81 protein-coding genes and 1 riboswitch are annotated in these 83,684 nt (G+C 40.2%); of the genes, 41 read left to right on the top strand and 40 right to left on the bottom strand.

All coding sequences use genetic code 11. The annotated features are described in order from the left end of the window. Nucleotides 1–182: 182 nt before the first annotated feature. Nucleotides 183–1,814: an electron transfer flavoprotein-ubiquinone oxidoreductase gene (locus ABJV04_RS02090; protein WP_348489453.1), complete on the bottom strand. Its 1,632-nt coding sequence runs from the start codon at nt 1,812–1,814 to the stop codon at nt 183–185. A 440-nt stretch (nt 1,815–2,254) separates the two neighbouring features. Here ABJV04_RS02090 and ABJV04_RS02085 point away from each other — a divergent pair, with 440 nt between their 5' ends. Together ABJV04_RS02085 and ABJV04_RS02080 are read left to right on the top strand one after the other, a co-directional pair. Next, nucleotides 2,255–3,004, top strand: coding sequence for an electron transfer flavoprotein subunit beta/FixA family protein (locus tag ABJV04_RS02085; RefSeq protein ID WP_348489449.1), 750 nt, complete (start codon nt 2,255–2,257; stop codon nt 3,002–3,004). Further along, nucleotides 3,004–3,930, top strand: a complete 927-nt coding sequence (locus ABJV04_RS02080) for an FAD-binding protein (protein WP_348489448.1) — start codon at nt 3,004–3,006, stop codon at nt 3,928–3,930. The genes ABJV04_RS02085 and ABJV04_RS02080 overlap by 1 nt, the downstream gene beginning before the upstream one ends. A 104-nt stretch (nt 3,931–4,034) precedes the next feature. Here the strand turns inward: ABJV04_RS02080 and ABJV04_RS02075 are convergent, their stop codons facing one another. From ABJV04_RS02075 to ABJV04_RS02065, 3 genes are all read right to left on the bottom strand, one after another. Further along, nucleotides 4,035–4,343 (bottom strand): isoamylase early set domain-containing protein, encoded by a 309-nt coding sequence (locus ABJV04_RS02075; protein ID WP_348489447.1) that lies wholly within the window; start codon nt 4,341–4,343, stop codon nt 4,035–4,037. 504 nt (nt 4,344–4,847) lie between these two features. Then, nucleotides 4,848–7,154, bottom strand: a complete 2,307-nt coding sequence (locus tag ABJV04_RS02070) for a TonB-dependent receptor (RefSeq protein WP_348489446.1) — start codon at nt 7,152–7,154, stop codon at nt 4,848–4,850. A 315-nt stretch (nt 7,155–7,469) separates the two neighbouring features. After that, nucleotides 7,470–8,453 carry a helix-turn-helix domain-containing protein gene (locus ABJV04_RS02065; protein WP_348489445.1) on the bottom strand — a complete coding sequence of 328 codons (984 nt, stop codon included), beginning with the start codon at nt 8,451–8,453 and terminating at the stop codon, nt 7,470–7,472. Between the two features lie 152 nt (nt 8,454–8,605). Here ABJV04_RS02065 and ABJV04_RS02060 point away from each other — a divergent pair, with 152 nt between their 5' ends. The 5 genes from ABJV04_RS02060 to ABJV04_RS02040 all read left to right on the top strand — a co-directional run bounded on the left by ABJV04_RS02060 (nt 8,606) and on the right by ABJV04_RS02040 (nt 13,658). Then, a complete protein-coding gene (locus ABJV04_RS02060) occupies nt 8,606–10,405 on the top strand; it encodes an acyl-CoA dehydrogenase (protein WP_348489444.1) in 1,800 nt (599 codons plus the stop codon). 26 nt (nt 10,406–10,431) lie between these two features. Next, a complete protein-coding gene (locus ABJV04_RS02055; RefSeq protein WP_348489443.1) occupies nt 10,432–11,439 on the top strand; it encodes an NADP-dependent oxidoreductase in 1,008 nt (335 codons plus the stop codon). Next, entirely contained in the window at nt 11,436–12,200 is a 765-nt protein-coding gene (locus ABJV04_RS02050) for an SDR family NAD(P)-dependent oxidoreductase (RefSeq protein ID WP_348489442.1), read from the top strand. The genes ABJV04_RS02055 and ABJV04_RS02050 overlap by 4 nt, the downstream gene beginning before the upstream one ends. Before the next feature lie 86 nt (nt 12,201–12,286). Further along, the gene (locus ABJV04_RS02045; RefSeq protein WP_348489441.1) at nt 12,287–13,051 is read left to right on the top strand and encodes an SDR family oxidoreductase; all 765 of its coding nucleotides are present in this window, start codon (nt 12,287–12,289) and stop codon (nt 13,049–13,051) included. 25 nt (nt 13,052–13,076) lie between these two features. Further along, complete coding sequence (locus ABJV04_RS02040; RefSeq protein ID WP_348489440.1) at nt 13,077–13,658, top strand: hypothetical protein; 582 nt, start codon at nt 13,077–13,079, stop codon at nt 13,656–13,658. Nucleotides 13,659–13,693: 35 nt separating this feature from the next. Here ABJV04_RS02040 and purB read toward each other — a convergent pair whose 3' ends face one another. The 4 genes from purB to ABJV04_RS02020 all read right to left on the bottom strand — a co-directional run bounded on the left by purB (nt 13,694) and on the right by ABJV04_RS02020 (nt 17,560). Then, entirely contained in the window at nt 13,694–15,067 is a 1,374-nt protein-coding gene (gene purB / locus ABJV04_RS02035) for an adenylosuccinate lyase (RefSeq protein ID WP_348489439.1), read from the bottom strand. A gap of 9 nt (nt 15,068–15,076) precedes the next feature. Next, entirely contained in the window at nt 15,077–15,751 is a 675-nt protein-coding gene (gene hflD / locus ABJV04_RS02030) for a high frequency lysogenization protein HflD (RefSeq protein ID WP_348489438.1), read from the bottom strand. Beyond that, the gene (mnmA, locus tag ABJV04_RS02025; protein WP_348489437.1) at nt 15,712–16,836 is read right to left on the bottom strand and encodes a tRNA 2-thiouridine(34) synthase MnmA; all 1,125 of its coding nucleotides are present in this window, start codon (nt 16,834–16,836) and stop codon (nt 15,712–15,714) included. The genes hflD and mnmA overlap by 40 nt, the downstream gene beginning before the upstream one ends. Before the next feature lie 148 nt (nt 16,837–16,984). Further along, nucleotides 16,985–17,560 carry an rRNA large subunit pseudouridine synthase E gene (locus ABJV04_RS02020; protein WP_348489436.1) on the bottom strand — a complete coding sequence of 192 codons (576 nt, stop codon included), beginning with the start codon at nt 17,558–17,560 and terminating at the stop codon, nt 16,985–16,987. 306 nt (nt 17,561–17,866) lie between these two features. On the opposite strand from ABJV04_RS02020, the gene ABJV04_RS02015 reads away from it, so the two are divergent. Beyond that, nucleotides 17,867–20,089: an NADP-dependent isocitrate dehydrogenase gene (locus tag ABJV04_RS02015; RefSeq protein WP_348489435.1), complete on the top strand. Its 2,223-nt coding sequence runs from the start codon at nt 17,867–17,869 to the stop codon at nt 20,087–20,089. A gap of 116 nt (nt 20,090–20,205) precedes the next feature. Here the strand turns inward: ABJV04_RS02015 and cspD are convergent, their stop codons facing one another. Further along, nucleotides 20,206–20,424, bottom strand: coding sequence for a cold shock domain-containing protein CspD (cspD, locus tag ABJV04_RS02010; RefSeq protein WP_303473982.1), 219 nt, complete (start codon nt 20,422–20,424; stop codon nt 20,206–20,208). A 226-nt stretch (nt 20,425–20,650) separates the two neighbouring features. On the opposite strand from cspD, the gene clpS reads away from it, so the two are divergent. Continuing rightward, nucleotides 20,651–20,971 carry an ATP-dependent Clp protease adapter ClpS gene (clpS, locus tag ABJV04_RS02005; protein WP_348489434.1) on the top strand — a complete coding sequence of 107 codons (321 nt, stop codon included), beginning with the start codon at nt 20,651–20,653 and terminating at the stop codon, nt 20,969–20,971. Nucleotides 20,972–21,239: 268 nt separating this feature from the next. Then, complete coding sequence (clpA, locus tag ABJV04_RS02000) at nt 21,240–23,504, top strand: ATP-dependent Clp protease ATP-binding subunit ClpA (protein ID WP_348489433.1); 2,265 nt, start codon at nt 21,240–21,242, stop codon at nt 23,502–23,504. Nucleotides 23,505–23,598: 94 nt separating this feature from the next. Here the strand turns inward: clpA and infA are convergent, their stop codons facing one another. The 4 genes from infA to trxB form a co-directional block, all read right to left on the bottom strand. Continuing rightward, the gene (gene infA, locus ABJV04_RS01995; protein ID WP_008844395.1) at nt 23,599–23,817 is read right to left on the bottom strand and encodes a translation initiation factor IF-1; all 219 of its coding nucleotides are present in this window, start codon (nt 23,815–23,817) and stop codon (nt 23,599–23,601) included. Nucleotides 23,818–23,895: 78 nt separating this feature from the next. Then, entirely contained in the window at nt 23,896–24,597 is a 702-nt protein-coding gene (locus ABJV04_RS01990; RefSeq protein ID WP_348489452.1) for an arginyltransferase, read from the bottom strand. A 2-nt stretch (nt 24,598–24,599) separates the two neighbouring features. Further along, nucleotides 24,600–25,298 carry a leucyl/phenylalanyl-tRNA--protein transferase gene (gene aat, locus ABJV04_RS01985; protein ID WP_348489432.1) on the bottom strand — a complete coding sequence of 233 codons (699 nt, stop codon included), beginning with the start codon at nt 25,296–25,298 and terminating at the stop codon, nt 24,600–24,602. A 39-nt stretch (nt 25,299–25,337) separates the two neighbouring features. Beyond that, on the bottom strand, nt 25,338–26,294 hold the full coding sequence (gene trxB / locus ABJV04_RS01980) for a thioredoxin-disulfide reductase (RefSeq protein WP_348489431.1): 957 nt from the start codon (nt 26,292–26,294) through the stop codon (nt 25,338–25,340). A 344-nt stretch (nt 26,295–26,638) separates the two neighbouring features. Between trxB and yfbV the strand changes: the two genes are divergently transcribed. Further along, the gene (gene yfbV, locus ABJV04_RS01975) at nt 26,639–27,085 is read left to right on the top strand and encodes a terminus macrodomain insulation protein YfbV (RefSeq protein ID WP_348489430.1); all 447 of its coding nucleotides are present in this window, start codon (nt 26,639–26,641) and stop codon (nt 27,083–27,085) included. Nucleotides 27,086–27,115: 30 nt separating this feature from the next. Here yfbV and ABJV04_RS01970 read toward each other — a convergent pair whose 3' ends face one another. Beyond that, a complete protein-coding gene (locus ABJV04_RS01970; protein WP_348489429.1) occupies nt 27,116–27,604 on the bottom strand; it encodes a SprT family zinc-dependent metalloprotease in 489 nt (162 codons plus the stop codon). A 92-nt stretch (nt 27,605–27,696) separates the two neighbouring features. Continuing rightward, a complete protein-coding gene (sppA, locus tag ABJV04_RS01965) occupies nt 27,697–29,559 on the bottom strand; it encodes a signal peptide peptidase SppA (RefSeq protein WP_348489428.1) in 1,863 nt (620 codons plus the stop codon). Nucleotides 29,560–29,816: 257 nt separating this feature from the next. Here sppA and ABJV04_RS01960 point away from each other — a divergent pair, with 257 nt between their 5' ends. Continuing rightward, nucleotides 29,817–30,368 (top strand): NAD(P)H nitroreductase, encoded by a 552-nt coding sequence (locus tag ABJV04_RS01960; protein ID WP_348489427.1) that lies wholly within the window; start codon nt 29,817–29,819, stop codon nt 30,366–30,368. 114 nt (nt 30,369–30,482) lie between these two features. On the opposite strand, the gene ABJV04_RS01955 is transcribed toward ABJV04_RS01960, so the two are convergent. From ABJV04_RS01955 to ABJV04_RS01945, 3 genes are all read right to left on the bottom strand, one after another. Next, complete coding sequence (locus ABJV04_RS01955) at nt 30,483–31,655, bottom strand: saccharopine dehydrogenase NADP-binding domain-containing protein (RefSeq protein ID WP_348489426.1); 1,173 nt, start codon at nt 31,653–31,655, stop codon at nt 30,483–30,485. 226 nt (nt 31,656–31,881) lie between these two features. Beyond that, nucleotides 31,882–33,318 (bottom strand): pyruvate kinase, encoded by a 1,437-nt coding sequence (gene pyk / locus ABJV04_RS01950; protein WP_348489425.1) that lies wholly within the window; start codon nt 33,316–33,318, stop codon nt 31,882–31,884. Nucleotides 33,319–33,517: 199 nt separating this feature from the next. Further along, the gene (locus ABJV04_RS01945; protein ID WP_303473998.1) at nt 33,518–34,369 is read right to left on the bottom strand and encodes a MurR/RpiR family transcriptional regulator; all 852 of its coding nucleotides are present in this window, start codon (nt 34,367–34,369) and stop codon (nt 33,518–33,520) included. Between the two features lie 287 nt (nt 34,370–34,656). Between ABJV04_RS01945 and zwf the strand changes: the two genes are divergently transcribed. From zwf to ABJV04_RS01920, 5 genes are read left to right on the top strand one after another with little or no spacing between them, the layout of a single operon-like run. After that, nucleotides 34,657–36,150 carry a glucose-6-phosphate dehydrogenase gene (gene zwf, locus ABJV04_RS01940; protein WP_348489424.1) on the top strand — a complete coding sequence of 498 codons (1,494 nt, stop codon included), beginning with the start codon at nt 34,657–34,659 and terminating at the stop codon, nt 36,148–36,150. A 1-nt stretch (nt 36,151) separates the two neighbouring features. After that, nucleotides 36,152–36,844, top strand: a complete 693-nt coding sequence (pgl, locus tag ABJV04_RS01935) for a 6-phosphogluconolactonase (protein ID WP_348489423.1) — start codon at nt 36,152–36,154, stop codon at nt 36,842–36,844. An 8-nt stretch (nt 36,845–36,852) separates the two neighbouring features. Next, entirely contained in the window at nt 36,853–38,688 is a 1,836-nt protein-coding gene (gene edd / locus ABJV04_RS01930; protein ID WP_348489422.1) for a phosphogluconate dehydratase, read from the top strand. Continuing rightward, on the top strand, nt 38,678–39,631 hold the full coding sequence (locus ABJV04_RS01925; protein WP_348489421.1) for a glucokinase: 954 nt from the start codon (nt 38,678–38,680) through the stop codon (nt 39,629–39,631). The genes edd and ABJV04_RS01925 overlap by 11 nt, the downstream gene beginning before the upstream one ends. A 5-nt stretch (nt 39,632–39,636) precedes the next feature. Continuing rightward, entirely contained in the window at nt 39,637–40,287 is a 651-nt protein-coding gene (locus tag ABJV04_RS01920) for a bifunctional 4-hydroxy-2-oxoglutarate aldolase/2-dehydro-3-deoxy-phosphogluconate aldolase (protein ID WP_348489420.1), read from the top strand. Nucleotides 40,288–40,407: 120 nt separating this feature from the next. On the opposite strand, the gene ABJV04_RS01915 is transcribed toward ABJV04_RS01920, so the two are convergent. The 8 genes from ABJV04_RS01915 to ABJV04_RS01880 all read right to left on the bottom strand — a co-directional run bounded on the left by ABJV04_RS01915 (nt 40,408) and on the right by ABJV04_RS01880 (nt 49,617). Then, nucleotides 40,408–41,775 (bottom strand): MATE family efflux transporter, encoded by a 1,368-nt coding sequence (locus tag ABJV04_RS01915; protein WP_348489419.1) that lies wholly within the window; start codon nt 41,773–41,775, stop codon nt 40,408–40,410. Beyond that, complete coding sequence (glp, locus tag ABJV04_RS01910) at nt 41,772–42,998, bottom strand: gephyrin-like molybdotransferase Glp (RefSeq protein WP_348489418.1); 1,227 nt, start codon at nt 42,996–42,998, stop codon at nt 41,772–41,774. The genes ABJV04_RS01915 and glp overlap by 4 nt, the downstream gene beginning before the upstream one ends. A 154-nt stretch (nt 42,999–43,152) precedes the next feature. Next, the gene (locus tag ABJV04_RS01905; RefSeq protein ID WP_348489417.1) at nt 43,153–44,010 is read right to left on the bottom strand and encodes a TraB/GumN family protein; all 858 of its coding nucleotides are present in this window, start codon (nt 44,008–44,010) and stop codon (nt 43,153–43,155) included. Between the two features lie 291 nt (nt 44,011–44,301). Further along, entirely contained in the window at nt 44,302–44,511 is a 210-nt protein-coding gene (locus tag ABJV04_RS01900; protein ID WP_348489416.1) for a hypothetical protein, read from the bottom strand. A gap of 357 nt (nt 44,512–44,868) precedes the next feature. After that, on the bottom strand, nt 44,869–46,629 hold the full coding sequence (locus ABJV04_RS01895) for a sugar phosphorylase (protein ID WP_348489415.1): 1,761 nt from the start codon (nt 46,627–46,629) through the stop codon (nt 44,869–44,871). Nucleotides 46,630–46,647: 18 nt separating this feature from the next. After that, nucleotides 46,648–47,871: a glycosyl transferase gene (locus ABJV04_RS01890; RefSeq protein WP_348489414.1), complete on the bottom strand. Its 1,224-nt coding sequence runs from the start codon at nt 47,869–47,871 to the stop codon at nt 46,648–46,650. Then, nucleotides 47,864–48,706: an HAD-IIB family hydrolase gene (locus ABJV04_RS01885; protein ID WP_348489413.1), complete on the bottom strand. Its 843-nt coding sequence runs from the start codon at nt 48,704–48,706 to the stop codon at nt 47,864–47,866. Before ABJV04_RS01885 ends, ABJV04_RS01890 begins: the two co-directional genes overlap by 8 nt. After that, a complete protein-coding gene (locus tag ABJV04_RS01880) occupies nt 48,703–49,617 on the bottom strand; it encodes a kinase (protein ID WP_348489412.1) in 915 nt (304 codons plus the stop codon). The genes ABJV04_RS01885 and ABJV04_RS01880 overlap by 4 nt, the downstream gene beginning before the upstream one ends. A gap of 268 nt (nt 49,618–49,885) precedes the next feature. Next, a riboswitch (molybdenum cofactor riboswitch) is annotated at nt 49,886–50,114 on the top strand. Here ABJV04_RS01880 and moaA point away from each other — a divergent pair. From moaA to ABJV04_RS01825, 11 genes are all read left to right on the top strand, one after another. After that, nucleotides 50,105–51,073, top strand: coding sequence for a GTP 3',8-cyclase MoaA (gene moaA, locus ABJV04_RS01875; protein ID WP_348489411.1), 969 nt, complete (start codon nt 50,105–50,107; stop codon nt 51,071–51,073). Its footprint overlaps the riboswitch before it by 10 nt. A 2-nt stretch (nt 51,074–51,075) precedes the next feature. Next, the gene (locus tag ABJV04_RS01870) at nt 51,076–51,669 is read left to right on the top strand and encodes a molybdenum cofactor guanylyltransferase (RefSeq protein WP_348489410.1); all 594 of its coding nucleotides are present in this window, start codon (nt 51,076–51,078) and stop codon (nt 51,667–51,669) included. A 30-nt stretch (nt 51,670–51,699) separates the two neighbouring features. Then, nucleotides 51,700–52,239, top strand: a complete 540-nt coding sequence (gene moaB, locus ABJV04_RS01865; protein ID WP_348489409.1) for a molybdenum cofactor biosynthesis protein B — start codon at nt 51,700–51,702, stop codon at nt 52,237–52,239. A gap of 2 nt (nt 52,240–52,241) precedes the next feature. Then, nucleotides 52,242–52,781 (top strand): cyclic pyranopterin monophosphate synthase MoaC, encoded by a 540-nt coding sequence (moaC, locus tag ABJV04_RS01860; protein ID WP_348489408.1) that lies wholly within the window; start codon nt 52,242–52,244, stop codon nt 52,779–52,781. 9 nt (nt 52,782–52,790) lie between these two features. Further along, nucleotides 52,791–53,033 (top strand): molybdopterin converting factor subunit 1, encoded by a 243-nt coding sequence (moaD, locus tag ABJV04_RS01855; protein ID WP_348489407.1) that lies wholly within the window; start codon nt 52,791–52,793, stop codon nt 53,031–53,033. 2 nt (nt 53,034–53,035) lie between these two features. Continuing rightward, entirely contained in the window at nt 53,036–53,509 is a 474-nt protein-coding gene (gene moaE, locus ABJV04_RS01850) for a molybdopterin synthase catalytic subunit MoaE (RefSeq protein WP_348489406.1), read from the top strand. Nucleotides 53,510–53,789: 280 nt separating this feature from the next. Continuing rightward, on the top strand, nt 53,790–56,045 hold the full coding sequence (locus ABJV04_RS01845) for a TonB-dependent receptor (protein WP_348489405.1): 2,256 nt from the start codon (nt 53,790–53,792) through the stop codon (nt 56,043–56,045). A 10-nt stretch (nt 56,046–56,055) separates the two neighbouring features. Further along, complete coding sequence (locus ABJV04_RS01840) at nt 56,056–57,129, top strand: dienelactone hydrolase family protein (protein WP_348489404.1); 1,074 nt, start codon at nt 56,056–56,058, stop codon at nt 57,127–57,129. Between the two features lie 21 nt (nt 57,130–57,150). After that, nucleotides 57,151–57,609 carry a Rid family detoxifying hydrolase gene (locus tag ABJV04_RS01835; protein ID WP_348489403.1) on the top strand — a complete coding sequence of 153 codons (459 nt, stop codon included), beginning with the start codon at nt 57,151–57,153 and terminating at the stop codon, nt 57,607–57,609. 90 nt (nt 57,610–57,699) lie between these two features. After that, nucleotides 57,700–58,053, top strand: coding sequence for a RidA family protein (locus ABJV04_RS01830; protein WP_348489451.1), 354 nt, complete (start codon nt 57,700–57,702; stop codon nt 58,051–58,053). Between the two features lie 76 nt (nt 58,054–58,129). Continuing rightward, nucleotides 58,130–58,531: a YkgJ family cysteine cluster protein gene (locus tag ABJV04_RS01825; RefSeq protein WP_348489402.1), complete on the top strand. Its 402-nt coding sequence runs from the start codon at nt 58,130–58,132 to the stop codon at nt 58,529–58,531. Between the two features lie 73 nt (nt 58,532–58,604). Here the strand turns inward: ABJV04_RS01825 and cmoB are convergent, their stop codons facing one another. Beyond that, entirely contained in the window at nt 58,605–59,576 is a 972-nt protein-coding gene (gene cmoB / locus ABJV04_RS01820; protein ID WP_348489401.1) for a tRNA 5-methoxyuridine(34)/uridine 5-oxyacetic acid(34) synthase CmoB, read from the bottom strand. A gap of 2 nt (nt 59,577–59,578) precedes the next feature. Then, entirely contained in the window at nt 59,579–60,307 is a 729-nt protein-coding gene (gene cmoA, locus ABJV04_RS01815) for a carboxy-S-adenosyl-L-methionine synthase CmoA (protein WP_348489400.1), read from the bottom strand. 197 nt (nt 60,308–60,504) lie between these two features. Between cmoA and ABJV04_RS01810 the strand changes: the two genes are divergently transcribed. From ABJV04_RS01810 to ABJV04_RS01800, 3 genes are all read left to right on the top strand, one after another. Next, nucleotides 60,505–61,143, top strand: a complete 639-nt coding sequence (locus tag ABJV04_RS01810) for a response regulator transcription factor (RefSeq protein WP_348489399.1) — start codon at nt 60,505–60,507, stop codon at nt 61,141–61,143. A 45-nt stretch (nt 61,144–61,188) separates the two neighbouring features. Beyond that, the gene (add, locus tag ABJV04_RS01805) at nt 61,189–62,202 is read left to right on the top strand and encodes an adenosine deaminase (RefSeq protein WP_348489398.1); all 1,014 of its coding nucleotides are present in this window, start codon (nt 61,189–61,191) and stop codon (nt 62,200–62,202) included. Nucleotides 62,203–62,452: 250 nt separating this feature from the next. After that, nucleotides 62,453–63,109 carry a hypothetical protein gene (locus ABJV04_RS01800; protein ID WP_348489397.1) on the top strand — a complete coding sequence of 219 codons (657 nt, stop codon included), beginning with the start codon at nt 62,453–62,455 and terminating at the stop codon, nt 63,107–63,109. Between the two features lie 142 nt (nt 63,110–63,251). Here ABJV04_RS01800 and fadE read toward each other — a convergent pair whose 3' ends face one another. The 4 genes from fadE to purM form a co-directional block, all read right to left on the bottom strand. After that, nucleotides 63,252–65,714 carry an acyl-CoA dehydrogenase FadE gene (fadE, locus tag ABJV04_RS01795; protein ID WP_348489396.1) on the bottom strand — a complete coding sequence of 821 codons (2,463 nt, stop codon included), beginning with the start codon at nt 65,712–65,714 and terminating at the stop codon, nt 63,252–63,254. 215 nt (nt 65,715–65,929) lie between these two features. Continuing rightward, nucleotides 65,930–66,586 (bottom strand): DUF3108 domain-containing protein, encoded by a 657-nt coding sequence (locus tag ABJV04_RS01790; protein WP_348489450.1) that lies wholly within the window; start codon nt 66,584–66,586, stop codon nt 65,930–65,932. A gap of 43 nt (nt 66,587–66,629) precedes the next feature. Then, complete coding sequence (purN, locus tag ABJV04_RS01785) at nt 66,630–67,280, bottom strand: phosphoribosylglycinamide formyltransferase (RefSeq protein ID WP_348489395.1); 651 nt, start codon at nt 67,278–67,280, stop codon at nt 66,630–66,632. Beyond that, entirely contained in the window at nt 67,281–68,321 is a 1,041-nt protein-coding gene (gene purM / locus ABJV04_RS01780) for a phosphoribosylformylglycinamidine cyclo-ligase (protein WP_348489394.1), read from the bottom strand. It lies immediately after the preceding gene. Between the two features lie 244 nt (nt 68,322–68,565). Here purM and ABJV04_RS01775 point away from each other — a divergent pair, with 244 nt between their 5' ends. Then, nucleotides 68,566–69,678, top strand: coding sequence for a DUF2066 domain-containing protein (locus ABJV04_RS01775; RefSeq protein ID WP_348489393.1), 1,113 nt, complete (start codon nt 68,566–68,568; stop codon nt 69,676–69,678). 1 nt (nt 69,679) lies between these two features. Next, entirely contained in the window at nt 69,680–70,402 is a 723-nt protein-coding gene (gene hda, locus ABJV04_RS01770) for a DnaA regulatory inactivator Hda (RefSeq protein ID WP_348489392.1), read from the top strand. A 75-nt stretch (nt 70,403–70,477) separates the two neighbouring features. Here the strand turns inward: hda and ABJV04_RS01765 are convergent, their stop codons facing one another. The 3 genes from ABJV04_RS01765 to arsC are packed head-to-tail and all read right to left on the bottom strand — an operon-like array spanning nt 70,478 to nt 71,840. Beyond that, nucleotides 70,478–70,900, bottom strand: coding sequence for a DUF2069 domain-containing protein (locus tag ABJV04_RS01765; protein WP_348489391.1), 423 nt, complete (start codon nt 70,898–70,900; stop codon nt 70,478–70,480). Continuing rightward, entirely contained in the window at nt 70,897–71,487 is a 591-nt protein-coding gene (wrbA, locus tag ABJV04_RS01760; RefSeq protein WP_348489390.1) for an NAD(P)H:quinone oxidoreductase, read from the bottom strand. The genes ABJV04_RS01765 and wrbA overlap by 4 nt, the downstream gene beginning before the upstream one ends. Beyond that, nucleotides 71,487–71,840 (bottom strand): arsenate reductase (glutaredoxin), encoded by a 354-nt coding sequence (gene arsC, locus ABJV04_RS01755; protein WP_348489389.1) that lies wholly within the window; start codon nt 71,838–71,840, stop codon nt 71,487–71,489. Before arsC ends, wrbA begins: the two co-directional genes overlap by 1 nt. Nucleotides 71,841–71,974: 134 nt before the next feature. Here arsC and ABJV04_RS01750 point away from each other — a divergent pair, with 134 nt between their 5' ends. Then, entirely contained in the window at nt 71,975–72,469 is a 495-nt protein-coding gene (locus ABJV04_RS01750) for a TlpA disulfide reductase family protein (protein ID WP_348489388.1), read from the top strand. On the opposite strand, the gene ABJV04_RS01745 is transcribed toward ABJV04_RS01750, so the two are convergent. Then, entirely contained in the window at nt 72,466–73,950 is a 1,485-nt protein-coding gene (locus ABJV04_RS01745) for a M48 family metalloprotease (protein ID WP_348489387.1), read from the bottom strand. The genes ABJV04_RS01750 and ABJV04_RS01745 overlap by 4 nt on opposite strands. Nucleotides 73,951–74,246: 296 nt before the next feature. Here ABJV04_RS01745 and ABJV04_RS01740 point away from each other — a divergent pair, with 296 nt between their 5' ends. Continuing rightward, on the top strand, nt 74,247–75,320 hold the full coding sequence (locus ABJV04_RS01740; RefSeq protein ID WP_348489386.1) for an AI-2E family transporter: 1,074 nt from the start codon (nt 74,247–74,249) through the stop codon (nt 75,318–75,320). 81 nt (nt 75,321–75,401) lie between these two features. Here the strand turns inward: ABJV04_RS01740 and bcp are convergent, their stop codons facing one another. Together bcp and ABJV04_RS01730 are read right to left on the bottom strand one after the other, a co-directional pair. Continuing rightward, nucleotides 75,402–75,869 (bottom strand): thioredoxin-dependent thiol peroxidase, encoded by a 468-nt coding sequence (gene bcp, locus ABJV04_RS01735; protein ID WP_348489385.1) that lies wholly within the window; start codon nt 75,867–75,869, stop codon nt 75,402–75,404. A 76-nt stretch (nt 75,870–75,945) separates the two neighbouring features. Continuing rightward, entirely contained in the window at nt 75,946–76,473 is a 528-nt protein-coding gene (locus tag ABJV04_RS01730; RefSeq protein WP_348489384.1) for an ACT domain-containing protein, read from the bottom strand. Between the two features lie 230 nt (nt 76,474–76,703). On the opposite strand from ABJV04_RS01730, the gene dapA reads away from it, so the two are divergent. From dapA to ABJV04_RS01710, 4 genes are all read left to right on the top strand, one after another. Beyond that, nucleotides 76,704–77,591: a 4-hydroxy-tetrahydrodipicolinate synthase gene (gene dapA, locus ABJV04_RS01725; RefSeq protein ID WP_348489383.1), complete on the top strand. Its 888-nt coding sequence runs from the start codon at nt 76,704–76,706 to the stop codon at nt 77,589–77,591. A 22-nt stretch (nt 77,592–77,613) separates the two neighbouring features. Then, nucleotides 77,614–78,720, top strand: coding sequence for an outer membrane protein assembly factor BamC (gene bamC, locus ABJV04_RS01720; protein WP_348489382.1), 1,107 nt, complete (start codon nt 77,614–77,616; stop codon nt 78,718–78,720). A 32-nt stretch (nt 78,721–78,752) separates the two neighbouring features. Next, complete coding sequence (locus ABJV04_RS01715; RefSeq protein WP_348489381.1) at nt 78,753–79,856, top strand: phosphoribosylaminoimidazolesuccinocarboxamide synthase; 1,104 nt, start codon at nt 78,753–78,755, stop codon at nt 79,854–79,856. A 125-nt stretch (nt 79,857–79,981) separates the two neighbouring features. After that, the gene (locus ABJV04_RS01710; protein WP_348489380.1) at nt 79,982–80,596 is read left to right on the top strand and encodes a flavin reductase family protein; all 615 of its coding nucleotides are present in this window, start codon (nt 79,982–79,984) and stop codon (nt 80,594–80,596) included. Nucleotides 80,597–80,625: 29 nt separating this feature from the next. On the opposite strand, the gene ABJV04_RS01705 is transcribed toward ABJV04_RS01710, so the two are convergent. Together ABJV04_RS01705 and ABJV04_RS01700 are read right to left on the bottom strand one after the other, a co-directional pair. After that, entirely contained in the window at nt 80,626–81,024 is a 399-nt protein-coding gene (locus ABJV04_RS01705; protein ID WP_348489379.1) for a hypothetical protein, read from the bottom strand. Between the two features lie 250 nt (nt 81,025–81,274). After that, nucleotides 81,275–81,667 (bottom strand): STAS/SEC14 domain-containing protein, encoded by a 393-nt coding sequence (locus tag ABJV04_RS01700; RefSeq protein WP_348489378.1) that lies wholly within the window; start codon nt 81,665–81,667, stop codon nt 81,275–81,277. Between the two features lie 885 nt (nt 81,668–82,552). On the opposite strand from ABJV04_RS01700, the gene ABJV04_RS01695 reads away from it, so the two are divergent. Continuing rightward, nucleotides 82,553–82,780, top strand: a complete 228-nt coding sequence (locus tag ABJV04_RS01695) for a hypothetical protein (RefSeq protein WP_348489377.1) — start codon at nt 82,553–82,555, stop codon at nt 82,778–82,780. A 658-nt stretch (nt 82,781–83,438) separates the two neighbouring features. Further along, on the top strand, nt 83,439–83,684 hold a 246-nt coding region (locus ABJV04_RS01690), incomplete at its 3' end, for a hypothetical protein (protein WP_348489376.1).

Genomic DNA, 83,684 nt, shown 5'->3' with positions numbered 1-83,684 from the left:
CAAACAGACCGTGTAAAAGGACTAAATAGGGTTTTTCAGCATGATTGCTGCTTAGGTGATAATTAATTGATTGCATAAGTGTGTAGATAGGGATAAATGATCAGATATACAAGCAATTTAATGGAATTAATTGCACATGGCCAGAATTTAGCACGATTCTAGCCATGTGATTTACATTTTAACTACATATTTGGGTAGTTCGGTCCTCCTGCACCTTCAGGGGTTACCCAAACGATATTTTGGGTTGGATCCTTGATATCGCAGGTTTTGCAATGGACACAGTTTTGGGCGTTTATTTGCAGCTTTTTGTCACCTTCCGGGCTGTCGATAATCTCATATACGCCAGCAGGACAGTACCTTTGGGCTGGTTCATCGTATTTAGGCAAGTTGATAACAATAGGTGTTGCCGGGTCTTTTAAGCGTAAATGACAAGGTTGATCTTCTTCATGGTTGGTATTGGATAAAAATACCGAAGAAAGTTTATCAAAACTAATTACACCGTCGGGTTTCGCATACTCGATTTTTGGAAAATCACTGGCTAAACCAATTGCACCATGATCAGTACTGGTATCTTTTAATTTGAAAAGGACTTTGCCACCTAGAATATTTTGTTCAAAAGTATTGTAAGCGCCACCTAAAAAGGTACCAAACTTATGCAGTGCAGCACCGAAGTTCTGTGAACTATATAATTCTTCATACAGCCAAGAATTTTCAAACTTTTCAGCATAGGCAGTTAAGTCTTGGCCGACTTTATCTTGGCTGATAGCCTCAACTATCGTCTCTGCGGCTAAGATGCCCGATTTCATGGCAGTATGATTTCCCTTAATTTTCGCAAAATTTAGGGTACCTGCATCACACCCGACTAATATTCCGCCTGGAAAGGTCATTTTCGGCAATGAATTATAACCACCTTTAGCAATGGCTCTGGCACCATAGGAAACGCGTTTACCACCTTCTAAGTATTGTTTTAGTACCGGATGCTGTTTGACTCTTTGGAATTCATCAAAGGGACTCAAATGCGGGTTCTTGTAATTAAGATCGATAATGATCCCCACCAATATTTGATTATTTTCAGCGTGGTAAAGATAGCTGCCGCCGGTTTCACTACTTAGAGGCCATCCTGCAGTATGCACCACTAAGCCTTCTTGATGTTTGTCTGGATCGATATCCCAAATTTCTTTAAAGCCAATACCATAGTGTTGAGGTGAAGCATCTTTATCAAGATCAAACTTGGAGATAAGCTGTTTACCTAAATGGCCGCGACAACCTTCAGCAAATACCGTGTATTTGGCTCTTAATTCCATGCCTGGCATATAGCTGTCTTTGTGATCACCTGACTCACTGATACCCATATCGCCGGTGATGATGCCACCAACACTGCCATCATCATTGTAAATTACTTCAGAAGCAGCGAAGCCAGGAAAAACTTCTACACCCAATTGTTCGGCTTGATCAGCTAACCAACGACAGACATTCCCCATACTGACAATATAGTTGCCTTGATTATGCATAGTCTTTGGGGTCATAACGTTAGGCAATTTAGTTGCAGAACTTTCGTTCTTCAGATAATAGATATGATCCTCAGTTACTTTTGTCGTTAGAGGCGCGCCACGCTCACTCCAATCTGGAAAAAGTTCATCCATAGCCTTAGTTTCAAATACTGCACCCGAGAGAATATGAGCACCCACCTCAGAACCTTTTTCGACTACACATACCATCAACTCTTGTTCATTTTGTTGAGCTAACTGCATTATTTTGCATGCGGTCGATAGACCGGCTGGACCAGCCCCAACTACCACCACATCGAACTCCATCGATTCACGTTCCACTGGTTTTCCCCTTTATAGATAACTATCAATTAAACAAATAAACAAAATAAACAACTATCACCTGTACTTACCAAGATTGATGATTTGCATTCATCAACCATATAGTTCATTTTACCTAAAGACTACTCTGTGAAGCGTTGTTTAAATAGATAAAAAGTAAGTATAATCAATTGTTTATATCAATTTTTAGGGTGAGATTTTTTGCTCTGTAAATCACCATATTTTTCTAACATTAACACAATAAAAATTAAGCTCAAATGGAATTTATAACATACAATTTACAACCAAAATCTTAGAAACTGGAAATGGAAGTTGTCCTTACATAGTTGACGCTTAGGTAAACAGTCAGTAAATTTAGCCAACCTTACAAATACGCAGATTTTGCGTTACAACTTTTCGACACTTTATATCTTATAGAGGTAAACATGAAAATTTTAGTGCCGGTTAAACGTGCCATTGATTACAACGTAAAAGTACGCGTTAAAGCCGATAACAGCGCGGTTGATTTGACCAATACAAAAATGTCTATTAATCCGTTCTGTGAAATTGCTGTAGAAGAAGCTGTTCGACTAAAAGAAAAAGGTATTGCTGATGAAATTGTTGTGGTTTCTATTGGTGATAAAGCCTGCCAAGAGCAAATTAGAACAGCACTAGCACTGGGAGCGGATCGTGGTATCCAAATTGATACCAGTGAAAACCTCGACTCTTTGCAAGTAGCTAAACTATTGGCAAAAGTGGTTGAAGAAGAACAACCAGGAATGGTTATCCTAGGGAAACAATCAATTGATTCAGATAACAACCAAACCGGGCAAATGTTAGCGGCCTTAACAGGTATGCCACAAGGTACGTTTGCATCTGTAGTGGATGTAGATGGAGATAAAGTGAAAGTGACACGGGAAATCGACGGTGGCTTACAAACCGTTGAATTAAGTCTTCCTGCCGTGGTCACCACTGATTTACGACTCAATGAACCTCGTTATGCGACCCTTCCCAACATTATGAAAGCAAAACGTAAACCTATTGATGTTAAGCCTGCAGACGGTTTTGGGGTCTCACTTACATCAAATGTTAAAACATTGAAAGTTACGCCGCCAGCCCAACGCAAAGGTGGGATCAAAGTGGCTGATGTAGCAGAGTTGGTCGAGAAATTAAAAACTGAAGCGAAGGTGATCTAATGGCTGTTTTAGTATATGCAGAACACGATAACGAACAATTAAAAACTGAAACTCACAAACTAGTTAACGCGGCCAGTAAAATGGCGGGTGACGTGGTTGTTTTGGTTGCCGGGCAAGATTGCGCTGGGGTAGCGGAACAAGCAAGTAAGATTGCTGGAGTGAGTAAAGTATTATTGGCCGATAGCGCTGAGTACACTCACCAAATGGCTGAAAATATCGGTGACCTAGTGACTGAATTGGCTGCTGACTATTCTCATATAATTGCTGCGGCCACTACAACGGGTAAAAACTTCATGCCCCGTGTTGCTGCGCTTTTAGATGTTGCACAAATTTCAGATGTTATCGCCGTCGAAAGTGAAGATACTTTTGTTCGTCCTATTTACGCTGGTAATGCCATTGCTACAGTTCAAAGTAGTGACACTAAAAAAGTACTAACTGTTCGTGCTTCAGCGTTTGATGGTGCAGAAGAAAATGGCTCAGCTACAGTTGAAGCCATTGATAGTGTGAAGGTGTCTGAAAAATCAGCATTTGTGAGTGCAGAACTAACCGAGTCTGAACGTCCTGAATTAACCGCTGCAGAGGTGATTATTTCTGGTGGTCGCGGTATGCAAAATGGTGAAAACTTTAAATTGCTTGAAGGTATCGCTGATAAACTTGGTGCTGCGATTGGTGCATCTCGTGCTGCCGTTGATGCTGGCTTTGTACCAAATGATATGCAAGTGGGGCAGACAGGAAAAATTGTTGCGCCGCAATTATATATCGCGGTTGGAATTTCTGGTGCCATACAGCATTTAGCCGGTATGAAAGATTCGAAAGTGATCGTAGCGATCAATAAGGATGAAGAAGCTCCAATCTTCCAAGTTGCTGATTATGGTTTAGTAGGCGACTTGTTTGACGTATTGCCAGAGTTAGAAGCTGCACTATAAGCGGTTTCAATACAACAAAAGGCAGTCTGCAAGTATGCATGACTGCCTTTTTATTGGTCTGCGCTTTATATCAGGATTATACGCTAATAAATCCTATTCGCGGTTTATACAGAAACTACTGAGTTGTCATCAAAAGAAATAGGTGAAGTCACGTAAGCGTCTGCACTCCAATCATTTTCCCATTCTTCATCATCTAACAAATATCGGAATTGATATTCCGCATCAGCTGGCAAATTAATGGTTGAAGAAAATGAACCATTCTTTAATTTCTTCATTGGTGATGCTTCGATATCCCAATCATTGAAATCGCCCACTAAACGCACTGTCTCAGCATTTTTAGCTTCTTCTTTCGAAAGTTTGAAAGTCACTTTACACACTGGTTTTGATTTAAGGTATTGTTTCTTGAAGCTCATATGCCCCTCCGCATGGTAATTAAATTACATCAATAGACTATTAATTCAGCAATATTACAGTTTTAATCTGATTTTGTGAAATGAAATTACAAAATATTCCGATTTTTGACTGAAAATCGTACAAAACATGCCCTTTATCGGTGCGAAATTTATTACGCGATTAAATTTTATGCACTTATTTAGTGTAAAACAACCCGTTTTGAACGATCAATTTGTCTTTAACATGTATTAACTCAGAAATTGTGCCAATTTGTTTTAATCTAGATCAATTAGTATTCAATTATTGATGAAAATTATGAGCCTCATATCAGTTTAAAACCGCTTTGTTAGTCAAACTCGTTGAATGTAGGACGCAATTAACCTGCTGCTGAAATTGAAAGTTATTAAGGATTCTTGCTGAATTGTGTTTAACAAGCGTAAAGCTTGTTCTAATCGAATGTGCAACGTCGCAAAAAAAACGACCCTTAAGGATCGTTTTTTAACATTACACTGCTTAGCTGTATTTTAGTAAAAGCTAATTTTTGCTTCAATACCAAAGATACGAGGTTGGTTCATAATCCCTGCTAGGTTATTGAAATCAATCGCTCCTTTAACATTTTCTTCATCGGTGATATTTCTACCAAAAAGCGCAATAGTGTAGTTGTTTTGGTAGTTTTCATAACCGATACGCAAGCCACCTTCATAATTACTGTCAGAGGTAAACTCCACTGAGTCGTATAGGAAGAAGCTCGTTTCACCCTGGAATGCCCAATCGGTGAAGACAAATAGTTCTCCATCATCACCAATAGGAGTGGCATATCTTGCTGTGAAATTGAAAATAGTTTCAGGTGCTTGAGGGAAGGCGTTTCCGTCAATACTAGCAGCATAGCCGTCAGGTCGTGAATCAAATACGGTACAATTTCCAGTAAATGCAAAATCAGCGTTTGCGCCACAAGGTAAGATAGTCAAATCACTATCTTGAATTTCTGTGTGGTTATAACTGTAACCAGCGGTTAATGTTAGATAATTCGTGACCAAATATTCTACGTCAATTTCAAAACCATAACCTACGCCTTTGTCAGCATTAATCAGCGCCGTTGTATTAGCACCACCGCCAATTGCGCTAAGTTGCATGTCATCAATTTCATAATAAAAAGTTGCAGCATTGATCCGTAAGGTATCCTCAAGTAGGTCTTTTTTGATCCCTAGCTCTATGGAGTTGATAGTCTCAGCTTCAGCTACCGATGGGTTTGATTCAAATGCAACATCACGGCCTTGAATGGTTTGCGCTCTGAAACCATTTGCTAATCGAGCGAATAACGACGTGTTGTTATCAAGTTTATAGTTTGCACTGAGTTCCCAACTGACTTGACCATCATCAACATTGATATCGTCATAATCTTGAATAGAAGCCGCACCAATTACGAGGGCGAAACCATCAACATTCTGCTCGCCAACCATAAGTGACTTTTCATCGTAGGTATAACGCAGACCACCGATAACTTCTAACTTATCGTTAACTTGATATGAGGTTTGACCAAAAACAGCCCAAGTTGTATTTTCATGAAAGACAGTAGTTGCGCCGTAAAACCCGTCAATACTTGTTACATTAAAAGAAGCATCATAATAAAACGCACCTAGCTGCCAGCCTAGTGCATCATCGGTGTCACTTGCTAGTCGAATTTCTTGGGTTAGCTGCTCTAAATCATCCAGTTTATCTTGGGTTACTGCAGAGAATGCAATGTTGCCAGGGTAGGTGGTTTCTTCTGTTCCATCACCATTAATGTCTGCCGGTTCGTTTAAAACAACACCACCATCAATATCACCTAAACTATATCCTTCCGCTTGTTCATACGCAGTGATACTGGTTAACGTCATGTTTTCTAAACCAAACTCTAATTTCAGCGAGGCACCATAATTGCTATATTCTTGCGGGTTATTATCTGCTCCATTGCCGTCAATATCGCCATCATAATAAAGCACATCACGGTCAAAATTTTCATTTAAATCGTTGCTGCCTTTAGTGAAAATGTTGGCGCGGAAAATCGATGCTGTGCCGTCCAGTTCTCTTCCATGCACATTTAATAATGCAGAAAAATCGTCATTGGGTGAAAAAAGTAATTGACCACGCCAAGCTTTTTCGTCGAAACCACCCATGGCATCATTTTCGCCAGTATAAGCATTATCGATCCAATCACTACGGTTTTGCGATAAAACGGAAAAACGTCCCGCTAGATTATCTGTTAATCCGCCACCAACAGCACCTTCAAAATTTAATGTGCCCAAGTTACCTACACCCAGCTTCATGTAAGCGTCGAAGTCTTCGCTGGGTTTGACAGAGTCAAACTTGACGATGCCTGCTGTGGTATTGCGTCCAAATAATGTGCCCTGTGGACCACGTATTACTTCCACTTGGGAGACATCAAATAATGGAAAACTTTTAAGAATAACGTTTTCCTTAACAACGTCGTCCATCACAATCGAAACAGGTTGTGATGCGGCTAAATCGAAATCTGAATTACCTAGCCCTCGAATGTAAAAACGCGGAGCTACACGACCATTAGATGTCTCAGCGTACAGACCTGGTACCCTTACCGCCAATGCGATTATATCTTCACCACCAGAGAAGATACTTTCGAAACGTTCGCCATTTAAGGTGGCAATGGATATGGGAACATCTTGAATACTTTGCGTGCGTTTTTGTGCGGTGACAGTGATTTTTTCCAAACTACGTTCGGATGATGTTGTGTCTTGCTCTTGGGCAAAACTTAATTGGCTGATTAAGGCCGATTGAATGCACAAAGCGATGGCTGTTTTTTTGAGTGTTTTCATAATATGACCAAGTTGTTAGTAAGTTTAATTGTGTGTTTATTCTTTTGCTTTATTACCCCATGAGCTCAATACGGGGGTATTTTTCAAATAAGGTGGTTTAACGGACTACGAAACCAAGTTGCGTATTAGTGTAATTTTATATACCAATAGAATCCAATATTAATCGATAACTTATACATAATTCCTTAAACGCCACTCACTAATGGCTGTCTTTACAGGCGACTTTTTAAAGGTGTATTTAACTGTTTCTAAAAGCGCTATATTTCATTTTATTATTTAACGGCTACTTTTTAATGACGTTACCCAGATGTTTGATTAGCTATAGGTTCGAAAGAACTTTTTGCGATATTGACTTGGAGATAAACCGGTTAATGAGTTAAATAATCGAGTAAACGAACGAGTATCTTCATAACCGACTTTAGTCACTATCGCCTCCAATGAAGAGTTTTCGGTTTCAAGTAACTTTTTAGCTGCCTCGACGCGGATAGACTGCAAATATGAAAATGGGGTTTGTTCTGTTGCGATTTTAAAACGACGCAAAAAAGTGCGATTTGTTAAGCTCACCTGTTTCGCTAATTGATCTAATGAAATCTGTTGGTGATAGTGGGTCTCTAACCACTCTTGGGCTTTTAATATTTCCGCATCTTGATGATATTTTTTACTTCTCAATTGTGCATAAGCGGCTTGATTACCACGGGAAATATCCAATACGTGAGCTTTGGCCGTATTGGTGGCCACATCATGACCGCAATATCTCTCAATCAGCAAAAGAGCTAAATCAAACCAAGCCATACCTCCACCAGAGCAATATATATTGCCATCTTGGGTGATGAGTTTATTGGACAATAAATTCACGGCTGGATAACGCTTGGCAAATGTCTCTGCATAACCCCAGTGGGTAGTTGCTTTTTTGTTATTTAAAATACCAGCTTCGGCAAGAAAAAAAGCACCACTACAATTACTCGCTATATCTGTCCCTTTACTATTGAAGTACTGTAAAAAAGGTAACAGATTACGATTTGCCGACAACACTTCTTCAAGTTTCCCGCCTATGGTCGGAATAATCAAAATATCTGTATCGCTAACATCTTCAATGGCGATTTGACTCTTCAACGTGAGCTGGTTAATGCACTCAATATCTCGTTTTCCCACCGAAGCTAACTGCACATTAAAAATGCGTTCCGGTGGTTTGCCTTGCATTCGTTGCCAAGTTACACCTGCTAAAGCAAAGATATCTAAGGCACCTGTAACTGCGCTGGCATAGGCATGTTCAAAACCTAAAATGGTGACATTGTGCACGTAAAATTGTCTCTATATAAGTTGGGTTTTTGTAAGTTTATCACGGTTATGAATGTGTGGCGATATTAGCCATAAAAGAGTCAATAATGACAGTTAGCGAGGAGGCATAAATATGTGATGCTAGCTTCATGATCTAATCAAGGATACGCATAATGAATGAAGAATTGATCCACCCAAAAGAATTACCCTTTCAACTGTACGAAGTATTAAATATCGAATCACTTCTGCAACGTGAACGTTTTGCCGAACATAATAAAGAAACCTTTGATGCCATCTTATCGACTGCGAATAAAATCGCTACTGAGAAATTTGCAGATCATAATGCCATAGCCGATGCTGATGAGCCTAAGTTTGACGGTAAAACCGTACACATGATCCCGCAAGTGAAAGAAGCATTTGATGCTTATAACGAAGCAGGGTTTATGGCTGGTCGTTATGATTTCGAAGAAGGTGGGATGCAACTTCCAGAAACTATCATGATGGCAACCTCAGGCTACTTTATGGCCGCCAATCCTTCGAGTTCAGCTTATGCTTTCTTAACCGTAGCAGCCGCCAATGTGATTGGCAATTTTGCTAGCCAGAACCTTAAAGAACAATTTATGCCGCGAATGTTAACCGGTGAGTTTACTGGGACTATGGCGTTAACCGAACCCCATGCTGGCTCTTCATTGGCAGATATCCGCACCAGTGCAGTTGCAGCTGAAGATGGAAGTTACCGTATTAAGGGCAGTAAATTATATATCTCTGCCGGTGAACATCAGTTATCTAACAACATTGTACATTTAGTGCTAGCCAAAATTCAGGGGGCACCAGCGGGAGTCAAAGGGATTTCTTTGTTTGTTGTGCCTAAATATCGCTTAGATGAAGCTGGTGAGCCAAGCACTAAAAATGACGTTGCCTTAGCTGGATTAATCCACAAAATGGGCTATCGCGGAGCCACGTCAACAGCATTAAGTTTCGGTGAAAATGGCGATTGTCATGGGTATTTAGTCGGTGAAGCTCATCAAGGACTTAAATACATGTTCCTGATGATGAATGAAGCGCGTATTGGAGTCGGCTTTGGTGCTGCTATGATAGGATATAGCGGTTACCAATATTCATTGGCCTATGCTAAAGACCGCACCCAAGGTCGAGTTCCTCCTAAAAACGCCCCTACAGATCCAGCCACTGAAATTATCAATCACGGTGATGTGAAGCGCATGTTATTAGCCCAAAAAGCCTATGTGGAAGGTGCCATGTCTCTGTGCTTGTATGCTGCTCGCTTAGTGGATGACGCAAAAACACTTGAATCAGCCGAAGAGAGAAAGGTGACGGAGGAGTTACTAGATTTATTAACACCAGTGGTCAAAGCTTGGCCATCCGAATTTGGGGTAAAGGCTAATGATTTAGCCATACAAATTCTAGGTGGCGCTGGATACACACGAGAATACCCAGTGGAACAATGCTGGCGTGATAATCGTCTTAACCCAATCCATGAAGGCACTAATGGTATTCAAGCCTTAGATCTGCTTACCCGTAAGTTATGGCAAGCAAACGGTGCAGGTTTAAACACATTGCAAACTCGCATACTGGCCGATTTTAACACTGCGACGGGAGAGAACTGTGCTCCTTTAGTGAAGTCCACTTTGGACTATATGGCAAAAATGCAACCGCTAATTCCGGTGCTTGGAGAAGCATTGCGCAATGAAAAGCTGCCTAATTTACTGGCTAATGCCCAATGTTTCATGAATGTATTTTCGAGCATTGTGATGAGCTGGATTTGGATCCGTCAAGCAAACGTGGCGGAAAAAGCATTGGCAGAGTGCAAAGCTGAAGATAAGTCATATTACCTTGGCAAAATTCAAGCGGCAAAATATTACGTCAATTGGGAACTCCCTTTAATAGATAGAGATTTAAAACTACTGCAAGCATTCGACAGCAGTTGCAGCGACATGCAACCAGAATGGTTTTAAACACAGATAAAAAGGAATCAATTATTATGAAAAGCAGACAATTTCTTTTGGCGTCCCGCCCCGTGGGAACGCCGACCGCAGATAACTGGAATTTAGTAACCACTGAATTACCTGATCTTCAGGAAAACCAAATTAAAGTAAAAGTGCTTTATATTTCTCTGGATCCCGCCATGCGTGGTTGGATGAATGAAGGTAAATCCTACATTCCTCCTGTTGAGATTGGGGAAGTGATGCGCGCCGGTGGCGTAGGGGAAGTACTAGAATCCACAGATCCCAACTTTACTGCAGGGGATTTTGTATATGGTGGTTTCGGTGTAAGTGATTTCGCTGTTATTTCAACTCAAGGGGTTTATAAAGTTGATCCTAGTTTAGCACCACTTGAACGGTATCTAGGGGTATTAGGCATGCCTGGTATGACAGCCTATTTCGGTATTTTAGATACTGGACAGCCAAAAGCCGGTGAAACCGTAGTGGTCTCTGGTGCGGCAGGGGCGGTGGGCACAGTCGTCGGTCAAATTGCTAAAATCAAAGGTTGTCGCGTAGTGGGTATTGCCGGTGGCGAAGACAAGTGTCGTTACCTAGTTGATGAGCTCGGATTTGATGGTGTCGTTGATTATAAAAATTCAAATGTGAAAAAAGCCCTGAAAGAACAGTGTCCTGACGGTGTTGATGTGTTTTTCGATAACGTGGGTGGTGAAATTCTTGATGACGTCCTTACTCAAATAAATATGAAAGCCAGAATTGTTATTTGTGGGGCAATCAGTCAATACAATAATACAACCGCTGTTAAAGGACCTTCAAATTATTTAACGCTATTGGTAAATCGAGCGCGTATGGAAGGGATTGTCGTGTTTGATAATATTGAAAACTACGGTAAAGCAGCAGCTGAAATGTCGGGCTGGATTGGCGAAGGTAAGTTGATTGCTAAAGAACATGTGGTTGAAGGGCTTGAAACTTTCCCTGACACTTTACTGATGCTTTTCAGAGGCGAAAACTTCGGTAAGTTAGTACTCAAGGTGGACCATACATCATGAAAGCAGCTAACGTAGAAAACAAGCATATTGTGGTGACTGGTGGCGCATCAGGAATAGGCGCTAAAACCACTGAGCTTCTTGCGTCGCGAGGATCAAAGGTGTTTTTCGGTGATCGCAATGTGGCAGCCGGTGAGGCTTTAAGTCAATCCCTGCAAGATCAGGGCTATTCAGTGGCATTTTGTGAACTAGACGTGACTGAAAATGATTCAGTTAAAGCTTTTTACGCTGCTGCCATCGACAAGTTTGGTCAGATTCATGTAGCCCTTAATAATGCCGGTGTCGATCACACACCAGCACGCATGTTAGATGTGCCAGATGAAGACTTTCATCGTAATATCGCCATCAATCTAACGGGTGTTTGGTATTGCATGAAACAAGCCATAGCCCACATGCTGACAGTAGGCGGTGGACAGGTAATCAATTTAGCCTCGGTGGCTGGAGTCTCTGGTGCTCCAACTATTGCTGCTTACGGCGCATCTAAACATGGGGTGATTGGATTAACTAAATCTGTCGCTATTGAATATGCAAGGTCAAATATTCGTGTTAATGCGGTTTGTCCTAGTTTTGTTAAGACCCCAATGGTCGAAAACGTACTGGCCAACTTTAATGAAAAACAGCAAAACACCCTAGTCAGTGCTAATCCAATGAAACGGCTTGGAGAGGTAGACGAAATTGCCTATGCCATTGCTTGGTTATGCAGTGATGAGTCAAGTTTTATGACCGGCCATTCCATGGTGTTAGACGGTGGGTTAACTGCTTAAATAGCGTGATTTAGTGCCCTTATTTAAGGGCGCTACTAATATTTTACCTTGAAGATAAAGAAGAAGAAAAACTACAGGAACACAAAATGAACAAGAATTTATTCGATTTAACTGGAAAAGTAGCATTAGTCACCGGCGCTAGTCGAGGTATTGGTGAGTCGATAGCTAGATTATTGGCTACCTATGGTGCTGAGGTGATCGTCTCTAGCCGTAAAATTGATGGTTGTGAAGCCGTTGCCCAGAGCATTCGCGATAATGGCGGTAAAGCCCATGCTATGGCTTGCCACGTTGGTGAAATTGCACAAATAGATGCTACCTTTGCGCAAATCAAAGAACAGTTTGGTCAACTAGATATTTTAGTGAATAACGCTGCGGCCAATCCATTTTTTGGTCACATTTTAGATACAGATCTTGCCGCCTACGATAAAACTGTAGATGTGAATATTCGAGGTTATTTCTTTATGTCAGTGGCTGCCGGTAAAATGATGAAAGAGCAGGGCGGTGGCGTGATCTTAAATACCGCTTCTGTGAATGCATTGTCACCAGGCGATATGCAAGGAATTTACTCCATATCAAAAGCTGCCGTGGTAAGCATGACAAAAGCATTCGCCAAGGAATGTGGCAGTTTGAACATTCGAGTAAATGCATTATTGCCAGGTTTGACAGACACCAAATTTGCGTCGGCGTTAACTACTAACGATAAGATCCTAAAACAAGCTCTGCAAATTATTCCATTAGGCCGAGTAGCTGATCCTGATGAAATGGCGGGGACTGTGTTGTACTTGGTATCCGATGCATCAAGTTACACAACCGGCACCACAGTTGTGGTTGATGGTGGTATGATGGCGTAAATACGTCATCAATATAGGTAATTCCATGGTTCATCAGTTAGTGGTTTGTTCGGATATTTTTGGACAAACGGCGTCCTTCAAACAATGGTGTAACCAAGTATTACCTGCGGACTGGCAATTAACCATTGTCAGTCCTTATATCTCTTCGGTTAACTTTACTGATGAAGCTTTGGCCTATTCAGCATTTCAACGAGCAGGCGGCATCGAAAAATATGCCATGCGAATTTCAGCCGCTTTAGCAGCCAGCCTTGCCAACAAAACGGTAATTGGTTTTAGTGCTGGGGCAGCAACCCTGTATAAGCTGCTAAGCGAAAAAGATTATTCTCAAAGCATTGATAGATTTTATGGGTTTTATCCTGGGCAAGTACGCTTTTTTACAAAGCTAAAACCTTGTATACCAAGCCAACTTTACTTCCCTCATAAAGAACCTAATTTCAATATTGATACAGTTATCGAGGAGTTAGCTTTACATGACAATGTGAAGTGTCAAAAGACAGAGTTCGAACATGGTTTTATGAACTTGGCTTCAAGGGGATACAATAAAAACGCTGAGTCAATTTTTACGCAAGAAATTAAGCAGATATTATCGCTCCAAGCAGGTATTTAACCAACTTGGAACGATAAACATGGTGTGCATGAAGGTTATGCTGTGATTTTTTCAACCAAAGCAATTGCATCACCAATGTAATTAGCTGGTGAGATTTGTTTTAATTCCGTTTTTACATTGCTTGGTAAGTCGAGATTATCAATAAATTCAGCAATGGCACCCTGATCAACTTTTTTACCACGGGTGAGTTCTTTTAACTTCTCATAAGGTTTTTCAATACCATAACGGCGCATAACCGTTTGAATCGGTTCGGCTAACAATTCCCAATTGCTATCAAGTTCGTTTCTTAGACTTTGCTCGTTAACTTGTAACTTACTGATACCTTTTAAGGTCGATTCATAGGCAATCACCGAGTAACCCATACCGACACCTAGGTTTCTCAATACAGTTGAGTCAGTAAGGTCACGCTGCCACCTTGAAATCGGTAGTTTAGTGGCCAAATGGTTAAACATCGCATTGGCTAAACCTAAGTTGCCTTCTGAGTTTTCAAAATCAATAGGATTCACTTTATGGGGCATGGTTGAAGAACCAATTTCACCGGCAATGGTTTTTTGCTTGAAGTGACCCAAAGCAATATAACCCCAAACATCACGATCAAAATCGATAAGAATGGTGTTGAAACGCGCCATGGCATCGAATAACTCAGCGATATAATCGTGGGGTTCGATTTGCGTAGTATATTGATTCCAATCAAGTCCTAAACTTTCTACAAAAGACTGAGAAAAGCCATTCCAATCAATATTAGGGTAGGCACTAATGTGTGCATTGTAGTTACCTACAGCACCATTAATTTTACCTAAGATGGTGACATCTTGTATTTGCTGGCGTTGACGTTGCAAACGATGCATGACGTTAGCCATTTCTTTACCCATAGTGGTTGGAGAGGCTGGCTGGCCATGGGTTCTTGCCATCATAGGAATAGTTTTATATTCGATAGCTAACCGTTTTGTTTCAGCAATCAACTTATCGCAATAAGGTAAAATAACCTGGTCTCTTGCTTCACTTAACATTAGACCATGGGACAAATTATTAATATCTTCAGAGGTACAAGCAAAGTGAATAAATTCATTTACGCTGTTAAGTTCACTGTTGCTTTCAACTTTTTCTTTTAAAAAGTATTCAACCGCTTTGACATCGTGATTGGTGGTTCTTTCGATGGTTTTGATACGCAATGCATCATCTTCACTGAAATTATCAACTATGCTGTTAAGCAACTCTGTTGACTCTGGAGAGAATGCAGGTACTTCAGTTATTTCAGCTGTGTCTGCTAGTTTTTGTAACCAACGAACTTCAACTTGAACACGGTATTTTAACAAACCGTATTCACTAAAAAAGTGTCTTAAGGCTGAACTTTTAGAGCCGTAACGGCCATCAACGGGGGAAACTGCTGTGAGTGCAGACAATTCCATGAAGTACTCCTATAGGGATTGGTGAAGAGAGTGTTGCAATGCAGTAGCGTTGCTCACAATGCTTTTTCGGTTAAATAAAATTTGTCGTCTTTTGCCGCCCAACTGGCGCCACAATACAGCTGAACGCAAACCGCTTAATAATAGCGCTCTGACTTTGTGTTGATTGCTATTTTTCTTTAACTGTTCTGGGGTGCCAGCAATTTGGATCTTTGATCCCATAGGACTAATGACGTCGGAATAAATGCTGGCTAAATTACTCATCATTTGTTCATCAAACAAGTCTAAATGAGCGGTTTGTCGTTGAATTTGTTCAATGCGTTTAGATAGTTCGTCCAATCTTTTGGATGACTTCTTAAGCTTACGCTCGAGCCCTAAAAGGCTGGCAATATAACGTGTGATTTCGGCATCTTTTTGCATAGGAGTATTACCCAATTGACCGATCAAAGTACCTAATCCCACTCTTAAGTTTTCGATACTGCCATACACTTCAATTGTGCTTTGTGCGTCTGTCAAAACTAAGCTATTGATGCTTGTTTTAAACGCATTAGTGTCTGCTTCGCCTTTACGGGCGATGGATTGTACCAAAGTCGCCGCTTGACAAACGCCAGCTAAAGCTAAAGTTTTTTCTTTTTCGTGGTCTATGTTCAACGCAAATAACTCTCTATAATTCCGCCACCTAAACATTCATCTTGCTGATAGAATACGGCTGACTGTCCAGGTGTGACTGCTTTTTGTGGTTCATCAAAAAGCACTTTAATTTGGCCATCAGGTAAGGAGGTAACTGTACAGGGAATATCTTCCTGACGATAACGTGTTTTCACAGCACAACGAGTTTCTTGTTGCGGACCTAAACGGTCTACCCAGTGTAATTGATTAGCAATCAGGCCAACAGAATAAAGCGCCGGATGATCAGCGCCTTGGCCTACTATTAACACATTGCGCTCGACATCTTTATCGACAACGTACCAAGGTTCATCGCCAAACTCTTTTTTACCGCCGATGTGCAAGCCTTTACGTTGACCTAATGTATGAAACATAAGGCCATCATGTTTACCTATTTCAATACCTTCTGCGGTTTCGATAATACCGGGTTGTGCAGGTAAATACTGGCCTAAGAAGTCTTTAAACTTTCGTTCACCGATAAAACAAATACCCGTGCTATCTTTTTTATCGTGAGTGATGAAATCTTGTTGTTCTGCAATTTTACGTACTTCAGGTTTTTCAATATCGCCAACAGGGAATAAGGTTTTGGCAATGTGCTCTTCACCTAAAGTATATAGGAAGTAACTTTGGTCTTTATTACTATCTAGGCCACGTAGCATTTTCCAATGGTCGTTGCGTTTTTCACGACGGACATAGTGCCCCGTAGCAATATAGTCAGCTCCTAAATCTTCTGCAGCGAACTCTAAAAATGCTTTAAATTTGATTTCCTTGTTACACATAATATCGGGATTAGGCGTGCGCCCAGCGCGATATTCCTCAAGAAAATACTCGAATACATTGTCCCAGTATTCAGCTGCAAAATTAATAGTGTGTAATTCAATACCAAGTTTGTCAGCTACCGCTTGCGCGTCAGCTAAATCTTCAGCGGCTAAACAATATTCATCACTGTCATCTTCTTCCCAGTTTTTCATAAACAGGCCTTCTACCTGATAACCTTGTTGTTGAAGAAGATAAGCGGCAACAGAAGAATCTACACCGCCAGACATTCCAACGATGACTTTTTTGTTAGCGTTTTGTAAATTTGCTGTCGTGTTCGTATTTGACATATTGGTTGGTGAATTCTTGGCTGCTAAATTGGGCGGCAAGTCTAGCAAAATAAAGCCTTTAGTTAAATACACGGGATTACAAAAAAGAACTAATTTATAACCAAAATTGGATTGCTCACGATTTTTTTAATTTGCTCTTTTGGACGCCCTACAAAACTCGATATTTTCCGTTATCTAAGCCATCAATTGTCCACTGACCAATTTGGTAGCGAATTAACCGCAGAGTAGGGAAGCCAACCGCCGCAGTCATTCGACGGACTTGACGGTTACGCCCTTCACAAATAGTAAGGGAAATCCAACTTGTTGGAATATTAGCCCGAAACCTTACTGGTGGTGTCCGTTCCCAAACATCCGGTGGCGGGATCTTTTTCACTTGCGCGGGTAGGGTGAGACCATCTTTTAATTCTACCCCTAGGCAGAGTTTATCGATTGCGTCTTGGGTAATGTCACCATCGACTTGTGCCCAATAGGTTTTTGGCATTTTTTGTTTAGGGTTAGCAATTTTGTGTTGAAGCTTACCGTCATTGGTCAAAACTAAAAGCCCTTCACTGTCTCTATCTAAACGCCCAGCAGCATAAACATCGGGTATATCTATATAGTTTTTGAGGGTTTTTCGATTTTGATCATCCGTAAACTGAGTCAGTACATCAAATGGTTTATTAAATAAAAGTACAGTCCTTGTTTGACCTGTTAATTTCTTTTTTATGTGTTTTTTTTGTCTCATTTTGAATAAGTATTCACTTTTTTATGGTTTTAGTGTGCTTGGAGCTAGTAAACCGAGTTTAGCCCATATATCATTGATTGTTAGCATCTATAACCTTTCGTGATGAACTATTTTTTGCGGTTCGGTGCGAAGTCTCAATATATTTTATGCATATTTAATGTAATAAAGTACTGGTTATAATAGCTATATTGATTAGAATCTGTGCTCAAATTTTTAAGTTTTTTGATAGATAATTTATTTATCATCGCTTTCGTCTGAGTAATTTGGATTAACCAGGCGGTTCCGCCGCCACCACTGAGGTATATAATGACTACATCAAAGTCTAAGATTATTTACACAAAAACTGATGAAGCCCCTGCGTTGGCTACATATTCACTTTTACCCATTGTCCGTAAATTTGCTACTGCGGCTGATATAGAAGTTGAAGTAAGTGATATATCGTTAGCTAGCAGAATTTTGGCTACCTTCCCTGACTACCTGAACGATGATCAAAAAGTTCCTGATGCATTATCTATTTTAGGCGAACTTACCCAGAAGCCAGACACAAACATTATTAAATTACCGAATATCAGTGCTTCAATTCCGCAATTAAAAGCGGCGATTAAAGAACTACAAGATAATGGTTTTGCGTTACCTGACTTTCCTGAGACTCCGGAAACAGATGAAGAGAAAGAAATAAGAAGCCGGTACGGTAAAGTACTAGGTAGTGCTGTAAACCCAGTACTTCGTGAAGGTAACTCTGACCGTCGAGCGCCCACCGCAGTTAAGAATTATGCGAAAAAACACCCTCATTCAATGGGCGCATGGAGCCAAGCCTCCCGCACTCACGTTGCGCACATGCAAGGCGGCGATTTCTATTCAGGTGAAAAATCTGTAACTGTTGAAAAAGCAGGCCATGTAAGTATTGAGTTTACTGATACTGCGGGTAACAAAACCACACTTAAGCCACGTGTTGACTTACTTGCTGGTGAAGTGATTGACGGCATGTGCATGAGCAAAAAAGCGTTGTGTGCATTTTTTGAAGAACAAATTCAAGATGCAAAAGATACCGGCATCCTGTTTTCTCTTCACGTTAAAGCAACGATGATGAAAGTGTCTCACCCAATTGTATTTGGACACTGTGTTAAGGTTTTCTACAAAGAATTATTCGACAAATATCAAGATTTGTTTGATGAGTTAGGCGTTAACCCTAACAACGGTTTAGGTAGTGTTTACGATAAAATCGCAACATTACCCACTTCACAGCGCGCGGAAATAGAAAATGACATTAATCGTTGTTATCAAGATCGTCCGCCTCTGGCGATGGTAAATTCTGATAAAGGTATTTCTAACCTACACGTACCTAGTGACGTTATCGTTGATGCTTCTATGCCTGCAATGATCCGTAGCTCTGGTCAAATGTGGGGTCCAGATGGAAAACCTCAAGATACTAAAGCGGTTATCCCAGAAAGTACTTATGCAACTATTTACCAAGAAGTGATTAACTTCTGTAAAACCCATGGTGCATTTGATCCTACTACTATGGGGACTGTGCCAAACGTTGGTTTGATGGCGCAAAAAGCTGAAGAATACGGTTCACACGATAAAACTTTCGAAATGACGGGTGACGGTAAAGTACAAATCATCGATCAAGATGGCAATGTACTTATTGAGCACGAAGTAGAAGAAGGTGACATCTGGCGTATGTGTCAGGCGAAAGACGCACCTATCCGCGACTGGGTAAAACTAGCAGTGACCCGTGCTAGACAATCAGGTATGCCAGCGATTTTCTGGTTAGATGACGAGCGTGCTCACGACGTTCAACTAATCAACAAGGTTACTGAATATCTGAAAGAACACGACACTGACGGTTTACACATTGAAATAATGGCTCCAGTTCGTGCAATTCGTTACACCATGGAACGAGCTATTCGCGGTTTAGATACCATTTCTGTGACCGGAAACGTATTACGTGATTACCTAACTGACTTATTCCCAATTTTGGAACTAGGTACCAGTGCTAAAATGTTGTCTATTGTGCCGTTAATGGCCGGTGGCGGATTGTTTGAAACGGGTGCTGGCGGTTCTGCGCCAAAACATGTTCAACAGTTTGTTGAAGAAGGGCATTTGCGTTGGGATTCATTAGGTGAGTTTTTAGCAATCGCAGTTTCTTTAGAAGATTTAGCTATTAAGAATGACAATAACAAAGCGAAGTTATTGGCATCAGAGCTGGATAAGGCAACTGAAACCTTATTAAATAATGGTAAGTCTCCTTTGCGTAAAGCTGGGCAGTTAGATAACCGCGGTAGTCACTTCTACTTAGCAATGTATTGGGCGCAAGGGCTTGCTAGTCAAACTGAAGATTCAGAACTAGCTGAGTACTTTGCACCTATTGCTAAAGCATTGAGTGACAATGAAGAAAGTATTGTTGCTGAAATCGATGCAACACAAGCTAAAGCGGCTGACATCGGTGGATACTACTATCCAAATGATGACTTAATCACTAATGCTATGTGTCCTAGCGGAACCTTAAATTCAATTGTATCTTAATTGAGTTGATGGCTATCGATCCCATGCTTTAAGCAGGGATCGATAAATAGAACATACAAAAAAGCAGGCTAAATAGCCTGCTTTTTATTTGAAAAGTAGTATTAAGTCTAGTTTAACTATCTTTCAGGTTCATCGCTGATGTCTATGTTCTCAGCGTGCAAGCCTTTTGGCCCTTGCTGAACTTCATAAGTCACTTCTTGACCTGCTTTTAAAGAACGATAACCGTCCATTTTAATCGTGGAGTAATGAGCGAAAATATCTTCTCCACCATCGTCAGGAACAATAAAACCGAACCCTTTCGCATTGTTAAACCATTTGACTTTTCCAACCGCCATACATCTGCTTCCTTTTAATCCCTTGAACTGACACTGCTTAATCCCCACAATAAGAATGTAGAGATGAGGCAAATCGACTGCATAACGTTTTGCCCTATTTAAAATGTAGATATTTTAACCTACTAATGTCAAGGTCAAATTAATTTAATCGACAAAAATAACTAAAAACAGCACAATTAATGTTAAATCAGAACAATTTTTGTCTAAACGGCACTATTATTTCAATATGAGTAAAGATAATACAATAAGTATAGATCACGATAAGCACTTAGAAGCGGTCAAAAAGAAAGTTGAACCGCCTCCCATGTACAAAGTCTTGATCAATAACGATGACTACACACCAATGGACTTTGTCATTGAGGTGTTGATGCGCTTTTTTAATATGGATGCTGAAAAAGCCAATCAACTGATGTTGACCGTTCATTACCGTGGTCGTGCTGTTTGCGGTGTTTATACCGCTCAGATTGCGGAAACAAAAGTGATGCAGGTGAATCAATATGCCAGAAAACATCAACATCCTTTAATGTGCAGTATGGAACAAGCTTAAGCAAACGGATTAATAGAATAATTTTTTAACAAAGATGTTTTATAGCAATGATCGCATAAAACATTTGATTTTAACCTTTGAATCAGAGAGTCTGATAACGAAGAAAGATGTAAAAATGGAGGCTTTAACCATGGAAAAGTCAATTTATAAAGACTGTTTCTGTGGCTAATAAACTGATCATTAAGGTTTTATCTAAGTTTCTTGATAACAACCAGAGACAGTTTTCTTCAGGGTTAACTAACCAACCCGATTTTAGGAGGGTATAAGTATGTTGAATAAAGATTTAGAGCAGACCCTTAACGAAGCGTTTATATTTGCCAGAGAGCATCGTCATGAATTTATGACGGTGGAGCATCTGCTACTAGCGCTTTTGGACAATAAAGCCGCCAGAGAAGCTCTCAAAGCCTGTGGAGCGAATATTGAGTCAATCAAAGCTGAGCTAGTCGATTTTGTCAAAGACACCACGCCGCTTATTTTGGAAGATGATACAAGTGATAGGGAAACTCAGCCAACGTTAGGGTTTCAGCGCGTGCTGCAACGAGCAGTTTTTCATGTGCAATCTTCAGGCAAAGAAGAAGTCACCGGGGCCAATGTGTTAGTGGCTATTTTCAGTGAGCAAGAATCCCAAGCTGTTTATATTTTGAAAAAGACTGATGTAACGCGATTGGATGTAGTGAATTTTATATCCCATGGCGTTAGTAAAAACGATGAAGAATCGAATGTTGAAAATCAAGATGAGACAGTGGAAGGGGAAGAAAATACCTCGATACTGGAAAAGTATTCGTCGAATCTTAACGTTCAGGCCAAAGCAGGTAAAATTGATCCCCTTATTGGCCGAGATTCAGAATTAGAAAGAACCATTCAAATTTTATGTCGCCGCCGCAAGAATAACCCACTATTGGTTGGGGAAGCGGGTGTGGGCAAAACTGCCATTGCAGAAGGTTTAGCTTATCGCATCGTGAATAACGAAGTGCCTGAGGTGATTGCATCATCTACAGTGTACTCCTTGGATTTAGGCGGATTACTGGCGGGAACTAAATACCGTGGTGATTTTGAAAAACGCTTGAAAGGTATTCTCAAAGAGCTGAGTAAAGACGAAGATGCCATCTTATTCATAGATGAAATTCACACTATCATTGGGGCTGGCGCTGCATCTGGTGGTGTAATGGATGCATCTAACCTGTTAAAACCTAAGCTTAGTAGTGGTGAGTTACGTTGTATCGGCTCGACCACTTATCAGGAATACCAAGGTATTTTTGAAAAAGACAGAGCATTAGCACGTCGTTTCCAAAAAATTGACGTCATTGAACCTAGTGTTGCAGACACAACTAAAATACTCATGGGTTTAAAAAGTCGTTACGAGAAACATCATAGTGTACGTTTCACTAATCAAGCGATTAAAGCGGCGTCAGAGCTCTCTGCTAAGTACATAAACGAACGTCACTTGCCTGACAAGGCGATAGACGTGATCGACGAAGCTGGTGCTTCTCAGCGCTTGCTACCGGCTTCTAAGCGACGTAAAACCATTGGGGTCGGGGAAATTGAGCATGTCATTGCGAAAATGGCCCGAATTCCAGAAAAATCAGTGTCAGCTTCAGATAAAGAAACATTGAAAAACCTGACTCGTGATTTGAAAATGGTAGTATTTGGACAAGATCAAGCTATTGAAACCTTGTCTGATGCAATTCGATTATCACGCTCTGGTTTAGGTGTTGAAACCAAACCCATTGGCAACTTTATGTTTGCCGGTCCTACGGGGGTTGGTAAAACCGAAGTGACTCAACAACTCGCTAAGATTATGGGTGTAGAGTTGGTCCGCTTCGACATGTCGGAATATATGGAGCGTCATGCCGTTAGCCGATTGATTGGTGCTCCACCTGGTTATGTGGGCTTTGATCAAGGCGGGTTGTTAACCGATGCTGTGATTAAAAACCCATACTGTGTTGTGTTACTCGATGAAATTGAAAAAGCGCACAGCGATATCTACAACATATTGTTGCAGGTAATGGACCATGGAACCTTAACGGACAATAATGGACGTAAAGTGGATTTCCGCAATGTGGTTTTAGTGATGACAACTAACGCCGGTGTGCAAGAAACCATTAAAACTTCGATTGGCTTTAAGCAGCAGGATCATAGTTTTGATGCAATCAGTGAAATCAATAAGATATTTACGCCGGAATTTAGAAACCGCTTAGATGGCATAATTTGGTTTAACCATCTTGAGTCAGACGTTATTTTGCAAGTGGTAGATAAATTTATTATTGAGCTGCAAGTGCAACTGGATAATAAAGGTGTGTCTATGGAAATAGACGATGCTGCACGTGCTTGGTTAGCTGAAAAAGGCTACGACAGAGCAATGGGTGCGCGTCCAATGTCTAGAACTATGCAAGAGCATGTGAAGAAAAACTTAGCCAATGAGCTATTGTTTGGTGAGTTGGTGAATGGCGGTACCGTCAAAATCACCGTCAAAGACGACAAACTTAACTTTGATTACTCTAACCAAAGCTCTAAACAAGCAAGTAAAGTTTAATATCGCGAAGATTATTAAACCAACACAAGCTAGATAAACAAAAACCCAGCAATGCTGGGTTTTTTTAATGCTAATTTAGCAAAAGGAACGTGTCTTATCTGGCGCGATAAATGATACGGCCTTTTGTTAGGTCGTAAGGAGTCATCTCAACTGTTACTTTGTCGCCAGTTAATATTCGTATATAGTTTTTGCGCATCTTTCCGGAGATGTGCGCAGTGACGACGTGTCCGTTTTCTAATTCAACGCGGAACATAGTATTAGGAAGTGTGTCCAATACGGTACCTTCCATTTCAATACAGTCTTCTTTCGCCATGTAAGTTGTTTACCTCAATTAATAAGTGTCAAAAATGCCGCGCAGATTTTGCCCAATATGCGGCCAAGAGTAAAGCTCTTAAGTGCTTTTTTTTGTGATTAATTGCCATTTATTGTCAATAAAGCGTTGGTGAGGGTAAAAATTAGCCTTATAGCGCATTTTTTGACAGGCATCTATCTGATATCCCAGATACAAAAATGTTTTATTATTCAGCTTCGCTTGTTTAATTTGTTGCATAATTGCGAAGGTTCCCAGTGAGCGATTAGCATATTCTGGTTTAAAAAATGTGTAAAGGGCAGAAAGTGAATCACTTAATACGTCAGTTACAGCGACGCCGATAAGCTCTTTATCTAAATAAAATTCAATAAAAAGTGTTTCCAGCCAATCACATTCGATGAATCCTGTATATTGACTTTGACTCGCTGGATACATACTACCATCGTTGTGGCGATGATTGATGTATTGTTCGTAAACTGGATAGTACTCAGGTTTCGTCGTGGGGCTGGTGAACACCTCAATATCCGCATTTTTATTTGCAATACGGCGCTGACTTTTAGACCCTAAAAAACTATCCACTGGAATTCTAATGGATTGGCATGCGCTACATTGTCTGCAGTGGGGGCGATAGATTTGTTCTCCACTGCGACGAAAACCTTGACCGAGCAAATAATTGTATTGGTTGTCTAATTCATCGTTATTGTCTGTCACCAGAACGAGTAATTGCTCTTGCTGTTGTTCAAGATAACTGCATTGAAACTGCTGAGTTAAACCAAACTTTATACTCATGCCAGCAGTACCTGGGGAGCCCAAAATTGCAGGGGAGGATGTTTTTGCTCCGATGCTAATAAATCCAAAAAGGTCTTCCTTGGTATCTCTTCACAGCCTAAAGTTGCTAAATGTGGATTTTGCATTTGGCAATCAATGAGCCGAACCCCGTTTTTTTTCAATAATTCCACGAGACAATGAAATGCGACTTTTGATGCATTGTCTTGACGGCTAAACATGGACTCTCCACAAAATACATTGTTGACAAACACACCATATAAACCGCCTATTAAGCGCTCTTTGTCCCAGACTTCAATGGAGTGGGCATAACCTGCTTGGTAAAGCCTCTTATAAGCATCAACCATTTCTGCGGTTATCCAGGTGCCATTGTCTTTGCGTGGAATACTAGAGCAAGCATCAATAACCTCATTAAAGCTTGTATCTACGGTCACCTTTGGAGTCGTTTTGCGGATATGTTTAAGCAAACTTTTGCTGCTTTTGTATTTTTCAGTGAAAAGTACCCCGCGCGGATCAGGGCTCCACCATAAAATAGGCTCACCTTCTGAAAACCACGGAAAAATACCTTGGCGATAGCTGTTCACTAAACGAGGGACACTGAGATCACCGCCAAAGGCAAGTAGACCGTTAGGATCTATTAAAGCATCTGATGGTGTTGGAAAGGTGAGGGAAGCGTCAAGCTTGTGCAGCGAAATCATGATTTATGTTCTCTTTAAAACAAGCTTGACGATAATGGCTTAATCTTCTAATGCGTCCAAGAATTTTTCTGCATCCAGTGCCGCCATACATCCGGTACCTGCTGATGTAATAGCTTGACGATAAACGTGGTCGCAAACGTCACCAGCAGCAAAAACTCCTTCTACACTGGTTTGAGTCGCATTACCTTCAAGACCGCTCTTAATCTTGATATAGCCGTCTTTCATATCCAACTCACCTTCAAATATATCAGTGTTCGGTTTATGACCAATGGCAACAAACAAGCCCATGATATCAATCTCTTCGGTGGCATCTGAGTTCACATCTTTAATACGAACACCGGTTACGCCCATTTCATCGCCGAGTACTTCATCCAGGGTTCTGTCTAGGTGCATCACCACATTGCCATTTTTGGCTTTTTCGAATAGACGGTCAGATAAAATCTTTTCACTTCTGAACGAGTCGCGTCTATGGATAACGTGAACTTCTGAGGCGATGTTAGATAAATACAGGGCTTCTTCAACCGCGGTATTACCACCACCAATAACCGCAACTTTTTGGTTACGATAGAAGAATCCATCACAAGTGGCACAGGCTGAAACCCCTTTACCCATGAATGCAGTTTCAGACTCCATTCCTAAATATTTAGCTGATGCACCTGTGGCTATAATCAATGCATCACAGGTATAAGTGCCATTGTCGCCTTCCAATGTGTAAGGACGTTTTGACAAATCGGTTTTATTGATGTGATCGAAAATAATTTCGGTATCAAATTTTTCAGCATGTTTCTGCATTCTCACCATCAGATCAGGCCCGGTTAATCCTTCTGGGTCTCCTGGCCAGTTTTCAACTTCCGTAGTGGTGGTGAGCTGTCCACCTTGTTGAATACCTGTGAGAAGCACTGGATTTAAGTTTGCTCGTGCAGCATAAACTGCAGCAGAGTAGCCCGCTGGGCCCGATCCCAAAATCAAAAGACGTACGTGTCTTACTTCAGACATAAATTGTTCTCCGAAAATAGTCAGGATTGAAGCAATCCGTCTGACCAAAAATTAAATTATAAAGTGCTTCTAAACATATGGATTTTTTAACTAGATTCAACGGTCAAAATTGTATTTAGATCAAATAATTTGTGATTTTAATTAAACTTAGTAAAAAGTTATATTTTATCTTCTCTTAAAGACAAAATAAATCGTGTTAGCTTTTAAATTATTTATGGAAATTTCACACGTTTGAGCCTTCAATAGTGGTGAATTTACCTATTCTACTAATTATTTTTGGTAAAATTAGTGATTAAAGATTATTCTTATAACCAGTAACAGATAATCAAACAGCAAGGATTCAAATGTCCCATAGTGTGACCGGAATATTTAAAGATGGTCAAGAATATATGAAAACTTGGCCAATGGAAAAGCAGTTAAACGGGCTTTTTCCTGAATATCGGGTAATTAGTGCAACTAAGTTGTCGATTACTATTATGCCGCCAATTGCTGTGCTGAGCGCATTTTCGATTATTAACTTTTACGGTGATAATTTCATACCCCAAGGTATCGCCATTGGTGCATTCTTTCTAAGTTTACCCATGCAAGGTCTTATGTGGTTAGGTCATCGCTCTAATCAAACCCTTCCTCCTGCACTACGTGCCTGGTACCAAGAAATTCATCATAAAATGCAACAACAAGGTGTAACCGTTAATCAACAACGGGCACAACCTCGCTATAAAGAATTAGCTAAATTATTGAAAACGGCATTTAAAGAGCTTGATAAAGTATTCACGAAACAATGGTTTTAAATGGTAATTAACCAACCATTAGGGTGCTTGTTAGGTTATTTCGACTAGTTGTTGCTGACACTTTCGGCAACAATAAATTTGCTGCTTTTTAACTACTTTATTATGTCTTCTCAGCGTTAGTTTTACGGTCCCACATCTGCATTGGTAGTCATACATCTTACCCTGAGTTTTAGTTGTGTCCATTTTATGTCTTACGGTTGGCGGCAGGTTGAATACCTTGCGCATAATGGTTTGCCACTCAACTCCGTGGGGCTTTACTCGGTTGAATTTTTGATAAGTAATGATGTGAGCAACTTCGTGGGGTAATACGGTTTGCATGAACTCGTCGAAATTGTCGTTTAACAAGGTGTTATTTAGTTTTATTAGGTTCTTTTGTAGATGCGCTGTTCCCGCCACATTTCCCCTTTGATTAAACAACAAAGTAGGAAGAGCAAACTTTTGTTTAAAATACACCTCTGCCATTTGCATACATTCGACTAGGCGTTGCTGAATTATTATTTGGTGTTCGGAGCTGCTCATTAACTGTGATTACATATAAGGTGGTTTACAGAAAGTAGGGAAAATGATTAATGGCCTATGTAGGCCATTAATCAGAGGTAGGATAATAGAGGTTAGTTTACTTCACAAGCTAAACAGTGGGCGTAGACGCCATTGGGATCATTTAATTTAGTCACTGCATCAACTTCTTGTACCAGTCCTTTAACAAGACCAGATAGTGCTGACTCTTTTTTAGCAAATGCGCCATGACCAATAGTAACTGAAGCTTGACCAAAGAACTCTTTCCAGAATTTTTCACTGGGGCTTAAATCGCGTTCAACGTATTTAGTTTCGTATTTTTCTAATTTAGCCAAACTCGCCGCTGCAGCAACCGCATCATCTAAATAACCAAGGTTATCTACCAAACCTAACTCTTTGGCTGTTTCACCGATCCATACTCTGCCTTGTGCAATATTATCCACTGCCTCAACGCTCATATTTCTCTCGGTTGATACTAGATTCAAAAACTCTTGGTAACCATGATTAATACTCATTTGAATGACTTGGCCAGCTCTAGGGTCTAGTGCTCGGGTAACACTTAAGCCTGAAAAGTCAGTTGTACCCACACCATCAGAGTGGATGCCAAGGTAATCAAGGGCATTTTCGAAGGTGACAAACATACCGAAGATACCGATTGAGCCAGTAACCGTGCTTGGGGCTGCCCAAATTTCGTTTGCAGCAGCGGATATCCAGTAACCACCCGAAGCGCCATAAGTACTCATTAAGGCCACAACAGGTTTGTTTGCCGCTTTTAGATTTTCAACTTCTTGGCGAATGATTTCAGATGCAAATGCACTGCCGCCAGGAGAATCCACATAAAGCACTACTGCTTTAACAGAGTCATCTAATCTAGCTTTTCTCAATAACGCTGCTGTACTATCGCCGCCAATGTCCCCCGGCTTTTGTGAACCATTTGAAATCGTTCCTTTAGCCACTACGATAGCAACATGATCCACATCAACTTGAGGGAGTTGGTATATGGGTTTGATTACTTTCAAATAGTTATTCAAACCTATTTGATTAAAGCTCTTTTTATTTTCATCGATACCGACAATATCAATAATTTCTTGTCTGATCGCTTCTCGAGTGGGCAGACCGTCAACCCAACCATTTTCCAGTGCGTAGGCCGCAAAATCGCCATCAACTTGTTCAAATTTAACCAAGAATTTATCTAAATCTTCATCAAAGTTGGTCACTGAAAGATTACGAGAAGCGGCTACGTCGGTTTTGTATTGATTCCACAATACAGATAACCATGCCTTATTGGCTTCTTTAGCTGGCTCAGACATATCATCACGGATATAAGGTTCTACCGCAGATTTGTATGTACCGACTTTAAATACATGGGTGGTAACTTTTAGCTTTTCCAATGCGGCTTTGTAGTAAGTGGGGTATCTTCCATATCCCTCAAACATCATGGCACCCATAGGGTTCATGTAAACTTTGTCAGCTTTACTGGCAAGGTAATACTGACTCTGGGTGTAATAGTCTGCAATGGCATAAACAGGTTTTCCACTTTCTTTAAAGTCATCAATGGCAAGCGCCACTTGCTTCATTTTATCCATGCCAACGTTGCCCATGCCTTGCAAGTGCAGAATTAATGTTTTAACACGATTATCATGTTTGGCATTTTCTAGGGCGAATAACACATCTTTTAGTAACACTTCTGGATTTTCAGGTTTTTGCCCAAAAGCTTCTTCCAAAAATTTGTTCATAGGATCAACATAGCGTTTCTCAATCACTATATCACCCTCAATATTAAGCACTAATGCCGTACTTTTAGGTACCAATATTTTGCCATCATCTTTCATCAGCATTGCGATGAAACCGATTGCCAAAATAATAAAGATAATATTAAAGAATGCTTTACGACAGAAATTTAAGACTGTCCATATTCCAACAAAAAACGATTTAGTCCAACTACTACCATTTGCCATATAGAGATTCACCTGAAATTATACAATGTACTTATCCTAACGAATTTTAATAATTAAGCGACAACACAAATGTAATTTTTTATGAATGAGTGGTCTTTTAGTTAAATAATGTTCAATTACAGCTCTGCTATCATAATTTTTTAGCTTTCAAAACTTTGAGGTAATTAAAATCACCCGTGAATTTCACTTTGCGGTTGCAGTCAAACTGCGAAGTTTGCATACTGATAATTCAAATTTGTTTTTACCATTGGGCTTATATGCAAGCGATTGACTTATTGTTAAACAGACGATCTCAACCAAGATTGAAGGGGCCAGCTCCTCAAGGACAGCAGCTTGAAACAATTATGCAAGCTGCATTGCGCGCACCTGATCATGCGGGATTAACACCGTGGAAATTTGTGGTGTGTCAGGGCAGGGGATTGATTAAATTAGGTGAGATTTTTGAAGAAGCAGCTATCAATGAAGGTTTAGAGGAAAACCAAATTCAGCGAGCGCCGCAAATGCCCCTTCGTGCACCTATGGTTATTGTGGCGATAGCCAAGTATTCAGAACACCCTAAAGTGCCTTGGATTGAGCAAGTTGCTTCAACTTCTTGTGCCGTTCACAGTATGCAAATAGCCGCGGTTGCGCAAGGGTTTGGGGGCGTTTGGCGAACGGGTTCTTATGCACACAATGAAGATGTGAAATGTGCATTTTTCTTGGAAGAAAAAGATGAAATTGTTGGTTTTCTATATCTTGGTACGCCGACAACAGAAGCGATGCCTGCACCTCAACGCAATAGTGATGACTATTTTGAGTTCTGGAATTAATTAAACACAAGTTACAGGTAAGCAACCGTTAAACACGTGTGCTCAAAAACAACAACGCCCCAAATTTGGGGCGTTTATTTTACGTTATCAATTTGTTCAGCTTAGAAAATGGTTTTACTCAACGGTAAATGTCATACCGGCTTTGGCAACTAATCGTTCTATCAACTTGTCACCCATAGCTGGTGCTGTTGTCCAAATCCCGCCTTTAACACTTAGGTCATCTTTAGCCAAACAGACGGCAGATTCAGAAATCATTTTCGAAGTTGTTCCGTATCCGGGGTCCATGCTGCCTTTTACCGAAACCGCTAATTTTTTATCACCTTCTTGAGCAGAGAAAACCACATCAAAAAATCCAGCTTCCCGTTCTTCTTTGCTTGGACCTTCTCCAGGTTTTGGTCCTTCGTCGCTGGCCATACTCTTGTCTGCTGCCACGTGCTCTGCAATAGCCTTACCTTTTTCACCAGGGCCGGTAAACATCATTTCATCGTAAACAAAGTCCTCACCATATTGATGGGCTAATAAAAAGTTTGAACGATGAATGTTGCGGGTATTAATCGCAGCCATAATAAAAGGTGCTGACCAACTATTGAATTCATCTTCATAAATAGGTTTGTTGCCTAAAGGCTGTTCAGCACCAGTGAAGCCTGGGGTCAAAGAAAATGGATTGAGTAATACCTGCATTACTGCTTGATCTTTTTTCGCAGCGGCCATGGTCGCTTGCAGACTGGCTTTGGTGCCGCCAGAAAATGTGCCTTTCATACCTCTCACCCGCCCTTTAACGCGACTAAAGGTTTGCGAAAAGTCTTGTTGCGCTTTTTGTTGCAAGAAGTACACGCCTAAATCAAATGGAATGGAATCGAAGCCACATGAAAATACGATTCTAGCGCCACTTTTTTCAGCTGCCGCTTGATGCTTGCCAATCATATCGTGCATCCAAGTAGGCTCACCACATAGATCGACATAATCAGTACCTGATTCAGCACACAATGCCACTAAATCGTTTCCGTATAATTGGTATGGCCCAACGGTAGTCAACACAACCTTAGTGCTTTGAACCAATGATTTAAGGCTATCTAAATCCTCTGAGTCTGCAACTATGCACTCAACCTCAGCACTCAGATTTAAGTTTGATTTTATTTGCTTTAGCTTGTCTAGATTTCTACCTGCGATAGCCCAGTTTAGCTCATCTTTATTTGTATAGGTTTTGGCTAGATATTCAGCTACAAGTTGGCCGGTAAAGCCAGTTGCGCCATACACAATCACATCGTAAGTTGTTTTCGACATCATACTATCTACTAATCATTTTCTAATTAAAGGAATAAAGATAGTAAACAAATTAACGCTAAATTAAGAGTTGATATGATTTATTAGCGACTATTGATATGAAAAATAGTTTATTGGCTAGCGGGGTAGTTATGGGAGGGTATTTAACAGCGTTAAATCTTCTTATGACGGAATTAAAAAAGGCACTATTACAAAAACTGTAATAGTGCCTTTTCCTATAACTCGCCTGTTAAGGTACAGTTACAATTTTAAAGGCGTTGGTAGAACCTATGGTTTCCATTTCATCACCGTAGGTCATTACAAAACAATCGCCACTTTCAACGATTCCTTTGCTTTTTAAAACATCAATAACGTCTTGTTTCAACTTTCCAGGCTCACTGCCTCGAGAATCGAAATAAACTTGTTTTACACCTCTAAACAAGGCCATAGTATTTAATGTTGACTCATGTCTTGATAAGGCATAAATAGGTAGAGAAGTAGTGATACGCGACATGATTTTGGATGTGTTACCACTTTCAGTTAATGCGATTAGTGCTTTAATACTGGCTAAGTGATTGGCTGCATAAACAGCAGATAAAGCCACTGTCTCGCTAACTGATGCGAATTTTTCGTCAACTCGGTGTTTAGAGATTTTGACGCTTGGGTGAGTTTCAGCTCCCTCACAAACTCGTGCCATTGCAGCAACAGTTTCCACTGGAAAATCACCAGCAGCGGTTTCTGCTGACAACATCACTGCATCTGTGCCATCTAAAACTGCGTTGGCTACGTCCATAACCTCTGCACGAGTTGGCATAGGACTGCTGATCATCGATTCCATCATTTGCGTTGCCGTGATCACGACTTTGTTCATTTGTCTGGAACGGGCAATCAATTTCTTTTGAACACCCACTAATTCTGCATCGCCTATTTCAACACCTAAATCGCCACGGGCCACCATAACTGCGTCGGAAGCTTGAATGATGTCATCAATGGCTTCATCACTGGCTACGGTTTCAGCTCGTTCAACTTTGGCACAAATTAGTGCTCTGCAACCTGCTTCTACTGCAAGTTTACGAGCATAATCCAAATCGGCACCGCTTCTTGGAAACGACACCGCTAAATAATCTACGTCCATCTGTGCAGCAGTTTTAATATCTTGTTTATCTTTTTCTGTTAACGCTTCTGCGGATAGTCCGCCACCTAAACGGTTAATTCCTTTATTATTCGAAAGCTTTCCACCCACAGTTACTTTGGTGTAAACCTTTCTGCCTTCTACTCTTTCAACCAGTAATTGAATTCGGCCATCATCTAACAACAATAAGTCGTCTGTGTGCACATCGTCGGGTAGGGCTTTATAATCGATACCCACAGCTTGCTGATTGCCATCTTCTTTACCCATTTCGGCATCAAGGATGAAAGCATCACCAATCTTTAAGGTTATTGGACCTTCTTTGAATCGAGAAACGCGGATTTTGGGACCTTGCAGATCACCTAGAATTGCAATGTACTTTCCTAACTTTTTAGCTACGTCTCTAACAATTTTTGCACGGTTAATGTGATCTTCTGCGGTACCGTGTGAAAAGTTCATACGAACAACGTTTGCGCCGGCTTTGATTATGCCTTCAATGGTCTCAGGGGTATCAGTTGCGGGTCCAAGAGTAGCAAGAATTTTAGTACGTCTTAACATAGAGTTTAGTGTCCGACTTTGTTTGTTAAAAAATAACCTGAATTGGCGAATAAAAAGCCGATTTGTCTTATTTCGGCCAATAACACCGCCATAAACTCAAGTTTTTGTAATTTTATTACAAAATAGTAGTGCAAAGTGACGTAAAAGTGAATTAATTTAATTAAAAAGTTAATGAATATTTAATGACACACAACAACCGCTATTCATCTCTTTTCTCAAATCTTGAACCTCTAAGGGTATCTTTTACGCGTTTTAGGTTTTCTCTAAACTTACCGCCGCGGCGCAAAGTGAAGCCTGTGGCAAGGATATCAATTAGGATTAATTGCGCGATTCTAGATGCCATTGGCATATACATATCTGTGTCTTCTGGCACTTCTAAAGATAAAACGAGGTTACATTCTTTTGCCAAAGGGCTGTTTTTAGATGTAATTCCCACCACTGTTGCATCGTTAGCTCTGGCGATATGGGCTATTTCAACTAAACTTTTTGTTCGACCTGTGTGAGAGATTAAAACTACTACATCATCTTCGGTGCTATTCATACAACTCATACGTTGCATCAGAATATCTTCGAAATACACCACTGGCACGTTGAATCTAAAAAACTTATTGAGGGCATCGTGGGCAACAGAAGCACTTGCTCCTAATCCAAAAAACGATATTTTTTGGGCTTGGGTGAGCAAATCGACAGCACGGTTTACCGTATTAATATCGACTGATTGTCTAGCAACTTCCAAAGATGCCATAGTAGATTCGAATATTTTTTTGGTATATTCGTCGGGTCCATCGCTTTCCTCCACATGTCTATTGACATAGGGGGTTCCGTTAGCAAGACTTTGCGCTAAATGCAGTTTGAAATCTGGGAAACCCTTAGTATCCAAGCGACGACAGAAACGGTTCACAGTCGGCTCGCTGACATCTGACATTTTAGCAAGGGTAGCTATACTTGAATGTATTGCTGTCTGCGGATTATCTAAAATTATATCCGCTACTTTTCTTTCAGATTTGCTAAAAACGGATTTATTTTGTGTTATTTTTTCAAGAATATTCATCAGTGCATAAATCTTATTGTTTTGTATTAATACGGTTTAAACGGCAAATATCACTCAATTAGCCGCTTTGTTACTGTAATTGTTGTAAGTTTTTACCAAATTAGCCAGCATTTTTTATAAACTTTGGTAAAATAATCATATTATTTGTAATTAAACAAGAGACGTAATGTGTTGTAATATTACAACATATAATGTTAAATTTTAGATCAATTGTCATAATAATACGTAATTCACGTGTTGTAATTACATTTTATTAGTGTTCATTCTTCTCTTTAAAGGTTATTAAAATGGTATTGGAAAATTCTATCGAACCATGTGATTTTGTCCTTTTTGGCACAAAGGGCGATTTAGCCCGCCGTAAATTGTTGCCAGCTTTATATCAATTAGAAAAAGCGAATTTAGTCCATGCCGACTCAATGATTATCGGTGCGGCCCGTCAAGATATTAGTAATGAAGAATATGTTGAAGATGTAAAAAATAGTATCGTTGAATTTAGTGGCGAAACTATTTGTGAAGAAACCTGGGAACGATTTTCAGAAAAACTAGAATACGTGTGTGTCGATATGAAAGACGTCGACAATTATCCAACATTTAAAAAACACATAGATAGTTCACGCACTATGGTGTGCTACCTAGCAACACCACCTTCTATTTTTGGTGATATTTGTAAAGGCCTACATAATGCAGGTGTGATCGACTCAAGTGTACGAGTGGTTCTTGAAAAGCCACTTGGCCATGATTTACAGTCTTCAAAAGTCATCAACGATCAAGTTGCTGAATTCTTCGACGAAAAACAAATTTATCGCATTGACCATTACTTAGGTAAAGAAACGGTGTTAAACCTTGTTTCTTTGCGCTTTGCCAACTCCATTTTTGCTACCAACTGGGATCATAATTGTATTGACCATGTTCAAATCTCAGTGGCTGAATCTGTTGGTATCGAAGGACGCTGGGGTTATTTTGACGAAGCAGGGCAAATGCGCGACATGGTACAAAACCATTTGTTGCAAATTCTAACTCTGATTGCAATGGAGCCTCCTGCGGTATTAGATGCCGACAGCATTCGTGATGAAAAACTTAAAGTACTTAAAGCCCTTAGACCTATTACCGCAGCCAATGTGCAAACTGATACTGTGCGTGGTCAATACGTCGGTGGCTTTGTAAAGGGTAAAGAAGTACCGGGTTATTTAGATGAAGAAGGCGCGAATACTAAATCTGAAACAGAAACCTTTGTTTCTTTGAAAGTTCACTTAGATAACTGGCGCTGGGCTGGGGTACCTTTTTACTTGCGCACCGGTAAACGTTTACCAAGCAAAACCAGTGAAGTTGTTATCTACTTTAAACGTCAGCCTCATAACTTGTTTGGTGAAAGTTTTGCGCAATTACCACCAAATAAACTCACTATCCGTCTGCAACCTGATGAAGGTGTAGAAATCACCGTAATGAATAAAGTTCCAGGATTGACTAGTAGTGGTTCGATGGACCTACAAAAGTCTCGCTTGAATCTAAGTTTCTCCGAAGAATTTAAAGACGATCGCATTGCCGATGCCTATGAAAAACTGCTATTAGAAGTAATGATTGGTAACCAAGCATTATTTGTACGCCGCGATGAAGTGGAACAAGCTTGGACTTGGGTTGATGGAATATTCCGCGCTTGGGGAGCAAACAATGATTTGCCTGAACCTTATCAAGCTGGAACCTGGGGTCCTGTGGCGTCAATTGCGCTCTTAGCGCGAGATAATCGTGCTTGGTATGAATCGCGTATAGGGAAGAAAAAATAATATGGCTTTAATTGAAACTAAGTTTTCTTCTGTCGAACAATTGAACCAAGATTTTTCTGCTCAAATAGCTGATATCTTAAAAGCAGGGATCGCCAAAAATGGTCGTGCAAGCCTAGCTGTTTCCGGAGGACGCACACCTGCTAAGTTGTTTAATCAACTATCCACTCAAACGTTAGATTGGGAAAAAGTTGATATCACGCTAGTTGACGAACGCTGGGTAGAGGAAAGTGACCCGGCAAGTAATGCAGCAATGGTGAAACGTGAGCTTCTAATCAATAAAGCGGCTGCGGCAAACTTTTATGGTTTGAAAACCGCAGAAACGGATGCTCGTAATGCAGTGTCTGTTTTAAATGAAAATCTGGCTAAAATAAAAACGCCTTTTGACGTGCTTATTCTCGGTATGGGTGAAGATGGTCACACCGCTTCTTTGTTCCCCTGTTCTGAGCAAATAGAGCAAGGGTTAAATACCAATATAGAAAGTGATTATATTGCAGTTACACCCACCACCGCGCCAAATCAAAGAATGTCACTAACCTTAAAGAGTATTCTCAACAGTGAAAATATCTTTTTACATTTAGTGGGTGAATCTAAAAAACGTATTATTGATATTGCAAAGCAAAGTGATGACGCCTTGGAAATGCCTATTCGAGCCGTCTTTAATAATACTGATGTGAAACTTATTTGGGCTGCTTAGGAGAACATATGAATTCTGTGATTCAAGAAGTAACCGAGCGGATTATCGAAAGAAGTCGACAATCCAGACAAAATTATCTTGATAAAATTGAAAGTGCACGCTTGCAAGGGCCACATCGTGGTGTTTTATCTTGTGGTAACTTAGCCCATGGATTTGCTGCTTGTAACACCGAAGATAAGGCTGATTTAACCAGTTTAACAAAATCGAATATTGCTATTGTATCGTCATATAATGACATGCTTTCGGCGCACCAGCCTTATGAAGCTTATCCGCAAATTTTAAAAGGCGCGATTCGTGATATTGGCAGCGTAGCCCAGTTTGCTGGCGGTGTTCCGGCAATGTGTGACGGTGTTACTCAAGGTAATCCTGGTATGGATTTAAGCCTGATGAGCCGTGACGTGATTGCTCTTTCAACTGCTGTTGGACTGTCTCATAATATGTTCGACGGTGCATTGATGTTGGGTATTTGTGACAAAATTGTCCCTGGGTTATTAATGGGATCATTGAGTTTTGGTCACCTTCCTACTGTTTTTGTTCCTGCTGGTCCAATGCCGTCTGGTTTACCCAATAAAGAAAAAGCACGGGTTCGCCAAATGTTTGCTCAGGGTAAAGTAGGGCGCAAAGAGTTACTTGAATCTGAATCAAAAAGCTATCACTCAGCAGGTACTTGTACATTTTATGGTACTGCTAACAGTAACCAATTAGTGGTTGAAGTGATGGGGCTACATTTACCTGGCTCATCTTTTGTTAATCCTGGCACTGATTTACGGGATGAATTGACTAAAGCTGCAGCCCGTCAAGTAACTCGATTGACTGATTTAGGGGATAATTACACACCTATTGGTCACATTGTGGATGCTAAAGCGTTGGTGAATGGTTTGGTTGCATTGTTAGCCACTGGTGGTTCAACTAACCACACCATGCATTTAGTTGCTGTGGCGCGTTCAGCTGGTTATGAAATAAACTGGGATGATTTTTCTGATATTTCTAACGCTGTGCCCTTGTTAACACGTATTTACCCCAACGGCTCTGCTGATATTAACCACTTTACTGCTGCAGGCGGTATGGCTGTGCTGTTCAAAGAACTACTTAGTGCTGGTTTACTGCATAATGATGTGAAAACTATCTGTGGTGAAGGGTTAGAACAATATACTAAAGAACCTACCTTGAAAGATGGTGAATTGACTTGGCAAGATGGTCCTGCTGAGTCGTTCGATGCGGAAGTAATTTCATCGGTTGCTAAACCCTTTAAACCCGATGGTGGTTTATCGGTATTGCATGGCAATTTAGGCCGAGCAGTCATGAAAACATCCGCTCTACGTGAACCCCATTGTAAGATCAAAGCACCCGCCGTAGTGTTTGAAGATCAGTTCGAATTGGCGGATGCCTTTAAAGCGGGTGACTTGGATAAAGACTGTATTGTTGTGGTTCGCTTCCAAGGCCCAGCAGCCATTGGTATGCCAGAATTACATAGTTTAACACCACCACTAGGTGTGCTGCAGGATAAAGGCTTTAAGGTTGCATTAGTTACCGACGGTCGTATGTCTGGTGCTTCAGGAAAAGTGCCTGCTGCTATCCACGTGACGCCAGAAGCCTATCATGGTGGATTGCTTGCCAAAGTTGAAAGTGGTGACTTAATCGAACTTAACACCGAAACAGGTGATATGAGTTTATTGGTTGATGCTGAAGTGCTTGCCAAGCGCAAAACCAAGGTTGCTCAAACTGATAAACACCAAGTGGGTATGGGGCGCGAAATGTTCGCCTCAATGCGTAATTCATTAACAGGTGCAGAGCAAGGCGCTTGTTCTTTGTTCGCTGGTTCAGGTAATCAACATGACCTCTAAATTTGTAGCTGATGTTGGCGGCACAAATATTCGTATTTGCCAAGTTGACGGCCATAAGTTACTGAACATTAAAAAGTACTTATGTGTTGATTTTCCAACTATAGAAGATGCGATTAAACATTACTTCAATGAATTTCCAGATATTGAATTTAGTTATGGCTGTATCGCCATTGCATGTCCTGTAATTGGTGATTGGGTCAAAATGACCAATCACACTTGGGAGTTCTCCATTGAACAATTAACCAAAGGTTTATCCTTGACCTGGTTAGGGGTGATTAATGATTTCACCTCGGTGGCGCATTCTTTACCTGTGTTGAAGGACGAACAAAAAGTGCAGATTGGCGCAGGTGCACCAAAATTAAATGCCAATATTGCGGTTTTTGGCCCAGGCACTGGCCTTGGGGTAGAACACCTAACCTTTACTGATAAAGGTTGGAAAGCACTGGATGGCGAAGGCGGACATGTTGATTTTGCTGCAAATGACGAAAATGAATTTGCCATTTGGCATTATCTAAAAAAGAAATTAGGACATGTTTCTGCCGAAGAGGTTCTATCTGGCCGTGGGATTGTACATATCTACGAAGGGTTGGCAGAGAAAAATCAGCAAGCGGCTATTTATGCTGATCCAGCCCAAATTACTGAAAAAGCACTATCAGAAGAATGTGAACTCTGCGTGGAAACACTGCAACAGTTTTGCAAGATTATGGGTAGTTTTGCCGGTAACTTAGCGCTTAATTTAGCAACGCATGGTGGCGTTTATATCGGTGGCGGTATTGCTTCTCGTTTTGTTGAATTTATTAAAAGTAGTAAGTTTCGTGCGCGTTTTGAAGACAAAGGACGGTTTAGGCATTATGTCTCTAACATTCCAACCTACATCATTATTGAACCTGATCATGGTTTACTAGGCGCAGCTGCCTATTTACAACAGAATTATAAGGGGTAAACATTATGTCATTTAATTGGAAAATGAGTTCGCAAGAAGTATTTAGTCAGGGACCCGTAGTACCTGTTTTAGTTATCAAAAACATTGAACATGCGGTGCCTGTAGCAAACGCGTTAATCAAAGGTGGCATTCGTGTTCTTGAAGTGACGTTGCGTACAGAAATCGCTCTTGATGTGATTAAAAAAATTGCAGAAGAAGTACCTGAAGCAATTATCGGTGCTGGTACTGTGACTAATGAAAAACAGCTTAAACAAGTTGAAGAAGCTGGCGCAATTTTCGCTATCAGCCCAGGGTTAACTACCAGTTTATTAGAAGCGGGTAAACGTTCATCTATTTCGCTTATTCCAGGTGTGGCTTCTATCTCTGAGTTGATGACAGGTTTAGATATCGGTTACACGCACTTTAAATTCTTCCCTGCAGAAGCATCTGGTGGCATAAAAGCATTAAAATCAATTGGTGGTCCTTTCCCTCATATTACATTTTGTCCTACTGGCGGAATTGGTCCTAATAACTACCTTGATTATTTATCACTGCCTAATGTTCAATGTGCCGGTGGTTCTTGGTTAGTGCCTGACGATGCTGTAGAAGCGGGTGATTGGGATCGCATTACTGAGCTTGCCAAAGCGGCAGTAGAGGGCGCTAAAACACTAGCTTAATATGTACAACGTTGTAATTTAAAACAAAAAGCTTGTAGTGATTACAAGCTTTTTTTGTTTGAAGTAATAAACCCGTAAATAGCGTTAACTGCTAATAAATGGAGTTACTGCGTATTATTCTTAGGCGTTTTCAAACACTGTAGGATTAAGCTTTAAACGTCTTTGAATAACGTTCAATCTGACGCCCAACATAATAGCTGCGCTTGTTAACCCACAAATAAATCCAATCCAAAAACCTGAGGCTCCTAAGGCTGGCACAATATAATCGGTTAATGCCAAAAGAATACCGGTAGGTAGGCCAACTCCCCAGTAAGCAAAAAAGCAGATAATAAACATCGCAGTGGTGTCTTTGTAGCCTCGCAATGCGCCAGCTGAGATTGCTTGCACAGAATCGGAAAGTTGAAACATGGCTGCCAATGTCATTAAAGTCATGGCCAACTCAATTACCTGTCTATTTTCAGTGTACAGCATTGATATTTGTTCTTTAGCGACAATCGTTAGCAATGCGGTGAAACAGGCAATAAAAAGCCCTAACAAAATGGCTGTTTTTGTAGCCAGTGCGGCACCCACTTGATCTTGTTTACCCCAAAAATGACCTACACGTATGGTGGTGGCCATACCTAAACTTAATGGGAACATAAACATTGTGGCTGAAAAATTAAGGGCAATTTGATGGGAAGCCACCGTTAGTGGCCCAAGGGGCGATAAAAGTAAGGCCACTACACCAAAAAGGGTCACTTCAAAAAGTAAAGTCAGCGCTATGGGAAGTCCCAATTTTAAGGTAATGTAAATCTGTTGGATATCAGGTTTAGACCAGCCGTGAAATAAGTTGCTATTGATGCGTTTGGAAAAGTGAATATAGCAAGCTGTACCAACAAACATGGTAAAAAATACTAAACTTGTGGCCAAGCCACATCCCACGCCACCCATAGCTGGCATTCCCAGTTTTCCGTATATAAATATATAGTTGGCTGGAATATTGATAATTAAACCTAATCCCATAATGATCATCGTCGGTTTAGTGAACGACAATCCTTCACAATAGTTGCGTAATATTTGATATCCAGCAAAGGCAGGGGCGGATATAACGATATATTTCATGTATTCAACAGTGATATTGCGTAAGTTGTCTTCTATATCCATGAAAGAAAACCAATACTCAAGATAAAACACACTGAGAGTGATACAAAGTGACACTGGAATAATCAAAAAGGTAGCTTGATGAACTTTATAGGCCGCTTTTTCTGTTTTCCCCGCACCGTGCAATTTAGCCACTATTGGCGGAATAGCCATGGCTAGGCCTTGGACAAAGCACAAAATGGGGATGGTAATACTAAATCCTATGGCTACCGCTGCCATGTCCGTTGCTGAGTAGCGTCCTGCCATAATAGTGTCTGATACGCCCATCAGTGTTTGCGTAATTTGCGCGATAAGAAGTGGCCAGGTAAGACTTACGAGTTGTTTTAATTCAATTTTTAAATTAGTCAAAATAATTCAATCTTAGTTTTTGCACCTTTGGGTAGGTTGGTTTGCTCTTTTTCAAGGAGGATATAACAATTTGCATTGGCAATAGACGACATGATCCCGGAACCTTGACTACCGTTAGGTTTAACCCAGTATTCCCCGTGTTCGTCCTGATACGCGATGCCTCTTTGAAAATCAGCCCGCCCAGCTCGTTTATAAATAGGTTCAGCGCAAGTCGCGTTAATGGTATGCACTGCAAGTGGAGTGCGACCCATTAATTTATGCAGTAGCGGTGTCACTAATTTCTGGAAAGTGACATAAGAAGACACTGGGTTACCGGGTAACCCGCAAAAGCTCGCGTTATTAATGGTTCCAAAAGCAAAAGGTTTTCCGGGCTTAATGGCCACTTTCCAAAAATTAATCTGCCCAATTTTGGCTAATACCTGTTTTACGTAATCGGCATCTCCAACGGATACACCCCCACAGGATAATATGAGATCTGCATTTTCGCTTGCATCTAAAAGAACATCTGCAATTTTATCCGGATCATCCTCCACTATGCCGTAATGTCGAATTTCAACATTTAGTTGCTGCAATAACCCTTGCAGCGCAAATCGGTTACTTTCATATATTTGACCATTTTCTAATTCTTTCCCCGGCGGAACTAGCTCATCTCCAGTGACTACTATAGCTACTTTGGGGCGACGAATTACCCATACTGTGGGCTCGCCAATTGAGGCTAACAATGCCATGTGGGCTGGCGTTAGCTTTTCTCCAGAGGCAATAACTTGCTGGCCTAATTGGATATCTTCACCGGCCAAACGAACACTGTTACCCGCTTTCGATGCTTGATTCAACACAATGTTATTTTCGTTGATTTGCACGTTTTCCTGCATCATAACCGTATTCGTGCCGGGGGGAAGGATCGCGCCTGTGGTTATTCTCACGCAATGTCCTGCTTTTACTTCCTCATTAAACGGATTTCCGGCCAGAGCTTGTCCTTGAATTATTAGTTTTGTATCAGCAGGCAGTTCTTGGTTAACGTGAAATGCAAACCCATCCATCGCTGAATTATTTTTAGGAGGCACTTGTAGTTTCGCAAAAATAGCTTCAGCGGTAATTCGGTTTAATGCATCAAGCACCGAAATGGATTCGCGCTCAAGTAAAGCATCGCATTGCTGAAGCATTTCAGAAAGTGCGTTATCAATTGGCATTAAAGTCGGTTTGCTAGAGTCACGATTTTTCATTCAAATTAACACTAAGAAAAGAACTAAAAGAGGGCGATAATATAGCGTGATTTTTGTGGGTTACCAAATCAAAATAGATAAAAGATGAGTTATAATTGCCTTACTAAAAAGGTAGTTAGCAATAAAGAGCTTGATAACTACCTATTAGACTAAATTAATATTTCTCGACGCTGTATCCTTTAGCTTGCAGCAATTTAAGCACACTTTGATCACCGGCTAAATGCAATGCGCCAACTAAAATTAACTCTTTTTGTTGATTACCAAAAAACTGTTCAATCTTAGGGATCCAGTTTTTATTGCGTTGAACCAGTAATTGATCATATATATCAGGATAATCACGGGCCATTTCATCAATCCCTAATTCAGCTAGTTTTTGCAAATCCCCAGCACGCCAGGCTTCTATCAGTTTGGGCATCATTTCTTTAATATTGGCCACATCTTTTAATCCATAGGCGATCATAGCGTCTTCTTCACCTTTACCCATGTCTGCTAGCATTGCCATTTGCTCTTCTGGTTGCTCAAACCAATCAATCTGTTTTTGGTCGCCAATTCCTTTAGCTGAATAATAGGCATCGACACCGGCGCTGCTTACGCCCATCATTTGCAACTCAATCATGGATAAGGTTACAGATAAAAAGCTGGGTTTTAAGTTTGAAAATTGTTGTACGGAAAGGTTTCGTTCTTGCAAATGAACTTCTAGGGCTTTGTAGGTTTTTTCAGATAGGAAATCTTTAATGGTTTTGCCATCTTGAAGTAAGATATATTGCAATGATTGTTGCTGAAATTCAGGACTGTTCATTTTGCTAATATCTGATTCAAATACTAGGGTATTGGAGGCCTCATAGGCTTTTTCAAACTTTTCAGGAAGGGGATAATCCTTTTCACTTAACACATGAATTGTGCCACCGATGATAACGTGATCATTGCCTTTGCTGACTTTCCAAAGTGGGGATGCCAGCGCATAACAAGTTTGAAAAATCATCAAAATTGCTACTAATAATATTTTGTACATGCCGTAAATTCCTTGATGAATGACTAAATTATTTGTTTTAGGTCGAAGAGGGTACTTTAAGATTAACCACTACAAAGCAAATACAGTTGTTTTATTGACCTTAATGCTCAATAAAGCAACTAGATTAGGTAAACAAGTGTTATGGATTGTATTGATAACATATTTTAAAAATTAAAAATATGTCTAAATAGGATACTTTAGGTAAATTATTTTCACTCAAGGTATTACAGAAAATGGCAACACACTAATTAATAGTAATGCTGCCATAGTTGGCGATGGGCGTTGTAACTTTTAGTTATCTGCTAATTCGCTAGGGGTCAGATAACCGTCTTTATTGATATCTAATTTTGCAAAAACTGCAGACAATGCAGGATCACTTGCTGCTTCTTCTACGCTTATGCGTCCATCGGCGTTTGCATCTAAAATTGATATTTTGTCTACTTGAGCATAAACGGCACTACTTGCTAAAACGAATGCGCTGATAAGAATTGTTTTTTTCATTTTTAAATCTCCACTTAATTAATAATTTAGCGTTTTAGATTAATTACAGGCGTTAACTGCATCGCCTATTAACAAAACAACAATATTATTTGTTGTATAAGTGGGGTATTACACTTACCGTGCCAAATTTAATTTATGGTTTTAAAACAATTGCTTATGAGGTTTTTGGTGAGCGGTTAATTGAATGCTGTTAAAGAATTTTGTAAATGCTATGTTAAGGTGTGTGTGTTAAGCCACATTTATTTTTGGGGTAATTAATTTATCAAATAAATCATAAAGATAAGGTGGAGCCAAAAAGTAACGGCGCTCATTTACAGCATGGTTAACAAAACGACAACCACCTATCTTTCAATAATTTTACATACTACGAGTATTGCTGATCCAAACCGTTTGATAGGGGGTTAATACGAAATCAGAGTGATCTAAAATGATTTCATTACCAGTAATTAAGTCCCACCAGCAGTCTGTGCCAATTAAGTTGATATCTGACATAACTACCGTTTGATCTGTATCTGTGATGTTACTGATACAGAATATACTTTGTCGTCTATCAATACTTTGACGCCAGAAACCAAATAGTTTTGCCCCCAACTGCAAGGTAAATTGTGTTGCGTTAGGATGGAAAGCTTTTTGGTGAATGCGTATAGACAACAGGTGATTCATTCGCTTAAGTGCAATGGCATGTTGACTATCTTTATCATTCAGTTGGTCTTCTAGTTCTGACATATCCCAGCGTTTACGATTAATGGAGCGATTCTGACTGGTATTGGTTACCCGTTCATAATCATTTCCGGTCGCCAGTAAGCTATGTACGTACAAGCCTGGTATACCTTCTAAAGCAAACATAATTTCATGGGCACAGATAAATCTTTCCATGCCTAAATTATCCGGCCCTTTGGTTGTGCCTTTTAAGGCATCAAATAACGCGATATTTATTTCGTAGGGTTTTTGTTTGCCACCAGGGAGGGTACGCCAAGACACCATACCGCCAAAACTTTGCATGGTGTTAACAAGAGTATTAATCTCTTTTTCATCCAACAAACCCTCTGCTGGACGCAGACCAATGCCGTCATGGGAAGCAATGAAGTTAAAATAGGTTGTCCCGTTTTGTGCTGGCGGCATACTCATTAGCCAGTTCTTTAAATAACTACAGTCACCGGTTACTAAGGTGTTCACCAATAACGGTGGCAATGAAAAGTTATATACCGCATGGGCTTCGTTAGCATTACCAAAATAAGTTAGGTTTTCACGGTTAGGAATGTTGGTTTCAGTAATAATAATGCAATCGTTTTGTGCATACTCAATCAATGTACGCAGTAAGCGAATAACTTCATGGGTCTTTTCTAGGTTAATACAGGTGGTTCCTGATTTTTTCCAAAGAAAAGCAACGGCATCTAATCTGAAAATCCGCACGCCGTGATCCAAATATTGTCGAATAATCTCAACAAATGCACCTAAAACCTTGGGATTCTGAAAGTCAAAATCCACTTGGTCATGACTAAATGTACACCAAACTTTTTTAATGCCATTCTCAGTTTTGGTTTCCCGCAACAGTTCAGATGTGCGGGGCCTCACGACGTTTGATGTGTCATAGTCATCATCAACGGTAAAGAAAAAATCACTACCAGGTCCTTCACCTTTAATAAAGTTATCGAACCATGCACTGCGCGAAGAACAATGGTTAATAACCAAATCCGACATTAATCGGTAGTTGGTTGAAATTGACTTAACGTCTAGCCAATTTCCCAAAGATTCATTTACGCTCGAATAATCAATTACCGCAAATCCATCATCTGAACTATATGGAAAGAACGGCAGTATGTGCACCGAATTAATGGTGTCTTTCACATGATTGTTTAAAAACTGATGCAAGGTTACCAATGGGGTTTGCATCTCTGACTCTATGCTATCCCCATATGTAATTAATATAATGTCTTCTTCGCTCCAATGGTTTTGATGAGGCACGGGTATTTGTCTATCACATACCTCATCTAATCGCATTGTGGTGATAAGCGATTTTGCTATTTCCTCGCTACTTTGAGGAATATCAACCCCTTGATAAATTACGTCTAAGTGATGTTGTATTTTTTCACACAGCCACGTATAAGCTTCAGACATTGATGTTTCCCCTTACTATTAATATCGAAACTCTTCGTAATCCAATTCAACGGCATCTTTGATGCGGTCTAGTATATCTGGTACAGCACTTATGACTCGGTTCCAGCTAGGTATAAAGGGAGTTTCCATTGGGTTTTCCAAGAAACTTTGACCCGCTTTCATAATATTTTGAGCAAACATTTCTACTGCTTTTTCTTCTCTATGAATGTCCAACTCCAGTCCATTCATAACCGCATCATTATGATAGGTTTCCACAAAATCCAATGCGATTCGGAAATAGGTGGCTTTTAATGTGCGGAATGACTCATTGGTGAAGGTAAAGCCTTGTGTCGCAAGTTTACGAAACAGTGCTTTGGTAATGTCGATAGACATTTTAGACAATCCACCTTGATCATTGTGAAGAGAAAGATCTTGGTGTTTATGATCATAGGTTTCTGCAATGTCTACTTGGCACAAACGGTTGTGAGAGTAGTTACGGTGCATCTCTGATAACACACCGATTTCTAATCCCCAATCACTAGGAATGCGAATATCATTTAATACATCACGTCTGAATGAAAATTCACCCGCTAATGGATATCTAAAACTATCCATAAACTCTAAGTATTCGTTGTTACCTACGGTGCGTTTTAATGCGCGCAATAATGGAGTTACTAATAATCGAGATACTCGACCATTGATTTTTCCATCTGCCACACGGGCGTAATAGCCTTTACAAAACTCGTAATTAAATTGTGGGTGAGCAACCGGATAAATCAATTTTGCCAGAAGACTGCGATCGTAGGTTAAGATGTCACAGTCATGCAATGCAATAGATTCTGCACGGCCTGTAGCTAGAATATACCCCATGCAATACCACACGTTACGGCCTTTGCCCATTTCTTTTGGAGCAAGACCTAAATCAGCTAACTCTTTGTCGATAGCTTTTAAACGCGGACCATCATTCCATAAAATACGATGATGCTGTGGTAGTTTGTCAAAAAACTTAATGGCGTGTTGATATTGTTCTTTTGACGCTCTATCTAAACCAATAACAATTTCGCTTAAATACGGCACTTTGCATATGTTATTGATAATTTCTGGCATCGCTTCGCCCTCAAGCTCGGAAAACAAGCTTGGTAAAAGCAGGCCTAATGGACGCTTTTTGGAAAAGGCTAACAGTTCAGATTCCATTTCATCAATGGGGCGTTTAGATAGTTGGTGTAAAGTTGTGGTTATTCCGTTTTGGTAAAAATCAGCCATTTTCTGGCTCCTTTAACGTTAAATTTAATATTTGTTGAAGACATTCAGTCCAACCCTCAGGTCCTTCGAGTTGGCTATCAAACACATTTTCTGTGCGTTGTAGTTGAGGATAGTCGTTAACGGGAGATTTTATGCGTACTGCTATATCGGCGGCATCAAGCATGGCCGCATCATTTTGGCCATCACCTAATGCAATGGAAACCCAATTGATATCCGGGTATTGTCTTTGCAACTCGCCTACAAACCAATTAAGTGCGGCACCTTTATCCGTTTCTCCAGATATATGGATAAAGCGTCCACCTATGAGGGTTTTTGCGCCGAGTTGTTGCACACAGTTGATAAACTTTTTCTTTTGTTCTTCGTTCCCCAGCCATAATACCGGTTCACCGTACAATCTATTTGCAGCACGTTTAGCTTGTTCTGGTTCCAACCCTGTGGCATCACAAATTTCTGCAAGGGTCATTTTAGAAAAGTGGGTAAATTGACCTGCAAAGTCATTTTCAATTTTGTTTAAAAGACTTAACCAATAGCTTTTTTTCGAGGTGAAATTCCGAACCCAGTTTTTACCCACCCATTGAGTATTTGCGGGTTTTTTCTTGAAGAAACCATGAGGAATATGAATAGCAGCACCATTTTCGACAATAAAGGGGCCTTCAATGCCCAATTGGTCAGTTAATTCCTGCATTTCATCGTAGGTTTTGCTGGTATTTGGAATAACTGGAATGCTATTTTTTTTCAAGAAAGAAAGCATCTTTTGAGCGGCTTCGTGACTGTAAGAGTGATGATCCAGTAAGGTGCCATCCATATCGGTAAAAATGACAAACTGGTCGCTCATTTTACCCCCTTTACGTTAATAATTTTTCGGTGTTTATCTAATTCAAATACCACATCACAAGAGTCTTTAAGGGTAGCTAAACTCTGCTCTGTTAATCTTTGATAATGCTGAATAAATCGTTTGATTTCGTTTGCTGACATAATCCCACTTTTAGCTTCTGAGTCAGAAGCAGTTGCCAATTTTTGAATAAGCTTTTGCTCTTGTTGAAGTCGCCAGTCGAAAACACACTCAAAAGAAGGTGCTTTAAGCATTATCCAAAAATCCATTAATTGATATAAATTTTGATATTCTGTTTGTAATTGTTGATTGACGTAAGTACGCCAAGCACCGTCACTGTCTTCTTCAGACTCCAATGTATTTATTGGTGTGCTGAGTTGCTCATTAGTTTGCGCAGTAACACCCCAGCACCATCCTTCCATTAAAATAATATCTACTGGCTGTTCGATAACCGGCCATTCTTCTTTAGGGAAGGGATCATCCGTTGCCTTATTAAACCTTGGAATCGGAAAGCCAGTTTGTTGTTGTTTTAAACTGAGTAAAACCTGATTCAATAGTTTCGTATCATGGGTACCTGGCACGCCACGAGTTGCTAATAGCGGGTGTATGCTATGGGCTAATTCTTGGCGATAGGCTTTTGAAAAATAAAAGTCATCTAATGAAAGGTTTATAACTTTTAATTGTTTTACCTCAGTCAAATAGGTGAGTAAAAGCTCGGTGAGAGTCGATTTTCCGGAACCTTGGCATCCATTTACACCGATGAAGATCGGTCTTTTTGCACTCTCGTGGTGCAATTTTAGTTTTTCAGCTAAAGGGATGAACCATGTTAGCGCAACATCGCTAAAGTTCGTATCGAGTTGGTGTTTTTCGATAAAGGCTTCAACTAGCCTTTTAGATTCTGGAGTTACCTTCAAAATTGGCCTTTATAGAGTAAATAATTAACTGGAATATTTATAATCATCAAATAGAACTTACAACAAACGTGCCAATATAGTGCTAACTTTAGTTATCAAATAAAGCAAATTATCGTTTTGATAGCAAGTATTGTCTTGCATGGTTAACAAACATAAACCATTTGCGTTGCACCTCCATAGTGAGGTTAAATGACGTTATCATCAATGCTATACTCTTATGGAGTAACAACTTAATATCCTAAGCGATATTACTAATTAGCAAATGGTACTTAAAATGAAACTCCGAGCCTCTGTTACTAAGTATTGCAGATAGATATTAAGGTTTTTTAAAGGTGAATTTAAACCTCTTCGATGAAAACCTTAATAAACAATATAAGTAATTTTGGCCGCAACTATTATGGGTTGCCAGGGTAAATTGGGAAACTAGTTTGCCTCCCGCTACATGTACAACAATTTGGTTGTTCATGACTTTGGAAAGGTGTTTAACGTGTTAAAAGATAAATTTGGGCGCCGCTTCCATTACTTGCGGTTGTCCGTCACAGATGTATGTAACTTCAGTTGCGACTATTGCCTACCTGATGGTTATCAATGCGACTCCGATCGTAATTTTTTAGGTTTGTCTGAAATTCGCCAAATTTGTGCGGGTTTTGCAGACTTAGGAACCAAAAAAATTAGGATAACAGGGGGAGAGCCCTCGTTACGTAAAGATCTGCCACAGATTATTCAAATTGCGGCCTCAACCACTGGCGTAGAACAGGTAGCCATTACCACCAACGGCTATCGTTTAGAACAGCAAGTAGACTCTTGGGTAGATGCTGGTCTCAATTTATTGAATGTCAGTATTGATAGCCTTGATCCCCGTATGTTTGAAAGTATTACCGGTCACGATAAACTGGAAACCATCTTGTCAGGTATTAAACGTGGCTTAGAACGTGGATTGAAGGTTAAAGTTAATGGCGTTTTAATGCGTCAATACAATGGTAATGAACTCGGTGCCTTTTTATCCTGGTTAAAACATACGCCGATTACCTTTCGACTGATCGAATTGATGGAAACAGGCGATAATAAAGACTTCTTTAAGCTCAACCATTTGTCCGGTGAGCCAATTAAACAGTATTTGCTTGAAAATGGTTGGAGTCCTGTTATTCAAAATAATACCGCAGGCCCTGCACAAGAATTTTGGCATCCAGATTATCAAGGTAAAATTGGCCTTATCATGCCTTACAGTAAAGATTTTTGCGCCACTTGTAATCGCCTAAGGATCAGTGCCACCGGTAAATTACACCTGTGTTTATTTGCTGATAAAGGCTTAGATATTCGACCTTATTTACAACAAACAGATACCCTAGAGTTGCAACAACAATTACAGCAATTGTTAGGGGATAAAGACGCTACTCATTGGCTAGATCAAGGTTTTACCGGTGCCACTAAACATTTGGCGATGTTAGGCGGTTAACCATGAGCGCTGACAGTTCAATTAAAAACACTTTAGGGTTAATTTTAGCGGGCGGGCGTTCTAGTCGAATGGGAGTAGATAAGTCCACTTTAAGCTTGTCTGGTGAGTCATTTTTGCAACTTGCAATCAAACGTTTTGAGTCCATTGGCATCCATAATTATGTGGTTAGCTCTAATAGCCTAGAAGGTGCTATGGCAGACAGGTTATTTGATAAAGGACCTTTGGCTGCTTTAGACGCGCTATTAAATCTTCCCCAATCTAGGCTAAATAATGTTGATGGTGTTTTAGTTGTGCCTATTGATATGCCACTGTTTCCTGCTGCTAGTTTAAAGCAACTCGCTTTACAAGGAGCAGAGCGTCACTTTGCGTGCTACTTCCGATCCCATCCCATGCCGTTTTTTATTCAGTTGGATGCCCAGTTTGCGGCAACACTAAAACAACAAATTGAGTCTGATGATAGATCGATTTTTTCATTGCTTAAAAAACTCAGCGCAGTAGAAATTAATTATAATAAAGGGCAAATAGCCAAAGATGCTTTTTACAATGTAAATACCCCAGAGCAAATGCAAAAAGTGGAACAAATGAATCAATGTTAGGGGTGTTTAGTTCAGTTTTTTGGAGGGCAAATGCCTGCAATCAAGCAATTTAAATCACTTAATATCGCAGTGTTAACTGTGTCAGATACGCGGGATGAAGAAACCGATACATCGGGACGCTATTTGGTTGAAGCGGCAACATCTGCTGGCCATCAGGTAGTGGAAAAGCGAATTTGTAAAGATGATAAATACCAACTTCGCAGTATCGTATCCAATTGGATTTTAGCTAAAAATATCCACGTAGTCATTACCACCGGGGGAACAGGTTTTACTCCCAGGGATATGACTCCAGAGTCATTAGAAGTGTTATTTGATAAACATATCGAGGGATTTGGCGAACTATTTCGTCATATTTCCTATGAGCAAATTGGTACCTCTACGGTGCAATCTCGTGCGCTGGGTGGCATGGCCAATGGCACCGCTATATTTTGTTTGCCGGGTTCAACGGGGGCGTGTAAAACTGGCTGGCAAGACATTCTATTAGAGCAACTAGATAGTCGTCATAAGCCCTGTAATTTTGTTGTGCATTTGAAAAACCTTGATGTCGACCAATGTGAAAGCAGGGGATAATTGTGCAATCAAATAAATCACCAGATAAATCAGACAGTCATCAAACAACACAAAAACACTTAAGTCATATTGATCAAAACGGTCAAGCGAATATGGTGGATGTTACCGAGAAAGCCGTTACCCAGCGAATCGCAACTGCGTCGGGCTTTGTACAGATGCAAGCGGATACCTTAAATATGATTGCCAATGGGCAACATGCCAAAGGTGATGTTTTCGCAGTTGCTCGTATTGCCGGTATTCAGGGTGCAAAAAAGTGTGCTGATTTAATCCCTCTTTGTCACCCATTGATGTTATCTAAAGTCCAAGTGGATTTTACTGTTGATTCATCATTAAACCGCGTAAATATTCGCGCAACCTGCAAGTTAGCAGGGCAAACAGGGGTAGAGATGGAAGCGTTGACGGCAGTTTCTGTGGCTGCACTGACCCTGTTTGATATGTGTAAAGCCGTGGATCCTCATATGCTCATTGGCGATATAAAAGTCGAGGAAAAAAGTGGCGGCAAGACTGGGGATTGGCATCGTTCGGATAATCAAAAAGGTTAAACATCTTTCATGAAAATATTGTTTTTTGGTCAACTTAGGGAACAACTCGGTGTCGCAGAGCTTTGCTTAGATGAACGTCCTAAAACCGTTCATGCTTTGCGGGAACTGCTAGCCGCTAAGGGCGAAATTTGGCAACAATCTTTGTCATCTAAACAGGTGTTGGTCGCTGTGAATCAAACGATTTGTGACTTTGATACGGCAATTGAGGCTAACGACGAAATAGCGTTTTTTCCTCCGGTCACAGGTGGTTGATAATGGTTGAATCAACACCGTTAATCACTATTTTGGTTCAGCAGTCTGATTTTGAGCACGGGGAAGAGTATCAACGCCTCAAAAATCACGATACCCAATATGGCGCAATAGTTACCTTCACAGGGCTAGTTCGAGACACGAATTTAGGCGAAAGTGTTAGCGGATTATTTCTTGAACATTATCCCGGCATGACAGAAAAGGTGCTTGATGACTTGGCTAAACAAGCCTCACAAAAGTGGTCACTGGGGGCGATAACCATTATTCACCGAATAGGGATGTTAGATATTAATCAACAAATTGTGTTTGTTGGGGTAAGCTCACAACATCGCAGCGAGGCTTTTGAAGCCTGCCAATTTTTAATGGATTTTTTAAAAACCCAAGCCCCTTTTTGGAAAAAGGAAGTAAGGGAAGGTAGTGAGCATTGGATTGAGAAAAGACAATCAGATGAACTCGCTGCGCAAAAATGGACTAAATGAACTCACTACCAGATTAATTCCTTATAAATTTTCCGCAAACTTCTTAAAAATCACTCACTCCTATAAGTTAGATTAATAGATGTACTTAAGTGGCGTTTATAAACTTAGGTGGTTAGCCTATTTTTTCTCAAAAAATATCTGTCAAAATAGAAATTTTTCTAATTTCATTAACAACTTAGCTTGCCAAGCTAGAAAAATACTATCAACATGGAATCATTGAGCAGCATTGTTTGTTCTATTAAGTGATTTGTTATTAAAAATAAAGAAAAAGGAACCTTTAATGAATAATCTAGTTACGGATTTACCCAGCAAGTTTTCTATTTACCGCAAAGGGGTGGTTACCAGCGTTGCACTCGCGCTTTCTTCCACTTGTATGGCACAACAATCACCAGCAGCAGAGACCGAAGAGCAAGAAGAGTATGAAGTCGTTGTTGTTACTGCTCAAAAAAGAACTCAACAATTATCCGAAGTCCCCATCGCTATATCATCTTTTAGTGCGGCGAGTATCGACCAAACCGGCATCACTCAATTAACAGAGTTAGCCGATTTCATTCCAAACCTGTCGATTACTCGAACCACAGATTTCACCTCGGCTATCACTATCCGTGGGGTAGGAGCAAATAGCCGTAATATTGGTTTTGATACCCGCGTAGGGGTTTATTTAGATGGTGTTTACCTTGGTCAGTCCCCAGCGCTAAACCAAGAACTTTTGGATTTAGAACGCGTGGAAGTATTGCGTGGTCCACAAGGTACACTGTTTGGCAAAAATACCGTAGCCGGTGCAATTAACCTTATTTCGAAAAAACCATCTGACGAGCTAGAAGGAAAGTTTAGTGCGTCTATTGGTAATTTGGGGGCAAGGGAAATTCAAGGACAGATTAATCTGCCAGTTTCAGACACCAGTGCCGCAAAATTCTCAGTCACTAAGTTAGACAGAGATGGTTACATTAAAAACTTAACCACGGGTAATGATTTAAATGAACGTGATGCATTAGCTTATCGTGGACAGTTCCGCTCACAATTATCTGATAAATTAGAATTAAATTTCAGTGTTGATGGCCTCAATACGGAACGTTTGTCCTTTTTAGGGGAAGCGATATCAGATACATTCAGTAGTACACTGGATGCCGCTGCACCGGAAAAAGACGAAGTAGCCACTTCCATCGATACCTATGAAAAACGCGATATAGTTGGTGGCTCATTGGATCTGTCTTATCAAATGGATAGTGGTTACGATATAAAATCTATTACTGCATATCGAGATACGGACATTTTTTACCGTAATGACTCAGATTATTCAGTAGTCGATTTTCTGGTCATAGAATATTCAGATCAATACGAACAATGGTCTCAAGAGTTCCAAATTATATCTCCTCAGGATGAGTCAGCGTTTGATTACGTAGCTGGCCTGTATTTATATCGTCAGGATGCCGAAACACGACGTGATGCAATCAATGGCGCTCAGTCATTCTTGTTAGGAAATGTGCCAGGTTCAGTTGTAACTAACACCGGTTTTGTTACAACGGATAGCTACGCGGCTTATTTTAACGGTGGTTATGACCTATCAGAGGACAGTTCTTTGGCATTAGGGCTGCGCTACACCACTGAAGAAAAAGATCTAGACTGGTTATTAGATGGTTCTGCTTCAGGAATTTTTGGCATTGGCAGCACCGATGGTCAGCTTATCGATTCGCGCAGTGATAACTATATTTCTTATGCATTGAGTTTTAATCATTCATTTAATAAATCATTAAATGGTTACGCTAAATATTCGACTGGTTTCAAAAGTGGTGGTTATAACCTCGATTTCATCACCAATGCTGACTTAGCCGCAGGAATTCAATTCGATAAAGAAACTGTGGGCAGCGCAGAGTTGGGCTTGAAAGGTAATTTTTATCGTAATAGCTTAATTTTAAATTTTGCAGCATTTAATTCTGAGTTTAAAAACTATCAGGTTAATCAATTCATTGACTTAGGTAATGGAGCTTCATCAATTTCAATTCGTAATGCAGCCAAGGCGACGAGTAAAGGTATTGAACTTGAAATGACCTATAGACCTATTAGTAACTTAGAAATACAAGCGAGCATGGGGTTGTTAGATACCGAGTTTGATAGCTTCCCAGGAGGCTTAACTGGTGGTGGCAATGCCGAAGGAAAAGACCTTATTAATGCTCCAGACAGTAACTTCTCATTAGGTGCGCAATATATCACCGAAATTAGCGCAATTAATGCTGACTTAACCTTACGTTTAGATGTGACTCACAGTAGTGGCTTCTTTACTACAGTTGATAATGTTGAAACTGCGACACTGGCGGATGGCACTGTGGTCGATTTTGGTCATGTAGATAGCATCACTCTAGTTAACGCGCGTATCGGTTTACTCGGTACTAATAATGGTTGGGAAGCCTACCTTTGGGGACGTAACCTAGCTGATGTGCGTGATCCTATCGATAATCGCAAAGACTTTTTTGGCACTGTTACTACAAATTATCAAGAGCCTCGCACTTATGGCGTAGAAGTGGTTTACAGCTTCTAAGGAGAATAATATGCGCGCACTTTTAATTTGTTTTTCATTGATATGCTTTTCTTCTGTAGCCCAGGAGAAAAGGCAACCACCACCATTACCTGATTTTCCAGATTATCCGGCAATTACTGAGGTGAGTGGAGATACGGTTGGTGATGTTTATTTTTCTTCGGTTACACCTGGAGATTATAAGTGGTTGGTTTTACCGGAACAGCAGCTTGAGGCAACCACTGTTCACGGACGATTGTTTTTACCTAAAGGGGCTAGTGCCGAAAACCCGGTGCCAGCAATGGTCATCCTGCACGGTAGCGGCGGTATTCTGCCTAGCCGTGAAATAGCCTATGGTCAATGGATGGCGGATCACGGTATTGCAGGTTTAGTGGTTAATTCCTATGGCGCTAGGGGCGTAACGGAAGAGACGCCTTATGGTCTAAGAGTGGCCGTTGTAAGTGATGCTGATGAGGTTGCCGATGCGTATAGCGCGTTAAATTTCCTCAATCAACATCCTGCTATTAAACCTCAAAAAATCGGTTTAATGGGATTCTCTTATGGTGGTATGGCTACGCGTGCCGCCTTAGATAATCGTATTTATCATAATATGGCTGCCGAAGTTCCTCCATTTGCATTGCATTTAGATTATTACGGTCCTTGTCATTTTGATCTGCAAACGGTTAAAACCACTGGCGCGCCCTTATTTAGCTTGCGCGGTGCAGAAGATAAGTCCAATGACTTAGAAGCATGCGCACGTATTGAAAATAAATTGCGTGGTGCAGGTTCTGCCATCGGCAGTACGATTTTTCCTAGTGCAGGACATGGTTGGGAAATGGCGACACCTAGACAATTTGTGCCCACCTTAAATCCTGCGCCTTGCCAACAAGTGTTATTAGACAATGGAGATTGGCAAATAAATGGAAAAACCATAGAAGTTCCTTCACAGCTTAATCGTGAACAAAAATACCACTTTAGATTGCGTATATTGGGTGCGATGCAACAAACCTGTATGTCAGAAGGCTATATTATGGGACAAGATAAACAAACCCATGGGTTTTCTAATTTATTGCTTTCCCAATACACCAGTAACTATTTGTTGAAATAGCACAAAACAAAAGGAGTACGTATGAGATATATAGCTACTGTTTTGGGAATATTGTTATGTTTTGCCAATAGTAATGTTTATGCACAATCTAGCAGCATTAAAAGGCTGAGTTCTGAGGAGTTTAAACAATTAAACTTGCCATTTTCGCAAGCTGTAGAGGCTAACGGCATCTTATATTTATCCGGCGAGTTGGGGGTGATCCCTGGACAACTGAAACTGGTGGAAGGCGGTGTGGTTGCAGAAACTCACCAAGCCTTAAAAAATATTAAAGCGACCCTAGAGCGTTTTGGTTCCAGCATGGACAAAGTGATTAAATGCACGCTGTTTCTTGCGGATATTAACGAATGGGGAGAGGTGAACAAAGTTTATGTGCAATACTTTAACGAGTCACTACCTGCGCGAAGTGCCGTTGCTGGCAGCGGCCTAGGATTAGGTGGTCGAGTTGAAATTGAGTGTATGGCCTTAGCAGCAGACGCTTGAGCTAATAAAGCGAGAGCTAACCAATAGTCATTTTAGTTCGGTTAGCTCTCGTGTTATTCTCCGCCGCACTTCAACTTAGCAGATCCTAAAATAATGATAGAAAGAATTGAAACCAGCGCCAGAATGAGTCGAATTGTTAAACATAATGGTACCATTTACCTGTGTGGACAAGTCTGTAAAGACGCTGAAAAAGATATTACCGTACAAACGACTACTATGCTGGAAAAAGTCGACGAGCTTTTACAAAAAGCAGGTAGTGACAAACACCACCTTCTCTCGGCAACTATTTACGTTAAAGACATGAGCTACTTCGCCGCTATGAACGCAGTGTGGGATGCATGGGTGCCTGAAGGGCACGCTCCAGCAAGAGCTTGTGTGGCGGCTAAAATGGCTCGTGAAGCACTATTAGTGGAAATTTCAGTGGTGGCAGCAGAGATAAGCTAACCGTCTATTTAACCAGCCCCAAATTCACCGTATTTGCTACACTCTAGTGCTATCTTGGATTAAAAATTAGTGAACCATGAAAGATTGTAATCAATGTGGGAAGTGCTGTATTAAGTACGGTGGTGGGGACCTGAGTGCTTCTAAAGAAGAAATAGATATGTGGGAGTTATTTAACCCTGAAATTTTTGATTTTGTGAAACATAATCAAATATGGTTTGATCCAAAGTCAGGTGTCAGATTAAAAACCTGTCCATTTTTAGAAGTTGAACCCCAACAAAATCCACTTTCCCCTAAAAAATACATTTGCAGCATCTATGAAAATAGACCAGAAGATTGCCGTCATTATCCCAGCCTTATTTCTGAAATGATCAGGGATGAATGTGAAATGATTGAAATAAAGGATGTAACGGATCAAAAAAGTGCCCAAAAAGCCCTTGATATATTAATGAAAGATAGTCGCCCCTCAGACTATTCTTAAATTTAATATACTAAAGGCCTCGTTAACCACCCCTATAGTGGTTAACCTAGTAGATACTACTTAGCACACATTATTAAATTGTTGCGGTTAGCACGGCACGGATAGGGGCAGGGTAACCTTCAATGGTTTTAGTGTGATCATCTGGGTCTAGAAAGTCCGCTAATGACTGACTATCCATCCATTCTGTTTTACGCTGTTCTTGCAAACTTGTAGGGCCAACATCAACCACTTTGACATCTTTAAAACCAACCCGCTCTAACCACACCGTTAGGGCTTTAGTACTGGGTAAAAACCACACATTCCGCATTTGTGCGTAGCGCTCACCGGCCATTAGAACCGTGTGTTCATCACCTTCAACCACTAAGGTTTCAAGGACCAGTTGTCCACCCGGTCGAAGCTGTTGTTTAAGCTGTTGTAAAAAATCAATGGGGCTACGTCTGTGGTATAACACGCCCATAGAGAAAACAGTATCAAAGGCCTTTAAGTTTGGCAGTTGCTCAACGCCAATGGGCAACAAATGAATGTTGGGGTTTGGAACAAAATGCTTGATAGTTTGGAATTGCATTAGAAACAATTGGGTTGGATCTATGCCTACTACAAATTTTGCATCCTCTCCTAACATCCGCCACATATGGTATCCACTACCACAACCGATATCTAAAACGGTTCGGTCTTTTAATGGCTCGATATGCGGTAAAACACGATCCCATTTCCAATCTGAACGCCATTCCGTATCAATGAAAATATCATGGATATAAAACGGCCCTTTGCGCCAAGGTTTAAATTGTTTCAATAAACCTGTTATTTGCCGCTTAGTATATTCATCAATATCCTCTGCAGTACCAATTTTAACTGCAGATTTTAAATTGATTGTAGAAACCTCAGTTTTAGGCAGTTTGCTCAGCAGTTTTTGCCATTTTGCATAATCACCGTGTAACTGTTGCTTTTCCCATGCTGAAATTTGACCCGGGAGGACATCAAGCCACTCGCTTAATGGCGATTGAGCAATGAGACTATAAAATTCTTTAAACCATTGATGAGCCATTTTTATTTAACCACCAACATTGAAGTAAAGTTGAAACAACAAAACCACATTACGAAATTTTTAAAACCAGCTTTATCTAATCTGGTTTTATGTGTTTCTAATGAGTCGATTAACATCACGTTTTCAATGGCTGAACGTTTTTGGCTAATTTCCAATTCGCTGTATCCATTATTTCGTTTAAATTCATGGTGCAGATCTATTACCAGCTCATTGGCCAAACAGTTTTCATGGCGAATTTTTTCTGACAACACCAGCACACCACCAGGTTTCATACCCGAATAGATTTTTTCAATCAGCATATCCCGCTGAGGTGGGGGAATGAACTGCATGGTGAAATTAAGCACAACCACAGAGGCATTTTCGATTTCAATATCAAGAATGTCATTACAATACACCTTGGTTGGAATATCTGATTTGAAGGCGTTTAAATGCAACAAACATTTATCTACCATCGCCTGGGAGTTATCAACGGCAATAATCTCACAATTGGGCTGCTTAACGCTGCGACGCATGGCTAAACTTGCCGCACCTAAGGAGCAACCTAAATCGTACAGGTTGCTGTCTTGCTGGGCAAAACGATTGGCAATTAAGCCGATATTATCAATTATCGTACTATAACCCGGCACAGAGCGTTGGATCATGTCTGGAAATACTTGGGCAACTGCCTCGTCAAAACAAAAGTCGTTAACTTTAGACTTAGGTTGCGAGTATATCGCGTCTTTTTGGTTCATCGTTTTTAACTCACAAACACGATTAAAGAAAAATTTTGGCAATTCTACCTGTGGCGATCAGTGTTAGCAAATTAAGCTCAAACGGTTGAAATTATGAATACAAGTTTAAAAACTTAGTTTAAACTTGAGTAAATATAGACTAAAGTCTAAGACAGCTTTTGACGATAAATTAATAAATACGATAAAAGGGAAGTTTCATGCCTAAATTTCTAATAGCGGACGATCATCCGTTATTCAGAGAAGCATTAAAAGGTGCTTTGAGTCCATTATATAAAGAAGTGGCATTTGTTGAATCAGATGCACTCCAAACAACATTAGATTCAATAGAAACTTGTGCCGATATAGATATTATCTTGCTTGATTTAAGCATGCCGGGTTGTGAGAATTTTTACGGTGTTATTCGGGTGTGTGGCGATTTCCCAGATGTCCCAGTCATTGTTATTTCTGCTAGCGATCATCCTAAGGTGATTTCTCAAGCCATCGGTTATGGTGCCAAAGGATTTGTTTCAAAATCTGCCGCCATTTCATCCATTGCAGAAGCAATAGATACGGTGCTAAATGGCGGGACTTGGGTGCCCGAGGAATTAAAAAGCCAAATCGATAGCATTTCAAGTGAACAGCAAGAAATTGCTTTAAAAGTGGCTGAGTTAACCCCTAAGCAGTTTCAGGTATTGAACTATTTGCAAGAAGGTTTGCTAAACAAACAAATTGCTTATGATATGGACGTTACTGAAGCAACAGTTAAAGCGCATACTAGTGCAATATTTAAAAAACTAAAGGTTAATACAAGAACCCAAGCTGTATTGTTAGTTGAAAAATTGCAGTCAAATATCTAAATATTACGTAAATTCGAAGATAGGTCATTTTTCAAGGTCAATACGATGATAGATTACACGCTTCCATTAGTAGATTTACATCGTCACTTAGACGGAAATATTCAACCCCATGTTATTTGGGAGCTTGCGCAAAAACATCATATAGCCTTACCAGCCAAGTCCTTGCAAGATGTTGAGCAACTTACGCAAATTCACGATAAAACCAGTGATTTACTGGCGTTTTTAACCAAACTTGATGTGGGTGTTTCGGTATTAGCTGATTACGACGCTTGTTATAAAGTAGCCTATGAAAATATGCGAGACGCTAAAAATAGCCGTCTAGATTACGTAGAGCTGCGCTTTTCGCCATATTATATGGCGCAATCCCATGATTTAAATATGACTGATTTGATTGCTGCTGTTATCGATGGGGTCAGAGCCGGTGAAAAAGATTTTAAGGTAAAAGCGAACTTAATTGGTATTTTAAGTCGCACCTTTGGTGCCGATGTGTGTATGCAAGAGCTTAACGCATTACTCAACTATCAAGATGAGATTGTCGGCTTAGATCTAGCTGGCGATGAGTTGGGTTACCCCGCGGAGCTATTCACCGATCACTTTGTTAAAGCCAGGGATGCAGACTGGCATATTACCGTACATGCCGGAGAAGCCGATGGTCCACAAAGCATTTGGAATGCGATTTATAAACTAGGCGCTAGCCGCATAGGACATGGTGTTACAGCGGTTCAAGATGAAAAGTTGTTGGCATACATGGTTGATAATAAAATAGCGATTGAGTCCTGCCCAACCTCGAATTATCAAACGGCAACGGTAAAAAACCTAAAAAAACACCCTTTGGCGACTTTTTTACAACACCAAGTGTTAGTTACCTTGAACACTGATGATCCTGCAGTCTCTAATATTGATATTGCCCATGAGTATAAAGTGGCTAACGAGGTACTAGGTATTTCAGAGCAGCAACTAAAAACTATTCAGCTTAATGGCGTTAAAGCTGCGTTTTTAAGTGCAGACGACAAAAAAGCGCTAATTGACAGCAAAGCACAGTTAGCCCAAACCCTCTAAACAAGACGCTGATTCGGATCCCTTAACTTAGGCCTTTAAACGTAAAAAGACATCTTAACTGCACTTCAGCATTATTTTTTAAACAAGTTTATGTGCCAACTAGTGAAATAATAGACGATTAATGTCAGTAGGTTAAATGCGAGTTGATTATGAGAGCAGGGATTTGATTAACAATAATTTTTATCCTGCCATAAGGTTTTTTTTATGCTCAATTATTCTCGCTTTTATGGGGTTAGTAACCAGTGGCTGTGTGTCCCAACCCAAAGTGTATATCTACGCCAAGTATTTAGATAACCAACAAACCCTCGACCTTGACCAAGCCTTATCTTTGCAGGATTTTGAGGTCGAATTTAACCAATTCGATTTTCCCACCACAATTACTGAAAATACCATTTTGTATTCATTGTTATTGGATGATGCGCAAACCTTAATACGGGCAGAAAACACATTTGATGCTCTTGGTATACCTGTTGTTAATGTTCAAGGCTTAACCAAAGGCAACCATTGGTACACAAAAAACTCCCTTGCTATATTTATCTTTCCTAAAGAAAAAAATGCCCAAACAGGAGTGTTTAAACAAGACTTGGCGCATACCTATCAACTAGAGATGAGTGATGGCTGTGAAGTAAAAGTTGAATTGGAATTGAAACCAAATGGCAAGTACCGTTTTATTATTGATAACCCTGGGGCGGAAATTCAAACCTATCTAAACGGGGATTGGTTATATCGGCAATATCCTTATCTAGAACTGCGCCCAGAAAATGAGCCATATAGTTCGGCCTATTTTGAAATTTCTAAGGTATTGGAGCAAGATCAAATAAGCAAAATAGACTTTACCCAATTAACCGTAATCGAATCGAAAGTTGTGCCTATAGGTTGTGTGTTAAAACACGGCTCTCGCTATTAAATGAAGCTCAGGGGGCTATTTACTGATAACCCCTTAGTTAACCAACTAGCAAATTGCGCAATACTCAGGTTCAATATCAGACAAAAAAAATCCCACTTTAAAAGTGGGATTTTTAATTTGTTAAAAGGGCTTAGGTTTTAAGCTAACTTGCCTTAGCACGGCTTTTTCGCTTAGGTTTGAGTAAGGTTTTATCTGCCATTAACTCTTCTGGAGCAAAGTCGTCAACGTTAATGGTATCTAATCTACCTTGTTCTGCTCGAGCCATTAATTCTGACTCTTCTTCAGTCAAAACACCAAGCTCTAAGCCTTTTTTACCCACTTCATCTAACTGGGTGAAAGGGAAGCGTTGTTCGGCAGCTTTGCAGACTTTATCGTAAAGGGGCTCAGCGGCCAAAATGTCATCTAAAATTTGCTCCAATGTACCCATAGGGTTACCTTCGTCGCGTCCTAGATATTGTCCTTCACCTAAACGATTACGAGTTTCCCCTGGCGTTTGCAGCAAGGTGGCGATTTTATGATCGAGTTCATCGCCAGGTTTGGTGAAGCTTTTACCAAACGGCATAATGACAGCCCTTAGGAAGTAGCCTAGTGCTTTATTTGGGAAGTTATGCAATAACTCATCAATAGCGGTTTCCAACGAATATAGGCAATCCTGCATCGCACGATGGACCAGTACAAGATCATCTTTTTGGCGGCCTTGGTCATCGTATTTTTTAAGAGTAGCAGAGCCTAAATAAAGGTAACTTAAAATGTCACCCAAGCGAGCAGAAAGTCTTTCTTTGCGTTTCAACTCACCACCAAGCACACCCATTGCCACATCAGATAGCAATGCCATATTGGCACTATAACGCTTCATCGCTTTGTAGTATGTACTGGTTTCATCGTCGAAAGGGGAGTCCGCAGTAATTGCACACGTCAGTGAATACCATCCACTTCTAAAGAAGTTGCTCATTGCAAAACCAATGTGACCAAATACCGCTTGGTCAAATTCTGCTAGGGCCTCATTTTCATCTTCTTTGCCTGCTGCGTACATTTCTTTCAATACAAATGGGTGGCAACGTATCGCACCTTGACCATAAATCATCATATTACGGGTTAAGATGTTTGCACCTTCAACGGTAATTGAAATTGGTGTGCCTTGATAAGCTCTACCTAAATAATTATTTGGACCGAGCATTATGCCTTTACCGCCATGCACATCCATGGCGTCGTTAACCACTGAGCGTATTTTTTCTGTTAGGTGATATTTACAGATAGCTGAGATAACCGAAGGTTTCTCACCTAAATCCACACCTTTGGTGGATAGACTGGTAACAGCGTCCATCATGTAAGCGTTAGAGCCAATACGGCCTAACATTTCTTCAATACCTTCCATTTTACCCACAGGCATTTTAAATTGACGACGAATGCGAGCATAAGCGCCTGTGGCGAGGGCCATTGTTTTAGTGCCACCGGCTGCGGTTGAGGGCAGGGTAATACAGCGTCCTACCGACAAACATTCAACCAGCATACGCCAGCCTTGACCAGCCATTTCAGCACCACCAATAATGTAATCCAGTGGAACAAAGATATCGGTTCCTTTTAACGGGCCATTTTGGAAAGGCACATTTAAAGGGAAGTGACGGTTTCCAATCTCCAAACCTTTAGTATCACGTGGAATTAACGCGCAAGTAATACCTAAATCTGCTTCACCACCTAACAAACCCTCAGGGTCAGTCATTTTAAAGGCTAAACCAATCACAGTGGCAACAGGTGCTAGGGTAATGTAGCGTTTATCAAAGGTCAGTTTCATACCAATGATCTCTTCACCTTCCCACGTACCTTTGCAGACAACACCAGTATCTGGAATTGCACCTGCATCTGAACCGGCTTCTCTACCTGTTAAAGCAAAACAAGGGATTTCTTCACCCGTTGCCAAGCGCGGTAAGTAATGATCTTGTTGTTCTGTAGTGCCATAGTGTTGCAGCAATTCACCTGGACCTAATGAGTTGGGAACACCCACTGTTGTTGCTAAAACTGCGTTACATCCAGATAATTTTTGTAAAACTCTTGATTGTGCGTAAGCTGAAAATTCTAAGCCGCCATATTTCTTTTTAATGATCATGGCAAAGAATTTATTATCTTTCAGAAATTGCCAAGTTTCAGGCGATAAGTCAGCACGAGTATGATGCACTTCCCAGTCATCCACCATGCGACAGGCTTCTTCTACAGGCCCATCTAGAAATGCCTGTTCTTCAGGGCTTAACACTGCTTTTGGAATGGCATGCAATTTCTGCCAATCAGGGTTACCACTGAAAATTTCACCGTCCCACCAAACTGTACCAGCATCGATGGCTTCTTTTTCAGTTGTCGACATTTCCGGCATAATTTTACGATACATATCTAGCATTGGCTGGGTCATGTATTGTTTTCTTACGGACTCCATATTCAATGGAATCGCAATCGCTAAAAACACTAACCAAGTAAAGAAACCTACATACCCAAATGTCGTCCCAAGTAGTAATACTAGGCCAACGATTACACAGGCGTTTAATAATTTCAGTCTGAGAAAACTGACAACGCCTACCGCACCAATTACGGTGACTAACCACAATATAATATTCATTCAAAAGACCTTTTTCTGACTAAGAAGTAAAAATATGCCTGTTTTTGACGGAGATCAAATGCATTCATCTTATAGCTAATTATAAGCATGGCTATATTAGCGCTGTTTTCAAGCCTAAATTGCTATTTAGATGTTTTCTTTGAGCGAGATCTAACATTTTAAAAATAGTTAAATTAATACAAATTATTATTACGCTATTTTGAGTAAATTGGATGTTAGTTAGTTGATGAACCTGAGGAGAATGCGGAAAGTTGTATATCGCCTTGCTCCTCTCCATCCTTAAACTGTTTCAATCTGACTAATTGATAGTTAAGTGATGGGGCAAACCACGCATAGGTTTCACGGGTAGAGTTGGGACGAACTATTTTAACTTTAACACCTTCTAACATGCCGTAGGGAAGAGACAATTGTTCAGTAGACATGACCACTAAGTTATATTGTCTTAACTCTCCTCGATAGTTTAAAAGGTTGTACTGTAGGTCTTTTTTACCTTCAGCCAGTTGTAACTGGATGTCCAAACGATAAAGTTGGTTGTCGAACTCATTTTTCCAATGCAAGCTCGACTCGTTATTTATTTTGATAGCATTTTTTTGGCGATCAAATTGCGCGACTAAGCTTTTGTCTGAACCAAAACCTGTGCGCTCATAATTATATTTAAAAGGAACAATTTTGTCGTTAGTATAGCTAAACAAACTCACTTCACTGCGTTTATCTGATAAAAAGAACATGGATACTTTAGATTGATAAGATAAACGAAAGCGTTCACGACCAAGGGATTCAAGTTTTAGCTCAGCTGTTCCCAGCTCCTTGCCATAACGAAACGCTTTGTAATGGGCATCGAACTCAGTTAATTCAGCAGCGTGCAAGCTCACACCAAGGTTGAGGCAGAATAATAGTATTCCGCTTAACAAGCATTTAATCAGTCGCATATCCGTTTTGTGGAAGTTCCTGTCCATCTAATACTGCCTTATTGTTGATCATCATTAATCGCTGCTTACAAAACCAGTCTACAACAAGTGGATAAATATTTCGCTCTTGTTGCTGTACTCTTTGGGCTAATTCAGCGGCACTATCATGCTCAAAAACGGGGACTTTGGATTGAATAATCACTGGGCCACCATCAAGTTCTGGTGTTACAAAGTGCACCGAAGCGCCATGTTCCGCGTCTTTTGCATCAATGGCTTTTTGATGGGTATTTAAACCTTTATATTTGGGTAACAATGAGGGGTGGATGTTAACCATCTTACCGCTAAAGCTACTTACAAACTGTTCGGTCAAAATACGCATAAAACCAGCCAGTACCACTAAATCAGGTGAGTATTTGTCGATTTCAGCTTTTAAGGCTTGGTCATACTCACTACGGCTATCAAACTCACGGTGATTCACGCAAAGGGCGTCTATTCCGGCGTCTTTTGCACGTTGTAAGCCAAATGCAGTTGGTTCATTTGAAATAACTGCGGTTACTTTAGCTATATCAGCTTTGTCACTAAAATAGTCGATAATGGCCTGTAAATTAGAGCCATTACCGGAAACTAAAACAACAATTGATTTCACTGAACCACTCAATTAAATAATCTCAACTTGTTCTTGTTCTTCACCGCACTGGGCTATTTCACCTAATACCCAAGCATTTTCGCCTAGTTCATTTAGATAATTTACCGCTGCATCAGCTTCTGCTTGTGGTAATACAATCATCAGACCCACACCACAGTTAAAAGTTCGGAACATTTCGTGTTCTGTAATATTGCCTTTTTCTTGAAGCCAATCAAAAATCGCTGGTCGTGTCCAACTATTGCGATTTACAACCGCTTTCGCGTTATCGGGTAACACTCGAGGAATATTTTCCCAGAAGCCACCGCCAGTGATATGAGAAATGGCGTGGACTTTATGTTTTTCCAATAAGGCTAGAACCGATTTTACATAGATGCGGGTTGGCTCTAATAGGTGATCAGCGATAGTGCTATCTTCGAATGGGGTTTCAGGATCTGTACCGCTTACTTCTAGTACTTTCCGTACTAGAGAGTAGCCATTTGAATGAGGACCTGAAGAGGCTAGGGCAATAATTGCATCCCCAGGCGCAACCTGACTTCCATCAATAACTTCATCAGCTTCTACTACGCCAACACAGAAACCAGCAACATCGTAATCGTTACCGTGGTACATGCCAGGCATTTCAGCCGTTTCGCCACCAATTAAAGCGCAGCCAGATAATTCACAACCTGCACCAATACCGCTAACCACTTCGGTAGCCGTATCAACATCAAGCTTACCTGTGGCGTAATAGTCTAAGAAAAATAAAGGTTCGGCACCTTGAACGATTAAATCGTTTACGCACATTGCAACTAAATCGATACCAATTCCAAAGTGGCGTTTAAGATCCATCGCCAGTCTCAATTTTGTACCCACTCCATCGGTACCAGAGACTAATAGAGGTGAACGATACTTTTGAGGAATAGAGCACAATGCACCGAAACCTCCCAAGCCGCCTTTCACTTCTGGACGGTGAGTTTTTTTGGTCACTGACTTGATTCGTTCTACCAGTTGGTTTCCTGCATCAATATCGACGCCTGCGTCTTTATAACTCAGAGATGGATTAGAATCGCTCACAATATTCCTCAGTAAAAAATTTTTGCGGATTTTATCAGTATGGCAAAAGAAAAGGTACTGTAAATCAAGGTATTTTCTAGCAAGGTAACAAACTTTGTTAACGAAGTAGATTATTTTGACCAATAAAAACGGCCAAATTGCTTGAAAAACATACGTTAATGGTAAACATCCTTTAAACAAATGATGAAATTTTTATTTAGATCCATGACAATACTGCTTTGAATTTTCAAGAGTGTTTTTACTAATGCGTTGTCTGCTGTTTTTAACGTTATTAATTATTGCCCAATTTAATGGGGTGAACGCGGCTGTTGTTGAAGGACTATATAGCGCGTCTGTAGTAGTTGATGATCAATCTACAACTGCGCAGAAAAAAGCGGTGAAACAAGCCCTTGCTGAAGTGTTAGTGAAAGTTAGCGGTGATCAGAGTTTATTAGCTGATCAGGAAATCAAAGCATATTTAAATAACGCACAAAATATATTGTTGTCATATTCTTTCGAATCCTCCTCAGAAGGTCTGGTATATAAAGCTGAGTTTGATGTGAATAAAGTCGAAAGTGTTCTGCGCTCCACAGGATTTGCAATTTGGGGTAAACATCGCCCTCAAACGCTGGTTTGGTTGGCAATGGAAGATAAAGATACTGAGACCCGACAACTATTCTCCGATAATCTCCATCAAAACTTAATCGATGTGGCCAAGCAAACCGCCAAGGCTCGCGGTATTGATATAGCGTTTCCGATAATGGACTTAACCGATATTCAACAAGTAAGTGTGTATGATGTTTGGTCTAGCTACACCCAGAACTTAGTTGAAGCAAGTGAACGCTACGGCACTGAATATGTGATGTCAGGACGTTTATTTTATCGAGATGAACAACCTACTACAGAGCTGTTAGAAGAAGCTGACGAGGCGTTACAATCAGCACCTAAAAAACTCAATGTGTGGGTACTTGAATGGTTAATCACCCGTCGAGGTGCATTTAATTCTGGAGAAGTGGAAGCTAGCTCACCAGAACAAGCCGTCGAAAAAGCCATTAATATGATAACCGATGAATTAGCTGAAAAGTATGCAATTGAAGCGGTTGCTGGTGACGGTACGGAAAATAAAACACAGATAGTTATTGGTAATATTTCATCATTAACGGCTTACACAGACGTGTTAGAGTTTTTGAATAATTTGTCGGTGGTTATCGATGTAACCTTAGTAGAACAACAAGGTGGCTTTTCGACTTTCGAGTTAGAATTATTTGGTGCTAAGGAAAATCTTGATGAAGCTTTCCGGTTAGATAATAGAATTGAAAGTCCAAGAGACGATTTTAGTCAGTCTGACGTCAATAAACCTTATTTTTGGAGACCTTAATTTGGTTGACGATCAGTTACCAAAGCAAATCTCTTTAGATGTTGATTTGCCCGACGAACAGACATTCGACTCTTTGGTGGTGGGTGATAATTCTTTAATTTATCAACATTGCGGATTACTTGTTGAACAAAGTGAATCAACAGAGTTACCTTTTCTCACCTATATTTCAGGCGGCGCTGGCACGGGCAAAAGCCATTTATTAGTGGCCATGTCACACAACGCTGCACAACAACAGAAATCTCATTTTTATTTAGCTCTGGATGCAACGCTGCGGTATCCCCATACGATTTTGGATGGTATGGAAAATATCCAACTGCTTTGTATCGATAACATTCAGCACATTCAACATAGCAAAGATTGGCAAAGAGCGCTGTTTGATCTGATTAATCGTATTCGTGAAACGCAAGTATGTAAGCTGGTCGTTAGCTGTGACCGTGGTCCTAAACAACTGCAATTTGAATTAGCTGATTTAGTCTCGCGGTTAGCTTGGGGAATTAGTTTCAGTTTAGCGCCTCTAGATGATCAAGACGCCTGTGAGGCATTAAATATTAAAGCAAAACAGCGAGGAATTAGTATTTCTCGTGAATCATTACAGTTTTTGATCAGTCATGCTAAACGAGACATGCATAGTCTAGTAGCAGCACTTGATGAACTGCAATTTCAAGGCATACAAGAAAAACGAAAAATTAGCATTCCTTTTATCAAACAAGTGCTCGATCTTTAGCCGTTATTTTCATTTCATTTTCGTTTAACTTGTACTGTTATAAAATACCTAGATTACCTCTTTTTAGTTAACAGCTTACTTTTCAAAAGAGGCTTTTTCTTTAGCCATTTCATCTTTTAATTTAGGAATGCTAAGGCCCAATTCTTTGCCTCTCAGGCGAGCATAAAAGCTACAACCGATAAACATGGCAAAACTTAATACTATTTCAATCAACGCGTAATACCGCTCATCGGCTACGGCATAAAAGCTGGTGAGGCCGTGAATAATATAAAACATGACAATAAAATTTGCCCAAGCATGGGTATAAGGTTTGCCTTTTAAAATACCGGCCATGGGAAATAGCAAAGGAATAGTCCAAGCAATCGTTAAAAATATTTCGAACTGCTCACTTCTGCCTGTTGGGGTTGCCAGAAATAGATGCCAAACGGGAACCCATACTAACAATAACAGGTAACTTACTAAGGCTAACTTTCGATAGATACTGGTTGGAATTTTCATTTTTGTCCTAGTTTTTGGGCTAACGAAGCGAGTCGTTTTCCCTGGGCAATACATAAAGCTTGTTCGTCTTGACTTAATTCAGGTTTGTTTTGCAAACTCACATGAGTCACACCGTAAGGGCTACCACCGGTTTGAGTTGTATGCAATTTAGGTTCGGAATAAGGCAGTCCAGAGATCACCATTCCGTGATGCAATAACGGGATCATCATGGTCAATAAGGTCGACTCTTGGCCACCATGCATACTACTGGAAGAGGTAAACACACAAGCCGGCTTAGCGTTCAAATTAGCAGACAGCCATAGTGAGGATGTTGAGTCCCAGAAGTGTTTCATGGCCCCACTCATATTTCCGAATCGAGTAGGGCTGCCTAGTGCCAACGCACTGCAGTTAGCCAGTTCATCTAGCGTTACATACGGGTCCCCCGACTCAGGTACCGCTTGCTGACTAAAGTCTATGCCTGTAGATACTTTAGGCACAGTGCGAACGATCACATCAGCCCCTTGCATCTGCGCACCTAAGGCTATTTTGTTAGCTAAGTTTCGCGTTGCACCATGTAAGCTGTAGTACAAAACTAAAACTGGGCCCACTATAAAATGTCCAATACAGATTCAGGTGGACGGCCAATTTTAGCTTGCTTGTTGTTTACGACAATTGGGCGCTCAATCAGTTTGGGGTAGGTGGCCATTGCTGTAATTAATTGAGATGCCGTGACATTTTCTTCACCAAGATTATTCTCTGTGTAATCTTTTTCTTTTAAACGCATCATTTTGCGTGGATCGTCAATTTTCAACAGCGCCATAAGTTCTTCAATTTGCGGCACCGATAATGGCGTTTTTAAGTATTCAATAATTTCTGGCTGTAGGCCTTTTCCGGTTAGCAGTTCTAAAGTTTGACGACTCTTGCTACAGCGCGGATTATGATAAATTGTTAGGTTTTGCATAATTAGTTTACTTTTCATTGCCAATTAAATTGCAGTATTCTAAAGGGTAATGCACAGTGGCAACAAATGTTATTTGGATTGTTGTGCTAATTTCATTATCAAAGCAGTGAATTAGATAGGAAAACGCAGAGTTTATGTTTAAAAAATTGCTCTTCATCAGTTTTGGATTTGCAGCCGCGGTTGCGGGGTTTTACCTATCAATGAGTCTTAAATCTGACTTTACCACTGTGGATGGGGAAAGTTACCAGTGGCAAGATTTTGAAGGTCAGTATTTAGTTGTAAACTATTTTGCCGAGTGGTGTGCGCCTTGTTTAAAAGAGATCCCAGAGTTAAACGAGTTTGAACGCTTCGCCAGCACTGAAACAGACGTGGCATTGTTAGCGGTCAATTTTGATAACTTACCTGATCCTGAATTAATGGCGTTAAAACAAAAGTATCAAATTGAATTTACAGTTATCTCTGGTTTACCGGAAAATGCGGTATTTACTAAACCCAAATCATTGCCTACTACTTTTATCATTGGTCCTGACGGTGTGCTGATTAAACAACTGCAAGGTGAGCAAAGTAACGCAAGTTTACAGAATATAATTATTCAGTTGCGCCAACGCCAAAGTGAGCAGTCGATTTAAAGAGATTTAATCTTATCAATTTGTTCTCTAATCTGATCGATTCTAGCCCTAATACGCTGTTTTTCTAACTGCCTATCACCCGCAAAATTATAAGCGCTGTGAAGCTCATCTATGGCTCTGGAATAGGCACTGACCAAAACATATACTTCAGCTTTACTTTGATGCATTTCTAACATTTGGCGGTTTTCTAGATATGCATCGGTAAGTAACTGTAAGGCCAACAGGTTATTTGGGTTAACCAATAAAAAGTCTTTTAATAGGCTTGTGGCTTTTTTGATATCCCCTTTTTTAATTAGTATGTTGGCTAAATTTAATGCAATAACACTATTGTGAGGTGTGTGTTTCGCTTGCTCTGACAACATGGCAATAGCCGGCTCGAAGTTCTTTTGTGCGATCGCTAAGTCAGTGGCGATATCGAGATAAAATAGATTATCAGGATCGTTTTTTATTAACTGATCAACGATTCTTTGGGCTTCAGCGTATTGTTCATTTTCAAAATAGGATAGGGCCAAGCCATACATAGCAGACTGCTTGAAAACATATTTTTGTTTATCAATGACATCTTTGAAGGTGATTATATTGTCTTTCGGGTTGCCATAATAACGGGCAATAATTCTAGTTTTTGCCAAATGGAAACTGAGCCTTACGGGCACTTGTCTAACATTATAAGAACTTGCACGACTTCGAGCATCAGAAATACGTGATTGTGGAAGAGGGTGAGTTAACAAATACGCAAAAGGCGTAGATTGAAGACGATACTTTTCTGCTAATTTTCCGAAAAAGCTTGCCGCAGCATTGGGATCGTAGCCACTTTGAGCCAATACCTGGATACCTATACGGTCAGCTTCCCGCTCGTTTGAGCGAGTATAATTGATTGATGCTTGTTGCGCTGCAGCGTTGGTGGCACTCATGGCTGCCATACCCGCTTCGGGGTTAGCGATAGCCAATAACACACTGCCGAAAATGGAAGCTAACTGTAAGGGTGTGGATTTTTGCTGTGCCTGCATTTTGCGAGCAATGTGACGCTGAGTAACGTGAGCAATTTCGTGAGCAAGTACGGAGGCTAATTCACTCTCATTGTCTGAATTAAATATTAGGCCAGTGTGAACACCTACGTGACCACCAAAAAACGCAAATGCATTAATATCGGCATTGTTGATTAGAAAAAACTTAAACGGAAATTTAACGTTATCAGCTTGTACAACTAATCGATTTCCTAAATCTTGCAGGTATTCATCTAATAAAGGATCATTTAAAAGTGGTGCTTGACCACGAAGTTGGCGCATCAGTATTTCGCCAATTTGCATTTCTTTGTCAATACTAATGGCATCTGATGCTACCACACCAATTTCTGGTAAGGCGTTGCGCTGGTGCTGATCACTAACTTGCGCTATCACTGAACTTGAGGAAAACGCGAATAGGGCAGAAGCTACTGCTACAAAAAGACTTTTGGCCATATTTTTCAAACTAACTTCTCTCAAATTTCTCTATCCACTCTAAATGTATGGGTTAATACGCCTGTTTGAAACAGCTGAACACAAATAAGTTCAGTTTTTTACGTCAGTTTTATGTAAATCAAGCGGTAATATATCATTACACTTAGCATATAAGAGCAGATATCTTATATTCTAATTTCATTTAAATTTAATTATTAAACGTGCAATGATAGTGTAAATTATTATGCAGTTATAAAACGAACCTCGCAGCTAGTTGCTTTACGACCATTGTCGTGTTGAGTAAACAACCCCCACAGAAGTAAAAATAGGCAGGAAATTACATGTTTGAGATGTTAGATCGCTGGTATAAGCGTAAGTTTTCGGATCCGGATTCTCTTATGCTACTCATGCTACTGATCTTTGTATCCGTATTATTCGCTATTTGGGGCGATATACTGATGCCTGTCATTGTGGCAGCAGTTATCGCCTATTTGCTCGATTGGCCATTAATGCAGTTGATGAAGTTAGGCATTAACCGTATGTATGCCACTACTATTATTGTATTGGCATTTATTGCAGTGTGTATTTTGACCTTTATTGGATTGGTTCCGGTTATTACCCAACAAAGTGTCAATTTGATTAAAGAAACGCCACAAATCTGGAATAAGGGACAAGAGTGGTTATTGACCTTGCCTGATTTGTATCCAAATTTTATCCAAATTTACCATATTCAAAATGTATTGGAGGAGATCAATCAAAAGATTGTTCAAGTGGGTGAAACCCTTATCTCAGCCTCTTTTAGTTCCCTAGCGGATTTAGGTGCCATATTAATTTATCTCATTTTAGTACCTTTAATGCTGTTTTTTATGCTTAAAGATAAGAACTTATTGATTGATAATCTAATGCGTATTTTGCCCAATGAACGACGCTTGATTAAACAAGTCAGTTCAGAAATGAACTTGCAAATTGCTAATTATATCCGCGGTAAAGTAATTGAAATAATTATTGTGGGTGCAGTATCCTCAATTACCTTTGCCCTGATGGATCTTCGTTATGCAGTGCTATTGGGAGTGCTGGTTGGCTTTTCAGTTTTAATTCCCTATATAGGTGCAGCCGTTGTCACTTTACCCATTGCCATTGTGGCGCTGTTTCAGTGGGGGATTACTTCGGACTTTTGGTATCTAATGGTTGCCTACGCTATTATTCAAGCGTTAGATGGCAATGTGTTAGTGCCCATATTGTTTTCCGAGGCGGTGAGCTTACATCCCATATATATTATTGTTGCTGTGCTGTTTTTTGGCGGTCTATGGGGATTCTGGGGGGTATTTTTCGCCATTCCCTTAGCTACATTAGTTAAAGCCGTTATCAACGCCTGGTCACCAAATGTGCATCCTCCTCAGGAAAGTACCCTTTAAACCACAAAGCTATTAAAAACGGTTATTAAATAAAAAAGGGAGCATAAATTTGCTCCCTATTTTATTTCACTAGCTCTAAATTTATTTGTTAGTTAAATAATCTAAAACTACCTGGTGATGGTCTTTGGTTTTGAATTTGTTGAAAACGTGTTCGATGTTGCCGCTTTCATCAACTAGAAATGATGTACGTACAACGCCCATATTTTCGCGACCCATGAATTTCTTCAATTGCCAAACCCCATAATCTTCACACACAGCGTGATCTTCGTCAGCAAGTAAGGTGAAATTAAGCTCTTGCTTGTTGGTGAAGTTGGTGAGCTTTTTAGGTGTATCAGGGCTTATGCCAAGGATCACAACATTTAATTCATCCAGTTCTGATTTAGTGTCTCTTAGAGCGCAAGCTTGCACAGTACAGCCTGGCGTGGAGGCTCTAGGATAAAAATACACTAGCACTTTCTTGCCTTTAAAATCTGCTAATGAGACGGCGTTGTCATTTTGGTCTTGTAGGGTGAACAGCGGCGCTTTATCGCCAGCTTGAAGTTGATTCATGTATAGATCCTAATTAATTGGTTAAGTTATGTTTGACAATTTTTCAGCAGATGGGCAGCTAGCCTGGTTACTTAAATTAATGATTTTCGCTGATTTTGCCTGACAAATTTAAGCTATCGAGTAATGCATTAAACTGGCTGGTGAGTCCGGCCATATCTCCCTCAAGGGGCATACTTGCAACGAACTTTACTTTCATCTTCTCTTTTTGACTATCTTGGTCGGTGAAAGTGTGTTGCCGCAAAGCACTAATAGCTGCATCGAAACTGGTTAACAAAGTTGATACCTTGTGAATAACCCCAGGTATATCGTCACCACTTATTTGTACATCAATAAGGTGTTCCAAATTTTGCTTACTATGGCGTTTGGTACGCTTCATCATAGACAGTAGATCATGGTTCTGGCAGGTTTGTGGTAATTTAAGTTCAGCTTTCGTGATTTCTAACTGCGACCCTTCCAAAATCATGGTGAGGGAAAAGTCTTCGCCATAAATAGCTTGTCGGCTGTCCAAAATGTTGCAACCTGTGGCGCTGACAGTGTTAGAAATTTCACTTAAAATTCCCAGATTGTTGCCGCCCATAATGGTAACGATGAGTTGTTGTTTCATTAATTAAAATTAATTCAAAGTAAAAACGATGAGGGTATTATAAAGGAATTTTTAAACTAATAAAAAACAACTATTTAAGTTTGTCTATTCGGAACTAAAATACGCCAATAAAACCTAAGCCAGTTAATCTTGTTGGCAAACTAACTAGAGCAATACTATTTTATTGATTATCTGCTTGTTTTTAGCGGGCTTGATCATTACCATTAGGCGTTCATTTTTGTGGAGAAAACATGTTTAAAGGTAGTTTTGTAGCGCTTGTGACCCCGATGAACCCAGACGGGGAGGTAGATTATGTTGGACTTAAAAAGCTTGTTGAGTTTCATGTAGAAAATGGAACCCATGGTTTGGTGTCTGTTGGCACAACCGGCGAATCAGCAACTTTACCCTTTGAAGAACATATCGAAGTGGTGAAGAAGACCGTTGAATATGCCAAAAATGCAATCCCTGTGATAGCTGGCAGTGGAGCCAATTCAACGTCTGAAGCAATTTTCCTAAGTAAACAATTGGCGAATACCGGAATTGCTGGCTTTTTAAGTGTGGTGCCTTATTACAACAAACCACAGCAAAAAGGCATGGTTGCCCATTTTGAAGCCATAGCGGATGCCACAGATTTACCTGTTCTGTTGTACAACGTACCAGGCAGAACCGTAGCGGACATGCTGCCAGAAACGGTTGCTGAATTAGCAAAGCACAAAAATATTGTTGGATTAAAAGATGCAACTGGGGATATGGAGCGTTTAAAACAAACCCAAGCCCTAGTACCAGACGACTTTTTATTACTTAGTGGTGATGATTTAACGAGTTGCGAATTTTTATGCAATGGTGGCCACGGTGTGATTTCGGTTACGGCTAATATAGTCCCGGCTGAAATGGCGAAAATGTGTGAATCGGCAGCGGCTGGTGATTTTGCTGAGGCAAAACGTATTGACCAATCTGTAGCAGCCTTTCACGAAGCTTTATTTATTGAACCCAATCCAGTATTGCCAAAGTGGGTTTTATACAAAATGGGCTTAATTGACAGTGCTTTTTTACGATTACCGTTAATTCTTCCGGAACTCCAATCCAAAAAAGTTATCGAAGACGTCATGCGTGCAACAGGCATTACGATTAATGGTTAGAAAAAACACAAAGGAAACAAGCATGGTTCGATTGACAATTTTAGCAGTATGTCTAGGTGTAGGCGCTTTAAGCGGTTGTACTAGCCTTGAAGAAAGGCAGCGTGCCAATGGTGATTATGACTACGTGGAATCTGAAGAAAATGTACCTTATAAAGTACCCAGTGACGTAGACACTCCTTATTTGAAAAATGATTACGATATTCCCGAACTAGGTGAAAATGCACCTAAAGAACTCATCGGCGATAAAGTAACGGTAACATCACCATCATTAGTGCTACCTTTAGTATCTGGCTCACATGTTGAGGAAGGGTTAAAAGAAGCAACGGTCTGGTTTGATCAAATTGATGATTCAGAGCCTTTGGATACGACCATTTGGAACTCGGTGATCAGTTTCTTGGATAAAAGAGACATTGGTGTAGTTGAGTTTGACAAAGAAGCGCAAGTGCTTGTAACCGATTGGATGATCATTGAACCAGATGAAAACAATAGCTGGTTTAATTGGACAACCACTGAACGTAGCATCGGTCGTCGATTTGAGTTTAATTTAGATATTAAACCCCATGGTCGAACGGCTAAGCTGAAAGTTGTACTTCGTGATTATTTAGAGACGGTTGGTGAAGAGGTTATTGCCGATTTAAATCTTGAACAATCTCGTCGTAACGAAGTAGAAATATTAAACCAAGTGATCAGTCACTATGAAAAGCAAGTTCGTTTGGAGGATGTGAAAAGAATCCGCCAAATTCGTAGCGGGTTTGGCTTAGAGATGGGATTCAATGCCGATGGTGATCCCGCTTACGTAGTTGATGGTGAATATGATTTGGTTTGGCCTCGTTTATTGCTTGTGCTTCGTAAACTAGGTTTTAATGTAAAAGATTTAGATAAATCCACGGGCCTATTGTTCGTTAATTACGGTGGAGCAGAGAGTTCCTGGTGGGATAACTTATTTTCAAAAAGCGATAGTCAACTTGAGTTAGAAAAAACTGACTACCGTATCCAAGTTAAAAAACAAGGACCGAAAACCTCTTTCACTTTGCTAACTGAAGAAAGCGAACCTTTTGAGGTGAAAAAAGTGACTGATTTGTATCCAGACTTCAAAGAAGCAATGGGTACAGAAAACCTAGATATCTAATTGACAACACGTACTTAATTGGAATTTGCAGCATGAGTTTAGCCAACGCGGTTTTAGCGGTAAATGATGACTTACCGATTCGAACCCATGATCCTGTTCATAGTGGAAAAGTTCGCTCGGTATATTGGTTAACAGAAGAAGACAGTCGCCGACTTATTCTGCAACACAATTATGATGTTGCAGAAGACACTCCTTTGGCCGTGATGGTAATTAGCGATCGTATATCAGCCTTTGATTGTGTTTGGCGTGCAGAAGGCGGGTTAGATGGAGTACCAGGTAAAGGTGCAGCGTTAAATGCCATATCTAATCATTGGTTTGATTTATTTAAACAGCAAGGTCTAGCTGATAGCCATATCCTCGATGTACCTCATCCTCTAGTATGGATTGTACAAAAAGCCAAACCAGTGCTCATCGAAGCGATTGGAAGACAGTACATTACTGGGTCTATGTGGCGAGCATACAGTAAAGGCGACCGTGATTTTTGCGGTATCAAACTACCTGAAGGCCTGGAAAGGGACAGTAAATTAGCCGAATTGCTCATCACCCCGTCAACTAAAGGTGTGCTTAAAGGGATACCAGGTGTGCAAGAAGCCGATGATGCCAACATTACTAGGCAATCTATTGTTGACCACTTTACTCGTTTTAATTTTAAACAGATTAATGATGTTGATTTGTATGAAAAGCTGCTAAAACAAGGCTTTGATGTCATATCGTCAGCGTTATCTGCTATTGACCAAATATTCGTAGATACTAAATTTGAGTTTGGTTATGTCAAGGATAGGCTAGGGCGAGACAAACTTATTTACATGGACGAAGTAGGAACGCCAGATTCATCGCGTATTTGGGATGGCCCTGCATATCGAAATGGCAAGGTGATTGAAAACTCTAAAGAGGGCTTTAGGCAAATGTTGTTACAGTATTTTCCAGAGCCTGACATATTGCTCAACAAAGACCGAATGCCAGAGCGTGATGCGTTAGCACAAAATAACCTTTTGCCCCAACAGGCACTGATGGATTTGTCACAAACCTACGTTAATATAGCTGAAAAAATCACTGGGAAACCCATACATCTTAGCGATAATCCTAAACAAGAAATTATTGATGTATTGCAAAACAAATACGGATTGGTGGATTAATTCAGCCAATCCGTATAGGCAATTTAGTTGTCCGTCAAAACTTCCCCAACTAAATTAAGCAAGTGAGAAGAAAGCTCAAATATTTACAATTGTAATCTGCATAGAACCATTGTTAAGAGGTCGTTATGGCGAACAACTACCATTTTTACGAACCCAAAAATGGGCACCCTTTAAAACATGATCCCTTTAATTCTATTATCGCACCAAGACCAATAGGATGGATTTCAACTTTAAATGAAGATGGTAGTGCCAACCTCGCACCCTATAGTTTTTTCAACGCATTTAATTACACTCCGCCAATTATCGGCTTTTCAAGTATAGGTTTTAAAGATTCCGTCAGGAATGCTCAGCAAAACGGTGAGTTTTGTTGGAATTTAGTGACTAGAGATTTAGCCGAGAATATGAATCAGACCAGTGCAATGGTTGACAGTGATGAGTTCGAGCTCGCTGGTTTAGAAAAGCGAGGCTCTCAAAAAGTTAAATGCCCTCATGTTGCTAATTCGCCAGTTATTATGGAGTGTAAAACATCGCAAGTGGTTCAGTTAAAAACCGCCAGTGGTCAAGAGAGCGACAGCTACCTAGTGTTAGGAGAGGTGGTTGCAGTTCATATTGAAAAATCTGCAGTTATTGAGGGGATATACCAAACCGCGCTGAATCAACCGGTTATGCGAGGTGGAGGTCCTGCTGATTATTTTTCAGTTAGTGAACAACAAAAATTTACTTTAGCCAGACCCAAATAGAACCTAAAGAAGCTTGGAATAAATGTTGGTTAACTGGCTATTTGTTGCTTCTGTAATTGTTCAAACCACGCCAAAGCTTCATCGTTGTTACTAAAATAGCGGATATTTTGAAACCGTACCGATTCAACTCTATGTCTAGCGATTTGAGCGATGATTTTATTTTCTATAAGCAGTGCTTTAGCTACCATGTTGCGCGTGTTAACCCAAGTATTAAAGTCATTGATCATAGCATATGCTTCTGGTGTTGCCCCTTCTAATTCGAGCAAATCACCCAAAACTAAAAAGGGTTTGTCGCCAAATTGTTCAAGCAGAACTTTAAATTCCTTAACGAAAAGCTCTGTGGTCGCTGCGTTAAACATGCCAACAAAACGCATGCGCGCAATATTACCATCGATAGACAAATTGTAGGAACCGTAAGGCGTTTTCATAATCACTATCCTCTTGATTAAGTTTGCACTGCCTAGGTTGCAAACGGTTAAATTATTGCTCTAACACAGTTAGGATAGCTAAATTGACGGTAAAATAAACAAAAATAGTGCTAATTTAGTCTAAAGTATAAGAGCGAAAGATTTTAAACTGCGTGGTTTGTGAAGGAACTGAGAAGGGGCATTAGAATAAAACGGTTTAGTTTGATGAGAGCGATAAGACAATTCGATTTTTTTAGGTTAGAGAGGGCATTTACCCTTTTTCAATATTGATGTTGTTAACCCATTTAATGGCGGTTTGGATATCTTCAAAGTACTTCACATTCTGCTTTTTTAGTTCCGGCACTCTGCTAGACACAATCTTTCCAACGACATCATTCGAAACCACAATAGCTTTTGCCACTAAATTCTGCGTATTCACCCATTGGTTGAAATTATCAATCATGTTGTAACCATCAGGAGTTAGGCCCTCCATTTCTCTGATATCTATTAGCATACAAAATGCTTTACCTTCAAACTGGGTAATTAACTGTTTTGTTTCACGTAAGTAGGTGCGAGCTGTTTTGCCACTAAACATTCCTGTAAACGTTTGATAGACAATCCGGCCTTCAACTTTAAACTCATAAGAGCCTAGGGGCGTTTTCATTTAACTTGATTTTCCCGTTTTTTAGCCAACGTTAAATGTGTAAATATAACTTTCTAACTACTTTAAATATGGCACAAGCTCTGAATTTCAGAAAGTTCTAGAGTGATTCTTTTTTACACTAAGACATACTCTTTTTGAGTTAACTATATTGCCAATTAGTATCAGTGAAAGAGACTAATTAAAGGAAACAAAAAGTAGGCAAGGAAATGGACAACAGTTAAAAAGAGTTCTAAAAAAGAGAGGCGAAACATTAGTAATAATTTTAGCCAACCCGGAATATTTCTTGATAACAACGATATTACTGAAAATTTCCCCATTTCAAACAAAACCAAATAGTTATTTTGCTTATATTTTTAACCTGTACAGGCACTTGTAACCTATGTTAAAAAAGAACAACGTGAAAACAAGGAAATATTCCGCGTCGATAAAACGGATTTTTTCTTACTAAGAATATTGTTATGAGGTTTAAAGGAATTAGTGTTTCGGCAGTATAAACTAATTCTAAATTGGCTAGTTTTCTAGGTTTTTACCCATCGCAATTCATTCGTTTTTTAAATGTAGCTGTTTAGCATTTTTAGATTATTCAAGGGTAGCGTAACAGCAACATTCAAAACTTTACCGGTAATTATTGTTGTTTATATCGTGTGGTACAACTTGCGACCACATTTTGTTAAACAAGCAGCGTGCATCTTTTAAAATCACTGTAATCAACATTCCGGTTGTTTTTAAAAAGCAAATAGGGTGTTATTACATGTATAGACTTTTTGAGGTTGGCATGTTGTCACCTCATAACAAACAAAAGCATCGGAAAAGCACTCGCTGGCTGCGCCAATACGCTCGCGTTTTCCGTTGTTTTGGAAGTTATAAAGCACATGGATAAGTTAAGTGATTAAGATTCTATTGATAGTTGGTTTTATTTTTATTGGTTTCTCAATCGCTATGTTCGTTGTTGATTTCTTACCAGTAGATTTTTTTCAAAATCAAAGTGACAGTACATATTTAAAAATTGTACCTACGGAAACAAGCTCGTTTTCTTGGTCACACTATAGAGTGCATGCTCTTGTTCTCGGTTTAGTATTATTGGGTATTGCTAAATATATGGGTGGGGTTTAGTAACGTGCTTTATAACAAAACAATCAACCACATTCGCTTCGCTCATTGGGAAAAATCCTCGCTGGCACTTCGTGCCAAAGCACTCGGCTTTTCCCGTTATTGTAAGCGTTAGGTTTCAGGGATTGAAATGGTATTTGATTCATTCGTCTTATATTTAAAGTGGCTAATACTTCTATCACTTTTGACCGTATTTGCTTACTTCCTTGTATATCCGATCTTTTTGATTTTTATTGTTATTGCTTGTTTTATCGTTCCCGTAGATCGTGTTCGCGTATCTCTTATTAAAAAATCATCGTTACCACCCGGCCAAAAAGTTTCATGGACATTGATTCTGTTATTTACAGCAATACCACTCGTACTGGGTGTTATTCATTCTTTTACCGTCCCATTAACCGGAAATTTGCAAAGACCTAATGTAGTTGTAATATGGTTATTATTCTTTGGGGTGTTTCCTTTGTGCCTCTATTCGTTTTGGTTTTTCAATACATCATCTTGGTTAAAGGCGCACAAAAGGCTCGCGAATAAACAATGAAACCTAACAAAAACATTATGTTCACTCGCTCCGCTCGCTGGGACGCATACTCACTGGCTGGCGCTTCGCGCAAGTATAGCCAGCAAGTCTGCGCCCCATATGTTGAGCGTTATACAGCAAGGAAGTATGAGCGAAAAATTCAAGCATAATAGCCTTAATCTAGGCTTTTCATCGCTAACAATTATATGTGCTTACTACTTGGGTGTCGGTGGTTTCTTGTTCTGGTTTGGTGGTCTTTTAATTATTCCCGCCATTGCTTTATGGTTTCAGTTTAAGTACTCACTTGGTAATCTAATTGAGCGTTTAGGTACTTCTGTCGTACCTTGGCTAGTTCTTTGCAGTGTTGGTTTATTTTGGGCGTCAAAAACTGAG

The sequence above is a fragment of the Aliiglaciecola sp. genome (assembly GCF_039982535.1).
Lineage (GTDB): Bacteria > Pseudomonadota > Gammaproteobacteria > Enterobacterales > Alteromonadaceae > Aliiglaciecola.
The sequence above is the reverse complement of the archived record's forward strand: the minus strand, read 5'-3'. Positions and strand labels throughout refer to the sequence as shown.

Bases quoted from the DNA above. Each gene is read 5' to 3' on its own strand.
- ABJV04_RS01870 (WP_348489410.1), top strand. From the start codon at position 51,076: ATGAGCGCTGACAGTTCAATTAAAAACACTTTAGGGTTAATTTTAGCG.
- ABJV04_RS01810 (WP_348489399.1), top strand. From the start codon at position 60,505: ATGCCTAAATTTCTAATAGCGGACGATCATCCGTTATTCAGAGAAGCA.
- ABJV04_RS02045 (WP_348489441.1), top strand. From the start codon at position 12,287: ATGAACAAGAATTTATTCGATTTAACTGGAAAAGTAGCATTAGTCACC.
- ABJV04_RS02085 (WP_348489449.1), top strand. From the start codon at position 2,255: ATGAAAATTTTAGTGCCGGTTAAACGTGCCATTGATTACAACGTAAAA.
- ABJV04_RS02020 (WP_348489436.1), bottom strand. From the start codon at position 17,560: ATGAGACAAAAAAAACACATAAAAAAGAAATTAACAGGTCAAACAAGG.
- clpS (WP_348489434.1), top strand. From the start codon at position 20,651: ATGAGTAAAGATAATACAATAAGTATAGATCACGATAAGCACTTAGAA.
- ABJV04_RS01710 (WP_348489380.1), top strand. From the start codon at position 79,982: ATGGCGAACAACTACCATTTTTACGAACCCAAAAATGGGCACCCTTTA.
- bcp (WP_348489385.1), bottom strand. From the start codon at position 75,869: ATGAATCAACTTCAAGCTGGCGATAAAGCGCCGCTGTTCACCCTACAA.
- edd (WP_348489422.1), top strand. From the start codon at position 36,853: ATGAATTCTGTGATTCAAGAAGTAACCGAGCGGATTATCGAAAGAAGT.
- dapA (WP_348489383.1), top strand. From the start codon at position 76,704: ATGTTTAAAGGTAGTTTTGTAGCGCTTGTGACCCCGATGAACCCAGAC.
- cmoB (WP_348489401.1), bottom strand. From the start codon at position 59,576: ATGGCTCATCAATGGTTTAAAGAATTTTATAGTCTCATTGCTCAATCG.
- ABJV04_RS01960 (WP_348489427.1), top strand. From the start codon at position 29,817: ATGCAAGCGATTGACTTATTGTTAAACAGACGATCTCAACCAAGATTG.
- ABJV04_RS02015 (WP_348489435.1), top strand. From the start codon at position 17,867: ATGACTACATCAAAGTCTAAGATTATTTACACAAAAACTGATGAAGCC.
- ABJV04_RS01750 (WP_348489388.1), top strand. From the start codon at position 71,975: ATGTTTAAAAAATTGCTCTTCATCAGTTTTGGATTTGCAGCCGCGGTT.
- ABJV04_RS01970 (WP_348489429.1), bottom strand. From the start codon at position 27,604: ATGAGCAGCTCCGAACACCAAATAATAATTCAGCAACGCCTAGTCGAA.
- zwf (WP_348489424.1), top strand. From the start codon at position 34,657: ATGGTATTGGAAAATTCTATCGAACCATGTGATTTTGTCCTTTTTGGC.
- ABJV04_RS02090 (WP_348489453.1), bottom strand. From the start codon at position 1,814: ATGGAGTTCGATGTGGTGGTAGTTGGGGCTGGTCCAGCCGGTCTATCG.
- ABJV04_RS01835 (WP_348489403.1), top strand. From the start codon at position 57,151: ATGAGATATATAGCTACTGTTTTGGGAATATTGTTATGTTTTGCCAAT.
- ABJV04_RS01705 (WP_348489379.1), bottom strand. From the start codon at position 81,024: ATGAAAACGCCTTACGGTTCCTACAATTTGTCTATCGATGGTAATATT.
- sppA (WP_348489428.1), bottom strand. From the start codon at position 29,559: ATGGCAAATGGTAGTAGTTGGACTAAATCGTTTTTTGTTGGAATATGG.
- ABJV04_RS01845 (WP_348489405.1), top strand. From the start codon at position 53,790: ATGAATAATCTAGTTACGGATTTACCCAGCAAGTTTTCTATTTACCGC.
- cmoA (WP_348489400.1), bottom strand. From the start codon at position 60,307: ATGAACCAAAAAGACGCGATATACTCGCAACCTAAGTCTAAAGTTAAC.
- moaB (WP_348489409.1), top strand. From the start codon at position 51,700: ATGCCTGCAATCAAGCAATTTAAATCACTTAATATCGCAGTGTTAACT.
- infA (WP_008844395.1), bottom strand. From the start codon at position 23,817: ATGGCGAAAGAAGACTGTATTGAAATGGAAGGTACCGTATTGGACACA.
- ABJV04_RS01895 (WP_348489415.1), bottom strand. From the start codon at position 46,629: ATGTCTGAAGCTTATACGTGGCTGTGTGAAAAAATACAACATCACTTA.
- pyk (WP_348489425.1), bottom strand. From the start codon at position 33,318: ATGTTAAGACGTACTAAAATTCTTGCTACTCTTGGACCCGCAACTGAT.
- bamC (WP_348489382.1), top strand. From the start codon at position 77,614: ATGGTTCGATTGACAATTTTAGCAGTATGTCTAGGTGTAGGCGCTTTA.
- hflD (WP_348489438.1), bottom strand. From the start codon at position 15,751: ATGTTTAGGTGGCGGAATTATAGAGAGTTATTTGCGTTGAACATAGAC.
- ABJV04_RS01840 (WP_348489404.1), top strand. From the start codon at position 56,056: ATGCGCGCACTTTTAATTTGTTTTTCATTGATATGCTTTTCTTCTGTA.
- ABJV04_RS01825 (WP_348489402.1), top strand. From the start codon at position 58,130: ATGAAAGATTGTAATCAATGTGGGAAGTGCTGTATTAAGTACGGTGGT.
- ABJV04_RS02040 (WP_348489440.1), top strand. From the start codon at position 13,077: ATGGTTCATCAGTTAGTGGTTTGTTCGGATATTTTTGGACAAACGGCG.
- glp (WP_348489418.1), bottom strand. From the start codon at position 42,998: ATGAAAAATCGTGACTCTAGCAAACCGACTTTAATGCCAATTGATAAC.
- ABJV04_RS01775 (WP_348489393.1), top strand. From the start codon at position 68,566: ATGCGTTGTCTGCTGTTTTTAACGTTATTAATTATTGCCCAATTTAAT.
- ABJV04_RS01955 (WP_348489426.1), bottom strand. From the start codon at position 31,655: ATGATGTCGAAAACAACTTACGATGTGATTGTGTATGGCGCAACTGGC.
- ABJV04_RS02060 (WP_348489444.1), top strand. From the start codon at position 8,606: ATGAATGAAGAATTGATCCACCCAAAAGAATTACCCTTTCAACTGTAC.
- yfbV (WP_348489430.1), top strand. From the start codon at position 26,639: ATGTCCCATAGTGTGACCGGAATATTTAAAGATGGTCAAGAATATATG.
- ABJV04_RS01765 (WP_348489391.1), bottom strand. From the start codon at position 70,900: ATGAAAATTCCAACCAGTATCTATCGAAAGTTAGCCTTAGTAAGTTAC.
- ABJV04_RS02070 (WP_348489446.1), bottom strand. From the start codon at position 7,154: ATGAAAACACTCAAAAAAACAGCCATCGCTTTGTGCATTCAATCGGCC.
- ABJV04_RS01900 (WP_348489416.1), bottom strand. From the start codon at position 44,511: ATGAAAAAAACAATTCTTATCAGCGCATTCGTTTTAGCAAGTAGTGCC.
- ABJV04_RS01740 (WP_348489386.1), top strand. From the start codon at position 74,247: ATGTTTGAGATGTTAGATCGCTGGTATAAGCGTAAGTTTTCGGATCCG.
- add (WP_348489398.1), top strand. From the start codon at position 61,189: ATGATAGATTACACGCTTCCATTAGTAGATTTACATCGTCACTTAGAC.
- mnmA (WP_348489437.1), bottom strand. From the start codon at position 16,836: ATGTCAAATACGAACACGACAGCAAATTTACAAAACGCTAACAAAAAA.
- purB (WP_348489439.1), bottom strand. From the start codon at position 15,067: ATGGAATTGTCTGCACTCACAGCAGTTTCCCCCGTTGATGGCCGTTAC.
- trxB (WP_348489431.1), bottom strand. From the start codon at position 26,294: ATGTCTGAAGTAAGACACGTACGTCTTTTGATTTTGGGATCGGGCCCA.
- ABJV04_RS01890 (WP_348489414.1), bottom strand. From the start codon at position 47,871: ATGGCTGATTTTTACCAAAACGGAATAACCACAACTTTACACCAACTA.
- cspD (WP_303473982.1), bottom strand. From the start codon at position 20,424: ATGGCGGTTGGAAAAGTCAAATGGTTTAACAATGCGAAAGGGTTCGGT.
- ABJV04_RS01700 (WP_348489378.1), bottom strand. From the start codon at position 81,667: ATGAAAACGCCCCTAGGCTCTTATGAGTTTAAAGTTGAAGGCCGGATT.
- ABJV04_RS01920 (WP_348489420.1), top strand. From the start codon at position 39,637: ATGTCATTTAATTGGAAAATGAGTTCGCAAGAAGTATTTAGTCAGGGA.
- ABJV04_RS01885 (WP_348489413.1), bottom strand. From the start codon at position 48,706: ATGAGCGACCAGTTTGTCATTTTTACCGATATGGATGGCACCTTACTG.
- arsC (WP_348489389.1), bottom strand. From the start codon at position 71,840: ATGCAAAACCTAACAATTTATCATAATCCGCGCTGTAGCAAGAGTCGT.
- ABJV04_RS01715 (WP_348489381.1), top strand. From the start codon at position 78,753: ATGAGTTTAGCCAACGCGGTTTTAGCGGTAAATGATGACTTACCGATT.
- ABJV04_RS01905 (WP_348489417.1), bottom strand. From the start codon at position 44,010: ATGTACAAAATATTATTAGTAGCAATTTTGATGATTTTTCAAACTTGT.
- ABJV04_RS01730 (WP_348489384.1), bottom strand. From the start codon at position 76,473: ATGAAACAACAACTCATCGTTACCATTATGGGCGGCAACAATCTGGGA.
- moaE (WP_348489406.1), top strand. From the start codon at position 53,036: ATGGTTGAATCAACACCGTTAATCACTATTTTGGTTCAGCAGTCTGAT.
- ABJV04_RS02055 (WP_348489443.1), top strand. From the start codon at position 10,432: ATGAAAAGCAGACAATTTCTTTTGGCGTCCCGCCCCGTGGGAACGCCG.
- ABJV04_RS01925 (WP_348489421.1), top strand. From the start codon at position 38,678: ATGACCTCTAAATTTGTAGCTGATGTTGGCGGCACAAATATTCGTATT.
- pgl (WP_348489423.1), top strand. From the start codon at position 36,152: ATGGCTTTAATTGAAACTAAGTTTTCTTCTGTCGAACAATTGAACCAA.
- ABJV04_RS01945 (WP_303473998.1), bottom strand. From the start codon at position 34,369: ATGAATATTCTTGAAAAAATAACACAAAATAAATCCGTTTTTAGCAAA.
- ABJV04_RS02075 (WP_348489447.1), bottom strand. From the start codon at position 4,343: ATGAGCTTCAAGAAACAATACCTTAAATCAAAACCAGTGTGTAAAGTG.
- fadE (WP_348489396.1), bottom strand. From the start codon at position 65,714: ATGAATATTATATTGTGGTTAGTCACCGTAATTGGTGCGGTAGGCGTT.
- ABJV04_RS02080 (WP_348489448.1), top strand. From the start codon at position 3,004: ATGGCTGTTTTAGTATATGCAGAACACGATAACGAACAATTAAAAACT.
- aat (WP_348489432.1), bottom strand. From the start codon at position 25,298: ATGATTTCGCTGCACAAGCTTGACGCTTCCCTCACCTTTCCAACACCA.
- clpA (WP_348489433.1), top strand. From the start codon at position 21,240: ATGTTGAATAAAGATTTAGAGCAGACCCTTAACGAAGCGTTTATATTT.
- moaD (WP_348489407.1), top strand. From the start codon at position 52,791: ATGAAAATATTGTTTTTTGGTCAACTTAGGGAACAACTCGGTGTCGCA.
- ABJV04_RS02050 (WP_348489442.1), top strand. From the start codon at position 11,436: ATGAAAGCAGCTAACGTAGAAAACAAGCATATTGTGGTGACTGGTGGC.